Origin of the sequence: Cucumibacter marinus DSM 18995 (genome assembly GCF_000429865.1) — a bacterium.
In the GTDB taxonomy this organism is placed as follows: domain Bacteria; phylum Pseudomonadota; class Alphaproteobacteria; order Rhizobiales; family Devosiaceae; genus Cucumibacter; species Cucumibacter marinus.
In genome coordinates this window covers 127572-242914 of record NZ_KE386979.1, presented here as the reverse complement: position 1 = coordinate 242914, position 115343 = coordinate 127572, and the positions used below count along the sequence as shown (strand labels likewise).

The window sequence follows — 115343 nt, the reverse complement described above, 5'->3', positions numbered from 1 at the left end:
AGATCGCTTTCCAGACCAATCTGCTGGCCCTCAACGCCTCTGTCGAGGCTGCCCGCGCAGGAGATGCCGGCAGGGGGTTCGCGGTTGTCGCCCAGGAAGTCCGGGCCCTGGCTCAACGGTCAGCCGACAGTGCCCGCGAAATCAAGCAGCTGATCTCCGACAGCCAGGGCCATGTCAATCAGGGCGTCTCGATCGTCGGTCAGACCGGCGAGGCTCTGTCCAAGATCATCAACCGGATCGAGGAAATCGCAGGCATTGTCACCCAGATCGCCAATCAGTCCCGGGAGCAGTCGATCGGCCTCGATGAAGTCTCGACCGCGATCAACGACATGGACCAGATCACCCAGCACAATTCATCCATGGCCGAAAACACGTCGGAAGCGATGAACACCCTCAATGAAGAGGCCCGGCACATGGCCGCCGAGATGGCCCGGTTCAAGGTGCGAGACCCCGAATCGAACCGCAATACCTCAGGCAATTACCGGCGCCAGGAAGACCGGGGCACATCCGCATCGTCCGGCCGGCGCGAAAACGCCGCCTGACCGGGCCAGCCCGGTTAAACCCGATTGAGATTGTTTGAGGGCACACAACCGGCCCGAATGTGTTAGGCAGGAAGGCAACAGCCTTCCTGCCTTATTTGGTCATGGCCAGCAATATCCGCCTCACGCCGCTGATCCTGGCGGTCGCCCTCTTCATGGAACTGATGGACGCGACGGTGATCGCCACCTCGCTGCCGGCGATTGCGCGCGATATCAATGCCGACCCGATCTCGCTTAAACTCGCATTGACCGCCTATCTGGTATCACTGGCGACCTTCGTGCCGATCTCGAGCTGGCTGGCCGACCGCTTCGGAGCGGTCAATATCTTCCGTGCCGCCATTGCCGTCTTCATGCTCGGCTCACTCGCCTGCGCCATGGCCGATTCTCTGGGCGCCTTTGTCGGCGCGCGCTTTGTGCAGGGCATGGGCGGGGCGATGATGTCCCCGCTCGCGCGGCTCATTCTGATCCGTTCGACACCCAAACCGGAGCTGGTTTCCGCCTGGGCCTGGCTCACCATCCCGGCCCTGGTCGGGCCCATGGCCGGCCCACCGCTTGGCGGCTTTCTCACCACCTACCTGTCCTGGCACTGGATCTTCCTGATCAACATCCCCATCGGGCTGATTGGAATCCTTGCTGCCACCCGATACCTGCCCCGTACGCATTACCGCGACCGGCGCAATGTCGACGTGCTGGGCTTCATCCTGTGCGGGGCGAGCTTTTCGGGCCTCATCTTCGGCATGTCGGTCATCTCCATGCCGGCACTTCCCCCGATCGTCGGCATTCTGACGGCACTGGCCGGACTCCTTCTCGGCATAACCTATGTCGTCTACGCCAACCGGCGCATCGACCCGATCATCGATCCGGCCGTATTCCGCGACACGGTCTTCAGGCTGTCCGTCATCGCCGGCACCATCTACCGTGTGGGCCTGGGCGCCTTCCCGTTCCTCATGCCCCTGATGCTGCAACTGGGCTTCGGCATGACACCGTTTGAATCCGGCATGATCACCTTTGTCGGCGCGATCGGTGCCATCGCCATGAAGTTCGGCGCCCAGCGGCTTTATGCCGGCATGGGGTTCCGCGTAACCCTCATCGCCGCAGTCCTGATCTCATCGGCGCTGATGGGCCTGGTCGGGCTTTGGAACCCGCAAACGCCAATGCTTGTCATGCTCGCCATGCTGCTGTTTCAGGGCTTTTTCCGCTCGGTCTTCTTCACCGGACTCAACGCGATGACCTTTTCGGAAATTCCGGAATCCGATCAGGGCCAGGCCACCGTGATCAGCGCCGTGGCCCAGCAACTCGCCATGGCCTTCGGCGTCGCCTTCGCGGCCACCGTACTGGACATCTCGATCTCGATGAGCGGCCGCACCAGCGTCGAGCTCGCAGACTTTCATGTCGGCTTCTATGTGGTGTCGGCCCTGTGCGCCGTCGCCTTCATTCCGCTGCTGCTGCTGCGGGCCGATGCCGGCGCGGAAGTCTCCGGCCACAGGTCCCACGGCGCGGCGATCGAGCGCTAGCCCTTGAAGCCGGTGGCCACCAGATAGGTTTCTGCCGAATCCTGTCGGCTCGATGGCGGCTTGGCATGGAAGGTGGAGCGGAAGTGCTTTTTAAGCATGGCGAGGAGCTCGTGCTCGGTACCGCCCTGGAAGACCTTGGCGACAAAGGCCCCTCCCGGCGCCAGCACTTCAATGGCAAAGTCAGCGGCCAGTTCCACGAGTGCGATGATCCGCAAATGGTCCGTCGCCCGGTGCCCCGTCGTCGGCGCCGCCATGTCTGACAGGACGAGGTCCGCCTTGTGTCCGCCCAGTGCATCGATGAGCGCCTGGGGCGCGTCCTCCTCGTTGAAATCCTTCTTGAGAAAGATCACACCCGGGATCGGGTCCATATCGAGATAATCGATGCCCACGATGCGCGGATCATCCGGATCCGCGCCCACGATCTCCGCCGCCATCTGGCACCAGCCGCCCGGCGCGCAGCCGAGATCGACAATCCGCATGCCGGGTTTGACGAGCTTGTGTTTCTCATTGAGCTCGATGAGCTTGTAGGCAGCGCGCGAGCGCCGCCCCTCGAGCTTGGCCTTGGCGACATAAGGGTCGTTGAGCTGGCGCTCGAGCCAGCGGGTCGATGAAACGGTGCGCCCCCGCGCGGTTTTCACGCGCTTCTTGAGATTGCGCGCCGCCGGTTTCGCCTTGCCTTTAGAGGCCATGATGTCCGCCTTCCGGTTTGGGCCGCCGCCGGCGCTGTGCCCCGGCCCGCGACCACACGCGATCTTCGGCCATCAGCGAGATCAGCATGCCTTCGCGCAGGCCACGATCGGCCACCCTGATGCGCTCGCACGGCCATTCGCGCCGGATCGCCTCGAAGATCGCGCAGCCGGGAATGACAAGGTCGGCCCGCTCGCGGCCGATACAGCCATGTCCCGCGCGGCGGTCATAGCTCATCGAGAGCAGGACGCGCATGGTATCGATGACGTGAGTACCCTGCATCCACAGCCCGTCGACCTTGGACCGGTCATAGCGCTCGAGCCCCAGGTGAAGGCCGGCGAGGGTAGTCACCGTGCCCGAGGTTCCCACCAGATGCATGCTCTGCTCGGCCATTGCCGCGCGCAGCTTTTCGCGTCCGCGGAAGTGCCGCAAATGCGCCCGCACATGCGCGATCATCTCTTCGAACAGTTCCGGGGTGACATCCTTGCCGCCAAATCTCTCGGCGATCGAAACCACCCCGACCGGCAACGATTGCCAGGACCGGATCGCTGCTGCCATCTTGCCCCGGCTCTTGGGCCGCCCGCCCCTGAAATCGAGCCAGGCGAGTTCCGAGGACCCACCCCCGATATCGAACAGGATCGCCCCGGTCGCCTTGGGCTCGACGAGATCGGCGCAGCCGGTCACTGCCAGTTCGGCTTCGGTCTTGCGGTCGATAACCTCGAGATCGAGCCCGAGCTGGCTTTCGATCTTGCCCAGAAACGCAGCCGCGTTCCCCGCAGCCCGGCAGGCCTCGGTGGCGATCAGCCGCTTGCGTTTGATATCGTGCGCATCCAGCCGCGCCTTGCACGCTGCCAGCGCGTCGAAGGTGCGGTCCATCGCCGCCTGCGAGAGCTTGCCGCTCGAGGAGACGCCCTCTCCGAGCCGCACGATGCGCGAGAAACCGTCGACCACGCGAATGCCGTTATCGGTGGGCCGGGCGATCAGCAAACGGCAATTATTGGTGCCGAGATCGAGCGCGGCGTAGAGCGCCCCCGACCGCTTGCCGTTGCGTGTTTTTCTGTTCTGGGTCCGCCGTCTGTTGCCGGACCGTTTCGTTGACCCCGATAGCGTCCCGGTGGACGCAGCGGGGCCCCCGACCCCGGCTTGGCTGTCCACTCTTTTCCCGGTGGACAAGGAGGCGGACCGATCTTGTTCGGTCACAAGCAAGCTCCACATTGCCGCCGTCGCCCGGCATTTCCAATTGGCCGGCGCCAGCGCACAAGTTTGTTCATGCGTTGGTGAAAGGCTATTCGAATCCCGCCCCCGACGCAATCGCGCAGCGCGCACTCATCCGCTGGTGCGGGTCGGGGTAACGATATGGCAATTGGCGAGTTGATTATGCCGCGCGATGTGCTAAAAGGCGCGCCGCAAGCAGAGGTCAACGCTTCCGCCTGCACAGGCGCTCTGTCCGCCTGCCCCGGCTGGTGGGGAATAGTTTAACGGTAGAACAACGGACTCTGACTCCGTCGGTCCTGGTTCGAATCCAGGTTCCCCAGCCATTTGTTTCGAAAACTCTCTCTCGGTGCAAAATCGCTCACCGCCGCAACTGCGGCGACTACATCCCTGCGGGCTTTCCTGGGGTTTCTTGCGTTAACGCTCACGGCTGTTACAGTCTAAGTTAACAAAAAAGAAACTTGCAGCGCGACGAGCGCACACGCCAGGCGCTCAACCTAAGCAGAAAATGCAGGACACGCGCACGGAGGGGACCATGGCATTGAAGCTGGACAAGAAAGTCAATCGGGTAACCAGTTCGCTCGGATGGATATCCGCGGCCACGGCCCTGTCGTTCACGCTCGCAACAGCGTCTCCGGCGCAGGCCTTCGATCCCTCAACCGTTGATTGGACCGGCTTTTATGCGGGGGTTGGCCTGACGCACAATTCAGCGCGGGGCATGCCTGACGGAACCTGGGAGGGGACGATCGATGACATCCAGATACCCCAGCCCACAAATTATACCGGTATCGGCGGCGTCGCCACGATCGGGGCCGCGATCGATACCGGCACGGTTGTATTGGGTCTTGATGCGCAATTCGATTTCGGCGAACCGGTCACCATCGGAAACGGTTCAGACGTCTCATACGACTTGGCAAAGTTCTGCGACCTGACAGAAGGCGACGATCCGAACTGCGCGGTGGCCGGGGTAAGCGGCACTATCGATCCGCTCTGGCGCGCACGCGCGGTGATCGGGACCGAGATCGAACCGGGCTTTTTGGTATTTGCAACCGGTGGTGTCGCTACGGCCGATGTCAATCTCTATACCCTTTTTGCCCATACAGGAGTGGAAGGCTTCGGATCGGCGTCGACCCTTTCGGCTTTCTCCGGTGGCAGCTATGACCCGGTTTACGAGCGCTTGATTGGCTACACAATCGGCGCAGGGTGGCAAAAACGGGTAAGTGAGAACTTCTCGCTTCGCGGTGAGGTGACGCACGACAATTACGGCCAGTTCACAACCGGTCCTTTGGGTGCCACCGTCGGCCTTTTCACCCCGGCCGGCAATGCCCAGGCCTCCATCGCAGTTCAGGAATACATCACCATCACCAACACCGCCGCCCAGATCTCCGCCATCTGGCATGTGAACTGATACCGCGTGATCGGGCTGGGTTGGGCTCAGGCCTTGGGCTCAGGCTTTGGGTCTGGGCTCAGGCCTTTTCCTGCAGCGCCACCAGACAGGCCAGCTTGGCCGGAACCGACAGTTCCGCTTCGGTCCGTCTCGCGTGCTCTTCGCTATAGATACCTTCGGCATCGAGCAGATTGATGGTGGCGATGAGCCTGTCACCCAATATCACCGGCAAGTTGATCACCGACCCGCAGCCGAGCGAGGCGATCAGTTCGTGGTCCGGAAACTGCTCCTTCACAGCCGGAATCGAAGTGGCGAGATAAGGCTGGCGCCCCTCCTCCATCTGACCGAACCATTCGTCGCGCCGAATCGGCTTGGTGCCGGAAGTCGGATAGGCCTCCGGGTCATTGGTATAGGCACGCCGCGCCAGTCCAGCCTCGATATCAATGGTCATGACCGTGAACAGCTTGACCCCGACCGTGTCGCGGGTGAGTTCGTAAAGCGCCCGATAGGCGTCCTCGGCAGTCCGGGCGCGCCCGATCGCATCGTCAAAGGCCGCCACTGGCCCGCTCGTCTTGGTCATTCGTAATCACTCTGGTGCCATACGCCCCATTCCCGGAGCGCATAAAGGAGGGTGCAACTGCCCTTTCGAACAGTTTTCCCTTGGAGCATACAAACATTTTTGCTTTCATCAAAAAAATTTTTGTGCGCCGGGGAACCGCATGAGCAATGATCATGGGAATGATGATCAACCGGAGGGCGAGGCAAGGGCTGCAGAGGCTCAAGCCACCGCCGATACCGAACGTCCGCTGGTCGGGGCCAATATCCGGGCCCGCCGGCGCCAGCTGGGCATGACGCTGCAACAGCTCTGTGATCGGGCCGAGCTTTCTGTCGGCTATCTCAGTCAGATCGAGCGCGACAATGCCACGCCGTCCCTCGCAACCCTGGCGCAGATCGCCACGTCGCTGGGTGTCGGGGTCGATTATTTCATTGCCCAGCCCAAGGTTGAAGACGCCCTGACCCGCGCCAGCGACCGGCCGCAATTCTCGGTCGGCGGCTCCTCTATCATCTATGAACGGCTGGGCGCCGAGTTCCCCGGCAACACTTTGTCGGGTTACATCATGCATGTCCCGCCGGGCTATGTTTCGGAGACGGTGCATCACGAAGGCGAAGAGATCATCTATGTGCTCGAGGGCACGATCACCCAGTTCCTCGACGGCGAAACCCTGACCCTGCGCGCGGGCGACTGCCTGCACTATCGCGGCAACCGCCCCCATGCCTGGTCCAACCCCACCGAAGAGCCGGCCAGGCTTTTATGGACCGGCACCCTCACTCTCTTCCACTCCGCCACCGGCAGTCCTGCCGGTCCGGCCGACGACTCATACTGATCCGGCCGCGATCAGCCCTCTACGGAGATCATCATGCCCTCTTCCGAAACCCGCCTTGCGGCCCTGCGTACCCGCATGAAAGACACCGGCACCGACCTCGTGGCCCTCGGCCCTTCGAGCCACATGTGGTGGCTGTCCGGTGTCAGCCCCCATGGCGACGAGCGCCCGGTAATGTTGCTCGTCTCGCAAACAGGGGCCGCCTTTTTGATGCCGGCGCTCAACGCCGATGCCGCGCGGCTCTCGACGGGCTGGCTTTTTCACACCTGGAATGACGCCGACGGCCCCGATGCGGCCATGGCCGAGCTTCTGGCCGGTCTCGCTCTGCCCGCACAGCCGTCAGTCGTGCTGGACGAGACCATGCGCGCCGATTTCGCGCTCTATCTTCTCGGCAAGCTTCCCGGTGCAACTCACAGCTTCACCGCCGGGACGGTCGGCTATCTGAGAGCCCGCAAAGACCCCGAGGAATATCGCCGCCTCAAACAGGTTCACCTGTTGAACGACAAGGCGTTCGAGATCGGATTTGCCGCCTGCAAGCCGGGCGTGACCGAAACCGATATCGTCAAGGTCATCGCCGAGGCCTATGCAGGCATGGGCGCGGATATAGCCTTCATCCATGTCGCCTTTGGCGGCAATGGCGCTTTCCCGCACCATTCACCCGGCAAGACCCGGCTTGAAACGGGCATGGCGATCCAGATCGATGCCGGATGCCGGTTCGAAAACTATCCCTCCGACATGACCCGCTGCGGCTGGCTTGGCGATCCGCCTGCCGACTATCTCGACGTCGCCGGCATTGTTGAAAAAGCAGTGCGGGCCGCGCTTGCTGCCGCGCGCGCCGGCGTACCGGCCTCCGACGTCGACAGGGCCGCGCGGGAGGTTATCGAAGCCGCAGGTTATGGCGACCGCTTCCCGCACCGCACCGGTCACGGTCTGGGCATCGATATTCACGAAGAGCCCTATATCACCGCCAGCAACGTCCTCGTGCTTGATGAGGGCATGGTGTTTTCCATCGAGCCCGGCATCTACCTGCCTGACCGTTTCGGGATCCGGCTCGAGGAGATCGTCATCCTGCGCGCCGATGGCCCGGAAATCCTGTCAGCCATGCCGCGCGATATTGTCAGTGTGCCGGCTTGAATTATCGGCCTTTCGACTGGCGTCGTGGGCCTGAAATGATAGGCTGAAAGGGAATCGAAAGGACAGGGCAAATGGTGGCCGTCGACGGGGCTCGGCTTTGGCGCGACCTCATGGATATCGCAAAGATTGGCGCCACCTCCCGCGGCGGCTCTCACCGGCTGGCCCTGACCGACACCGACAAGCGTGCCCGCGATCGTTTCGCCTTTTGGTGTGAAGAGGCCGGCCTGACCATCACCCGCGACGAGATGGGCTCGATGTTCGCCCGTCGCGAAGGCCGCAACCCCGAACTGCCGCCAATCATCGTCGGTAGCCATCTCGACACTCAGCCCCTGGGGGGCCGGTTCGACGGGGTCTATGGCGTGTTGGCCGCGCTCGAAGCCATACGCTCGCTCGACCGCGAAGGGATCGCGACCGATCATCCCATCGAGGTCGTCAACTGGACCAATGAGGAAGGTTCACGCTTTTCACCCGCGACCATGGCATCCGGCGTCGCTGCCGGGGCGTGGGGCCTTGAAGAGACATTGGCGCGCACTGACAAGGATGGTGTCAGTGTCGGTGACGCGCTGCAATCGATCGGCGAGGCGGGCACGCGCCCGGCCCGGCTTTCTCCACCTCACGCCTATCTCGAAATCCATATCGAACAGGGTCCGGTGCTGGAGGCCGAAGGCTTGCCGCTGGGCGTCGTCGAGGGTGCCCGCGGGCAGGTTTGGTACAATCTCTCGATCACCGGCACGGAGGCTCATGCCGGCGCTGCCGCGATGAACCTGCGGCGGGACGCATTGGCAGCGGCTGCAGAAATCATCTCAATGGTCGAGAAATTCGCGCTGATCGAGCATCCTGATGCCGTGGGCACGGTCGGCTCGATCAAGGCCTCTCCCAATTCGCCCAATGTGGTGCCCGGCAAGGTCGATCTGACCGTTGAATTCCGCGCCTTCGACCATGATGCGCTGCGTCGCCTCGACGGACATTTCCGCGCCGGGCTCGAAGACGTGGCGCGCCGTCGTTCGGTCGCCATCGAGCACGAAGTGTCGATGCGGACCGATCCGGTCAGCTTCGATCCGAGCCTGGTCGATGCGCTCGCCGACGCGGCCGAAAGCGCGCATATCCCCTATCGCCGCATGGCTTCTGGCGCGGGACATGACGCCTGCCGTATCGCGGCAATCGCCCCGGCAGCCATGTTGTTCATCCCCTGCGTGGGGGGATTGAGCCACAACGAGGCCGAAGAGATTACCCCGGCCTGGGCGGAGGCCGGCGCGCGCGCCCTGACCCTCGGCATTCTGGCTGCCGACCGGCTCGATTTTATCGCTTTTGCAGACTAGTCGCAGGGGCGGTCCCTACCGTTCGGTGCCGCCGCCGATCGATTGCGGCGGATAGGCATCGTCCTCATTGAGGAACCGCGTTTCGATCTGCGCTTCGAGGCTGAGCATGTGCATCTCTGCTTCGATCATGTGCTCGGTCATGATCGAGCGCACCCGGGGCGCATCCCCTGCCGCCATGGCCGCGATCAGTTCGCGCTGATGGGCAATGCCGGACTGGCGCAGAACCGGCTGATCGAGCTTGTAGATATCGTGACAGATCGCCAGGTCCTTCAGCAGCCGCTGCAGGAACCGGCAGAAAAAGCTCAAAAGCGCATTGTCGGAATATTCGGCCACCACCATGTGGAAATCGAGCTCCGCCATGCGCTGGCGCCAGCTCTCTTCCCCGTCCCTCGGATCATGGTCATAAACCGCGATAATGTCACCGAGGCGCTTGAACCCGGCGGCATCGATGTTGCGCATGGCGCTGACCGCCACCATCGGCTCGAGCTGCTTGCGCAGCGCGTAGATATCGGCGATCGAAATGGTCTGGGTGAACAGGTAGTTCGACAAGAGGCTCATCGCCCGGCGTTCGGACATCGCCTCGACGACCGCACCGCCGCCCGGCCCTGTGCGGATGCGGACAAGGCCCTGGACCTCGAGCGATTTGAGTGCCTCACGCACGGTGCTCTTGCCGGCCGAGAACTGCGTCATCAATTCGCGTTCCTGCGGCAGCCGTGAGCCCGGGGCCAACCCTTCGGCCACGATCATCCGTTTGATCGCCTCGGCAATCTCGTCAGGCCGCTTACGGCCCTTGGACAGGGAGCGCGGACGCCCCTGCGCGGATGGGCCTGTGGCCGGGTTTGCATCGCCTGTTTGCATAATCTGTCAAAGACGGCCTTCCCCGTCCCGCGTCAAGCATCGCGGCGGCTGCGCCCCCTTGCGATGGGGATAAGCCGGCCGCCGGCCTGCAAATCCCTCAATCATGGGGAAAATAGCAGGCCGCAAAATGCTGCGGCGCCGAGGGGGCGTCAGCCAGCGCCGGCGCCTCCCCCCGGCATTGCGGCTCGGCCCGCGGACAGCGTGGAGCAAAGGCACAGCCTGGTGGGGGATTGAGCGGATCGGGGAGCTCCGCCAGGCTTTCCTCGGCAACCACGCGTTTTTGTCCGGGAACCGGCGCGGAGTTGAACAACAAATGGGTGTAGGGATGGCGCGGCCCGGCAAACAGATCGCTCGAGGCGCCGAACTCGACAATGCGTCCGAAATAGAGAACCGCCACACGGTCCGAGACGCTTTCGACCACGGAAAGGTCGTGACTGATGAAGATATAGGTCAGCCCGAACTTTTCCTTGAGATCATCGAGCAGATTGAGCACCTGCGCCTGCACGGACACATCGAGCGCAGAGACCGGCTCATCGAGAATGATGATCTTGGGATTCCCCGCCAGCGCCCGCGCTATACCGATGCGCTGGGCCTGCCCGCCGGAGAACTCGTGCGGATAACGCTCGAGAAACTCACGCCTGAGATTGACCGCGTCCATCAGCTCGTCGAGCTTTTCCTCGCGCTTGGCCTTTTTGAGACCCAGGAGGTGGATCATGGGAGTCTCGAGGATCGTGCGGATGGTCTTGCGCGGATTGAGCGAGGAGACCGGATCCTGAAACACATACTGGATGATCTTGGCCAGCGAGCGGGAATCCTTGCCCGCCATCGCGGTCACATCCTGCCCGTCCATGGTGATGCTGCCTTCGGTCGGCCCGTCGAGCCCCACCAGCATGCGCGCCAGGGTGGATTTCCCGCAGCCCGATTCACCGACGATCCCGAGGGTCTCCCCCTGCTTGAGATCGAAATCGATGCCCCGCACCGCGTGCACCGCCGGGAGCTCGGGGCCGAGCCCGAACCAGGTCTTGCCGCCGCCGAATGTGCGCGTCAGACCGCGCGTTTCAAGAACATGGGTATCGCTCATAGCACCGTCTCCTTGAGCGGGTGGATGCAGCGCACTTCACGCCCTTCCCCCAATGGCCCGAGCCCGATATCGCCCTTGCGGCATTCAGACGTGGCATGCGGGCAGCGTTCGGCAAAGGCGCAACCATCCGGCAAATCGTTGACCGGGGGTGGCAGCCCCGCAATCGCATCAAGACGGCGGCCCGGCTGCCCCATCACCGGCACACAGTCGATCAGCATGCGGGTATAGGGGTGGGCCGGTGACTTCAGTACCGCGTCGGTCGGCCCGGTTTCAACGATCCGGCCCGCATACATCACCGCGATCCGGTCGCAGATCTCCGAGACCACACCGAAGTCATGGGTGATGAACAGAACCGCCGCATTCTTGTCGCGCCTGAGCTGATCCATCAGCTTGAGCACCTGGGCCTGCACGGTCACATCGAGCGCCGTCGTCGGCTCGTCGGCCACCAGCACCTTGGCATCGTTCGCGAGCGCCATGGCGATGGAAACGCGCTGACGCATGCCGCCCGACATTTCATGCGGAAACGCCTTGGCCCGCTCCGCGGCGTTGGGAATGCGCACGAGATCGAGCAATTCGACAGCGCGGTCCCAGGCAACCTGTTTGGACACGGGTTGGTGCGCCCGCACAGCTTCCGCGATCTGGTCTCCGACCGGAAAAAGCGGATGCAGGGTCGAAAGCGGGTCCTGGAACACATAGGCGATGTCCCGCCCGCGAATGCCCCTCAGATCGGCATCGGAGACTTCAAGCAGGTCCGCCCCCTCGAACATCACCCGGCCCCCCTTGATGACACCGGGCGGGGTCGGCACGAGACCGGCCAGCGACATCGCCGTGACAGATTTGCCGGACCCGGATTCACCCACCAGCCCAAGGCACTCGGTTTCCCCGAGATAGAAATCAACGCCGCCTACGGCCTTGTAGACCTGATCACCGACATCGAAATGGGTCGACAGCGCTTTCACGTCGAGCACCCGGTCGGGGTTCGCTTCGACTTCGGGCACCACGTCGCGGTCGATGGCGGTGCGGGCCGAAGGCGCGGCCAGCGCCCCCGACTTGAGCCGCGGGTCGAGCACGTCGCGGACCCCGTCGCCCAGCAGGTTGATGCTCATCACCAAAAGGAAGATCATCAGGCCGGGAACGAAGGAGACATGCGGCGCCGTGAACAGCAGCTTGCGTCCTTCCCCGAGCATCGACCCCAGATCCGCCTGCGGCGGCTGCGCACCGAGGCCCAGGAAGCTGAGGCCGGCGGTCTCGAGGATCATCCAGCCGACGGTCGTCGACATGGTGATGACGATCACCGGCAACACATTGGGCAGCACCTCGGTGAACAGCACACCGACATGGCTCTTGCCCGACAGCCGCGCCGCATCGACGAATTCGCGATGCTTGAGGCCCAGTGTAATGCCGCGGATGTTACGCGCGAAAAACGGGATGTTGACGATGGCGATGGCGTAAAGGGCATTCAAAAGCCCCGGCCCCAAGGCGGCAACGATGGCCAGCGCCAGAAGGATGTAGGGAAACGCCATCAGCATATCGATGCCGCGCATCATCAGATTGTCGGTGCGCCCGCCGACATAACCGGCGACAAGCCCGATCAGCGAACCGAAAACCGCTGCAATGACAGTGGCTGACAACCCGACCGCGATCGAGACCTGCGTCCCCCACAACAGCCGCGAAAAAATATCCCGACCGAGATGGTCGGTTCCGAGGAAGTGGCCCTCGGTCAGGGGCGGGAACAGCCGGTCCGCGGGTTCAGTGACATTGGGATCCGGCAGCGGCAGGACCGGCACCAGGATCGCCAGGGCGGCAATCGCCAGCAGCACCCAAAGCCCGGTCGCCGCCAGCTTGTTGTTCATCAACAGTTTCCAGGCCGAGGGACGGCCCGAGGACTTGCGGGCCTTGGCCTGCCCGTTGGCTGCCGTAGCCTCGCTCATGATTTCAGCCTCGGATCGAGAAGCGACTGGACGACATCCGCGATCAGGTTGAACAGCACATAGCTTGCCGCCACAACCAGCACCCCGCCCTGAACCAGCAGGATGTCGCGGGTCGAGATGGCCTTGACCAGCATGGCGCCGATGCCCGGCCACTGGAACACGGTCTCGATATAGACAGCGCCGCCAAGCACGAAGCCCGCCTGGATGCCGATCACCGGAATGACCGAAACCAGCGCCGCCTTGAAGGCGTGGCGGTAGATCACCTTGCGTTCGGAAAGTCCCTTCGCCCGGGCGGTACGCACATAGTCCTGACGCAGCACTTCGAGCATCGAGGCGCGAGTCAGCCGCGCGATCACGCCGGTGGCGACCACGGCGAGCGTCAGCGCGGGCAGGATCAAATGGCGCGCAAGATCGAGAAGGTCGCCGCCGCCATAAATGGCAAACATGCCCGAAGCGGGCAGCACCCGCCACTGCACGGCGAAAACCAGGATCAGCAAAAGGCCGAGCCAGAAGCTGGGCATCGAGATCCCGATAAGAACGAAAAAGGTAACGGTGCGGTCGATCCAGCCGAACTGGCGAACCGCGGATACGATACCGGCGAGAAGCCCGAAGATCGAGCACAGCACCAGCGAGGTACCGGCGAGAATGAGCGTTGCCGAGAAGCGCTCCAGCACTTCATCGAGCACCGGCCGGTTGAGAATGTAGGAGCGGCCGAAATCACCCTGCAGGAGGTTGGTGACCCAGATCAGGTATTGCTGGGGCAGCGGCTTGTCGAGCCCGAGCTCGCGATTGACGCGCGCAACGTTTTCGGGCGTCGCGAAATTTCCAAGGATCGCCTGGGCGGGATCGCCCGGGATCATCGCCATGATCAGAAAAACGATGATCGACAGTCCGATCAGGACCGGGATCATGGCCAGAAGGCGCTTGACGATATAGCCGGCCATCAACTCCTCCCCTCGTTGCTGGCTTGCCGATATGAAGGCGCCGGCGGATGTCCGCCGGCGCCCTGCGGGATCAGTCTACTGTTTGGAGACCTTTTGCAGCATCAGGAAGAATGATGGCTGCAGCTTGAAGTTCTCCACCCGTGCGCTTGTGACCGCGTTCTGTTTCCAGTTCGCGACAAACAGCCAGGGTGCGTCCTCATAGACGATCTCCTGCATCTGCTTGTAGAGGTCCGCGCGCTCCGCCTGATCGGTGGAGGTGCGTGCCTTCTGCAGAAGGTCATCGACTTCCGGGTTCGAGTAGTAACCCGAGTTGAAGCCGCCCTTGTCGGGCCATGCCTCGGTACGAAGCGCCAGATAAGGCAGGGTGTCCGGGCTGTTGGTCATCCAGGCCATTTCTGCCATGTCGGCCTTGCCTTCGAGACCCGGGTTCACAACACCAAGGAAGGTGTTCCACTCATAGGTCTCGATCGAGACGTTGAGCCCGACCTCATTGAGATCAGCCTGAATGGCCGTCCCCATCGCGATCGGATCGAGCATGCCCGAGCCGCCTTCGGTGACATAGAAGGTCAGTTCAGCGCCTTCCATGCCGGCTTCGGCGATCAGTTCACGCGCCTTGTCCGGATCATAGGGATAAGGCTCGAGATCCTCGTTATAGGCCCAGTTGAAGGCAGACGGGGTCGGTCCGGATGCAACGGCAGCCGTACCCTGCAGCACGTTTTCGACAAGGCTCTGCTTGTCGACGGCATAGTTGACCGCCTGTCGCATGGCCTTGTTGGCAAACGGGCCTTCCTTGGCATTCAGGATCAGGAACCACAGATGCGGTCCGGCCTGTTCATAGACCGTGAAGGACGCATCCTGCTTGAAGGTCGAGACATTGTCTGGCGGCACTTCGACCATCACGTCGATCCCACCCGACAGCATTTCCGCAACGCGGGTATTGGCGTCGGTAATCGGACGATAAACGATCGCTTCGAGCGGCGGAGCGCCATCCCAGTAATCGGGATTGCGTTCGACCACCACACGGGTGTTCGACTGCCATTCAGCAAATGTGAAGGCACCTGTACCCGAGGGATTGCGGTCGAAATCCTCGCCATGCTCTTCGACAGCCGCCTTGGACACGATCAACCCGGCCGCATAGGCCAGGTTCGAAAGGAACGGCGCGAAGGGCTCATTGAGTTTGAACTTGACGGTCATATCGTCAACGGCCTCGACGGTGTCGATGGCCGAGAAGTAGAACGCCAGTGGGAAGGTCCCGGTGTGATAGGGATGATCTTCCTGGATCATGCGTTCGAAATTGAACACAACGGCTTCCGCATTGAACGGCGAGCCGTCATGGAAGCTGACACCCTCACGCAGATTGAAGGTATACTCGGTCCCGTCTTCGGAAATCGTCCAGTCGGTCGCCAGCGACGGTTCGACTTCGAGCGTGCCGTCCTTGTAGCGCACCAGCCCGTCATAGACGTTCATCAGAATACGGAAGTCGTTGACCGCAGATACGTGTTGCGGATCGAGCGACTGTGGTTCGGCGATCTGGCCCACCACCAGCACATTGGGCGGGGTCTGCGCCATTGCCTGACCGGACACCAGCCCCAGCGCCGTGGCGGCGCCGAGAACAAGCCCGGTAAAGGCGCGTCTCGTAAATTTCATGACATCCTCCTCAGCGGCATGTTTGCCGGCCAGCCGCCGTCCGGAGAGCCGGCGGGCGACCGGCTGGCAGGCAATTTATCAGCATAAATTACTGGTATCAACTAATTTATGGGTATAAATAGGAGGCAAGGAGGGCACCCGGCATATGACCTTTTCTATCGTCGCCCGCGACCCCCGCACCGGTGCTTTCGGCGTGGCCACGGCCACGGGTGGGCCTTGCGTCGGATCGCTGGTCGCCCACGCCCGCGCCGGCGTTGGTGCAGTGGCGACTCAGGGTTTCACCACCAATCCCTTTTACGGCATCGACGGGCTTGAACTGCTGGCCGGCGGGGAAAGCGCCCGCGAGACGCTTCAGGTCCTGACCCGCGCCGACCGCAATCGCGAACGCCGCCAATGCATCATGATCGGACGCGATGGCGCCACGGCAGGATGGTCCGGTGCCGAACTCGGTGCCGACTTTGACACCTTCCTCGAAACCGACCTCGCTGTTGGCGGCAATCTGCTTGCCGGGCCCACCGTGCTGCCCGCGATGCTCGCCGCCTACAAGGCCGAAGCTTCGGTACCGATGCATGACCGCCTCGCGGCTGCGCTCAAGGCCGGTGAAGCTGAAGGCGGAGATCGGCGTGGCACCATGTCCGCCTCGGTCAAGGTGGTCACGACCGAGCCCTATTATGCCATCGACGTGCGTATCGACTGGTCTGACACACCGATCGACGATCTTTTGACCGCCTTGGCGGCGTCGACCTCGGGCGACTATGCGGAGTTCTTCGAGCGCCTTCCGACCCGCGCCGAACCGGATCGAGGCTGACGGCCGCCCGAGCGGAGACGCCACCCCTGTTGCGCCAGACCCGTCAAGCGCGTAAACCGTCGCCCTGGATTTGCTCAAGGGACCGCCGGCCCAGCCAAGATGACAGACAATGCCCCCTACCCGCCGAGTCTTTCAGCGCTCGCCGTCAGCGCTGCGGTTCGGGCCGCGCTTGAGGAAGATCTCGGCCTCGCCGGTGATCTGACATCACAGGCCACCCTCTCGCCCAACGCCAAGGCGGAAGCGGTGTTTCGCTTGCGCGAGCCCGGTGTCATCTGCGGCCTGCCCTTTGCAGCCTCCGCCTTCGAACAGATCGGACCCGGCCTCACCTTCTCCGCACATGCTGCAGACGGCGACCGGGTCGAGGCCGGCGAGATCGTGGCCACCGTTTCGGGCAATGCGCGCCTGGTCATGGCCGCTGAGCGCGTGGCGCTCAATTTCATGGGGCACCTGTCAGGTATTGCGACACTCACCCGGCGTTATGCCGATGAAATCGCCGGCACAGATGCGCGGGTCACATGCACCCGCAAGACCATTCCCGGCCTGCGCGCTTTCGCCAAATACGCCGTCAAATGCGGGGGCGGCGCCAATCATCGCTACGGGCTCGACGACGCCATCCTGATCAAGGACAACCACATCGCTGTGGCCGGTGGCGTGGCCAAGGCCATCAACAAAGCGCGCGCCTTTGCCGGTCACCTGGTGGCCATCGAGGTCGAGGTCGACACCATCGACCAGTTCGCCGAGGCCCTGGAAGCCGGTGCCAACGCCGTGCTTCTGGACAACATGTCTCCCAGCGAACTGCGCGAAGCCGTCAGGCACAACCGGGGCCAGGCCCGGCTCGAGGCCTCGGGCGGGATCACCCTCGAAACCATTCGCAAGGTCGCAGAGACCGGCGTCGAGTTCATTTCGACAAGCCGGATCACCATGGCCGCGCCCCCGCTCGATATCGGGCTCGACATCGACATCAGGAACTGATCGCCGCGTTATGACCCTGCCCCTCGACATCATGATCGAGGCTGCGCTCGAAGCCGGCCGCGATATCCTTTCCGTTTATGCCACCGATTTCGATGCGACCCTTAAAGGGGACAATTCGCCGGTCACCATCGCCGATGAGCGCGCAGAGGCCATCATCCTGCGCCACCTTGCCGTCACCGGCCTGCCGGTCCTGGCCGAGGAAAGCGCCGCCGCCGGTCACATCCCCGAGCTCGGCGACCGCTATTTCATCGTCGACCCGCTCGACGGCACCAAGGAATTCATCAAGAAGAACGGCGAATTCACCGTCAACATCGCCCTGGTGGAGAACGGCAAACCCGTGGCCGGTGTCGTCTCCGCCCCTGCCCTGGGCAAACTCTATGCGGGCTCGCCAGATGGCGCCTTCAAGGCAGCGATTACCGAGACCGGGCTCGGCAGCCGTGAGCCGATCGCGGTTCGCAAGGATGCTCCGCTCAATGTTGTCGCCTCGCGATCGCACGGTCACGCCGCGCTCGGCTTCATCTGCGATGAACTGAAGGTTGCAGGCGATGTTTCTGTTGGCTCTTCGCTCAAGTTCTGCCTGGTCGCCGAAGGGGCCGCACGCCTTTACCCGCGCCTTACCCCGACCTGCGAATGGGATACGGCAGCGGGCCAGGCCGTGCTCGAAGCAGCGGGCGGCACAGTTGTCACAAAGACCGGCGAGCCGTTGACCTATGGCAAATCAGAGAATGATTTTCTCAACCCCTTTTTTATTGCAGCTGACGACCCATATCTGGCCGCAGACTGTGCCAGGATCATGCGCGAAGCCTTGAACGACTGATCCTTTCGGCAGTCCGGACCGTAGGTACTCAAGCCTGCCGACCGGACGAGCGGTCCCGCCCAACCGGGCGCACGACCATGGATCGACCGGGGGGCCGGTCCGTAAAACGGGGTTGGCAACAGGCACGCCTGTTTAACGTGATCGCAACTATGTGTATCGCACATAGCAGCTTCGCGTGGCCTCGCCCTTGAACCTATTTCAAATCGATATATATAGACGCGATATATATCGAGATGGGTGACCGCGATGAACGTGCGCACGATTTGCCTGGCGATCCTCTTTGACGACGAGGCCACCGGCTACGAGATCCGCAAGCTCTCGACCGAAGGCGAATATTCCTACTTCATCGAGGCGAGCTACGGCTCGATCTATCCCGCGCTCGCCAAGCTCGAAGGCGAAAAGCTCGTCACTGCACGGATCGAACAGCAGGACGGCAAGCCCGCCAAGAAGATCTATTCCATCACGCCCGAAGGCCGTGCCGCCTTCCTCAGTGAACTCACCGAGCCGCCAGAGGAAGACATCTATCGTTCAGAGTTCCTGCTGTTTGCCCGTTTCGCGCCGCACATGCCGCGTGAACTGGTGGCCCAGCGGATCGAGGAACGCCAGCGCATGGTCGGCGAGAAAATCGAAAACCTCGAGAAAATGCAGAAGGACTGCGCGGCTCCGGCGGATTGCTGGATCCTCGACTACGGCCTTTCAGCCATGCGCTACAACCAGCGCTATCTCGATGACAACGCAGACAAACTGATTGCCCTTGCGCAGGACGCGCCTGCCAAGGCTGCTGAATAGGGACGTTCAACAGATGCGCGCGATACTTTCATACGCCATTGCCCTGATCATTATTGTGGTGGTCGGCGCCTGGCTTCTGTCCGGGACGCTTGTGGCCGGCGGCAAGGGCCCCGGCAACGGCGAACAACCCGCGATCAATCTCTTGAGTGGCGGTGAGGATTCAGACGGCCTGGCCGCTTCCGGCATCGCCCCTGAAGAGGGTGATGACTCTGCTGCACAAGACAATGCCGAAAAAGACCACGCCGCTGCAGACGGCGGGGAAAACGCTGGCGAAGAGCATGAAGGCGGCATCGATCCGACCCTCACCATCGCCGAGCGCAATGCGCAGAACGGCGGCGAAGAGGCCGAAGCCCGCTCGGTACGCACCGAGACCTTCACCATCCGGCCGCTCGCGCTCGATGTGAACCTGCGCGGCCGCACCAAGGCCTCGGCGGAAGTAACGGTGACCTCCGAGACGTCCGGTATCGTCGAGACCGTGCATGTCGAAAAGGGCCAGTCGGTCGCCGTGGGCGACCCGATCTGCACCCTCGACAAGGGCACCCGGCAGGCAGCCGTGGATCAGGCGGAAGCCGGGCTCGCTCAGGCTCAGCTCGAATACGAAACCACCAAGAGCCTGATCGACAAGGATCTGGCGCCGGTCAACTCCGCCAAGGCGGTCGAGGCCGCGCTGCGCTCTGCGGAAGCGGCACTCAAGAATGCCAAAGCCGAGCTGGATCGCACCGAGATACTGGCCGAGGTTTCGGGCATCGTGCAGGCGCCGCTTGCCGATAAGGGTTCAATGCTGTCGCCGGGCTCGCCCTGCGCGACCATCGTCGAACTCGATCCAATGCTGTTCGTGGGTTCGATCCCCGAGGCCCGCATCGGCCTCGCGCACTCCGGTCTCGACGCCACGGTCACAACGGTCACCGGCGATACGGTCGAGGGCAAGGTCTCCTATGTGGCCTCCACCGCCGACAACGCCACCCGGTCCTTTGCCTTCGAGATCGAACTGCCCAATCCCGACGGCAAGCTCAAGGACGGCCTGACCGCGGAAGCGGAAGTCAACCTGGGCACCATTCCGGCACATCTGCTGCCGCAGTCGGTACTCACGCTCGATGACGACGGCGTCCTGGGCGTCCGGGCCGTGAAGGACAACGTGGTCGAGTTCTACCCAATCACGATCGCACGGGATACCCGTGAGGGCGTGTGGGTGACCGGTCTGCCCGCCTCGGTCGACATCATCACCATCGGCCAGGAATTCGTAAAAGCTGGCCAGTCCGTCGACGCGACAAATGTTGCTGCCGCGCCGGCTGCCGATGAAACATCCTCGCAGGGGTAACCCCTCATGATTGATTTTCTTGAACGCATTTTGAGGATGCCCAGGGCCGTTCTGACGGTCATGGTGCTCCTGTTGGTGGCCGGTTTCATGGCCTACCAGAGCTTGCCGAAGGAAAGCTTCCCGGCAATCGATATTCCGTATTTCTATGTTTCGGTCAGCCAGTCCGGTGTCTCCCCGCGAGATGCCGAACGGCTTCTGGCCAAGCCTGTCGAAGACCGGCTTGAGAGCCTTGACGGTCTCAACAACATCACCTCGACCTCGACCACCGGCCATGTGTCGGTGTTTCTCGAGTTCGATGTGAGTGCCGACAAGGATCAGGCGCTTTCAGACATCCGTGCCAAGCTCGACGGGGTGACCGCCGAACTGCCTGCCGATGCCAACGAACCGACCGTGAACGAGATTTCCTTCTCCAACGTTCCGGTCCTTTCGGTGGCCGTCTATGGTGAAGTGCCCGAACGGGCGCTGGTGCAAAGCGCCAAGGACCTCAGGGATGCACTGGAAGGCATCGGCGACGTGCAGAGCGTGAGCCTGTCCGGTGCCCGTGACGAGATGCTGGCGGTTACCATCGACCTGAACCGGCTCGAGGCCTACAATCTCACCGCATCCCAGCTCTTCGACGCCCTCGCCCGCAACAACATGGTGGTTGCAGGCGGTACGCTCGATACCGGCCAGGGCTCGTTCAATGTCGAGGTGCCGGGTCTGATCACCACGGCCCGCGACGTTTATGACCTGCCGCTCAAGACCGATGGCGACACCGTCGTCACCTTCGGTGATGTGGCGACCATCACGCGGACCTTCGAGGATGCCACCGAATACGCCCATGTGAACGGCCAGCCGGCCATCACGCTTGGCGTCATCAAGAAGCTCGGCACCAACGTCATCGATGTCTCCGACCAGGTTCGCCAGGTCACCGATGAAGTCACCGCCGAATGGCCGACGGGTATCCAGTATTCATTCCTGATCGACCAGGCCGAAAGCACCCAGGATCTTTACCGTTCGCTCGAGGCGGCGGTGCTGACCGCAATCGCACTGGTCATGATCACCTGCGTGGCCACCCTCGGTGTGCGCCCGGCCATCATGATCGGTATCTCGATTCCGATCTCGTTCATGATTGCCTTCATGGTCGTCCAGATGATGGGCATGACCGTCAACATGATGATCATGTTCGGCCTTGTGATCGCCGTTGGTGTGCTGGTCGACGACCCGATCGTGGTCGTCGAATATGCCGAGCGAAAGCTGCAGGAAGGCGTCTCGCGGCGTGAGGCGTTCATCCTTGCTGCCCGCAAGATGTTCGTGCCCGTGGTCTCGGCCACCGCAACCACCCTTGGCGCATTCGTGCCGCTCCTGCTCTGGCCGGGCATTATCGGCAAGTTCATGAGCTACCTGCCGATCATCGTGATCGTGGTGATGTGTGCGTCGCTGCTGTCGGCGCTGGTCTTTATGCCGATCATCGGTTCGCTCATCGCCTCCAAGCGCGTTGACGAAAAGGCCAAGGAAGCCGCCGACGTGGTCATGTACCCGGACAAGTTCGACCCCAAAAAGGTCCCCGGGATCACTGGCTATTACGTGCGCACGCTCAAGGTCCTGCTGCGTCACCCGATTGCATCCCTGCTGGTTGGCTTCGGCATCGTCGGCTCGCTGTTCTACGCCTATGGCCAGAACCCCACCGCCTCGGTGCCGTTCCCGCCCTCCGAGCCGGAGTTCGGCAATGTGTCCGTGGTCGCCCGTGGCAACTATTCGCCCACCGAGATCCGGGACATGCTGGTCGAGGTCGAGCAGGAACTGCTCCAGACTCACGGCATTCAGGACGTCATCATGACCTTTGGTGGTGGTGGCGGTTTTGGCGAAGGTTCCGGTCCGCCCGACACGATCGGCATGTTCCAGCTCCAGCTTCTGCCCTGGGAAGAGCGCTATCCGGCCAACCAGATCTTTACCGAGATCCGCGAACGGGTTGCCGATATCTCCGGCCTCGAAGTGCAGATCACTGCGCGCGAGGAAGGTCCGCCGGCGGGCAAGGACATCAACATGCGCGTCGAGGGCACGGTCTATGACGACCTGGCTCCGGCCGTGGCCCGGGTTCGCGACTATATCGAGAACGACCTTGGTGACATGGTCGATATCGAGGATGACCGCCCGTCCCCCGGCATTGACTGGGAGGTGAAGGTCGACCGCGTCGAGGCCGCCAAATACGGCATCGGCGTGCGCGAACTGAGCCCGTACATCCAGCTCGTGACGTCCGGTGTGAAGCTTGGCAGCTACCGGCCGGACGATGCCACCGACGAACTCGACATCCGGGTCCGCCTGCCGCGTGAAGAGCGCACATTCGACGCGCTCGATTCGCTCAGGATCGTCACCCAGCAAGGCCTGATTCCGGTCTCGAACTTCATCGAGCGGACTGCCGTTCCCAAGGTCGCCAACATCGTGCGGCGCAACGATCTCTACTATATGGGCGTCGCCGCCAATATTTCGGAGACCGCGAAGGCGGATGGTGTTGTCGCGTCCGACAAGACCGAGCAATTGCAGGAATGGCTTGCGACCCAGGACTTCCCCGACACTGTCAGCTTCGCTTTTGGCGGGGCCGAAGAACAGATCGGGGACACCAATGCCTTCATCGGCCAGGCGCTGCTCGGCGCCGTGTTCCTGATCTTCCTGGTGCTGCTGCTTGAATATAACAGCTTCTACCAGGTGGCCGTCACCCTCTCCACCGTTGTCATGTCGATGGCCGGGGTGTTCGCGGGCATGCTGATCACGCGCATGGAATTCTCGGCCATCATGACCGGTCTCGGCATCGTGGCGCTGGCGGGGATTGTGGTGAAGAACGGTATCGTTCTGATCGATACCTATAACCACTATCACCGCGACGACGGTGTCGATCCGGTCAAGGCCATGCTGATCACGGCCGCGCAGCGTATCCGCCCGGTGCTGTTGACCGCGTCGGTGACCGCACTTGGCGTGATCCCGATGGCGCTGAATGTCGAGTTCGACTTCATCCGCCGCGAGATCGTGGTCGGCGGCCTGGCCGGCGCCTGGTTCGTCAACCTGTCGACCGCGCTTGTTTCGGGCCTGTTCGTCTCAACAATGCTGACCCTGGTTATGGTGCCGGTGATGATCACCGCCCCTTACGTGATCAAGCAAAACGCCATCGGCCTCGGCCAGTGGCTGCTCGGCTTCCGCGGAAACCGCGCCAAGGCGGTGACCCCGGACGGGCAAGAAGTCGACATTCCCGACAGCGCCAGTCGTTACATCACCGATGGTGATCAGACCGGTCTTGTCGAGGAAGAGAAGAACGGGGTGACCGTCGTCTCCCGCCAGGCGGCGGAATAGAAGACGCCGTACCGCAGGGCCAAATCGCTCCAATGGAGTGATTGGGGGCGCGGACATCCCCCGCGCTGTGCTCGAGGGGTTACCCGCTCAAGAAAGCAAAAAGGGCCCGCCATCTGGCGGGCCTTTTTCATTGGCGCGACTGTCTGAGCCATTATTTCGCCGGCTCAGGCTCCTTGCCCAGGAACCCTTCGGCATCGCGTTCGCGCGCCTTTTTGAGCGCCTCATGCGCCTCGGCGGCTTCGCGCTGGCGGTTCCACATCTGGGCATAAAGACCATCCTGCTCGAGCAGCGACTGATGCGTACCGCGCTCGGCGATCTCACCGGCACGCAGGACGATGATCTCATCCGCGTTGATCACGGTCGACAGCCGGTGGGCAATCACCAGCGTCGTACGGTTGCGCGAGACTGCATCGAGCGCCGACTGGATGCCCTGCTCGGTTTCGGTATCAAGGGCCGAGGTGGCCTCATCCAGAATGAGGATCGGCGGCGCCTTGAGAATGGTGCGGGCAATGGCAACCCTCTGCTTTTCGCCGCCCGAGAGCTTCAAGCCGCGCTCTCCGACCGGCGTATCAAAGCCGTTGGGCAGGCTCTCGATGAAATCGCCGATCTGTGCCATGCGCGCTGCCTCGCGGACCTCTTCGTCGGTCGCATCAGGACGCCCATAACGGATGTTGTAGGCAATAGTGTCGTTGAACAGCACCGTGTCCTGGGGGACCATGCCCACCGCCGCGCGCAGGGACTTCTGGGTGACATCGCGAATGTCCTGACCGTCAATCGTCACCGATCCTTCAATCACATCGTAGAAGCGGTATATCAGCCGCGAAATCGTCGACTTGCCCGCGCCGGAGGGACCGACCACGGCAATCGTCTTGCCGGCGGGCACCTCGAAATCGACGCCCTTGAGGATCGGCCGGTCCGCGTCATAGTGGAAGATCACATGGTTGAACTTCAGCACGGCGCCGGAAACCTCAAGCGGCCTGGCGTCGGGGCGGTCCTCGATTTCGGGATCCTGATCCAGAAGCTGGAACATGTTCTCGATATCCGCCAGCCCCTGCCGGATCTCGCGATAGATCGAGCCGATGAAATTGAGCGGCCGGTAGATCTGCATCATGAAGGCATTCACGAGCACGAAGTCGCCGACGGTCATCTCGCCGGCGCTCACCCGCATCACCGACATGACGATGATGACGATCATGCCGATCCAGAAGATTGCTGCCTGGCCGAAATTCAGAGCCCCGAGCGACGCCCACATGCGGATCGCCGCCTTTTCATACTTGGCCATGGACCGGTCGAAACGATCGGCCTCCATGTCTTCGTTGCCGAAATATTTGACCGTTTCGAAATTCAGCAAGCTGTCGATGGCTTTCGAATTGGCGTCGGTGTCGCTTTCATTCATCGCCCGGCGAATGCCAATGCGCCAATTGCTCGCCTTCACGGTGAAATAGACATAGGCGCAGATCATGATCGCCAGAACGGCCACGAAACTGAAGCCGAACATCACCGTGAACACCGTCCCGACAATGATGAACTCGACGATTGTCGGCGCCGTGCTGAGCATGGTGAAACGCACGATCGTCTCAATGCCCTTGGTGCCGCGTTCGATTACCCGGCTGAGACCGCCGGTGCGGCGTTGCAGGTGATAACGCAGCGAAAGGGCATGCAGATGTTTGAACGTGCGGTATGCGAGCTGACGAACCGCGCGCTGCCCGACCGAGGCGAACAGCACATCGCGCAACTGCATGAACAGGCTCTCGAAGATCGAGCTGATGCCATAGGCCAGCGCCAGCACAAAAGGCAGGCTCAGTCCCAGCATCACCCAGTCGCCACTGCCGGTCTCTCCGCCCAGCGCGTCGACGATCCCCTTATAGGCGAAGGGCACCATCGTCGAGGCGACCTTGGCCAGCAAGAGCGCGCCGATGGCAAGCAGTACTCGCAGTTTGAGGTCCGGGCGATCGGCCGGCCACATATAGGGCCACAAGTTCTTGACCGTGCCGAATACGGCTTCGTCGTCGGCCGAAACCGTTGGCCCCGCAGCTTTCGCTGCGGCACCCGAATTGTTCTGATCCTGGCTCATCAGCCGGCCTTTGCTGTTGTGGTCTCCGCCGTTATTCCGCCAAGGCCGTCAAGCGCTTCGCCGAGCCGCTCGCGCAGCATGGCGATCCGCTGGGAACACAGGCAATAACGGTTGCGCGTGCCATCGGGATGCCGTTCGATCAGCCCGGCATCAAGCAACACCTTGAGGTGCTGGGACACGGTGGACTGGGCAAGAGGGAGCTTGTGGGTGACTTCCCCGCAGCAGCACTGCCGGGATTGCTCCGCAAGAACACGCATGATGGCAAGACGTGCCGGATGGCCGAGCGCCTTGAGCGCGCCGGCCAGCATTTCATCCTCGGGCGTGGAGACGTGGTCTTCGTTCATCGTATTCTTACGATAAAACTTATCAGGCGGCAGGACAAGCCCTGCCGGCCAGCCTAGCCGCCATCTCTTTCCAGCACCTCATCGGGAAGATCGAACACCTGACCGGGGAAAATCAGGTCCGGGTCGCGGATCTGGCTCTGATTGGCCTGGTAGATCGTCGTGTAGCGAATACCGCGGCCATAAACGCGGCGCGCAATGGTCCACAGATTGTCGCCTCGCCGAATAATCGCCTTGCCGGAAACAAACCGCTGATCCTCGGGATCGCCGACGGCAATCGCGGTCAAGGTGGGCACGTCGTCCTGCGCGGACTCTTGTGCGCCCTCGCCGATCCTCTCGCCAGCACCTTCCGCCGGTGCGAGTTCGGTAACCGAGGGTGTCTCGGTGCCTTCCGTCTCGGGCAAGGTGGTGACGGACGGGGTGTCCGCAAGCTGCATCGGCTCTTGTTCAGCTCCAGGCTCGTCTTCAACGACAGACGCTTGTTCCACGGCCTCGTCCGCAGACGGTTCGGTGACTTCCGATCCCACCTCAGCTGTTACGACCGGTGCGGCTTCCTCGACAGCCTCCTCGGCTTGTGTTGCCGCATCTTCGGCCGGCAAGGCTTCCGGCTCGGATTCGCCCTGTGCCTCTTCCTCGATCACAGCTTCCGGTTCTTCAATCACCGGCTCTTCCATGACCGGCTCTTCCATGGCCGGCTCTTCCATGGCCGGCTCGGGCACATCGGCCTCAGCCACCACGAGCGGCGCTTCTTCTTCCGATGCGACCTCGGGTTCGACCACATCCTCGGCGCCGGCCGCCGGCTCGGGCGCCGCTTCGGCGATACGAGTCTCCTCGGGCACCACCGGTTCAGCGGGGGCAGCGTCTTCGACCGGCACCGCATCCTGTGCAGGTGCGGGCTCTTCCGCGGTTGCCGCATCATTCCCCAGGGCGGGCTGATCTGTCGGCTCCGCCGCGACGGTCTCGGAAGGTTCATCCGCAGGCGCAGAAATTGCTTCCGGTTCTGGCCCAGTCACGGGCTGAGGTTCTTCGCCTTGCACCGCGTTAGCGGCCGTATCGGCGGCCTCTTGGTCTTCGGCCAGCATTTCCTCGATGGCCTGGCGGGCCGGGGTTTGCGCCTCCGGCTCTGCCTCTTGCTCATTCGCGGTCTCGGGCGCGACAACCGGCTCATTAGCCGGCGTTGTCGCTTCCTCGATCGCCTCGTCAGGCTGCTCGACGGATTGCTGTTCAACCGGCTGCGCAACCGTTTCGGTCTCAACGGGCGCCTCTTGTGTCACGCTTTCTTCCGGCGCGACCGCCCCTTCATCAGGGGCATTCTGCGGCGCTTCGGTCTCAGTAGCCGGTTCCTCGGACACTTCCGCCTGATCGGCCTCCGGGACCATGTCGGCTTGCGCCGTTCCGGCGTCGTTCTCGGCCAGAACGATCCGTTCTTCCTCCTCAGAAGGCTCGGCCGGCGCTTCAGTCTCTGGCGCCTGAACGGCAGGCTCATCAGCTTCAGGCTGCTGGGCATCCGGCGCCTGGCTTGCAGGCGCATCGACAGGCTCTTCCACCTCATCGGGTTTGTCGGCAACCGTGTCGGCTGCACCCGCGGTATCCGCTTCCCCCGGTTCAGGCTTTTCGTCAATAACGGGCTCCGGCGCGGCCTCGGCCTCAGTTGCGTCAACCGCCGTGGCCCCGGGCTCAGCCAGCTCTGGCTCGGCCAGCTCAGGCGCCGCCGTTTCGGCGTCCGCGCTCACAATGTCTTCGGCAGGCGTGTCTTGGGCAGGCGTGTCTTCGACAGGCGTGTCTTGGGCAGACGTGTCTTCGTCAGCCGGGACAGGCTCTTGCGGTTGCTCGCCCGCACCCGTGTCTTCCGCGTCGGTCACCGCAGGCACGTCTTCCGCCTCCGCGATCACCAGCGGTTCGTCTTCCGCAACAGTGTCTTCCGCGCTCGCCGGTTCTTCCCCGGCGACACCCGGATCGGCTTCAGCAACCTCGATAGGTTCGTCCTCGATCGCTTTAGATTCATCCGCCGTCGGCGCGGCTTCAGCGACCTGCGGTTCGGCACCGGCATCAAGGCCAGGCAGCTGTTCGATGACGAAATTGACTTCTGCCCGCGCTTCGACAGAAGCCGTTTCCGGATCGATCAGATCAGCACGCACGCGCTGGCTCGGAGCGGTCAAAACGTTCTCGGCCTCGACCAGCCAGCGCCCGCCGGCGACCAGCGCATCGCCGACAAAGCGATTGTCGACATAAAGCCGCACAATCCCGCCAACCGGTCCCCCGCCGGCAAAGAAATTGCGGGTGCCATCGATCTCGATGGCGTCAATCGAGGGCGGCAGAACGATCTCCGGCAAAGCCGTTGCCTGTTCCGGTTCCTCGGGCAGCGTGACCGCCTCTTCCGGCACGTCGGCGAGTTCCATCACCTCGGTGTCGCCGGATTCGGGCGTCGCTGCCTCATCGGTTCCGGCGAGCTGCGTTTCGGATTCATCAGTGGCCGCAGGTTCTTGTACGGACTCTGTGGCCGGAGCAGGCTCGTCGGCGGTCGCCGGCTCTTCAACTATCGGCTCTTCATCTGCCGGTTCTTCATCTGCCGGCTCTTGGACCACTGGCTCGTCCGCAGTCGGCTCTTCTGACGCCACATCGTCCGTAGCCTCATCAGCCGCAGGCTCTTCGGCCTCGCCAACGGTTTCTTCAGGCGTCGGAACGATCTCAGGCGCCTCTTCCGCTGCAGCGGGCGCTTCGGCAGCAGGCTCTTCTTGTTCAACCGCTTCATCAGGGCCAGCCGCAGCTTCGGCGGGGGTCTCTTCGGCCTCTGCCAAATCAGGGGCAGCCGTTGTATCGGATTCATCGGCGCCTTCGAGCGGATCCTCGATATCGGCTTCCGCGGTCACGATCGGCTCGGGCGCGATCAGACCCTGCAGGATCTCGCTGGCCTTGCCCGGCTCGGATTCCATCACGATCGCCTGTTCGGTGCGCTCGGGCTCGATCAGAACGATATAGGGCTTGGCGCCGGCGATGGACTGACCTTCGCCAAGATCGGCTCTCGTGGTCAGTTCGAACCCGCCGACCGGCAATGGCTCATCGGGAGTGAAGGCAAATTCGCCGGCATTGTCGGCCTCGACGCTGCCCAGCTCTTCCCCATCGGCCATGAAGGTGACCGTGGCGCCGGGCGAGGTCCGCCCCGCCGCGACCATCGATCCGTCGGGCTGCACCAGCAGAATGTCATAGGCCGGCGCGATCAGACCCGGCTCTTCGGCCACTTCCTCGGTGGCGGGAGCGGGCTCTGGCGCATCATCGGCCGCGTCATCATTTTCCGTATCGGCAACATCCATTGCCGGCGCGGTCTCGACCTCGTCACCTGCCTGGCTCGAGGAGTCATCCGCTGACCCGAATATCTTCGAGCTGACGCACTGCCCGAAGGGGGCATCGAGATCCGAGCAATACTGGAAGACCGGGGTGACCAGGATGACCGCAACCAGGGCGGTGGTGGCTAAGCCCGCGCCGATGGCGATGGCGACGGTTTTCGATTTTGCCGGCGGGTTGGACAGAACGACCTCCTTGACCTCTCGAGGCACCCTTGGTCTCTCCGAGAGTGGGCCGGGGTCGATCCGCCTGCCTGAAGATCAAGCCGTGAGGCGTTCGGAGCCCGGTGCGCCCTCGGTCTTGAGAAGCTTGTAAGTGACCGAGTCATATAGCGCCTCGAAAGACGCATCAATGATATTGGGCGAGACTCCCACGGTAAACCAGCGCTCACCGTCTCCATCCCGGCTCTCAATCAGTACACGGGTGACCGCGCCCGTGCCACCGTCCAGGATACGCACCTTGAAGTCGACCAGTTCGAGATCGTCGATCCGCGAGGAGTATTTTCCCAAATCCTTGCGCATGGCGAGATCGAGCGCGTTGACCGGGCCATTGCCCTCGGCAACCGACATGAACATCTCGCCCTCGACATCGATTTTCACCACCGCCTCGGACATGGTGATCAATTCGCCACGCGCATTGAACCGGCGCTCGACCGTCGTGCGGTAGCTGACGACCTTGAAATAGTCCGGCACCTGCCCGAGCACACGCCGCGCCAGGATCGAGAACGACGCATCCGCATTGTCGTAGGAATAGCCGCGCGCCTCGCGCTCTTTCACCTCTCGCAACAACCGGTCGAGCTTCGGGTCCGCCTTGTCGACCTCGATCCCGGCCCGCGCCAGCACGGCGATCAGGTTCGATTTGCCCGCTTGCTGCGAAACCATGACATTGCGGGCATTGCCCACAAGAGCCGGATCGACATGCTCATAGCTTGCCGGGTCCTTGGCGATGGCCGAGGCGTGAATCCCCGCCTTGGTGACAAAGGCCGAAGCGCCGACATAAGGCGCCTGCCGCCGGGGTGCACGGTTGAGCAACTCGTCGAACGCCCGCGAAACATGGGTGATCTCGGTGAGCTTTTCCGCATCCAGCCCCAGTTCGAACCGCTCGCGATAGGGCGATTTGAGCATCAGGGTCGGAATGATCGAGATCAGATTGGCGTTCCCGCAACGCTCGCCGATGCCGTTGAGCGTACCCTGGATCTGCCGCACCCCCGCCCGCACGGCCGCCAGAGAATTGGCCACCGCATGTTCGGTATCGTTATGCGCATGGATGCCGAGCTTGTCACCCGGCGCCACCTTCATCACTGCTGTGACGATCTCCTCGATCTCCGAGGGCAACGTGCCGCCATTGGTGTCGCACAGCACAACCCAGCGGGCACCGGCCTCGAGCGCCGCCGTCACGCAGGAAAGCGCATAGCCCGCATTGGCCTTGTAGCCGTCGAAAAAGTGCTCGCAATCGAGCATCGGCTCTTTGCCCGCCTCGGCCGCCGCCCGGATCGTGTCGCGGATCGCCTCGAGGTTTTCCTCGGGCGTGATCCCGAGCGCCATTTCGACCTGGTGATCCCAGGCCTTGGCGACGAAACAGGTAGCATCCGCCGCCGAGGTCAGGATCGCCTGCAGACCCGGGTCGTTCGAGGCCGACCGCCCCGCCCGCTTGGTCATGCCAAAGGCGGTGAAAACGGCGTTCCTGGTCCGCTTCTTCTCGAAAAAGCCGGAATCGACCACATTCGCACCCGGATAACCGCCCTCGACATAGTCGATCCCGAGCGCGTCAAGCATGTTCGCAATCGCGATCTTGTCCTCGATGGAGAACTCGATGCCCGCGGTCTGCGCACCGTCGCGAAGGGTCGTGTCGAACAAATAGAGGCGGTCTTTTGCCATCGGTGAGGTCCTGGTCAGTGTTGCGGCGGCCATTCCGCCGTGTCGTGATCGGGGTGCTGACGATTGCTGGCCTTGATGGCGGCAGCGCCATCCGCATCCACATCTTCTGTCGTACCGAAATGCTTGAGATCGGCCAGTTGGTCGATCTGCGGCAAACGGGCTTCCATGCCGAGCTGATAGGCCAGCGGAATGGTCTCGGGGTGATCGAATGAGCCGATGGTCATCGAGATGTGCTGGCTTTCGTCGTGCCGGAAGGACAGTGGCGTTCCGCATTGCCCGCAAAAACCGCGCTCGACATGGGCCGAGCTTTTGAAGACCTGCGGAGCGCCGCGCGTCCATTCAAAGTCCGTCAGCGGAACACCCACCAGCGCCGCGAAAAAACTGCCACTGGCCTTCTGGCACATGCGGCAGTGACACACATGGGAATTATCCACCAGCGAGCTGGCCCGATACCGGACTGCCCCGCACTGACAACCGCCTGTCCTCACTTCGCTCATCTTACTGTCCCGCAAACCTGTCAGTCGCGCGGATCAACGCATCGAGAATGCCCGGCTCGCTGAAGGCGTGTCCCGCATCGTTGATGACGTGGAAATCGGCTTCCGGCCAAGCCTTGTGCAGGTCCCAGGCCGTGCGCATGGGCGTACACGCATCATAGCGCCCCTGCACGATCACCCCGGGAATGCCCTTGAGCTTGTGCGCATCGCGGATGAGCTGACCATCTTCCATGAACCCGCCATTGACGAAGAAGTGGTTCTCGATCCGGGCAAAAGCGATGGCGAAGTAATCGTCCCCGAACCCGTCGGTCAGCGTCGGGTTGGGCAACAGCGTGATCGCGCTGCCTTCCCAGGTGCTCCAGGCCTTTGCCGCCTCCAGCTTTTTGGCTTCGTCGTCCCCGGTCAGCAGCCGGTGATAGGCGCCCATGAGATCATGCCGCTGATCTTCGGGAATCGGTGCGAGATAGCCTTCCCACTTGTCGGGGAACAGAAGCGAGGCGCCGAATTGGTAGAACCAGTCGAGCTCGAGTTTGCGCAGGGTGAAGATGCCGCGCAGAACCAGTTCGCTCACATGCTCAGGATGGGTTTCGGCATAGGCGAGCGCCAGTGTCGACCCCCAGGAGCCGCCAAACACCTGCCATTTGTCGACGCCCATCATCTTGCGCAGCCGCTCGATATCGTCGACCAGATGCCAGGTGGTATTGGCTTCGAGATGGGCATGGGGCTTCGACCGGCCGCAGCCGCGCTGGTCGAACAGCATGATGTCGTATTTGGCCGGATCCCATTGCCGGCGCTGGTCCGGCATGACGCCGCCACCCGGCCCGCCATGTAGAAAAACCACAGGCTTGGCGCCTTTGGTGCCACAGCGTTCCCAATAGACCTCGTGCCCGTCCCCGACATCGAGGTGCCCGCTGTCATAAGGTTCGATCGCCGGGTACAACCCGCGCAGTTCACTCATGTGTATTGCCCTGTTCTTGCCCTGTGTGAGGGACCCAGCCCTCGGTATCGTGATCCGGATGCTGATAGGAGACGAGCGACGCAAAAAACTCCGGCGATTCCGCTGCGGGCCGCGTCGGCAGGTTGTGAAGCTCGTCGACAAAGCTCAGCTTGTCATTCGAATTGACCTGTATCGTTGGCGCCACCTGTTCGGGATCGTCAAAGACTGCAACCGCAATCTCGAGCGCCTCGCCGGCATCGTAGGCGATCGGCGTGCCGCAATCGGGACAGAACCCGCGCCGCACCAGGTTCGAACTCTGGAACCATTTGGGTTCGCCCCGTGTCCATTTGAGACCCGGCGCCGTCACCATGGCCGCATAGAAGCTGCCAAAGGCCTTCTGACACATCCGGCAATGACACATGCCGCTGCCACCCGGCTTTTCGACCGCGAAGCGTATGGCCCCGCATTGGCATCCCCCAGTGAGGGTCATCGCTTCATCTCCCATTTTGTGCGCCGCGCACCGGTTTCCGGATCCTTGTAGTCCATCAACACGATCCCCTCGCCCGCAAGGTCGTCGCGGATCTTGTCGGCGGTCTCGAAATCCTTGTTCATCAGGCAGGCCAGCCGCGCCTCGATACGCGCTTCAACATTGGCATCCACGGCCGCCTCGCGGACCGGATCGATACCGATCAGTTCAAGGCTCGCCAGCGCCGCCGGTACAGTATCGGGGTTGTTCATCAACTCATGCACGCGGGCAATCGCCAGGGGCGTCGACAGGTCATCGGCCAGCGCGTCGAGAAAGGTCTGATCGACGGCGCCGGTGGAAGCACCCGCAGACTTGGCCGCCCGCTCCCAGCGGTCGAGGATGGAAACGGCCTCTTCGAGCTTGGCGACAGCGAAGTCGATCGGTTCGCGATAATGGGACATCAGCATGGCGAGCCGCAGCACTTCGCCCGGCCATTTGCGGCCGCCGAAATGATCGGTGTCGAGCAGTTCGCGAACCGTGAAGAAGTTGCCGAGGCTCTTCGACATCTTCTCGCCTTCGATCTGCAGGAAGCCGTTATGCATCCATACTTGCGCCATCGGCGCGCCGCCATGGGCACAGCGCGACTGTGCGATCTCGTTTTCATGATGCGGGAAAATGAGGTCGATCCCCCCGCCATGAATGTCGAAGGTCTCCCCGAGATAGCGCTCGCTCATCGCCGAGCATTCGATATGCCAGCCCGGGCGTCCCTCGACCGTTATGCCGCCCGGCGACGGCCAGCCCGGCTCACCATCCCTGGAGGGTTTCCAGAGCACGAAATCGGTCGGCGCTTTCTTGTAACTTGCCACCTCCACACGTGCCCCCGCGATCATCTCGTCGAGCGCGCGGTTCGAGAGCTTTCCATAATCGGCCATCGAGGCGGTCTCGAACAGTACATGGTCGTCCGCGACATAGGCGTGACCATCGGCAATCAGCTTGTCGATCATCGCCACCATCTCGCCGATATGCTCTGTCGCCCGCGGTTCGACGGTCGGCTGAAGGCACCCCAGCGCCCCCATATCGGCGCGATACTGGGCCAGTGTTTCCTCGGTGATCGTACGGATATCGACACCGCGCTCGGCGGCGCGCGCATTGATCTTGTCGTCAACGTCGGTGACGTTGCGCACATAGGTCACGTGATCGCCGCCATAGACCTCGGTCAGCAGGCGAAACAACACGTCGAAGACGATCGCCGGACGCGCATTGCCGATATGGGCGAAGTCGTAGACCGTCGGCCCGCAGACATACATCCGGACATTCGCGGGATCGAGCGGGGTGAACCGCTCCTTGCTGCGGGTCAGGGTGTTATATAGCCGGATGTCGGTCATCACTTCTGCCTAATGCCAAGAAGAAACAATACTGCCGAGGGCAGCGGGCATTTGGTCAAAGAAGAACGAGAGTGAACAAAACCGCGCCGCCACCGATGGTTAGCGGGTAATAATGCAGCCGATAATGCAGATCGGGTTAACGGTTCTCATCACGGGCGGCACTGTGCCCAAGCGCTTTCGATAAATCAAGGCAATTCGAACCCTGCGGCGAGGCGGAAATCAGGCGGTAACAAACGCGAAGATCGCTGTCGCGACGATCGCGATACCAAAGCCGATATTGATCATCCTTTCGTGGCGCGGCGACAGATCGACCGACCCGATCAATATGCCGATGGCAATCCACACGATATCGACCGCGATCACGACCGCCATGACGCCGATCCATTTGACCACGCCATCCCACAACGCCATGTCCGGTACGATGGTAAACCCGGCCATGATGGCGGCGAAGGCTGCGAACCCCTTGGGATTGGCAATGCCCACGATCACGCCCGAAAGGGGGTTGAGCGCAAAATCCCCTGCCGCCAGCCGCCCGATCGGGGCAAAGGCCGTGCGCCAGGCGAGATAGAGAAGATAGGCCACCGCCACGATCATCAGGCCAAGCTTGATCGAGGGCACCGCAATCAGGGCGGTCATGATGCCCGCCGCCGTCAGCGCTGCGCCGATCCCCAGCCCGATTTCCACGCCGAGGAAGAAAGGCAGTGTACCGCGCCAGCCGACCCGGCGCCCCGCCGCCGCCAGTGCGAGCGGAACCGAGCCCGGTGCGCCAAGCAGCGCGAGGGCAGCCAGCAGATAGAGAAGAAGCGCTGTCCAGTCGAAAACCATCCGGCGCTTATGACGAATGCCGCCTTTGGCGGCAAGCACTGATCGTCAACAAAAAGAGCGGCGCCGAGGCACCGCTCTTAGAACCGCATTCCGGTATCTGCTATTTGGCGCGATAGGTGCCATGGCACATGCCGCATTGTCCGCCAACGGCCTTGACCGCGGCGGCATAGGCATCCGCGTCTCCGGCCTCCGCAGCGGCAATCATTTCGCCGGCATGGGTTTCGAAGTCGGTGAGGATCGCCATGAAGGCCTCATTGTCAGTCCAGATATTGTCCAAGGCCTTGGAGTCCCCGGTGTTTGATCCTTCGGGGAACAACTCCATCAGGAGTTGCGAATTGTATTGCAGCTGCTTGCCGGCGGCGATGGCTTCATCGCCGCTGAGCGCACCGGCACCGCGCATGGTCCCGCCATTCGACTTCATCGTGTCCTGGCGCAGTTCGATGATCTCATCGACCGACATGGCCGATACATCCGGCATGGTCATCATATCGTCCTGCGCCACGGCGATCGTGGCAGCAAGGGCAACCGACGCGAATCCGGCGGCGGCGAGCAGTTTATTGAACTTGAGCGGCATGAGCTTCCTCGTCTCCCTGTAAGGCAAAACTGAAACCAGCCACCGCATCCGGCAACTGGCAGTCGCACGTGGCGCCGCTTTCGGCGCAATCTCCATGCAACCGGCTCGGCGCGGTTCTGGCAAGTCACCAAGGGGTGACTTGATTGTGCATTATTTGGAAACGCCGGAAACCTGATGATCAAACAATCATCACGTCCCCGTGATCACTCTGCCCCATGCGCGACGACCATCTGGTTGATGTCGCCGACCGGACTGTTGCCGCTCTCGTCTTCCAGCAGGATATGCACGCGGTCACCGGCCTTGAGGAACGGTGTCGATGCTTTGCCCTTGACCAGCTTTTCCGCCGTACGGGCCTCAACGATACAGGAAAATCCCGGTTCTTCGCCGCGCACCGGCAACAAATTGTCATGCGCATTGGCGACGGTCCCCGACCCGATGATCGTGCCGCATCCCAGCTCTCTGGTCCGGGCTGCCGCCACGATCAGATCGGCGAAGTCGAAGGCCACATCGGCGCCCGCATTCGGCTGGCCGTAGAGCGTGCCATTGACGAAAGATTTGATCTTGAGGTGCAGGCGCGAGGAACTCCACGCATCGCCGAACTCGTCCGGCGTCGCCACGATCGGGGCAAAACTGGTCGCCGGCTTGGCATGAAAGAACCCGAAACCGCCCTGCAGATCGTCGGCCACCAGCCGTCGGAAGGACACATCATTGCAGATGGTGATCAGCCGGATCGATGCCGCGGCCGTCTCGTGGTCGACACCCATCGGCACCGGGCCGGTGATGACCGCGATCTCCGCCTCGAAATCGGGCGCCAGATTGTCCTCGGGCAAAATGATATTGTCCCGCGGACCGGCCAGGCTGTCGGATGCCCCCTGATACATCAGCGGCCGCTGATCCTGCAGCTCCGCATCCTTGGACCCCTTGGCGGTGCGTACCCGCTCGAGATGGCTGAGATAGCCCGCCCCGTCGATCCATTGATAGGCGCGCGGCAAGGGCGCCCGCGCCGCTTCGGGTTCGAAAGGCTTCCCTGCGATGTCCCCTTCATTGAGTCGCCGATAAAGCTCGGCCAGCTTCGGCGCCGCCACGTCCCACTGGTCGAGCGCGGCCTGCAGATGCGGCGCGACACCTCCTGCCGAGGCATATCGGGTCAAATCGGCGGAAACGACGACGAGTTGCCCGTCCGGACTGGCATTGGCGAGGGTCGCAAGTTTCATCGGCTGAAGCCTCCTCGTGCTCGACGCAAACAAATCTTAAAGCTGCGTCGTCAAACATGTATTCAATGGCAGGGAACGGGCCAAGCCCTGATGGATTAACACACCATCCGGGATGTCGAATGCCCTGCCAAGCGCCGGTTATGCCACGACCCGGCCATGTTGCGGAGCCACAAAGCCTTCTATGAATCGCCTGATCGTCGTCATTGCTGCGCTGATTGCCATTTTCACAGGCGAGGCCGCTCTTGCCCAGTCCAACTCCTGCGGGCAATTGCAGCGCCAGCTTCAGTCGCTCGACCGCGACGGCGATTTCCGCAACATCCAGCAGTATTCCGGGCAGTTGCGCGATGCCACCAACGCCCAGCGCCGGCTCGAAAGCACCTTCGTGCGATCCGGCTGCAACCGCATGATGCAACAGGGCCAGCGCCTACCCCGCGAGTGTAACCAGCTCATCCGCCAGATCCAGCGCGTGCGCCAGGACGTCGAGACCCTCGGCCAGCGGCTGTCGCGCGGCCAGGCCGTCGCCCAGGCACGCGAGGATGTGCTGCAGCAGATCGCCCGCTTCGGCTGCCAGACCGGGTCCAACGTGACCATCCGCGAGCGCGATCGTGGCGGCTTTCTGGAGCGCCTGTTCGGCGGTTTCTCCAATCGCGGCAACGACATTATCGGCGAGGAGTTCGACCCCTTCGGTGGGATGTCGACCCTGCGCACGGTATGTGTCCGCAAGCAGGACGGCTATTACTGGCCGATCTCCTATTCGACGGTCGACGACTATCTTTTTCAGGACGCCGACGCCTGTCAGGCCTCATGCCCGACCGCCGATGTCGAACTCTATTATTACCACATCCCTGGTGAAGACGTTGACAGCATGGTCAACCTCGCCGGTGAGCGTTATGTCGACCTGCCGACGGCCTTCCAGTACCGGCGCGAATACTCCGCCGGCTTTTCGTGCAAGCAGCAGATCAACTACGGCTCGATCAAGATCGCCGAGGACGGGGACGAAACCCGCGCGATCGTGACATTCGAGGATCGCGTCGTGCCCATGCCGCGCCGCGACCCGCGCAGGACGACCGAGATCGTGGTGGCGGAAGCAACCTTCGTGCCCCTGCCCCGCCCGCGCCCATCGCGCAATGGCGAGCCACAGCGGGCAACCCCGGTGGTGGTTTCTCAGGCCGATTTGCGGGTGATCGAGGTCGACGGCAAACAGATCAGGATAATCGGTCCAGACACGCCTTACGTCCCAACACCGGCAGAAGGCTCCTGAGTTCGGGGCCATCGGGCCGTCCCGTCAGCGCCAGCCGCAAGGGCAGAAACAATCCGCGCCCCTTGCGCCCGGTCTGATCCTTGAGCGTGCCGGTCCAGGCTTTCCAGGTGTCCCCGTCCCAGGGCTCTGGCGGCAGCAAGTCCCGTGCTTCATTGAGAAACCCGCGGTCTTCATCTGCGATCACCGGTTCCACCGGACCGGTGACGATACGATGCCAATCCTCGATGTCGGACAGCTTCGAGATGTTCTCGCGCGCGGCAAGCCAAAGCGCCTCGGCGTCCGAAATCCCCATCACCTCAAGCCTGTTCTGAACCGCCGCATAGGGCGTGGTGTGCAGCAGCCGCGCGTTGAGGGCGTCCAGCTCGCTGGGGTCGAACCGGGCCGGTGCCCGTGAGACCTTGGAGAGATCGAACACCTCGGCCAGCGCGTCGAGATCGGCATGCGGGGCCACGGCCTCGCTCGTGCCGGTCAGAACCGCCATGATCGCCACCGCCATTGCCTCATAGCCGGCTCCGCGCAGATCGCCCAGGGACAGGGCACCATGACGCTTGGAAAGCCCGTGCCCCTCGGCATCCGAGAGAAGGTTGTGATGCGCAAAGACCGGCACCGTCCCACCCAGCGCTTCGATCAGTTCGATCTGGGCCCCGGTATTGGTGACGTGATCCTCGCCGCGGATGACATGGGTGATCCCCATATCGATATCATCGACCACCGATGGCAGGGTGTAGAGATAGCTCCCGTCCTCGCGGATCAGCACCGGATCGGACTGGGTGGCCGTATTCACATGGCTTTCGCCGCGCACCAGATCGGTGAAGGTGATCGCCCGTCCATCGAGCTTGAACCGCCAATGCGGTTTGCGCCCTTCAGCCTCGAAGGCGGCCCTTTCGGCATCGGAGAGGTTGAGCGCTGCACGGTCATAGATCGGCGGTTTGCCCAGCGCCCGCGCCCGCTTGCGGCGCCGGTCGAGCTCTTCGGCGGTCTCATAGCAGGGATAGAGCCTGCCCATATCGATCAGCCTGCCGCGCGCGGCATCGTAGAGCGCGGTTCGCTCGGACTGGTAGCGCACAAGATGCGGCTCGATGCCGATCCAGCTCAGATCCTGTTTCGCCGCCTCGGCATATTCCGTGCGCGACCGCTCGGGATCGGTATCGTCGAACCTCAGGACGAACTCGCCGCCCTGTTTGAGCGCGAACAGCCAGTTGATCAGGGCCGGGCGCAGATTGCCGATATGCAGAAAACCCGTCGGGGACGGGGCAAAACGGACCCGGGTCATGCTTTGCCCTCCGCGCGGCCCTCATCGCGATACCCCGAGGTGATCGGGTATTTGCGTCCGAGACCGAATGCCTTCTGGGTGAGCTTCACCCCCGGCGGGGCCTGCCGGCGCTTGTATTCCGCGAGGTAGAGCAGCCGCTCGACCTTCTTGACCGTCTCGCGGTCATACCCGCGCAACACGATGTCCTCGACCGAGGCTTCGTCCTCGACAAGCCCGTGCAGGATCGCATCGAGCACTTCATAGGGCGGCAGGGAATCCTGGTCGGTCTGGTCTTCGCGCAATTCCGCGCTCGGGGCCTTCTCGATGATCGAGACCGGAATGACCTCGCCTTCGGGGCCGAGACAATCACCGGGCATATGCGCGTTCCGCCAACGGGCGAGTTGATAGAGCTGGGTCTTGTACATGTCCTTGACCGGGTTGAACCCGCCATTCATGTCGCCGTAGATGGTGGCGTAGCCGACCGCCATCTCTGACTTGTTGCCGGTGGTGATCAGCATCGACCCCAACTTGTTCGACACCGCCATCAGAATGAGCCCGCGCATGCGCGACTGGATATTCTCTTCGGTGAGGCCTGGTTTGAGTCCGGCGAACAAGGGCGCCAGCGCCTCATTCGCGCCTTCGACCGGCTCCCCGATCGGCACAACATCGTAGCGCACCCCCAACCGCTCGGCGCAATCCTTGGCGTCCCGGATGCTTTCCTCGGAGGTGTAGCGATAGGGCAGCATGATGCAGTGCACGTTTTCAGGGCCGAGCGCGTCGGCGGCGATCGCTGCGGTCACCGCGCTGTCGATGCCGCCCGAAAGCCCCAGCACCACCGACGTGAACCCGTTCTTGCGGATATAGTCGCGAAGCCCGATCACGCAGGCGCGCCAGGGCGCCTCATCGACGGACACCAGCGGGCGCACCTGGCCGGCCTCGCAATGCCAGCCCTTTTTCGTGCGGTGCCAGTCCGAGATCACCAACTCCTCTTCGAAAGACCGTCCCTCGAAGGCCATGGTATGATCGGCATTGAGACCAAATGAAGCGCCATCGAACACCAGCTCGTCCTGTCCCCCGAACTGGTTGAGATAAAGCAGCGGCAACCCGGTCTCGACCACCCTTGCCATGGCCACGTTCAGCCGCACATCCTGCTTGGCCCGGTGATAAGGCGAACCGTTCGGGCACAGCAGTATTTCAGCGCCTGTCTCGGCCAGGCACTCGCAGACATCCGGCGCCCATATGTCTTCGCAGATCGGGACACCGATCCGCACACCCCGGATATTCAAGGGACCGGGCAGCGGCCCGGATGCGAAATAGCGCTTTTCATAAAACACATCGTCGTTTGGCAGCTTGTGTTTGTAGCGCTTGTCCTTGATCGCACCATCCTCGACCAGGAGCACCGCATTGTAGAGCGTGTCACCATCGAGCCAGGGCGTGGGGAGCAGCAGGGAAAGATCCTTGCCGGCCGTCTTCGCTGCCAGTTGATGCGCAGCATCGATCGCATCGGTCACGAATTTGCGCTTGAACAGCAAGTCTTCGGGGAAATAGCCGGTGAGGAACAATTCCGAGAGCATCAGGATATCGGCACCTGCTGCTTCGGCGTCAGACAGTGCCTTTTCGGCAAGCTCGAGATTGGCCTTGAGCGCGCCAACGGTCGGGTTGAGCTGCGCCAGCGCGATACGCAAATGATCTGTCACGGAGGGGCCTGCTGCATGCAATCAAGGGCGCGGCGAACCGCGGGTGAAATCGCGTTGAGCTTTATCGTTTGCGCACTTGAAGGGCAAGCAAGGGCACAAACGAAAGGCGCCGCGGCATGGCCGCGGCGCTCTCGTGACAACGGCGTGGAGAACCGTTTTTCCTAGAAGCTGTAACTCAACTCGACCATGCCCCCGAACCGGAAGAGTTCGAAGCCGGTGAGATCGCCGACATAGGTTTGCTGTGCGGCCGTACCCGGGGTTTCATAGTCGGGATCCGCATCGAGATCCTGGGAATCGGTCACCTCGACCGTCCCGTATGAGCCTTCACCGACCCCCAGCATGTACCAGGCGCGCCCGCCGGCCTTGATGTTCCAGCCATGGGCGATCTCGGCACCGAGCATAACCTCGGCAGTCGCGCCATAACCCCGCCCGTCGAATTCGACCGGCGTCGTCAGATACATGGAGCAATCCCCAGCCGGCGGCGTACAGGCGAACGGGCCGCCATCGCTGCCGCCGCCAAGTGTTCCGGAGATCGACGCATAGGGAATGGCCGCGACTTCACCCTCGATCGAGAACCGGCCGAGTTCGGCCTTGCCCGACACACCAAGGCGCAGGGCATGGATGTCGAGATTCTGCTCTGAACTGTCGAAGGGCACGATCGGTTCGGGCTGTGAGGTCGGCCAAGTGATTCCATCGACGACCGCATATCCGGCCCGGCCATTGTCCGGAGAATCGTTCCAGTACTGATAGCCGATCAGCGGCCCGAAACGCGTCCCGCCGCTGTTGTCGCCCAGGACCCCGTAGCCGAAATCGGCGACGACGTAACCGATATTGCCGCCGGTGAAGGTGTCGGTGTCGTAGGGGCTGTCATATTCGCCATTGATGGCCGCCGCATAACCGGCTGTGAACTTGAGATAGCTGTCGGTCGAGGCATCATCGATGCGCACGAACAGTTCGGGAATATGTGCGGTGTCTTCGGAGGTGAAATCCCCGGCCCCGGTACCGATAGCCTGACGGCCCATCGCGTACCAGTAGCGCATGCCTGCCTCGAATTCGAGAGGATCGATGCCGCCTGTCGGGGTGTCCCATTCATCGGTGAACCCGCCGCGCATCATATTGTCCCAGTCGGCAGCGAACGCGCCATGAACGCCGGTGCCGGCCAGAAGGGCGGAGACCGCCAGGGAAACCAACAGGGGACGACGCATGACCAATCTCCAACAACGCGGAATGCAATACTGTGCTGGGATTGTTTATGATTGATTAGGGTTAAGACGAGCCTAACCGGGCGCTAACGATGTCTTAACGCAAAAACGCCGCGGCAAGGCCGCGGCGCTTGTGAATTCAGCTGGTCGCCTCGCCTAGATGGCGGCGAAGCTGCGCGGCCGCTGGGGACGCTGATCCTGCATTTCCTCGGCCACCAGAAACGCCAGTTCCAGGGCCTGGGACGCATTGAGCCGCGGATCGCAATGGGTGTGATAGCGGTCCTTGAGGCTTGCCTCGGTCACCGCCGACAGCCCGCCGACACATTCGGTCACATCGCGGCCGGTCATCTCCACATGCACACCGCCGGCATAGGTTCCCATCTGGCGATGCACATCGAAGAAGTTGCGCACTTCGTCGAGCACGAGTTCGAACGGCCGGGTCTTGTATCCGGTCGAAGCCTTGATGGTATTCCCGTGCATCGGATCGCAGCACCACACCACCGAACGGCCTTCCTTCTTTACCACTTCGATGAGGCGCGGCAGATGGTCGGCCACCTTTTCGGCGCCGAAGCGGGTGATCAGCGTCAGCCGGCCCGGTTCATTGGCCGGATTGAGCGCATCGAGCAGACGCTTGAGGTCGTCATTGGTCATGGTCGGTCCGCATTTCAGGGCGATCGGATTATTGATGCCGCGGAAATACTCGACATGGGCATGGTCGGGATTGCGGGTGCGATCGCCGATCCAGAGCATGTGCCCGGACGTCGCGTACCACTCATTGGTGATCGAATCCCGCCGGGTCAGCGCTTCCTCATAGCCCAGCAGCAGCGCTTCATGGCTGGTGAAGAACTTGGTCTCGCGCAGCGCCGGGGTGTTCTCTGGCGTGATGCCCATGGCCCGCATGAAATCGATCGATTCATCGATCTTGCGCGCCACTTCCTCGTATTTGGCGTAGGACTTTGTGTCTTTTACAAAACCCATGGTCCATTCGTGCACACGCTCGAGATTGGCATAACCGCCACTCGCAAAAGCGCGCAGCAGGTTAAGCGTCGCCGCCGCCTGCCGATAGGCCATGATCATCCGGTTGGGATCAGGCACGCGCGCATCGGCGGTGAAGTCGATATCGTTGACGATGTCGCCGCGATAGCTCGGCAGCGTCACCCCGTCGACGGTCTCGGTATCCGCCGAACGCGGCTTGGCGAACTGTCCGGCAATGCGGCCGACTTTGACCACCGGCTTCGACCCGCCATGGGTCAGCACGACCGCCATTTGCAGGAACACGCGGAAGAAGTCGCGAATATGGTCCGCATGGTGCTCCGCAAAGCTCTCGGCACAGTCACCGCCTTGAATGAGAAAGGCTTTCCCGTTTGCGACCTGGGCCAGATGGGATTTCAGATCGCGCGCCTCGCCTGCAAAGACCAGCGGCGGAAAAGTCGATAGCCGAGCCTCGGTTGCCGTCAAATCGTCAGCATCCGGATAGTTCGGCATCTGCTGCGCTTCGAAGTCTCTCCAGCTTGCGGGTGTCCAGTCGGTCATGGGTCTACTCGTGGCTACACGTCAATAATACCGGGCGGTCTAGCAGAATTGCCCCGCCCGCGCCAGCTTGTCGGGAGGGAAAACGGCCAAAGCCGTCGCCGCTTGGTCATTCGGGCAATTTCGCATATGCCAGCATCTTGTCTGTGCGGAGGAACCAATGAGCGAGATCGACCATTCAGACGCGCCGAATGACGTCGCCGCGCGGCTCCACAAGGCGCCATCGGTCAACTATCTGCGCGACTGGATCTATGGCGGCATTGATGGTGCGGTGACCACATTCGCGGTCGTGGCGGGCGTGATCGGCGCCAACCTGTCGACCAGCGTCATCCTGGTCCTGGGTCTCGCCAACCTGATCGCGGACGGCTTCTCGATGGCCGCGTCGAACTATTCGGGCACCAAGGCCGAACGCGATGACTATGAACGCATCCGGCAGATCGAATTGCGCCGCCTCAGGGACAACCGGGAGCATGAGCGAGAAAAGTTGCGCCGGATCTATCGGGAAAAGGGTTATGAAGGCGAACAGCTCGATACCATGGTCGACATCATATCCTCGCGCGACGAGGTGATGCTCGACACCATGCTGCATGAAGAATACGGCCTGACATCCGTCCAGCGCTCACCGGGCCTGGCGGCTCTGGCGACCTTCCTGGCCTTCATCATTTGCGGTGCCGTGCCGCTTTTGCCCTTTGCGTTCGACCTCGCCCAATCCCCTCTCATTGCCAGCACCATGACGGGTGTTGTGTTTTTCGCCATCGGCACCGTCAAATCGCGCTGGTCGACCCAGCACTGGTCCACCTCCGGTTTCGAAACCCTGGTGATCGGACTGGGTGCCGCCGGCCTGGCCTTTCTGATTGGCGCAGGCCTGCAGGGGCTTGTCGGCGCCAGCGGTATCTGAGGATTACTGCCTGAGGCCGTTGACCACCTTGTGCGTGGGTTGCTTGAGGGTCACCAGCTCCTCCGCCGCCGTCGGATGCACGGCGATGGTGCGATCGAAATCGGCCTTGGTTGCACCCATGGTGACCGGGATGCCGGCAAGCTGAATCATTTCGCCGGCGCCGGGGCCGACGATGTGCACACCCAGCACCTTTTCGTCCCCGGCCCGGGTGATCAGCTTGAGCAGCATTTTTTCCGGTCGGTCCGTGAGCGTGTTGATCATCGGGCGGAAGCGGGACATGTAGACGTTGACCTCGTCATAGGCCTTGCTGGCCTCTTCTTCCGTCATGCCCACTGTGCCGACTTCAGGCTCCGAGAAGACCGCAGTGGGTATGATCGAATGGTCAACGGTTGTGGGGTTGGAATTGAATTCGGTCTCGGCAAAGGCAGCCCCTTCGCGGATCGCCACCGGCGTGAGCTGTGCACGCCCGGTCACATCACCCACCGCATAGATTGAGGGCACGTTCGATTGCGACCGGTCGTTGACCCGGATCGAGCCGTCGAGCGCAAGGTCCACACCCACTGCTTGAAGCCCCAGGCCTTCGACATTCGGCCGCCGGCCGGTGGCAAACATCACTGCCCCGTATTCGGAACGGCTGCCGTCTTCGCAGGTCACCTCTATGGCACCGCTCGGCGTCTTCCTGAGCGCCGCCGGATGGAGGTTGAGTTTGATCTCGATGCCGCGCTGGGCCATGCCCTCGGTCACCATCTCCCGAATGTCCTGGTCGAAACCGCGAAGGATCTGCTCGCCTCGATAGGCGAGCGTCGTCTTCACCCCCAGCCCAGCGAAAATCGAGGCAAACTCAACCGCAATATAACCGCCCCCGACGACGCAGATCGCCTCCGGCAACTCTTCGAGATGAAAGGCCTCGTTCGAAGAAATGCCCAATTCGATTCCTTCTATCTCGGGCAGGCTCGGGCGCCCGCCGGTCGCGATCAGGATGCGCTCTGCGCTGACTTCTTCGCCCGAAGACACCAGCCGAACCGCGTTCGGACCAGTCACCAATGCCCGCTCCGCCTTGACCGTGACCCCGGCATTGTCGAGCAGCGACCCGTAGATCCCTTCGAGCCGCGCGATCTCACGGTCCTTGTTTTCAAGCAAGGTGCGCCAGTCGAATCGAGCGTCGGTTTGCCAGCCATAGGCCGGCGCGACCTCGAACATGTCCTTGAACCGGCTGGCATAGACGAAGAGCTTCTTTGGCACGCATCCGCGGATGACGCAGGTTCCGCCAAGCCGGTACTCTTCCGCGAGCAACACCCGGGCGCCATAGGTCGCCGCCATGCGGGCTGCGCGCACGCCCCCGGAACCGCCACCGATAACCACGAGATCGTAGTCGAATGCCATTTTTGACCGGTCTCCCCTATCCAAGGACCCGGGAGCTTGCACAAAAAAGACCCCTGCACAAGGCAGGGGTCTCTCAACTCGGTCTGAAGCTTCCGACGCGGCTAGAGGTTGTAGCCCTGTTCAGCCAGGCTGGCGCGCATCTTTGCGATGAATTCGCGCGAAACGTTGTTTTCATAGACCGTCAGCGCCAGTTGCAGCGCGCGGTTCACCTCGGGGGTGTTCTTGAGCCACTTCTGCCCGATATCCGATGAGTAGAACGCGATGAGCTCATTGAGTTCCTCAACGGAGTAATTGACCGCATAGATCCGGGCATACTGATCGAACAGCGCCGATTTCTGGTCGCGATAGCTGGCCATCACCTGTTCGGCGGTGTCCGAGATCGGCTTGGCCAGGTCGGGATTGTCATTGATGAAGGCACGGGTTGCCTCCACCGCGGTGTTGACCACCGCCCGTTCCCAGGTTGCACCGTGATCCTGCAGATCGACGAGCTTGCGTGCGACGGCGAGGTGGTCCGGCGAAATTTCCTGCGCGGCAGCGCCGGCGATTCCCGCAAAGGCAATGAGGCCGGCAAGCAGAAGACGCCGGCAGGTCTTGGCAAACACCATGTTCATCAGGCTCCCTGGCCGTGATCGTTACTTCATTTCAGGGGTTGGCGCAGCCAGCACCTCGACCCCGTTCTCACCCGCTATATACGCTGCCTTGCACAAGCGCACAAACAGACCGTGTTCGACGAGCCCCGGAACGGCGCTCAAGGCCTCGGCCAAGCCTTCTGGATCGGAAATACGGCCAAATGATGCGTCATAGATGAGGTGGCCGCCGTCCGTCACGAACGGTGTCTGGATGCCGCCGCGAACGACCAGATCACCCTGGGCTCCGAAATCCGCCAGCACCGTTTCAAGGTGCCGCGCCGTGGCCCGATGGCCGAACCGATCGACTTCGAGCGGCAGCGGGAACCGCCCGAGCACATCGACCTTCTTGCTTTCGTCCGCAATCACCACCATGCGTTTCGAAGCGGCGGCCACGATCTTCTCCCGCAGATGCGCTCCGCCACCGCCCTTGATCAAGCGCAGTCGGAGATCGATCTCGTCCGCGCCGTCGATCGTGAGATCGAGTTCTGGCGTCTCGTTGAGCGTGGTCAGCGGAATATCCAGCGCGCGGGCTTGTTGTCCGGTCGCCTCGGAGGTCGGTACGCACAGACATTCAAAGCCCTTGGCCACCTTCGCTCCAAGGAGATCGACAAGGTGCCAGGCCGTCGAACCGGTACCAAGCCCGACCCGCATCCCGTTCTCGATTTCTTCAAGCGCCGCTGCCGCCGCCTGCCGTTTTCGGGAATCGGCCAACTGGTTCTCCACTGCCTCCGGTCCGCTGGCGCCCGGCAATCGCCCGGCCAGAGGGTCCTGTCAAGCGCCCGCTCACAAAATGGTGAAGCCCAAAACGGCCATTTTTGGCGGATTCTGGGCAACAAAACGTCAAAAAAGCGATGCGACGCGCGCTTGCGCCTTTGCAGTTTGGTAAACAGCGTTTAGTAGCTTGAAACTGGTTGCGTGGCTCCGGCGAGCCACATGTCAATTCGAGGGACGTAAGAGGCGATGACCAAAATCAGACTTTTTGCCGCTGCGCTGGTCGCGGTTTTGATGGCCACTCTGGTGGTCGGTGAGAGCGTTGCGCAGGAGCGAATTTTCGATCCGGCAACCAATGAATGGGTTTACCTGGATGACGCGCCTGCCGCGACACCGAACCGGCGGGTTGCGCGCCGGGCGCTGCAGGCCCGCGGGTCTTCGGTCAAACGCGAAACGGTGAAGTACGCGTCGAACTACGCGCCGGGCACGATCGTGGTCGAGTCCTCCAAGTTCCGGCTCTACTACATTGTCGATAGCGACACCGCTATTTCCTACGGCATCGGCGTCGGCCGCGATGGCTTCCGCTGGTCGGGTTCGCACCGCATCTCCCGCAAGGCGGAATGGCCGGGCTGGACCCCGCCGCCGGCCATGCGCAAGCGCCAGCCTGAACTGCCGGCCTACATGCCGGGCGGTCCGGGCAACCCGCTGGGAGCCCGCGCGCTGTATATCGGTTCGACCCTTTATCGTCTGCATGGCACCTCCGAGCCCTGGACCATCGGTCATCAGGTTTCCTCGGGCTGCATCCGGCTCACCAATGAAGACATCATCGACCTCTATGGTCGCGTGAAGGTCGGGGCGCGTGTAATCGTTCGCCTCTAGTCGAACGCCAATAACGAGTTTGCAGCGGCCCCCTGTTCGGGGGCCGTTTGCGTTTGAGCGAGCAAGGCGTGAACGCGATTGAATTGCATCGCCGCCGCCCTCCTCCTACAGTCCGGCCGAAACAAGGGACCCGGATATGACTTCCCCCGCCAAAAATCCGCTGACCGACCGCTTTGGCCGCACGATCACATATTTGCGGATCTCGGTAACAGACCGCTGCGACTTCCGCTGCGTCTACTGCATGGCGGAAAACATGAGCTTTCTGCCCAAGAGAGAAGTTCTCTCGCTAGAGGAAATCGACACCATCGCCCGCGCTTTTGTGGCCCGCGGCGTGACCAAGCTGCGCCTCACAGGGGGCGAACCGCTGGTGCGCCGGGACATCATGACCCTGATCCGCAGGCTGGGCGCCTTGCGCAATGACGGCGGTCTCGACGAACTGACCCTGACCACCAACGGCTCCCAGTTGACCCGTTTCGCCTCCGACCTGTTCGAGGCTGGCGTTCGCCGGGTCAATGTCTCGCTCGATACGACCGACGAAGCCCGCTTTGCCGAGATCACCCGTTGGGGCCGCCTGCCGCAGGTGCTTGACGGCATTGCCGCCGCGCGCGAAGCGGGTCTCAAGGTCAAGATCAACATGGTCGCCCTCAAGGGCGGCGCGTCCGAAGGCGGCAATGAGGATGAAATTGTCCCCATGCTCGAATGGGCGCACAAACATGGGATGGACCTGACGCTGATCGAGACCATGCCCATGGGCGAAGTCGATATCGACCGCCCGGACCAGTACCTGCCGCTCAGCGAGGTCCGCAACCGTCTTTCAACCCGGTTCACATTGACCGATGACCCTCATTCGACAGGCGGTCCCGCCCGGTATGTCCATGTCGCGGAAACCGGCGGCCGGCTGGGATTCATTACCCCGCTCACACACAATTTCTGCGAGAGCTGCAACCGCGTCCGCCTGACATGCACCGGCGATCTCTATTTGTGTCTTGGACAGGAAGACCGACTTAATCTGCGCGACGTGCTGCGCAATGACGGGCCCGAAGCGCTCGACGACGCGCTCGATCGCGCCATGCTGATCAAGCCCAGGGGCCACGATTTCCTGATCGACCGCGACCATGCCGGTCCCGCGGTCCCGCGCCACATGTCGGTGACGGGCGGTTAGCCCCGATCAGTCTTCACCGGGCGCGATATAATCGAGCGGCAACACCGTGGTGTATTTGATCTGCTCCATCGCAAAGGATGAGCTGACATCGGAGAGCGAGATCCTCGAGATGAGGTTCTGGTAGAACGCATCGAAGGCAGCAATGTCAGGCACCACAACCCGCATCAGGTAATCGACCTCCCCGCTCATGCGGTAGAATTCCATGACCTCCGGGAACTCTTCGACGGCCTTGGCGAAATCCTTGAGCCATGTCTCGTTGTGCTGATTGGTGCGCACGGCGACAAACACCGTCACGCCCGCATTGACCTTGAACGGATCGAGAATGGCCACCCGGCGCCGGATGATCCCGTCCTCCTCCATCTTCTGGATGCGGCGCCAGCATGGCGTTGTCGACAACCCGACTTTGCGCCCGATCTCCGCCACCGGCGTGGTGGCATCCTTCTGCAACAGCGCCAAAATCTTGCGGTCGATCTTGTCGAGCGCCATATCCGCCCCCTTGGAATGGGTTTCCAATTCTGCCGGATTCTGACCCGGCAATTAGAAAATTATCCGAATGGGCGGCCAAATCAACCTCGAACTCTCCCCCAAACGCCCAATCTGGCCGGCGGCCCGCACCTGTTGCAAATCATCACACCTAACGACCCGTTAACTACCAGCTTGTTAGGGTTCCGGTGACCATTAACCCAATGCGTTCAACGCGTCCGAAGTCAGAGTTCCGAGTATCGGCATGCCGACCGCATCCGCTTCAGCCTCGAAAACGGATCCCGCGCGCCCGTCGCGCGAGCGCGTGCGTTCGACCCAACGCACGATTTCCGACGCGCGACAGCGGCTGACTTCCTCGAGCGGCACCCGTGCCTCCTATGACTATGAGTTGCTCGGCGAATATGTGAATTCGCGGCTTTCGGGCACGCTGGCCGTTCCTCTGCTGGTCGTTATCCTCGCCTCGCTGGCAAGCTTGTGGGTGCATCTGGCCGCCACCTTTGTGTGGGCGGCGGTGGTAAGCATCGCCCATTTCGGCCTCATCATCATGTGCCGCCAGTTCCGCAACACCGATATGAACCGGTTCGATGCGCGGCGCTGGACAACGACATTCGTTGCCGGCGAAACCGTTTATGGCATCGCCTGGTCTCTGATGGCGCTGTTCACCATCACCGCAGACGCCGACGGCGTGTTGGTGATCCTGTTCGCCATGCTCCTCGTCGGTATGGCCGTCAACGGAATTTCGACCCGCACCCTGCCGATCGCGACAACTGTCAGCACCCTGCCTGCGACCATCACGGTGGGAGCCAACCTGCTGGCCACCGGCGGCGAACTCAACTACGCGCTCGCCGCGACTGCTGCTGGCGCTGCCCTGTTCTTCAACTATCTGGCGCGCACACTTCATCGCACAGAGATCAAGAGCCTCGAGCACCGCGCCGAAAAGGACGCGCTGATTCTCGAGCTGGGTGAGGCCAAGGCGACGTCGGACGAGGCGCGGCGCCAGGCCGAACAGGCCAATGTCGCCAAGTCGCGCTTTCTCGCCACCATGAGCCACGAGCTGCGCACCCCGCTGAACGCGATCATCGGCTTCTCGGAAGTCATGCGTTCGGAAATGCTCGGACCCCATTCGGTGCCGCAATACAAGGACTATTCGAACGACATTCATGCCTCCGGCGAGCATCTGTTGAACCTGATCAACGAACTACTCGACCTGTCGCGCATCGAGGCCGGCAAATACGAACTCAATGAAGAGGCCCTGTCGCTTGTCGATATCGCAGAGGATTGCCGGCGCATGCTCGAAATCCGCGCCCGCTCCAAGGGCATCGAGCTGGTCACCGAATTCGACGACGGCCTGCCCAAGATCTGGGGCGACGAGCGCGCCATCCGCCAGGTCGCACTGAACCTCCTCTCAAATGCCATCAAGTTTACGCCCCAGCAGGGCAAGGTCATCTTCTCTGTCTCGCGCAGCGCCGATGGCGGCCAGATGGTCTCGGTGCGCGACAATGGTCCGGGCATTCCCGAGGAGGAAATCGAGACCGTCCTGTCCTCTTTCGGCCAGGGCTCGCTGGCCCAGAAAACCGCCGAACAGGGGGCGGGTCTCGGCCTTCCGATCGTCCAGTCGATCATGGAGCTGCATCAGGGCCGGTTCGACCTGTTCTCCAAGCTGCGCTTCGGCACCGAGGCGATCGCCACCTTCCCGCGTAACCGGGTCATGGATGCCCTCGCCCCGGTTGTGCACCGCCGTCCCAAGCTCGAGATTTACGCCGCGGACACCGCTTGAGCGGCGATATCCCGATTGCCGCATCTCGGCCAAGCTGCTTTGATCCGTGCCGTGAATACGCCATCAGCCGACCGGACCATCGAGACTGTCTGGCGCCGCGAGTCTCCTAAACTGATCGCGGCGCTCACCCGCATGATGCGCGATGTCGATCTGGCCGAGGACATGGCGCAGGAGGCTCTGATCCAGGCCATGCGCCAATGGCCTCGAGACGGCATTCCGGAAAATCCGGGCGCCTGGCTGATGACCGCCGCCAAACGCCGCGCGCTCGACTATTTTCGCCGCAACGCCATGATGGCGCGCAAGCTCGACGAGCTCATCCTTGACCCCGATATGCCCGACCACGACGACCCGCGCGGCGATATCGAAACCGGGCTCGATGACGATATCGGCGACGATGTGCTCAGGCTTGTCTTCACAGCCTGCCATCCGGTGCTGCCCGCACCGGCCCGTGCCGCGCTGGCGCTCAAGATGCTCGCCGGCCTGACCACCTCCGAGATCGCGCGCGCCTTCCTCACGAACGAGAAGGCCATGGCGCAGCGCATTGTCAGGGCCAAGCGCAGCATCACCCAGGCCCGGATTCCGTTCGAGGTCCCCCATGGCGATGAACGCGCCGCGCGTCTCGATTCGGTCCTTGAAGTCGTCTACCTGATCTTTAACGAGGGTTTCTCGGCCACCGCAGGAGAAGACCTGATCCGCCCCGCACTGTGCGACGAAGCGATACGTCTTGGCCGGATCCTGGCCGGCCTTTTGCCCCAGGAAGGCGAAGTGCTTGGGCTTCTCGCCCTGATGCAACTCCAGGCCTCGCGTTTTGCCGCGCGCACAACACCAGATGGCCAGCCCGTCCTGCTACAGGATCAGGACCGGTCCTTGTGGGACAAGGACCTGATCGATGCCGGTCTGACCGATCTCAAGCGCACCGATCATCTGGAAGGCCCTAAAGGCGTCTACACGCTGCAGGCTGCCATCGCTGCCTGTCACGCGAGTGCCGAAAGCGTGGCGGCCACCAATTGGCCGCGGATCGCCGCGCTCTATCACAAGTTGATGGACCTCAGCCCGTCGCCCGTGGTCGCCCTCAACCATGCCGTGGCTGCCAGCTATGCCTTCGGGCCCGAGACAGGGCTGCGCCTGCTGGACGACTTGGCCGCCGAACGGGCGCTCAGCGAGTACCCGTATCTCCCGGCCGCACGCGGTGACATGCTCGAAAGGCTAGGGCGCTTCGACGAGGCGCGCGCCGAATTCACCCGCGCCGCCGGTTTCACCACCAATCAGCGTGAGAAACACGTGCTTGAACGCCGCGCAGGCGGGGTCTGAGCCCGGCCTGCCTATCCGGAGCGTTCGGCGACGGCGGCCTCTGCGAAGGTCGCCATGTTCTGATGCACATGCAAGGCCGTCTTGGCGACCACGGCAGCCATCGCCGCGCCGCTGCCCTCCCCCAACCGCATGCCGAGATCGAGCAGCGCCGTCTTGTCCATGGCCTCGAGAGCCCGGGCGTGACCGGCTTCAGCCGACACGTGCCCGAACAGGCAGTGATCGAGCGCGGCCGGATTGATCGCATAAAGAACCGCGGCTGCCGAGGTTGCGACGAACCCGTCGATGATGACAGGACATTTGTGGTGCCGCGCCGCGATGATCGCCCCGGCCATGGCCGCAATCTCGCGCCCGCCGAGCCGCGCCAGAGCGGCAAACGGATCGCCCACAATCGCTTCGCCATGCAGCCTGAGCGCCCGGTCGACCGCTTCGGCCTTGCGCTGAAGGCCGGCATCGTCGACCCCGGTACCTCGGCCGACCCAGTCCGAGCCGGTGCCGCCGAACAGGCCCGCCAGCACCGCCGCAGCGACCGTTGTGTTGCCGATCCCCATCTCGCCGACCACCAGCAAATCGGCCCCACCGGCAATCGCCTCCATGCCATAGGCGAGCGTGGCCGCACAGGTGCGCTCGTCCATCGCCGCTTCCTGCGTGATGTCGCCGGTTGGCACTTCGAGCGCCAGCTCGAACACCCTGAGATTGATTTCGTGCAGCGCGCAGATCTGCGAAATCGCCGCCCCGCCATTGGTGAAATTGGCGACCATCTGCGCGGTCACCTCGGGCGGAAAAGCAGAGACCCCCTGCTGCACCACCCCGTGATTGCCGGCAAAGATCGTCACCATCGGATTGTTGAGCGCGGGCTTTTCCTTCTCCTGCCAGCGCGCCAGGAACTCGACCAGCCCTTCCATCGCGCCCAGTGACCCGGCGGGCTTGGTCAGCTGCGCGTCCCGCGCCTTGACGGCCTCGACCGCCGACTGGCTGCCCGATGGCATCAGCGTGGTCAACTCGGCGAAATCGGCAAAAGGGCTGCCGGCGGGATGATCTGTCATGACGCCTCAAGAATCGCGTGGAAAAGAAGGGAACATTCTTCTACCCAAGGCAGGGCGAATTGCAATTCCGGGAGCGGCACGTGACGGGCATCAGGCAGGACAACGAGACGGACGAAGCCGAAAACGGCCCCGGGAGTCGGGCTCCATTGCCCCCTTTCGCCGGCAAGATCCTTATGGCGATGTCCTTCTATTCACGCCTGCCGGTGCCCCACGGCCTTGCCGCCCGATTCGAGATCGGTGCCCTCGCCGTGGCCGCTCCGGTCGCAGGCATCGCCATCGGCCTGATCCCGGCCGCCATGCTGGCCGTTCTGGTCTGGCTGGTGCCCTCATCCCCCTTGTTTGCCGCGGCCCTGGCCCTTGCTGCCTGGGTCATCGTGACCGGTGCCATGGCGGAGGATGGGCTTGCCGATGCAGCCGACGGCCTGTTCGGCGCCGACAATCGCGAAAGCCGGCTCGAAATCCTCAAAGATTCGCGCCACGGAACCTATGGCGTACTTTCGTTGGTGCTGAGCCTCCTCGCCCGTGGTGCGGCGCTGGCCTGGATGGCCCACTTCTCGCCCATAGCCGCTGCACTCGCCTGGCTGGGCCTCGGTGTCGTTGCCCGCAGCTTTGCGCTTTGGCTGCCCACCTCTCTGCCGAGCGCACGGGGAACCGGCCTTGCCGCCGAAGCCGGCCTCCTCCCGCGCCGGCAGTTCGGCATCGGCGCGGCATCCGCCGCTCTCATTTTCTTCGTTCTCGCCCTGCCGATCGGCGGGCCTTTCCCCGCACTCGCTGCCCTTGTCGTGCTCGCGGGCACCATCGTGTTGTGGCAGAAACTGTGCGCGCGGCTTGTCGGCGGACAGACGGGCGATCTCATCGGTGGGGGTCAGGCACTCCTTGAAATCGCCGGATTGAGTGCCTTTATGCTTCTGTTATGACCCATCTCGGACCACGCCGATGATTTTTGTCGGCATCGCCCTCGCCGTAGCCGCCCTTCTGGCCCTTATCGTCGCTTCCGACGCCGGCACGCTGATCGGGCTCCAGCAGCATGAGTTCGCACAGCTCGTCGCCCTGCTTTCGATTCTCGTGCTGGTAGGGGGCGGCGCCATGAGCCGCCGCATCCGCATCGGCCAGTTCGCCACCGGCCTGGCGCTGTGGGGGGCGATCTTCGTGGTTATCGCCGCGGGCTACACCTATCGAACCGAGCTTGCCGATTTCGGGACCCGCCTTTTGGGCGAACTGTCACCCGGCGCCGGCATTGTTTCCGAAGACGGGCATTCGGTGCAGTTTCGCCGCGGCATCGGCGGCTCGTTCCGGGTCAATGCAGACGTCAATGGCGCGGACACCCATTTCATTTTCGACACTGGCGCTTCAACGGTGGTCCTGACCGAAAACGATGCTGCCAAAGCCGGCATCGATACCGACCGTTTGCGTTATATCGTGCCGGTGCAGACCGCCAATGGCGAAGGCCGGGCAGCCTTTATCCGCCTCGACGAAATCGAGATCGGCGGCATCCGGCGCGAACGCATCCAGGCGCTTGTCGCCCAGCCCGGTTCGCTTGAAACCAGCCTTTTGGGCATGACATTTCTTGAGACGCTGTCAGGTTATTCCGTCGCGCGCGATGCGCTGACCCTGACGGACTGATCAGGCCGCTTCCCCCACCCGATCCTGCCAGTGCGGCGCGATGATCGAGAGCGCATCTTCGATCAATTGCGGGGTGGCGTCCGGTTTCACCGCTTCCATGGTCATGATCTGGCGATAGCGCCGGGCGCCCGGCAGGCCGTGCCCGATGCCGATCATGTGCCGGGCGATCTGGTTGAGCTTGACGCCCTTCTCCATTTCGCGGCCGGCATAGGCCACCATCTGCCGCGCGATCTCTTCAAGGCTCGGCTGTTCAACCCTATCGCCGAAAAAGCGGCGATCGACATCGAGCAGCAAGGACGGATTGTGATAGGCGGCGCGCCCCAACATGACGCCGTCGACATGGCCGAGATGCGCTTCGGCCGCATCGAGATCCTCGATCCCGCCATTGATCATCACAGGTAGCGGCGAAAGACGTTCGCGCAGGCGATAGACGCGCTCATAGTCGAGCGGCGGCACATCCCGGTTCTGGGCCGGCGACAACCCCTGCAACCACGCCTTGCGGGCATGGACATAAAGAACGTCGGTGCCGGCGCCAACCATTGCGTCGGCGAACCGGTTGAGATCGGCTTCGCTGTCCTGATCGTCGATCCCGATCCGGCATTTGACCGTGACCGGAATATCGACGGCCTGCTTCATCGCGGCGACGCATTCGGCCACCAGCGCCGGTTCCGCCATCAGGCAGGCGCCGAACCGGCCCGATTGCACGCGGTCGGAGGGACAGCCGATGTTGAGATTGATCTCGTCATAGCCGAAATCGGCACTGAGCTTCGCCGCTGCCGCCAGCTCTTCGGGGTCTGAACCCCCGAGCTGGATCGCCACCGGGTGTTCCTCGGGATTGTAGCGCAGCAACCAGTCAGCCCCACCGCGGATCAGCGCCGCCGAAGTGATCATCTCGGTGAACAACAGGCTCCGCCGCGTCAAGATGCGATGGAAAAACCGGCAATGCCGGTCGGTCCAATCCATCATGGGCGCGATGGAAAATCTGCGGGCGTCGGATAACGGCATCGGCAAGCGTGCACCTTCGATGAAGCGCCCCGCAAGGCGGGCTAAGTTTCGGTGCGGGCCGCTATAGCACAGGGATGAGCGATGCGCACATCTCTCATACCGAAGCCGGTGCAGGCAATGGGGGACGGCGCAGCAACGCCGGGCGGCAATTTTGGCTCAGTCCTCTTCACGCAGGATCCGCACGACACGATCATAGTTCACCTCCATGATCCACCAGAGGCGTTCGCCGCTTTTATTGGCAAACTGGACAACCACGCCGTCCAGTTCAGGAATATATCGGGCGATGCTCGAATAGCCGGGCAAAAGTCCGGTGTGACCATATTCATAAAGCGATGAGTAAATGGCCTGCGCTGATGGACTGAACAGCGTGCCGTCGTGCAGGGAAAGCAGAAACAGGCCGACATCTTCGGCTGTTGCGATCATGGAACCCATCGGACCTGTATAATTGATGCCCTTCAGGTCGTCGTCATATCCCGCCGTGTAACCGCTCATGAGCCGGTCCATGTCGAACCCGGCCATGGACGTATAGGTGTTCTTCAAGCCCAGTGGGTCGATGATTTCCCGCCTGATGAGCTGTTCATAGTCCTGGCCCAAAGCGGCTTCAAGGATCATGCCGATCAGGAAATAATTTGCGTTCGAGTAGCGGTATTCGGCCCCCGGCGCAAAATCGGCCGGTTGATCCAGTACGAATTCCAGAACATCCTCTTCTTTTGTTGGAGGATCGAACCAGGGATAGCCCTCAACGTCGCTGTAGTTCGGTATGCCGCTTCTATGCTGAACCAGCATGGCGAGCGTTATCCGGTCAGCGTTTTCAATGCGAACGGCGACCCCAGGCAAATATTCGGCAAGGGTGCGATCCAGATCGAGCTCGGAACGATCCGCCAACTTGGCCACAAGCGCTGCAACATAGAGCTTGGTGATGCTCGCAATCTTGAAAAGGTTTTGCGGGTTTACCGGCGTCTTCGCTGAACGATTGCTCCAGCCGCTGACAAACGTTTGAGCAGGCTTGCCGTCCAGACTTGCATAGACAATGACGCCGTCGATCCCGGCGCCCGTAAACTGATCGAGCTCGGCCTGCACCGTTTCAGGCAATGGCGAAAGGTGGAGCACAAGCGTCCGCCATGGCACAAACCAAAGGCTGATCACCGTTGCCAGGATCGAAACGGCGATGAAGATGGTTCGCGCAATCTTCACTGGGCTTCCCTTCGTTCGATGGTCGAGCGGAACCTGATTGGCGCGACCGGTCCTTGGCGATGATGGCTGGTTTCAACCTACTTGCTATAGGTTTCACTTTGTCCTGCACTGGTGCGCGCGGGCAATGTCTTCATGGCAATCCAATAGTGGAAGGCGCTCCAGACACCGATCACCTGCACGCTCACGATGGACCAGCCCAGCGCCCGGTCTCCGGATGCGGCGAATACCGTGTCGCTCAAGACCCCGATAAGCGTTGGCCCGACACCAACGCCCACAACGGAAAACGCGAACATGAAAATCGCCGTTGCCATCGGGCGCATCGCCGGTTCCACTCGTCCATGGAGGAAGGCAAAGGTCGGCCCCCAGAAGACGCTGGCCAACCCGATGGGCACCAGCAGGCTCAAGAGCGCGGGTACGGTTGGCTCAATGATGGCGAAAGCGGCAGAAAACGGCTTTCCGATCAGAATGGCCGCGACGACCATCCCCAGCCGGAAGCGCGGGTTTGTCCTGCCGTATCTGTCCGCAAGTTGGCCGCTTGCCCAGGTCACAATGCTACCCAGTATTCCCGCGCTCAATGCCAGAAAAACGCCGGTTTGAATGAGCGAAAGGCCGTGGGTCCGGATCATGAACGGGGCGTTCCAGGTCAGGCCGGCATGGGTCAGCACGGACGCCAGGGAAACCCCGATCAGGGCGTGACGAAGACCGCGATCCCGCCAGATCGCATGCCAGGTTTGCAGGAACAGGCCCCGCTTTGAAACCCGTTCACTATGGTCGCGCTGCGGCTCCCGAACAAAGACAAACAAAATGACAGCAAGGATCAGGCCGGGCACACCGGCAATCAGAAAAGCGCCTCTCCATCCCAGAAGTTCACCGGCGATGCCGCCGACCAGAAACGCCAGCAGAACGCCGAGATTGGCGCCCACAACGAAGCTCGCCATGGCCGAGGTGCGCCGCTCGGCCGGATAGAGATCCGAGATTATGGAGTGAGCCGGGACAACGGCGCCGGATTCGCCGATCCCGACACCAAAGCGTGCCAGCATGAGTTGCCAGAAGTTCTGTGCCGCGGCAACGGAAAGCGTGAGAAGGCTCCACACAGCGGTCGATATGCCAATGATGTTGCGGCGGTTCCCCCGCGCAGAAAGCTTGGCGATGGGAAAACCGAACATGGCATAAACGACAATGAACACACCCCCGGACAGCAGGCCGAGTTGCGTGTTGTTGAGGCTAAATTCTTTGGAAATGTCGTCCAGCAAAATGGACAGAATGGTCCGGTCCATCTGGTTGACGGCCAGAATGGCGATCAGAATGATGAGGACAGTGCGCGGGTTCTGCATGTGGTTCGCCCATTTGAAAATACGAGCAGAACCCGCCAATCATTTTTTCTGCCAAACGCAATCAGATCAAGCCTCGAAAAAAAAGCGCCCCACACTGTGGGGCGCTTTGCACTCGGCTTGCGTTCAGGGAAGTCGCTTGCTGCAACCTCAGGCTTTGCGGGTTAGCAACGCAATGCCGACCCACGCGAACCAGACAATGTAACCAAGTCCGAACACAGAGCCGGCAGTGTCATTCAGCGCCGGGACAAGGGTCAACAGGCCCGATGCGCCAATCACGAGGCTGAAGTAGCCAAGGGATTTTGGCATCAACGCTGTCCGCAGCATGGCCGCACCGGCGACCAGCGCCCAAACAGCACCGGCGATCTCGTTACCGCCGCCAAGACCGTTTTCAACGCCAGAGAATATCTGCCACATCAGCACCGCGCCTTCGGGGTCGGAAACATATTGGGCAGCGACGACTTCGTTGCCGACATTCGCAACCATGCCTGCGCCGACCACAAGGGTCGCCCAAAGCGCACCAAAAACCTGCGTGACCGTGGCGAGGGTCGGTGCCAGCGGCTTGAAGATGTCGGCGAGCACAATGGCCAGGATTGCAACCAGAAAGCCATTGACCAGATAAATGATCGTGTACCACCAGGTCATGAGTGTGCGCTCATTGACCACGAAGGAAACGACGGTGGCGGGATCGGCATCCGCCATGCCGTACCCGGATCCGGCAAGGACTGTGAGGAGGAGGACGAAGCCGAAAATATAAGTGGCGGCAGCACCAAATCCGGCAGCGGCGCCCCATTTCTGAAGTGAAAACATGTCTGTCACCTTTCTGTTTGGGGCGGCGAAACCGCTGTCCCCGTGTTGGAATGGTGAGGGTATAGGCGACGCCTCCCCAGGTGGGCATGACCGCTGGTTTCAAGTTGTTGGCCTTGGGCGTCATGTTGGATAAGGTCCTGCCCAAACGAGTATGATCAGATGAAACGCGCAACAGTCGCCGCAGGACTGGTTCGTTCGCTTGCCGCATACGCGGCACGCTGGGGATTGAACCAATCCGACGTCCTTCAAGAGGTCGGACTGACCGAGAGCGACCTAGGCGATCAAGACAGCCGCATCGGCTTTGACATCTATTTGAAACTGATCGATGTGCTGATTTCTCAGACCGGCGAACCAGCTTTGCTGGCAAAGCACGCCGTTGAGACGCAACTCGAGAAAATCAGTGTCGTCGGGTTGATCGTTGGCTCCGCCGCCTCACTGCCCGACGCGATGGCGCAGCTGAACCGCTATGCCACGCTCATGGTGGAAATCGACATTATGGAGGGCGGCCCGCGTTTCAGCGTTTCGCAGGAAGGCGGCGAAGTCTGGATCACCGACAACAGGCCCGACCCGAACACCAGCCCGGCTTTGACCGAGGCCGCATTCGGACGGTTCATCGGCGAATTCAGGCGCAACCTTCCCGAACACCCGTTTGCGGTGCGGATTGAAATGACTCATGCCCAACCGGCACATGCGGACCAACTGGAGCAAATATTGCAATGCCCCATCGCCTTTGGATGTACGCGCAATGCAATGCAAATCGCTCCCGAATGGCTCTTACGTCCTTTCGAAAACACGTCGCGCTACGTATTCGGCATTTTCGCGGATAAGGCGGATGCCCTCCTCGCGGAGCTGGAAAAGGAAGATAGCATCCGTTCACGCGTGGAAGCCGAGCTGATGCCTGGTCTTCACAAGGGCGAGGCTTCGATCGACGCGATCGCTTCCGAACTCGGCATGAGCCGGGCCACGCTCTATCGCCGCCTCAAGCAGGAAGGCACGACCTTCGCAGAAATCGCCGATGAATTGCGGTGCCGCATGGCATCCGATTATCTCGCGGCCCGCAAGGTCTCCGTCAATGAAGCGGCCTATCTCGTGGGGTTTTCGGAGGCTTCCTCATTTGTGCGCGCCTTCCGTCGCTGGACCGGGCAGACCCCGGCCGAATATCGCAATCAATTGCTCGCGGCGTCGGCCTGATTGACCTCCCACGACAATGAGCTGCGATGCCCGGCCATGTCCCACCGAGACTCTCCCCGCAGATTGGCTCCTAGGAATAATGCTGAACTAAATATCAATCAGCGGGATTTCCGTTGGATGCCGTTCGTGTTGCCCCGCCTCATAAGCTGGTGATCTACAATAATTTATGTCCGGTCCATCTCGGCGCGATGGAAAATCTGCGGGCGGTCTCGATTGACTTCAAGGGCACCTATCTAAAGACGTGAAAATTCAATCTTATCCATCGTGTTCGTCCGTCGACGAGAACCGGCCTGCATAGGCAACCAAAGACGGCAAACGCGATTGTATGCTTGGCGAGCCTTGCTTGATCGGCACCCCGTTATACTCACGCGAAAATGCATTAGAGATGTATCTAGCTTGCCAATCGCGCGAACTCCCTGATGATTTCTCGATTGCATAATCCAAACTCTCTGACATCTTGATAATCTCTCCTAACGCGGACTTGACGGAAAAACTATCCGTCCCGCGAATCACATTGCCAAATTCACTGCGCCTGGCTCGCGAGAATGAAAAATTCTTAGGTATTTCAGCGACTAGATTTTCAACATTTACTCTGCCAGTGCGAATCAATTGAATTGCAAGTGGCACAAGGAAAACTATTTCTGGATCGATTTGGTGAACCCATCCGTCAAGGACGTATTCAATAGTCTCAGAAAGTTTCTGCGTTTCTCTCAGATTTAGATTATAAGAACCAACAGCAACACGCAGAAATTCCATTATATCTTCGACAGGACAATTTAGCGAACGTGAATTTATTTCTTTGAAGACAAACTCTATGAAATTCGATCTATCTGGCGCTTGAAGATCATAAGTTATATCAAAGAAACGTTGGAGATATCGGAATCCTTCAAAATTCGGACCATAGGCGCCCACTATACTATGCTGAAGTTGACTTGAATTTGTTGCGAATACAAACACGACACCATTAGCATCAAATAGATGTTTAATTCTCTCAAGCAAAGCAATAGCATAACTTGGACGACATCTGTCCAACTCGTCAATCAATACAAATAGTAGCTTCTCTTGGCTAATGCAATCTACAACATGCCCCATTCGTTCACGAAATTGGTCTATCGACGATCGTTGTTGATTGAACTTTGAGATCATCGCGTCAGTGGCCTTCGACAACGCAAAAGCCTGCCGTATCCCCTCTTTTGCTCCAGCAGCAAGTCCTTCATCCACACTTGAACTTTCACCATCCGCGAACAGGTCATCGATCTCGGAATCGAGATATCGCTTAACAGTGGCCCGTGTTGCCCCTGCAAAAACTCGCCCCATGGTGGGAAGCGCCGATTCCTTGACTTTCTTCCAGCGGTCTCTAACGGTGACATTTTCAGGGATTAAAGGTTTGATGGCCTCATCAATCGCCGAAAGAACCGCCACAAAAGGGTCGTCCGTATGATCGTCGCGCCACGCATTTACGTTGGCGACAACGTGCCCCCTTGCCTTCAACTGACGGGAAAATCGCTCTAGAAAGAATGACTTACCCTCACCCCAGTCTGCGTCTATGTTGATTACATAGCTGGCCGTTTGGCCATCCTTTCTGCGTTTTGAAACCTGCTTGGAAAGGAAAGACTCCAAATAATCTGCTTCCTCCCGGCGAGAAAGCAAGTCTTCTTCCCATATGTCAGCGTTCGCGCTCATTTGGATGCTTTCGGAACTTATTGGCTAGAAATGAATGAATAGGGGATACTAGAATCCTTTTTTCCTTTCTTAAATAAGTAGAGATATGGAATGATATCTCATTTTACTGTTGCGCGTCGGCCTCACGCTGCAAATTGAAAGATGCATGGCGCTCTGAATCGATCGAAAGCATGCTCACTGTCCCACTATTTGCTACGCGCGTTGACGAACCATTAGCCATTAGACGTAAGTGTTTATCTCAGAGACTTGTGAATTAACTCGTCACCAAAACTCCCCGGCCTAGCGTCCCCTGTAGCCGCCGCGATAGTCGCGCGAATTTCGGCCGTGGGGACGCCGGTGCGGCAATGAGGGGAATGAGGAACGCGATATGCCGGTCTTGGCACGTATGCTCCTTATATGGGCAGCGGCTCTGTTCGGTTGCGCCAATGCCACCAGCGCGCAGCCGGTTCAGGAGACAATCGAAGGGGCAAAGCCGGTCGAGCTTGTCTTTGCCTATTTCGTTTCCGACGGGGGATACTCCTATGAACGTGTCATTGCGCCGTTCGTCGAGCGCATCAACACGGAAGGGGCCGGGCTTGTAGAGGTCAGGCTGGTCGTCAATGGCGCGCTGGGGCCCGATCCGACAGCCCAGCTCGACCTTGTGCGCTCGGGTGTCGCCGACATCGCCTTCATCGTACCCGGCTACACGCCCGCAGCATTGCCCGATCACCGCGTGATCGAACTGCCCGGACTGTTCAACACTCTGCGCGAAGCCACACTCGTTCACCATAAGCTCGCCAGCGCCAACATGTTGCGCGGGCTCGAAGAGGTGAAAGTGCTCGGCGGCTTTGCCACAGCTCCCGAATCCATTCACACCACCCAGCCCGTGAGCACCCTTGCCGATCTCGCGGGCCGCCGCATCCGGGTCAACAACAACATGGAATCGGCCATGCTGACCGAATTCGGTGCAAGGCCCGTCGTCCATGACATCACCGAAATCGCCACCGGTCTGTCCAAGGGCGAGATCGATGGTGCAATGTTGCCACTCTGGCCGCTGGTTGAATTCGGTGCCGCGCGCATCGCCACCCATCACTTCATGCTCAAAACCTGCGCGGCGCCGCTCGCCATCGTCATGAACAGGAAAGTCTTCGAAGGCCTTTCCAGCGAGGTGCAAACGATCATCGAAGAGGCCAGCGGCGACTGGCTCACCGGCAGGTTCATCGACACCATCACCGATTTCGAAGACAAAGTGCTCGCCGATCTGGCTGGCAATGAACGCCGCACCGTGGTGGAGCCCTCTCCAGCAGACATCGACGCCGCCGACACCATATTCGAGGCGGTGCGCAACCGCTGGGCGGCCGAGAGCACCCATAACGCCGCCTTGCTCGCTGCCGCGCAAGCCGAGCTTGGCAGGATCAGAAGCGGGGACGTAAAATGAACAGCCCCCTGATCCGCAAGGCCCGCCGGCTTCTCACGCACCGCGCCATCGCCATCATCGCCATCGTGCTTGGCCTGGTCGTTGGCAGCACCATCGGCGCCGTCAAGCTCGCCACCGACCGGTTGTTGAACGCTAGCGCGACATCAACCGCCCAGCATTGGGCCAATCTGCTCGCCGACACCGTCGGCGATCTCGAACAGATCGGGGCCGGCATGCCGCCTTCACAGGCCAGCACTGCCTTTTTCGACTGGGCGCGCCAGGCGGGCCACGTGTTCCGCTACGAGATCTACAACCGTCAGGGGTATTCCCAGCTGATCTCGGACAAGATCATCGAACAGGTCGATATCTCCGAATACAGTGTCGACGCAGTGAAATCGCTTCAAAGCGAAAGCCCGGTAGTCTCCGTTTTCGAGGGTGACGGCACCACAAAGCCCGAATTCTTTTCCCGCGCGGTTCTGCCGGTGATCGAGGATGGCGAGCCTGTGGCCATTGTCGCCGCCTATGTCGATCAGACCGCGGAACGGCAATTGTTCCGCAACACCTTTGCCGTTGTCTCGGTGTTTCTTTGCCTTGTCACCGGGCTCGCCTTTTCCCTGCCGGCCATGGCCTGGTACCGGCGCACGAGAGAAAAGCGCGTCGCCGACCGACGCATCCGGTTTCTTGCCCATCATGATGCGCTGACCGGGCTGACCAACCGGGTTCGTCTGGTCGAGCGTCTCAACCAGATGCTGCAGCGCCTGCCCGACACCGGCACCGGGCTGGCCATCCATTTCGTCGATCTCGACCGTTTCAAGGAGATCAACGATACCTACGGTCATAGTGCCGGCGATCTGGTGTTGCGGGCGGTCGCGGAGCGGCTGAACCGCGCAAGCGCAGAAGGCGATCTGGTTTCCCGGCTGGGCGGGGACGAATTCATCGTCATCCAGCACAATGTGTCCGACATGCAAGGCGCAGGCTTTTATGCCGAACATCTGGCCGAACAGGTCGGCCACCCTATCGTTCTGCCTTGCGGGCAGGAAGTGGCCTCGACCGCCAGCGTCGGCATCGCCATGGCCCCCGCAGACGGCACCAATTCAGAGCGCCTGCTCAAATGCGCCGACCTGGCGCTTTACGCGGCCAAGGCGGCCGGCAAGAACTGCGCGCGGTTTTTCGAGCCGGAAATGGATGCACGGCTGGAGGAGCGCATCGCGCTTGAGAGACGCCTGCGCGAGGCCATCAGAACCGGCGACTTCGTCCTTCACTATCAGCCGATTGTCGCCCTGCCCGAACGCCGGCTGGTCGGCTTCGAGGCGCTGGTGCGCCTGCCGCATGAGGATGGCTCGCTGATTCCGCCGGGCGTCTTTATCCCGGTGGCCGAGGACCTTCAGTTGATCGACCGGCTCGGCGAGTGGGTGCTGCGCAATGCCTGCGCTGCCGCCGCGGATTGGCCGTCCCACCTCAAGGTGGCGGTCAATCTCTCCCCCACCCAGTTCGATTCGGGGCCGATCTCCGAAATGGTGAGCGATATTCTCGATGAGACCGGTCTCGGTGCTGCCCGCCTCGAGATCGAGATCACCGAGCAATTGTTGATCTCGGACACCGAAGCGGTGATGCAGGAGCTGGCGCGGCTCAAATCGCTCGGCATCTCAATTGCCATGGACGATTTCGGCATCGGCTACTCGTCCCTGAGCTATCTTTGGCGCTTCCCCTTTGACCGGCTCAAGATCGACCGCAGCTTCATGCAGTCCCTCGACAGCAAGGGCCGCAACACCGCCCGTGTCATCCACACCATTGTCGCTCTGGGCCGCGAAATGGATATGGATGTCACCGTCGAGGGCGTGGAGACAGCCCGCCAGCTTGCCTTTCTTCAAACCGTCCAGCCCGATCAGCTTCAGGGCTTTTATTTCGGCCGCCCCATGCCGCTTGATGAGGCCACCTCGATGATCCTCAAGGATCTGGCCGCGCCCCCGTCCTTCAATCAGGCCATCGCGGCGACCCGTGCCGTCTGATGAGGTAATCGCCTTCACTTTTGATCCGGCTGTCCTCCATTGAGTGGATTGCGTGCAAACGAGGCAATAGCCAGTGTTCCCCTGCAACCGGGAGGGACCGACATGTCTTCTGATTCAGCTATTCGCTTCATCAATCCTGAGGGGCTCTATAACCCGACGGGCAATGGCTACGCCCATATCGGCATCGCCCCGGCTGGCGCCGAGCTCGTGTTCATCTCCGGCCAGGGCGGGGAAGACGCCGGTGAGGAGCGAGAGCCCGATTTCCGCGCGCAACTGCGCCAGGCCATCGCCAATGTCAGAACCGCCCTGTCAGCCACGGACCTTTCCGCTTCCGATATCGTCAAGGCAACGGTGATGATCGTCGATCATTCCATGGACCGGCTGCAGATCTTCGGCGAGGAATGGGCCGGCCTGTTTCCCGATCGGCGCTATCCGGCCATGACGCTTCTGCCCGTCCCCTGCCTGGCGGTGCCCGACATGATGGTCGAGATCGAAATCATCGCCGCCCGCCGGGCCTGACCTCCCCTCACAGAATCCCCAATCCCCCGGCCAGACTCGGGTTCCGGCGATTCCGAGATTGATTTGTTCTCTTTTTGTTCCTATGCTGCCGGACTGCGAGAGGCGTCCGGCCGATAGCTTTGACCATCCGCCCCGCGCTCGCCCTGTCAGTCGTAACCAGTCAACGCCCTTTTTGGGCGGCAGGTGAACTATGGCCGCGCGTATCGAACGGCAGCAAGGCAATATGCAGGAGGGAACGCCGCCCGAAACAGGGCGCGAAAGCCGGATCGAGGCGCTGCGCCGGCATATCGCCGACCGCGAAACGGTTCTGACCGCCCCTGCCGCCGCCCTGCCCCTCGGTCCCGGCGACATCGACCGGAGCCTGCCCGGTGGCGGGCTGGCGCTCGGTACCCTGCATGAAATCCTGCCGGCCGCCTGGCGCGATATTCCGGCCACGCTCGGCTTCGGCTTCGCGCTCGCCGCCCGCCTGCTCGCTGCCCGGCCGGGACCGGTTCTCTGGGTCCTGCCAACACATCTGAGTCACCGGCACGGCCTGCTTTATCCCCCCGGCTTCGCCGCCATGGGGCTCGATCCCGACCGGATCATCGCCGTGACGGTCAAATCCGGTCAGAACCTGCTCTGGGCACTCGAGGAAGGCCTCGACCATCCTGCCCTCGCCGGGGTGATCGGGCTGATGCCCGGTGACGACCACAGCTATGACTTCACCGCCAGCCGCCGGTTGGTACTGCGGGCCCATCAGTCCGGGGTCACTGCGCTGATGCTGCGCGATCAGCCGCCGGAAGGGGCGGGCGAAGCCACCGCCGCCCTTACCCGCTGGCAGGTTGGCGCCCTGCCCAGCATCGCCCGGCCCTACCGCAATGCTGCACTGCCCGGACTCGGCCTGCCGCGCTGGCGCATCGAACTGATCAAATGCAAGCAGGGAGCCCCCGGCGGCTGGGAGGTCACTTGGGATCATGAAACGCTATCTCTGTCTCTATCTGCCCCACTGGCCAATCGAGAGGCGCCGCAAACACCTGCCGCCGCTTTCGGGCGATGGCGCGGCGCCACTGGCCCTGACCGCCACCACCCAGCACGGCCCGCGGCTTACGGCGATCAGCCCCAAAGGGCTCAGCGCGGGGCTCAGCGTCGGCATGCCACTGGCTGACGCCCGGGCGCTCACCCCCGGCCTTCAGGTCGCCGATGCTGATCTTGACGGCGATATCGAAGCGCTTTCCCGGCTGACATTGTGGTGCACCCGCTACAGCCCGGTCGCAGAGGTGCAGGGGCTTGACGGCATCGCCATCGATTTGACCGGTGTCGCCCATCTGTTTGGCGGCGAAGGCCGGCTTGTCGAGGATTTGGCCGGAAAGCTTGAAGGCTTCGGACTGACCGCAAGCCTTGTCGTCGCTCCCACCATCGGTGCCGCCTGGGCGCTGGCCCGTTATGGCGACCGTCCGCTCAACCGCATTGGCGTCAACCGGCTGGGCGCATGGCTGGCGCCCCTGCCCGTCGCGGCCCTGCGCCTGCCCCTTGCCACCGTCGAGGGGCTGGGCCGCCTCGGGCTCAAGCGCATTGGCGATCTTGTGGGCAAGCCCCGCGCCCCGCTCACCGCCCGGTTCGGCCCCGAACTGATGATCCGGCTCGATCAGGCGCTCGGCCGCCATGCCGAGGCGCTTGTACCCCTGAGGCCTGTCCCGCATTTCCGCCGCGTGGCCCGCTTTGCCGAGCCGATCATGGCCCAGGGCGATATCGAGGCGGTGCTGACCCGGCTTGCCCATGCCCTCGCCAATCGGCTCGAAACCGCCGGCACGGCGGGCCGCAGCTTTGTCTTCACCCTGTTCCGGGTCGATGGCAAATCCACCAGCCTCGATATCCGCACTGCCCGCCCGACCCGTGATGCGGCTCATATCCTGCGGCTCTTCCGCGACCGGCTCGCCAGCATGGCCGAGGAGGTCGATGCTGGTTTCGGTTTCGACATCATGGCATTGGGCGCTTTCGACACCGAGGGTCAGGACGCCACCCAACCCGGCCTGTCTCCCGAACCGGGCATCGCCGATCCGCAGGATCTTGCCATTCTCATCGACCGGCTCGTGACCCGTTTCGGGGGCGACCGCGTGACCCGCTTCGTCCCCCGCGAAAGCTACCTGCCCGAGCGCGCCGCCGCCGGGATCAGCGCCATCGAGGCCGGCCACATCGGCAAGGCGGGAAAAGGCGCGGCGCTCGCTCCCGGCTCCCCCTGGGCCGAGCACCTCGCCATGAGCCAGGGCGGACATCATCAGGGCCGCCCGCTCCTCATCCTCACCACACCATCCCCGATCGAGACCCTCGCCGAACTGCCCGACGGACCGCCCGCCCGCTTTACCTGGCAGCGCGTCGCCCACAAGGTGACCCGCGCCGAGGGTCCCGAACGCATCGAGCCCGAATGGTGGAGCGTACCTGATGGCCAGGCGCCGCCGCCCCGCGATTATTACCGGGTCGAGGACGATCAGGGCCGCCGCTACTGGCTGTTCCGCGAAGGGCTTTATGACGGCGGCACACCCCCGCGCTGGTATATGCACGGGGTGCTCCCATGATGTCCGACGGCATGAATCCTGCCCCCGCCCCCCGCTTTGCCGAACTCGGCGTGGCCAGCAATTTTTCGTTCCTGCGCGGCGCTTCCCATGCGGCCGAACTGGTGGTCGCCGCAAGGGCGCTGGGGCTTGAAGCCATCGGCATTGCCGACCGCAATACCCTGGCGGGTATCGTGCGGGCTCATACCGCGGCGAAACAGCATGGCATTCGCCTTGTGGTGGGCGCACGTCTTGTCCTGCAGGACGGTTTCGAGACCCTGTGCTTCCCTCAGGACATCACCGCCTATGCCCGGCTGACCCAGATGCTGACCGCCGGCAATCGCCGCGCGCCCAAGGGCGAATGTCACCTGACCCTCGCCGATCTGATGGAATTCGGTGAAGGCCAGAACCTGATCGCCATGCCGCCGCCCCCCGCACGGTTGGCCGAAGAGGCCGAGGCCCTCATCCCCAGTGGCATGGATTTCGAGATGGTCGTGACCCGGCTCGCCGCCCGCTTCCCCGGCCAGGTCTTTCTCGCCGCCCGGCACCTTTACCGGGGCGATGATCGCGCCCGGCTGGCCGGCCTTGCCGATATGGCCGATCGCTGCGGCGCCCCGCTGGTGGTCACCAATGACGTGCTTTATCACAGCCCCGACCGGCGCCCCCTGCAGGACATTCTCACCTGCATCCGCACCCACACCACGATCGATGCCGCCGGGTTCCGGCTCGAGGCCAATGCCGAGCGCCACCTTAAATCCCCCGCAGAAATGGCCCGCCTGTTCAAGGGCTTCGAGGATGCGTTGGCCCGCAGTATCGAGATCACGCAGCGATGCCGTTTCTCGCTTGAAGAGCTGCGCTATCAATATCCCGATGAACCGGCCGGTGACAGCGCCTCACCCCAGCAAGAGCTGGAACGGTTGACCTGGCAGGGCGCCAGGAACCGGTTTCCCGGTCATGTGCCCGAAAAGGTCGTCAGCAGCATCCGCCACGAGCTCGAGCTGATCGCGGAAAAGAACTACGCGCCTTACTTCCTGACCGTTTACGACATTGTCCGCTTCGCCCGCTCCCTGCCCGACCCGATCCTGTGTCAGGGGCGCGGTTCGGCGGCCAATTCGGTCGTGTGCTATTGCCTTGGCGTCACCTCGGTGAACCCGACCGAGATCGATCTTCTGTTCGAGCGCTTCATCTCCAATGATCGCGACGAACCCCCCGATATCGATGTCGATTTCGAACATGCCCGGCGCGAGGAGGTCATCCAGTACATCTATGAAAAATATGGCCGCCACCGCGCCGGCATCGCCGCCACCGTCATCACCTACCGCACCCGCAGCGCAGTGCGCGAGGTCGGCAAGGCCATGGGCCTGTCTCCCGATGTCGTCGGCGCGCTGGCCGAAGGGGTCTGGGGCTGGTCCTCGAAAGGGGTTTCCCAGGAGCGCGTGCGCGAGGCCGGCCTCGATCCCGCCGATCCGCGCCTGGCCCTGGCGCTACGCCTCACCACGGAACTGATCGGCTTTCCGCGTCACCTGTCCCAGCATGTTGGCGGCTTTGTCATTACCCGCGACCGGCTCGACCATCTTGTGCCGATTGCCAATGCGGCCATGCAGGACCGCACCTATGTCGAATGGGACAAGGACGATCTCGACGCCCTCGACATGATGAAGGTCGATGTGCTCGCGCTCGGCATGCTTACCTGCCTCAAAAAGGCGTTCGACCTGATGCAGGATCATTACGACCTGCCCCTCACCCTGGCCAATGTACCGCGCGAGGATCCGGCGGTTTATGACATGATGTGCGCTGCCGACACGGTCGGGGTATTCCAGATCGAAAGCCGGGCCCAGATGTCGATGCTGCCGCGCCTGCGCCCGCGCGAATTCTACGATCTCGTCATCCAGATCGCCATTGTCCGCCCCGGTCCGATCCAGGGCGACATGGTGCATCCCTATCTGCGCCGCCGCGACGGAGACGAGCCGGTCGAATATCCCTCGAAAGAACTCGAGGCCGTGCTCAAAAAGACCTTCGGCGTCCCCCTGTTCCAGGAGCAGGCCATGAAGATCGCCATTGTCGGGGCCGGCTTTTCACCGGCTAGGGCTGACGGGCTGCGGCGGGCCATGGCCAGCTTCCGGCATACCGGCACGATCGGCAATTTCCGCGAGGATTTCATCAAGGGCATGATCGGCAATGGCTATACCCCCGACTTCGCCGAGCGCTGTTTCAAGCAGATCGAGGGGTTTTCCGATTACGGGTTCCCCGAAAGCCATTCAGCCAGCTTTGCCGTGCTCGCCTATGCCTCGTCATGGATCAAATGCCATTATCCGGATGTCTTCGCCTGCGCGATCCTCAATGCCCAGCCGCTCGGCTTCTATTCCTCATCCTCGCTGGTGCGCGACTTCCGCGAGCATGGCGGCACCACCCGCCCGGTCGATATCAACCTGTCCAACTGGGATCACCGGCTCGAGGAAACCGCCAATCCGCGCGCCCTCACATCAATGGGCGGCGGCGCCTTTGCCCTCAGGCTCGGCCTGAGGCAGATCAAGGGCCTGCGCTCCGAGGCCGGCGAACGGATCGAGGCCACGCGCAGAAAGGGGTTCGACAGCATGCGCGACTTCTATTTCCGGACCGGTCTGCCCATCGCCACCATCGAAAGACTGGCGGAAGCCGATGCCTTCAACTCGATCGGCCTTAATCGACGCGATGCGCTCTGGGCCATCAAGGGATTGCGCGGGCAGGACGGCTCCCGCGCCGCGGTGGAGGACCTGCCACTCTTCGCCTCGGGCCGGGACGAACGCTTCATTTCCTTCCAGCGCGAGCAGGAAGTCGGCCTGCCCCCCATGCCGCTCGGCGAACATGTGGTCGAGGATTACCAGAGCCTCAAACTGTCGCTGAAAGCGCATCCGGTCTCCTTCATCCGGCCCCGCCTTGCCGGGCTCGGCTATGTGCCCACATCGGGCCTCAAGGACGTCCCCGATGGCCGCATGACCGCCACATCGGGCCTCATCCTGGTTCGCCAGCGCCCCGGTACCGCCAAGGGCGTCATCTTCCTCACTCTCGAGGACGAGACCGGCACTGCCAATGTGATTGTGTGGCCCAAGGTCTTTGAGCGGTTCCGCCGGGTTCTGCTCGGCTCGCGCCTGATCGGCATCAAGGGTAAGCTGCAAAAGGAAAAGGGCGTCATTCACCTGGTCGCCAACCGCCTTGTCGATCTGACCGGAGAACTGATGGACACCATGACCGCCGAACCGGTTGAAGGCGAAGAGGGAGCGGCGCGGCAAAACCGCACCGATACCGCCCGCCTCTGGCAACACCCCCGCAACGTCTCGGTGCTGCCCAAAGGCCGCAATTTCCACTAACCTCGGCGTCCACCAAAGGCCCATGCAGATCGATCCCGACGCCACCATCAGCTTTGAAACTCCGCAGGAATTCGCCGCCTGGCTGGCCGATCACCACGCCCGTCAAAACGAAGTCTGGATCAAGCTCTACAAGAAGGCTTCGGGGATCCCTTCGATCACCTGGGAAGAAGCGGTGATCGAGGCCCTTGCCTGGGGCTGGATCGATGCGATCAAGAAATCGGGAGGTGAGGATCACTGGTTCCAGCGTTTCACGCCGCGCAAACCCAGATCGGCCTGGTCGGCCAAAAACCGCGCTCATGCCGAAAAGCTGATCGCCGAGGGGCGCATGCAGCCCCCGGGCCTCGCCCAGATCGAGGCGGCACAAAAGGACGGCCGCTGGCACAAGACCTATGCCGGCCAATCAAGCTTTCAAATGCCCAGGGATGTGCTCGAGGCGATTGCCGCCGAACCTCGGGCGCAGGCGCATTACGATGCTCTCGACCGCAGAAACCGCTTTGCAATCTACCTTCGTGTGATCAGCGCCAAAAAGCCCGAGACCCGGACCAGGCGGATCGCCGGTTTCGTCGACATGCTGACCCGCGGCGAGAAGCTCTACTGAACGATGCTAACTGAATTCTGCGGGATCGAGCCGATCGACCAGCCGCGCCAGCGACGCCCGGTCGATCTTGCCGAAATCACTGCGCGGAATGGCTTCGACCTTGACGTAGTGTCTCGGGTGTTTGGTCCGCATCAGCCGCTGTGAAGCCTGTCGGCGCAAGCCCGGCACAACATCGGACAGCGCACCTTCGCAGACCACCAGCGCAATCGGCACATGCCCATGAACCGCATCCTCGATGCCGGCAACGCCGACATCGAGCACGCCTGCAACCCCACCCAGCGCCACCTCGACTTCTTCCGGCGACACCCGCTCATTGTTGCAGATGATGACGAAATCTGCCCGGTTGCGGAAATGCAGTTCTCCTGCCTTGTCGATGAACCCGGTATCGCCCGACTTGAACCAGCCGTTCTCGACATCGCGCCGGTCCAGCACCCCGTCGCGGACATAGCCCGACATCAGGCTGGTGCCGCTGACGATGATCTCGCCCAACTCGTCGGGCGCGGCGTCGGCCCCGTCCGGGCGCACAACGCGAACGGTCGTGCCCTCGATGGCCCGGCCCACCGGCAAAATGCCGTCAGGGGCATGAACCTGACCATCCATCCAGCGATAGCTGACCCGCGGCGAATTCTCGGTGAAGCCGTAGATCCCCACAACCCGGGCATTCGGGCAATTACGGCGCAACCGCTCGACGAGATCCATGGTCAGCGCCTGCCCCGTCGACTGCACCACCTCGAGCGGATCCAATGTGACGCCAAGCTCCTCGGCGACCTCCGCGATGCGGGTGAAGAGCATCGGGTTTCCCGATATCCGGCCGATCCGGTATTGGCGGATCGCTTCGATCAGCCCGGGCACATCGAACATGCCCGCGCCCCAGGGCAGAATCGCCCCGCCGCTCCACAAGGCACTCAGGATCTGGTTGAACCCCGAGGAGTAATGCGGCGGCATAAACACCACCGTCCGGCTGTCCCGATTAAGCCCGAGATAGGCACTCACCGCCCTGACATTGGCGCTGACCGCTTCATGGGTCAGCAGCACCCCCTTGGGTTTGCCCGTCGTGCCGGAGGTATGAAGGATCGCCGCTGTCCCTTGCGGCGGGTCAAAGCGGTCGCCCGGGCGCGCTGATTCAATGACCCAGTCCCCATAGTCGGCGATGAGGTTGTGCCCGCGGCCGGCCGGACCGGCATAGAAGCGGCAATCGGCATTAGACAGAACATGGTCCCGATCCGCCGGCCGTGCCCGGGGATGAATAGGCACCAGCACAAACCCGGCCCCACCACAGGCGAGCGCCAGGGCGAAATTATCGAGCCCGATCGCCAGCATCGCGCCGACCCGATCACCCTTTTTCGCGCCTGCCTTGCGCAGCGTGGCAGCCAGTTCGGCGGCGCGGTCGAGCAAGGTCCGATAGCTGGCGGGATCGGACCCGCAAACCGCTTCCGCATCCAGGCCGTCCGTGCGGCCGAGAATATCGTCGAAGATGGTGTTCACGGCTCTACCCCCAAAGCCCCAACGTCCACAAATGCCAATAAGCGGCAAGGCTCTCACCCAGATCGTTGCGGCGTTCAAGCACCACGAACAGGAACGTCGAGCCGATGAAAAGCTGGGTCAGAAGCCAGCCCAAGGGCGCCGTGATGAGACGAGGGATCAGCCGGCGCCCGCCCCGCCGGCGGATGCGGCGTTCCAGCGAGCCTGAGACGATCACCCCGCCCGCATGAAGCGCACCCCAGATGATGCGGTTGAGCGTCAGCATGTGCCAGAGCCCCATCACCTGGAAGCTGACTGCAATGGCAAGAAACGGGTGCCGCGTCAGGCCAAGCACGGGCGCATAGACATAATTCTGGCACCAGCTCGACAGCGACAGATGCCAGCGACGCCAGAAATCGGCTGGCGAGGTCGCGATCAGGGGCGCGCGGAAGTTCTCCATCACCTTGAGCCCCATCAGCCGCGATGCGCCGATGGCAACATCCGTATAGGCGCCGAGGCTGAAATAGGTAATCCAGTAGGTCAGAAGACAGATCGCCCAGACATCGCCGATCGCCAGATCGAGGAGCCCTTCATAGGTGATCGGGTCGACGCGGTTGTTGAAGACATTGTCGCGCACCGCCACGAGCCATGCGGCAACCAGCCCTTGCTTCACCACGCCCACCGCGATCCGCGTCAGGCCCTGTTTGAGGAAGTCGAGGTCGAACCGGGCATCAAATCCGGCCGCAAAGGCTTCGTCATAGCGCTGGATCGGTCCCGAAACGAAGACCGTGAACAGCGAGATGAACGCCGCGAATTTGAGCGGAGTCTCCGGATAGCGCCCGAAACGATAGGCATCGATGATCAGATGAATGAGCCGGAAGGAATAATAGCTGAGCCCCAGGATCGAGACGAAAGAGAGCGCTGAATCCGCATAATGCGGCGCCACGTAACCGGACCAGATCTTCGACGCGATCAGCGTGCCCGACACCGATGCGATACTCACCGCCAGCGCGATGCCACCACGCCGCCCGCCCCGGGCAACAAGGCCGAGCACGGGATAGACCCCCGCGCTCAATACGACTAGCAGGGCGAGACTGAAGAGATCGTAGTAGCCGATGACAACGAGCGACAGCGCTGTCAGGAACCACAGGCGCAGGGCCGCCGGCACCAGCCAGTAGCCCGTGGCGGTGACGAAGATCGCCGCGAAGAAAAGCGGATCGCTCAGCATCTCAGTGATCGCCCCCCACGCCCCGACATCGCTCAATACCCCGCGTAGCGGATAATGATCTCGCCGCCGAAAAACATCTCGGACAGAGCCAGCACGATCAGGAATCCGAAGATCGCACCGCGAAGAATGTCGGCGATAGTCAGAATGGCCCGCTTCATTCCGCGTCCTCCCGCAATGCCTGCCCGATCATGCGGCCGATCATGTCAGTGGCCTTTTTCATCGAGGCTTCGGTGCTCAGATGCAGCGCATCGTAATAGGCCTCTCGCTCGAACAGGTCTTCATCGACCAGCCACAGGTAAGGCCGGTCCCCCACGATCGGCATCATGCGCCGGCGATGCGCTTCCAGCTTTTCGGCAAAGTTCGAGACTTCGAACAGCCGAGGGTGAATGGGCGTTTCGACAAACACCACCTTCGCGCCGCACTGCTCCGCCGCCGTCACCGATTCCGCGAGAATGCGATAACCCCTGTCATAGGTGTCGATCGACACTCGCTCATTGAGTTCCTGCAGGAGGCGGTCGTGAGCTCCGCCGCCAAGCGGCTTGAGCCCGAGATAGGCGTGATGGCTGGGGATGAAGGGGTCCTCGACCGGCGGCCCGGCAAAAGCCTTGGCGATCAACATCATCGCATCGACGCGGAACTTGGCCCGCGACCCGGCGGTCCAGACGGGCCGATGCGCCTCTTCGAGCGCCGGATGGTAGTTGAGCGCCGCCGGTGAGGTGATCCCCATATAGGACATCACATCCCAGTTCTCGTCGAACCGGAACCGGGAGGGCGAGACCGTCAACACTACAACATCGGCACCCGCGCAGGCGGCGTTCTCGGCAATGGCGAGCGTAACCACCATGCGCTGGGCGGGCGATGTGAGATTGAACGAATCCACCGACCGGTCGATGACCTCGGAAACGGTGTCACTGAGATATTCCGGGCTGAATACCGTCTCGCGCATTGAAGACGTACCGGTATAGACAATCACCAGCGGATCAGCATCGTTGCCGCGGGTCTTGAGGGCTTCCTCGATGTCCTGGTGGTTCAAGAACAGAAGCAGCTCGGAATCATCGATCTTGCGAAAATTCATCGTCGCGCGGATCGCGCCCGACACTGTGCTGTCCGGCAGTGCGAACATGGCCAACCCCAGGGCCAGGACCGTCATCGTCATGGCCAGAATCACGGTCCAATTCGGCGAGACAACCCAGCGGGCAAAGTCCATCAGCCATGACGTCGGGCCACCCTGCGGCGGCGGTGTTCCGGTGTTGGAAGGCACCCCGCCTATTTCCGGATGGTTCGGAGAATGCTGTCGACCGTGTCGAAGTTCTCCATATTGACGTCGAGCGCACCGATGCGCTTGCCGATACGCTTCTCGACAAACACCACGATCTCAACGAGATCGAAGGAATCGAGCACGCCTGAGGTGAACAGTGGAGCGCCAGCGTCGAGCTCTTCAGTGCTGAGGCCGGTCCGCTCGCTCAGCCATGCAGCAAGTTCAGCTTTTTCCAGCAAGGCGTCCCCCAACAGCTCATTCTCCGGCAAAAGCCGGCGAGACCGATTGGATATCGGAACTGGCCGGGGCGAACAAGTCGGCCGGCTTTGGTTCAATCGCCCGTGAAATGGCGAGATGGGGTCATTCGGGGGCGTGATCGCCGACAAAACACAGCCAGCGCTGCTGCCCGATCCAGCGGAAACAATCTCCTGCCCCGAGCGCGGAAAAGGCCTTGGGCCAATCCTGCTCGGCGGGGCTGTCATCCACAAGGATCGACACTCCCGGTGCGGCGGTTTCGGCAATCGCAGGTCCCAAGCGCACAACCCGCTGGCCACCTGCATCGTCGGTCAGTGTGATGCGCGAGCCCGGCAAACCGCCGTCGGACTGTGTGGAAACAGCGATCCCGTGACACCGCCATTCAGAATCAAGCCGAGCGCCTTCGATCACGCTGCACATGCCATCGTCTTCCCAGAAGATCTGCGCGGCGTCGTGAGCAGCACCGGGCAGCGGGAACGCGATCAGTACCATCGCCACAATCAGGCACACAGAGAATTTTCCAGCCATGCCCCTGCCTAGCCGGTGAATGCGGCGCATTTTCGGACCCAGGCAATAGCGGCCCGAAACCTTTCGGGCCGGGCCGCGTGTCGCTTCATCCACACGGTCAGACCAGGCCAGCGCCTTCCGCCATTTCGGCGATCAGCCTGGATTGCAGGTCATCGAATGCTGCATTCGGCTGTTGCGCGGTGATCGCCGGCACCAGAGGGTCTTCCACCTCGGTCCGGTGCCCGGACAGTTCCTCGATAACCGCCAGGCCGCAGAACGGCACATAAGCATCCGAATAGCCGCCCTCATGCATCAGCACCAGCCGGCCGTAGCAAAGGTCGTCGGCGGCAGCTTTGATGAGCCGCGTCATCTCCCGGAAGGAATCCGAATGCAGCAGCATGCGCGCCAGCGGATCGACCCCGTTAGCATCAAGCCCGTTGGCGACGATGATCAGTTCCGGTCTGAACCGCCGCAGTGCCGGTAACACCAGCTTCTCGAACGCTTCCATATAGGCTGCGTGCCCGCCGCCTGGCAGCAGCGGAATGTTGAGATTGGTGCCCTCACCGGCGCCTTCGCCGCGCTCATTGGCATCGCCCTGATCGATCGGGAAGCAGCGCTCCTGATGCAGCGAGATCGTCATCACGTCCGGACGGTCATAGAAGATGTTCTGCGTGCCATTGCCGTGATGCACGTCCCAGTCGAGAACCGCGACCTTGCCGAGCCCGTGCTTTTGCTTGGCCCATTCGATCACGATCGAGCTGTTGGCGAGGAAGCAGAACCCCATGCCCTCATCGCGCTGGCAATGGTGACCCGGCGGGCGTGTCAGCGCATAGGCGTTGTCATGCCTGCCCGAAAGCACGGCGTCGACCGCGCCGATCCCCAGACCAGCGGATTGCAACGCAACCTCGAACGTACCGGGGCCGCAGGGCGCATCGATGCCGATATACCCGCCACCGGCCTTGGAGGTCGCCATGAACTTGTCGACATAGCCCTTGGTGTGCACGCGCAACAGATCATCGACCGTCGCTGCCGGCGCACTTTGCAGATCAAGCTTGGCGGTGAGGCCCGATACATCCATCAGCGATTTCATCCGCCGCTTGGTGCTCGGCGCCTCCGCATGGCTGCCGCCATCGCCGCCCTGCACCCAGCCGCCCACCGGAAGCATCAGAACGTGCTCGCCCGTTGTGTGCCAGAAACAGTATTCGTCAAAAAAGAACCCGGTGCTCACCGATTCGCCCCTCCGTTTTTTCTACGATTGGCGAATGAACCTATCGCCGCGATCGCTGCCCGTCCATATCGCGATTTGGCGGGGTCCGGCATCGGCCAAAGGGTGGGGTGGACCTATCCGATCTCCACGACGATCCGGCCGCGCACTTCTCCGCCAAGGATCGCGGCAGCATAGCGCTCGACCTCGTCGAAACCGATCGTGTTGGTCAAGTCCTTGAGCGCCTTGCGGTCCAGTTCCTCGGCCAGGCGCCGCCAGGCCAGGGCCCGCCGCGCCATCGGCGCCATCACCGAATCGACCCCCAACAGGCTAACACCCCTGAGGATGAAGGGAGCGACGCTGGCCGGCAGATCCATGCCGCCGGCAAGCCCGCAGGCCGCGATCGCCCCGCCATACCGGGTCATCGACAACACATTGGCAAGCGTCGAAGATCCAACGGAATCAACGCCAGCAGCCCAGCGTTCCTTGTTGAGCGGGCGCACATCGCCACTAAGTTCAGAGCGGTCGATCACCTCGGTGGCGCCAAGCGATTTGAGATAGTCCGCTTCTTGCGTCCGTCCCGTCGAGGCAATCACCTCCCAGCCCGCATGGGCCAGGAGATTGACCGCCACCGACCCGACCCCGCCCGAGGCACCGGTCACGACCGCCGGGCCGGCAGCGGGCGAAAGCCCGTGGCCTTCAAGCGCCATCAGGCACAACATGGCGGTGTATCCCGCCGTTCCGATTGCCATGGCCTCGGCCGCGGAAAGTCCCGCGGGCAGCGGCAAAAGCCAGTCCCCGGAAACCCGAGCCAGCTCTGCCAGCCCGCCCCAATGCTTCTCGCCGACACCCCAGCCATTGAGCAGAACCTTGTCACCCGGCTTGAACCCGTCATGGCCGGAAGCAACGACCTCCCCGGCGAAGTCAATCCCCGGCACCATCGGGAACTGCCGCACCACCGGCGCCTTGCCGGTCAGCGCCAGACCGTCCTTGTAGTTGATCGTCGAATGGGTGACTCGCACCGTGACGTCGCCATCCATCAGCGCGCTGTCTTCAAGCGTCTGGATCCCGGCCTTCTGGCCATCTTCGGTCTTCTCGATCACCCAGGCTCTGAATTCGGACATGTGGCCCTCCCGTCTTGCTGCGCCGTGTGCAGTCTAGGGGCAGGAAAGGCGTGGAGCCAGCCATGGTGTGAAATCGGCGGGAGTTTCGTTTGGGGTCTCACGTCGCCGAGCAGTCAGCGCCGGCTTGGGTCAACATACGTGTCCACTACTCCGCGTTCAGGTTCGGCGTTGGAAATGCGAGAGGAGGAACAGCGCACCGGCGACCATGAACGGTCCGGCGAGGATGATATTGACCCAGAGCGGATTGGACAGGGTCACAAACGGCACAATACCGACCGCCAGAAAAAGCACCCCGCCCACGGCTTCGAACCGCCAGGCGATGACAAGTATGACCGTCAACACGGCGCTCGGAATGAGGTGAATGGCGAAGCCAAGCAGCTGCTCCGGCAAAGAACGCTCCGGCGCGAATGCGTCGAGTGCGAAGACTGAAATGAAAATAATCCCGAGGATCGCTATCGATCTTGGGACCCAGAACACGAACCGGTCGAACACATCGCCCTCCCCGTCTGCGAACCCTCAGGATTGCGCCCTCGCCCAGGTCATTTCTGGCTGATCAGTGTGAGATACATCAGCCAGAGATAGATCGCCGGCAGAGCCAGCATCACGATCACCACCGCGAAGACAGGCATGTCGCATAGACAGCCGAAAAACTGGAAACCAAGCAAGACTTCCGCCCCCAGCACGGCCGCAATGCCGAGATACCAAGGAAGCAGGCGATTGCGTGTGGGTTGGTCATCGCTCATGGTCGTTGATCCTCTTCTTGTCCGCACCGCCCGGGTGCCCGGCGCGAGGCTGTGAGCGGCTTTGTCAGTTCGGCCTCTCGCCGATCTGGTACCGGGCACCGGTCACCGTCGAGAGATCGGTGATGCTGTCATGAAGGAGCTGGATCGCGTAGTGAGGGTTATGCGCATAGGCGCCGGCATCGCTGATCACGAATTTGTAGTTATAGGCGGCGCGCAGCAGCCGTGGCGTCCAGCTCGCATAGGGCCGACCGGCATTCTCCTGTCCCTCGGCGATCATAAAATAGGGGTAGTTCGTGCTGTATGCGATGGTCGTTTGCGTGACCTCGGCCGAATAGACCTCGATCGCTTCGAGCAGAGTTGCACTCAGCTTATCGATTTCGGCTTGAATGCCGGTCTCCCGGTCTCCATCACCATCATAATCGCCCGCTGATGTGCGGATGGCGCGAGGGTCATTTGTCCCGTGACAACGCCCGCAACTGGCAACCTCTACCTCGAGCGCATGGGGATCGTGGCAATCGGTACAGGTTGAGAACGGCGGAACATGGGTGAACCGGCCCATATAGCTTCGTCCCGGATACTGATACCCGCCACCGACCAGGCTGCCCTGAAGCATCGCGCCCGCTACCGCGTAGTGCGGATTAATGAATCTCAGCTCGGGATTGACGCTGTCGTCCCCTCCGTCCGCTGTGGCCACGGGCAAAGCGCTACCGGACTGGCGTCCTTGATGGCAGGTCAGGCAGGTCGCGGTTGAACCGGGTTTGGAAACCCGCATGCCGGATGGAAAAATCACGGCTTCGATGTCGCCCGCACCATCGGCATGACAGGTGTCGCAATCGACGACGCCACCCGGAACCACGGGATGATCGACCGTGCCGGCAGCACTGTCGTCGAAGCCCCAGAAATCCCGGAACCCCTCACCTGAGTGGCATGTGGCACAACTCCCCGGGATTTCTTCCTCGCCATCCCAATGGGTGAAGGATGATGACGACGAATCCGCATGGCCCGAGCTGAGCCATTTCTGCACAATGGAGATATGGGGCTGCGACTCCTGCGCCTGTTGTGCCATGGCACCGGACAGGAGCCAGGCAGAAACGATGACACCGAGGATAAGAGCTTTCGTCTTGGTCTGCATTTCAACGCTCGAAATTACACAAGCATAGCTTACCATGACGATGCATAGGCGAATTGACCAAGGTCAAGGCAGGGCCGGCCACGGCTGCTATTGGTCGAAGGCCAAGATTGACGTGGGGTCATATGCGGATTTCTTTGCGGCGCGGGCTGACGGTACCCTTCAAGGGAGAACCGTCCCAGATAGTTGACCGGAACTTGGCGGTCGACCGGATCGGGCTGCTGGGCCATGACCACGGGCCCATCCGGGCCGAGGTTCTGGTGGCGGCCGGCGAACAGGTTGCGGTCGGGACCCCTGTCTATCGGAGCCGGGCGAGGCAAGAGCTCCTGTTCTGCGCGCCTGTTTCCGGAACAGTCGAAAGGATCGAGATCGGCGCACGCCGCAGGTTCGTGGAAATGTCCATCATCGCGGATGGCGAGGATCGCCGGCTGGATTTTGACACGTCAGCCGCCGATACCCCTGAAGGTCTCCGCTCCCTTCTTCTGGCCTCCGGGCAATGGCCCGCGCTGCGCGCCCGGCCTTTCGAGCGGATCGCCGATCCGGACGGCACCCCTAAAGCTCTGTTTGTCACTGCCATGGACACAGCGCCCCATGCGCCTGACCCGGCGCCGATTATCGCTGAACGCAGTCAGGATTTCGCACGCGGGCTTGCAGCAATGCTGCTTCTGACCGAGACACCCGTCTATCTTTGCCAACCAGACATCGAACCTCTTGCCCGGTCGTCTGAGCACTTGAAGGTCGTCCGCTTTACAGGACTGCATCCGGCAGGACTGGTAGGGACCCATATCGCGCGGCTGCAGCCTCCCGGTGATGGCGAAACAGTCTGGCATATCGGCTATCAGGACGTGATCGCTATCGGGCACCTTCTCAATACGAGCCGGATCGATCCTTACCGTATCGTTTCCCTTTCGGGGCCAGGAGTGGACAATCCGCGACTTGTGCAGGTGCCGCTGGGCGCCGATCTGCACGCGCTGGCGCGGCCCAATTTGACACCGGGGGCCAAGACCATCCTTTCGGGGGCCGTCACCGGCGGCCGGGAAAGCACCTTTCTTGGGCGCCATGATCGCCAGGTGACGGTGGTGCCGCGTGCGCCCGCCCGGCAACATCACTGGCTGATCGAGGCCTTGCGCCGGGTGCAGACGGCAGCAGCGTTCATTCCAACCCAGGCGCTAGAGCAAACGCTCGGCTCCGGCGCGCCTGTCACGCCGCTGTTGCGGGCGCTTTCGATCGGCGATGCGGAGGCGGCACAAAAGCTGGGCTGCCTGCACATGGCCGAGGAGGACCTGGCATTGGCCAGCTATGTCACCGGCGGCACGACCGATTTCGGCCAGAAACTGCGTCGCGTCCTCGATGAACTGGAGGCGGGAGCATGATGGGAGGCGTTTGGCATCGTGACACGATATCCTGGCTGATCGTCGCAGCCGCGCTGCCCGCGGCTGTGGCGGCCGTCGGGACATTCGGGCCGCTGGCGCTCGGGCACATGCTGCTGGCACTGGCCGTGATCGTCTTCTGGCAGTTGGTGTTTCTCTGGTCGCGTGCCCAGCCGGTCTCGCCCATCGCCATCGTGACCGCCATAGCGGTCGGCGTGCTGGCGCCGGGCGAGTTCGCGCCATGGCAGATCGTTCTCGCGGCGAGTTTCGGCACGGTGATCGGTGAGCAGGTCTTCGGGGGCTGGGGCCGCAATATCGTCAATGCCGCTGTCGCCATGCTGGCCTTTCTCTATTTCGCGTTCCCTCAGACCACGATCCCCGGCGGTGGTCAGCTTCTGGCGCTGGCGGTCATACCCGGCGCGTTGATGCTGTTGGTGACGGGTGTCCTGTCCTGGCAGGTCGTCCTGTCTGCAGTTGTCGGTACGATCACCGTTTCACTCGGGTTGGGCGAGAACCCCATGACCGTATTCGCAAGCGGTTCCATGGTTTTCGGCCTGGTTTTTCTGGTGGGCGACCCGGTCGCGTCGTCGGCAACCCGCGCCGGACGATGGATTTACGGCTTTCTGGCCGGTGCGCTCCTGGCGCTGCTCGGCTGGACCGACACAGGCTTTGACGGACCCCAGGCCATCATCTTTGCATGCCTGGTCGCTTCGCTGCTCGCACCGCTGATCGACGCCGGGGTGATCGCGGCGACACGAAGGTTTTGGAGGCCCTACAATGGCTGATTTAAATCCACTGTCCCTTTGGCGCCACCTTCTGGCCCTGCCGAACGAAAGCCGGACCAAGACCATCGCTGTCGCCTTCATGGTCTCGGCGGTATGTGCGGTCTCGGTCTCGGTCGCGGCGGTGATCCTTGGACCCATTCAGGATGCCAACCGCGCCGCCGAACAAGCCGCACGCATGGAAGCGATGCTGGCCTCCATGCCCGAAATGGCCGCTCTGATTGAAGAGGCAGGCGGCGACAGCCTCGAGACCATTATCGTCAACCTCAGGACCGGGCTGCCGGCCGAAGGGATCGACCCGGACAGCTTTGATGCAGAGGCGGCACGCAAGGATCCCGCCCGGACCACGATCCTCTCCGCCGACCAGGACATTGCCGGTCTGGGACGACGCCCGGATTTCCTCCCCATTCACATCTTGAGGGAGGACGGCGATCTGCGGCTGGTCATTCTGCCCATCTCGGGTGCCGGCTATCAATCGACCATTCGCGCCAATCTCGCGCTCGAAGGCGACCTCAACACCGTGGCCGCCCTCTCGGTGACCGAGCAGGGGGAAACCCCGGGGCTGGGGGCCCGGATCGAGGAAGCCCGCTGGCAGGCGCTATGGCCGGGCAAGCTGATTGCCGACAATGAGGGCAACATCCGGCTCGAGGTCGTGCGCGGGCAAGCAACCAATGATTTTGAGGTCGATGGCATCACAGGAGCGACGCGCACCGGCAATGGCGTGACCCGCGCAGTCCGCTTCTGGCTCGGTCCAAACGGTTTCGGGCCGGTGCTCGACAATCTGGCTAACGGAGCGCTCTGATCCATGAAGGCCTTGCGCACGCTTTACGGTCCGATCATCGACAATAACCCGGTGACGCTGCAGATCCTCGGGATCTGTTCGGCGCTGGCGGTGACGACCTCGCTGTCGACCGCGCTCATCATGTCGGTCGCGCTGACAGTGGTGCTGATGGCAGGAAGCCTGACGATTTCTCTCATTCGCCACCACATCCCCACTTCGATCCGGCTGATCGTGCAGATCACCATTATCGCCTCGCTGGTCATCGTCACCGACCAGTTGATCCAGGCCTTCGCCTTCGAGCTGAGCCAGCGGCTTTCGATCTTTGTGGGGCTGATCGTCACCAATTGCCTGGTTCTGAGCCGCGCCGAAGCCTTTGCCATGCACAATCCGCCCGGCATTTCGGCGCTCGACGCGCTGGGCAACGGTCTTGGCTATTCGCTGATCCTGATGATCGTTGGCTTTGTCCGCGAGTTGCTGGGAGCGGGAACGCTGTTCGGACAAACCGTCTTCCTCTCGGTTCATGACGGGGGTTGGTTTGTCCCGCTCAACCTGATGCTCCTCGCGCCGAGCGCCTTCTTCATCCTGGGGCTGCTGATCTGGGTCATTCGCACCATCCGCCCGGCCCAGGTCGAACAAACCGATTTCGTTCTTGAACCCGAGATCGGAGAGAAGACGAAATGACGGACCTTTTCCTTCGCTCTGTCTTTGCGGAAAACCTGGCCCTCAGCTTTTTCCTCGGCATCTGCACCTTTCTTGCGGTTTCAAAGCGCCTCGAGACAGCCGTGGGCCTGGGTATTGCGCTGACCGTCGTCCAGGCGATCACCGTGCCGATCAACTATCTGATCTTCACCCATCTGCTGCGCCCCGAAACCTGGGCGGCACTCGGGCTTGGCGACATCGATCTCACATTCCTCAACCTGATCGCCTTTATCGGGGTGATCGCGGCCATGGTGCAGATCCTCGAAATGGTGCTCGACCGGTTCGTGCCGGCGCTTTATCGCGCCCTCGGCATCTACCTGCCGCTGATCACCGTCAATTGCGCCATTCTCGGCGGCTCACTGTTCATGGTCGAACGCGGCTATGACTTCACAGAAAGCGTCGTGTTCGGCGTCGGCAGCGGCGTCGGCTGGGCACTGGCGATCATGGCGCTGGCGGCGATCCGCGAACGGCTCAACTATGCCGACATTCCCGGCGGCCTGCGCGGTCTGGGCATGGCCTTTATCGTCACGGGTCTGCTTTCGATGGGATTCACGGCCTTCGCCGGGGTCGGATCATGACCGAGATCCTGCTGGCCGTCGGGGTGATTGTCGGGCTGGTCCTTATGCTCTCCTTCGTCGTGATGGGGGCCCGGGCGCTGCTCGCACCCGAAAGGCCGGTCACCATTACGGTCAACGGCAATCGCGACATTGTCGGGACTACAGGCCGAAAGCTGCTCGGTTTTCTCAACGATGCCGGCGTTGCGGTACCTTCGGCCTGTGCCGGGGCAGGCACCTGCGGCCAGTGCAAGGTCAAGCTCCTCGCCGGCGGCGGCGAACCGCTGCCGACCGAGACGGCGTTGCTGGGGCGGAGCGAGATTCGCGAGGGACGACGCCTTTCCTGTCAGGTGGTGGTGCGCGGTCCCCTCTCCATAGAGGTGCCCGACGACATTCTGGCGGCGGAAAGCTGGACATCGGAGGTGCTCTCGACCACCCATGTCGCCCCGCTCATCCGTGAACTCGTGCTCGGCGTGCCCGATACGGTCGAATTCGACTTCAAGGCCGGCTCCTATGTCCAGATCGAAGCCCCAGCCTATGATCTCGACCTGGCCAATCTGACCGTCGCGCCGAAATACGAGGCGGCCTGGAAAGAGCTGGGCGTTAGGGAACTGCGTTTGCACAATCCGGAACCGACCCACAGGGCCTATTCGATTGCCAGCCGCCCCCGGGACAAGAGGCGAATTGTCCTCGATATCCGCCTGGCATTGCCGCCATCAGGTCAGGGCGATATCCCCCCTGGCATCGTCTCTTCCTACCTTTTCAGCCTCAAACCCGGCGACAAGGTTGGTGTATCCGGCCCCTTTGGGGATTTCCATGTTCAGGACACCGATAAAGAGATGATCTTCATTGGCGGTGGCGTCGGCATGGCCCCGCTAAGGGCGATGATCCACGAACAACTCGCCAAGGGCAGCAAACGCAAGATCAGCTTCTGGTACGGCGCGCGCAGCGGCGCCGATGTGTACTATCGCGACGAGTTCGACGCACTATCGGCGGAATTCGAGAACTTCTCCTGGACGCTGGCCCTTTCCGAACCCATGCCGGAAGACCATTGGGCGGGGTCGACGGGCTTCATCCACGAGGTGGTTCGCACCGCCTATCTCAAAGACCACCCGGCACCCCATGATTGCGAATACTATCTGTGCGGCCCCCCGCTGATGATTGCTGCCGTGATCGCCATGCTCGACGAGAACGGGGTCGACCCCACTTCCATCTTCAACGACGATTTCGGGATCTAGCCATGTTTACCCGACGCACCTTCCTCGCCCTCTCCGGAGCCGCTGCACTTTCGCCGAGCCCGGGCCATGCCTCGAACGCAATCTCGGTCCTCGGCGGTAATGCGTTCGGCACCTATTGGCGGCTCGCGCTGCCCATGGGCACGGAGATCGATGTATCGGGATTGAGAGCGATCATTTCGCAGGTCGATGCCGGGTTTTCGCCCTTCCGCTCTGACAGCGAGCTCTCGAGCTTCAATCGCGCCGACACCTCTGACTGGGTGCCGGTGTCGGCCGATCTGACAACGGTCCTGGGCAAAGGGCTTGAGATCGCCGCGGCGAGCGGCGGCGCGTTCGATCCCACCATCGGTCCCCTGGTCCACCGTTTCGGCTTCGGGCCCATCCGTGCGGGGGCCTGGGGGGCCTTCGAGCAAATCGACATCGCTGCCGGGACGGTCCGAAAGGCCGATGCGCGCCTGAGCCTCGATCTGTGTGGCATCGCCAAAGGTCATGCCGTGGACAGAATGGTGGCCGATCTCGAAAAGCAGGGCATCAGCGATTTCCTGCTGGATCTGGGTGGCGAGCTCCGGGCGAGCGGGCGCCACCCCGATGGCCGCGATTGGCAGGTGGCCGTGGAAAGCCTTGCCGGCCAGTTCCCCCTCGTGGTCAGATTGGACCGCAAGGCCATCGCAACGTCCGGGATTTCAGCACAGAGCTATGGCCGCAACGGCAACATGGTGAGCCATATTGTCGATCCGCACACCGGCAGTCCGGCAGGCGGCAAAATGGTCACCGTGTCGGTCCTGGCGGACGATGCGACAATCGCCGACGGCTGGGCCACGGCGCTGATGGCCATGCCCCCCGAAGCGGCATTCGAGACGGCCGAAGCCATTGGCCTCGATGCACTCTTGTTCATGCGCGACGGTACGGTCCTGCGCCCGGTGATGACGGGCCGGTTTGCTGAATCGGTGTTGGGTTAGGAGGCGACTATGCAGTTCGTTTTGGCATTTGCCGTTTTTCTTCTGGCCTTTGGCGGGCTGGCCATCGGCGTGATGGCCGGACGGGCACCGATCAAAGGCTCGTGTGGCGGCGCAGACTGCATCAAGGGCATCGACTGCGCAGCATGCACCCGCAGGTCAGAGGGCGAGACGCCATGACAACCAACCTTATTATCGAGAACTTCATGGTCAGGGAGTTCGCCACCCTGCCCCCCGATATGGAAATCGGCCAGGCGGCACGGTTTCTTGTTGATCGTGGCTATGCGGGGGCGCCTGTCGTCGATGAATCCGATGCGCTTGTCGGGATCCTGACCAAGAAGGATTGCTTCAAGGCGGCGCTCAACGCCGCCTACTACGCACAATGGGGCGGTGCTGTTGAGCGCTACATGACCGCTGATCCCGAAACCCTCGATCCTTCGCTCGATATCGTGTCGGCTGCCGAGCGGTTTATTGCATCACCCTATCGGATGTTCCCGGTGATGAGCGAAACCAGCCTGGTGGGCGTGATCAGCCGATCAGACCTCCTGCGGGCCTTCCTGTCACCGTCTTGATCGACGCGGGCGACCTGCCGCCATCGAGGCGGAGACCGACGCGAACTTCCAATCCGGCAAGGGCCGATACCGCCGCAATGAGTCCATCCCATGAGCCGGACCAGGTCGATGACCCTGAAAAGCATGGCTTTGGGGCCTATCTGACGACCGCCACATCACAGTCCGCATGCTGGAGGACCTTGTTCGACACGCTGCCCAGAACAACAGAGCTGATGCGTCCCAGGCCCCGGCGGCCCATGACGATCAGGTCCACGCCAAGATCGGACGCGACATCGAGAATCGCGTCGGCGTAGTCCCCGTCTTCGAGCATTGTCTGGACATTCCTGGCTCCGGCTTCCTCGGCAGCCCGCCGAGCGTTGTGAATCACGTAGTCGCCGATTTCCGCCACGGCGCGCGCCTGGTCCACCTCGGGATGGGAAAGAATTTTCCTGAGGTCCACTGGCATGTTGAGCTCATTCGGGATGATCGGGCGGACCTTCGTGTCGATGACATGTTCCACTTGCGCGAGACGCGTCAGATCCTCAGCCGGCTTCCCATGCATGAGCACGTGCACAATGGTGAGGTCCCCACCGATCTTGCTTGAAATCTCCGACGCAAACGCGAGCGCGCGTCCTCCAGTTTCCGAACCATCCGTGGCTACCAAAATCTTTTTGGGCATGCTGCTCCTCCTTTCGTCTAGTTCCAGGATAGCTGCGCCCAGGACATCGGGGCCTTGATGTGGGTCAACGGTTGGAGGCCGGCGCCTCCCGATGATCGCGATAAAGAAAGTACATTGCTTGCCGGCTGGCTGAGCCGGACACGGAAACGCTCGCACAGCCCATCACCGGACACATGCTTGCAGACGCGTTGCCAACGCTGCACTGCGATCAGGAGGTCTCCAATTCTGCTGCCGCGCGACACACGTCCGCCTGACATTGATTGAATGTCAGACCCGGTGGCTATTAGTGGCAATTGACTACCAGAAACAAGAAAGCCCAGCGCTAGCTGGGCATCTTAAGATCTTGTAATTGCGAATATTTTTGGTTGCGGGGGCAGGATTTGAACCTGCGACCTTCAGGTTATGAGCCTGACGAGCTACCGGACTGCTCCACCCCGCGCCAAGAAGATGACTGTGGCCGCTTGTCGGGCCGTCATCTGTGTTCGTTGCCGCAATAAGGCCGGTCGCAGCGTTTCCGTGGACCGGCCGGCAGGACGTGGCGTGACCACGCGGAGCGGTATATAGGCCGGATCGTTCCGGTTGTGAAGGGTTTGTGACGGAAATTCGGGAAAAAACTTGGCCCATTCCTCCAAGCCCCCTTTTTCCAAGGGCTTGGGCCGGTCTAGGATGATGTGGAAACAATCCCATCCCGGCGGGAAACGCCCGTCCCTTTTCACCAATGCCAGATTCTACAGGCTGCCGTTCGGCGGCAAATCATGACTTACGGAGCTCATCATGCGACACAACCTTCTGGGCCGCACCGGCATAACCGTTAGCGAAATCTGCCTCGGCACCATGACCTGGGGCCGCCAGAACTCCGAGGCGGAAGGCCATGAACAGATGGACTACGCGCTCGACCGGGACATTAACTTCTTCGATACCGCCGAGATGTATGCGGTGCCGACCTCCCCGGAGACCTATGGTCGGACCGAAGAGATCATCGGCACCTGGTTCAACGCGCGCCAGAACCGCGACAGGGTGGTGCTCGCCACCAAGGTTGTCGGCGGCGGCATGCGCTGGGTTCGTCAGGGCGCCAAGATCGACAAGGCCAATGTCCATGCGGCGGTCGATGCTTCGCTCAAGCGCCTCAAGACAGACTATATCGATCTCTATCAGATCCACTGGCCGCGCCGCGGGCACTATCATTTCGAGGGCGGCTGGGACTACCACCCCGAGCGTATCGACCGCGATGTCGAAATCCCGATGATGCTCGAGACCCTCGAGGCCATGGGCGAACTGGTCGATGCCGGCAAGATCCGCGCCTTTGGCGTCTCCAACGAATCCGCCTGGGGCGTGATGCACTTCCTCAAGCTGGCCGAACAACACGGCCTGCCGCGCTGCGCCTCGATCCAGAACGAATACAACCTGCTGCGCCGCGAATATGACCATGACCTCGCCGAACTGGGGCACATGGAAGATGTCGGCCTGCTGGCCTATTCGCCCCTCGGCGCCGGCGCCATCACCGGAAAATACCTCGACGGCGCCCTGCCCGAAGGCACACGCGGTGCCATTATCGGCGCCAGCTACCGCACTTCGGAGTATTCGAGCCCGCCCATTCGCGCCTATATCGACCTGGCGAAAAGGCACGGCCTCGATATTTCGCAGCTCGCCATCGCCTTCTGCCTGACCCGGCCCTTCATGGCGTCCGTCATCATTGGCGCCACTTCGATGGAACAGCTCAAGACTGATATCGGCGCGGCTGATCTCACCTTGTCCGACGAGGTGCTCGGCGAGATCGAGGCGCTCCATCGTCAATATCCTCGCACCATCTGATCTGCCTGTGTGCTGCCGGGTGCGGGGTATCTCACCCGCCCCGTGCATACCCGTTCTGCTCACGCGTCGGCCCTGTCCGTCTCGCCAGCCGGCGCGCGCCTGTCTATGCTGGCGGCACAGACAAGGGGGGTCACGACGAGTATGAACTGGTTCGCGCTGTTCTCTTCGGCCTTGCCGCTGATTGCGCTTTATCTCTATGGCCTTGCCGCCAGCGTGCTTGACGCCTGGCGGCCGTCGCTCTCCGAACTGATGAACGCAAGGCGCATCGAATGGGTCTATCAGGCGAGCCGCCGCGACACCCCGCTCGATGGCATCCTGTCGGGCAATATCATGAGTTCGGTTTCGTTCTTCGCCTCGACCACGGCGCTTCTGATCCTTGCCCTGTTCACGGTGATCGGCCAGTTGCCCCAATTCGCCCCTGCCATCTCGACCATCACTTTCGGCACGCATTATTCGGAGACCGACCTGCAATTGCACAACATCCTGATGCTTGTGCTCTTCGTCTCCGCCTTCCTGGCCTTCACTCTCGCGCTCAGGCAGTTCAATCATTTCTGCATCCTGCTCGGCGCGCTCGACCACCGCGATCCGGCCACGCCCGAACATGTCGAAGCCATTGCGCGGATCAATGCCATTGCCGCCGGCCGGTTCAATGCCGGCATCCGCGCCTACTATTTCGCCATTCCCATGGTCGCTTGGTTCGTTTCGAGCTGGGCAGCGATCGCGGTCACCGCCGCCACGATCTTCATGCTCCTGCATCGCGAATATTTCTCACGGGCGCGCAAGGTCGTCGCCGATATGCCCGCCCAGGCACCCCATAAACAGGGCCGATCCGAATGAAACACCTGGCACTCGCCACCTTCATCACACTGACTACCTTCGGTCTCCCGGGCATCGCCCCGGCGCAGGAACTCACCTACACACCGGACGATGCCGCGCTCATGGACGCCTGCCTCGAGCCCATCCGCGCCGCCATGGGCGATCTCGAGACCACACCGGCAAAGACACTGCCCGACTGCATCGGCGCCGCGTCCGATACCTGCATGGGCACCCCCGAAGGCGGCACGACCATCGGCATGTCCCAATGCATGGCGCGTGAACGCATCTGGTGGGATGAGCAGCTGAACGCCCATTATGCAGCGCTGCGCGACAGTATTGATGAGGAAAGCTTCACCGCCCTGCGCGAGGCCCAGCGCAAATGGATTGACTACCGCGACGAGACTTGCGCCTTCGAATACACCTTCTGGCGCGAAGGCACGATCCGCTCGATCTTTTACGGCTCCTGCATGCTCGATACCACCGCCCGCCGCGCCATCGACCTCGAAGGCTATCTCGGCTGGATGAACTAGCGGGCAGTCTCGATTTGAAGACCCGGTCCATCTTCCACCCTCGCCCTTCGACAAGCTCAGGGTGAGGGTGGAGATTTGGGCGCTACTTCCCTCGTCGTCACCCTCGGGCTTGACCCGAGGGTCCATGAGGCATCGCATGTGGTTTGGCGGTACTGACTAGTCGCACGCGGCTCCCGCGTGGCATCTCATCATGGATGCTCGGGTCAAGCCCGAGCATGACGAAGATATGTGGAGCATCGCTTTCCTCCATTCGCTGCTTCCTGGCTTCGTCTGCCCACCTCAACAGGCCCGGCAGACTGATGTCTCCGAGTTTCAAAGAGCAGAGCGGGAGAGAGGCGCTGGGCGTCTCGTCGCAAAACTAAAACAATGAGACGGCCAGCGCCTCTCTCATCCGGGGTTTTGGGCTTGGACTGCGTCAACGGGCTGGGGTCAATCCCCGCTCTCTTTCGAGAGTACACCGCCGCCTTGACGGCAGCCGGCTCCGGCGCAGTTTTGGCCTTCCCTGAGGCGACCCTCATGGAACCCGGACCCAGGCCTGCCTGACCGTTCGTCGCGACCACGCTCAATTGCAGGTTGGTTCGGGGATGATAAGGGAAGTGCAGAGGGCGGGGATAACTTCGATCCGGCACGAAAGGCAAAATCAGTCCGGTGGACTGACTTTAGGTAGGAAGGCCATGAGAGCTACGCTCGAATGGCTTGAATCTGTCGCCCTCGCCCTTCGAGGCTCAGCTTCGCTTCGCACCTCAGGGTGAGGCTTGGGGTTGCTTCAACTCCCTCGTCACCCTCGGGCAGCCCGCCGGCGCGAGGCGAGTAAGACCCGACGGTCCATGAGGCATCCCGTGTGGTTCGGCGGTACTGACGAGTCACGAGCGGTTCCCGCGCGTCATCTCATCATGGATGCTCGGGAATCTGACTGCCTCACGCCGGCAAGCTGCCCGAGCATGACGAAGGAGAGTGTGGCAGCGAACGGGTGGGCTCGGATGCGGGGGCGGCGAGTTGGTGCACCGTGCGCTCCCTCTCCCCGCCGAAGAGAGGGTTGGGGTGAGGGGCTCTGTTCTGCCTCAGCCAAGGCCCCCTCACCCGATCCTTCGGATCGACCTCTCCCCCGAGGGGCGGGTTGAACCCGTGCCAGCCCGATCGAGGTCCCGGCTCTCTGACTGCCTGAAGCCGGCGGGCTGATTGCCTCGCGCCGCCCCGGCCTCCGAGCCGGGGCCTGATTGCATTTGGGCATTCTGCCATTCGAGCGTAGCTCTCATGGCCTGCTCACCTCCAATCGATCCACCGGATCGATTGGCAGGACGGCTCGCAGTCTCGGATCAAGTCCGGGACAGCGCGAAGATTGCAGCTGTTCAACCCTTCGAGCGGCCTTTCGAGCATAGCTCTCAAGGCGTTCCTTCGCTTCCAAAGGTCCACCGGACCTTTGGATCAGGCGTTGCCCGACCGCTCCTCACTCTCAGGGTGTTCGGGCGCTGCCAAGGCTCCACCGGAGCCTCGGCTTGGCTGCGCCAACCGCTTCTCACTCCCTCGCGCCGGCGGGCTGGTCCGGAATGGCCAGGAAGGCGGTTGGGACCCGGTCCAGGCTCCCAAGCTCATCAAATCCCGCAAACCCCCGCCAAACCGTCAAAATGGCCCCGATCAGCATCCCCATATCGGGACCCGAGATATAATCAATGACCCAATGAAAAAATCAGTCATTGACTATTACCTCGTCGCGACCTAGCGTTGCGCCCAAGCGGTGGATCGGCACAGCGAGCCCGTGAGCCGCCTTGAAACCGGGTCCGTCAGGAGCATGCGATGCCCAAGGCCTTTTCCGAGATCGAACGCAACCGCATCGAGAAGCGCCTGCTTGAGGTCGCGATCGAGGCGTTCGGAACACAGGGATTGCGCGCCACCCGCATCGCCGACCTTTGTCAGCGCGCCGGCATCGCCAAGGGCTCCTTCTATGCCTTCTATCCCTCCAAGGAGGCCCTGTTTCTCGCGCTGGTGGAACGCCAGGACAAGAAACACAAGCGCGACATGCTCGCCTATTTCGTTGAAGGCGACCGCGACCCTGAAGCGCGATTGGCCTCGTTCTTCGATCTCCTGGTCGACAAGGTCGAGACTGATCCCTTGCTGAAGCTTCTGGGTACCCATGGCGAGATGGAATATCTCATGCGCGCCCTGCCCGAAGATGCGGTGGCCGCCCATCAGGAGGCCGATGCCGCCTTCCTCAGGCGCTTTTGCGACATCCTTGTCGAGAAGGGCTTTGTCGCCAGCGCCGACCCCGAAGCCCTCGACGCCATCCTCATGATGCTGGTGTGCCTGCGGCTCCAGCGGCCCATGTTGACCGACCTGCAATATGGCGCGGCGGTCGACCTTTTGCGCGACAATTTCGTGTCCCGCCTGATCGGAGCGAACCGATGATCTCGGTCGAGAACCTCAATTTCACCTTTCCCGGCAGCGCGACGCCCGTGCTGCACGGCCTGTCTCTGCAAGTCAGCAGGGCTGAGGTCTACGGCTTGCTGGGGCCATCGGGTGCCGGCAAATCGACCACCCAGCGCATTCTGCTCGGACTCGAACCCGGCTACACCGGCCAAGCCACCATTCTCGGCCAGCCGGCCAATGCGCTCAAAAGATCCTATTACGGCCGTATCGGGGTCAGCTTCGAACTGCCCGCGCTTTATCTGCGGCTGACCGCGCGTGAGAACCTTGCACTGTTTGGCGCCCTCTATGAAGGAACCACCCGCTCGCCGGATGATCTGCTGGCGCTGGTCGACCTGTCGGACGCGGCCGACATGCGGGTGTCCGATTTTTCCAAGGGCATGAAGATGCGGCTCAATCTCTGCCGCGCCCTGGTCAATGATCCCGAGCTTGTGTTTCTCGACGAGCCGACCAGTGGCCAGGATCCCGCCCGCGCGCGCGTCACCCGCGACCTCATCAAGACCCTCAAATCAGAAGGCCGCACGGTCTTTCTCACCACGCACAACATGGCCGAGGCCGCCGAAATCTGCGATCGGGTGGGCTTTCTGGTCGACGGGCGCATTCCCGTGACCGGATCTCCCGACGATCTGATGCGCCGCTTCGGCGAGCCCCTGGTCGAAGTCAAATGGCGCAAGCAAGGTACCCTCGACCACGCACGGTTCCCGCTGGCTGGCATGGCGGACGATCCCGACTTCATCACGGCGCTCAAATCGCCCGATCTGGTGTCGATCCATACCCTCGAGGCCGGACTGGACGACGTTTTCATCGCCGTGGCCGGCCAGCGGGAGGGCTGACATCATGCAAGACGCCACCATGGCTACACCCGGACCGCTGGGCCGCCACCGCCGCCTGGCCGCCCTCGTCATCCACGATCTGCGCAGCCAGTGGCGTTACGGCATTCACGCCGCCTACGCCGTGGTGCTGGCCTTCTACCTCGCGATCATCCTCTTTGCCGGCCATGTGCTGCCGCCGGTCTTGCTGGCCTTCATCATCCTGTCGGACCCCAGCGTCGTCGGCTTCTTCTTTCTCGGCGGGCTGATGCTGCTCGAACGCTCCGAGCGTACCCGCACGGCGCTCGCCATCACGCCGGTATCCGCAGGCGACTATCTTGCGGCCAAGCTGATCTCGCTCACCCTGGTCGCGCTCGGTGCCGTGATCCTGATGGCGCATGCGGCGCCCTTGCCGGTCAACTGGCCGCTACTGACCGTCGCGGTCGCCCTGGCATCGCTTCATTTCACCGGCATCGGTGCGGGCCTCGCGAACAGCTTCAAGACCGTCACTGGTTATTTCATGGGCTCGGCCGGCATCATCCTGCCCATGGTCCTGCCCGGCTTTCTTGCCCTTCTCGATCCGATGCCCGCGATCTGCGGCATCATCCCCTTCGCGGCCATGCTGCGGCTCTTGATGCTGGCCTTCAGCGCGGTCGAGGCAACCACCGGCGAGATGGCCTGGTATCTGGCCTCGGCATCCGCCTGGGCGGCCATCGCCGTCCTCTGGGGGCTTCGCAGGCTGCAAAAGGAGTTCGGCCGCAAATGACATTGCCCGCCACAGCAACACCCACCCGGAACGCACCCACCAGCCGGCCAGCCCTTTTCCGCCTGCGCCGCCTGCTCGCCGCCGACGCCGTCAACGTGCTGCGCGATCCTGTTCTGGCCGCCGTTCTGGTTCTCTCGATTGCGCCTGCCGTGGTCTTCGCCCTTGGCCACGCCGCCGCCGAGACCGCATTGGCCAGCTATTTCGGCGTAACCGGTCTCACGGCCTATGCGCTGCCGATCATGTTTGTGCTGCCGGCCTATCTGACCGGCTGGGTCGCGGGCTTCCTCCTGATCGAAGACCGGGACGACGGCCCCCTGATGGCGCTCGAAGTCACCCCGTTGGGCAAGAGCGGCTTTCTGGGATACCGGCTCGGCCTGACGGGCCTCGTCACGTTCCTGATCGGTCTGCTGGCCGCATGGTTGCTGGTGCCGCAATCGGGGACCGTGACGGCCATTGCCCTCTCCGTCCTCCTGGCAGTCGAGGCCGCCACCGTCGCCTTGGTGCTCGTGGCCTTCGCCGGCAACAAGGTCGAGGGGCTGGCGCTGGCCAAGATCATCAATCTGGGTGCAATCGCCCCTGTGGCGGCCTTCGCCGCCCTACCCTGGCGTTATGCGGCCGCGCCCTTGCCGAGCTTCTGGATCGGGGAGATCATCGCCGGGCGCATGCTGACCGGCTTGGCTGTCGGCATCCCGGTTCACCTCGCCATCGTGTGGCTGGCTTATCGCCTCGCGGTGCGCCGGATCGGCTAACCCCCGGCATGGGGTCTCAGATAGCGCGCCACATCCTTGTAGACCGGCATGAAATAGCGCAGCGGTGAAGCCAGCCCCAGCAGTGTCGAGGGGTGCGTCGCCTTCTCATAACCATGCGTTTCGACCGGCACCCCTGCTTCCGCAAGCCTTCCCGCCAGCGCCGTCATGTTACGGGGCAGAACCGTTGTGTCAGCCATCCCGTGCGCCAGCATCATCGGCGGGGCATCGGGGGTCACCAGATTGACCGGCTGGCTGCGCTCGGGCTCGGTGAGGTGACCGAAGGCCGCCACCGTCACATCGACATCGAAGGGATAGAAATCATAGGGTCCAGAAAGCCCGACAACGGCCATCGGCTTCACACCGCGCTGGCGCAGATAGGCGGGGTCGAGCGCCAGCATGACCGCATTGTACGCGCCGGCCGAATGCCCCATCAGCACCAGCCGGTCCGGATCGCCCCCATAGGCACCGATCTCTGCCCGCGTCCAGTCGAGCGCCAGAATGCCGTCCTCGAGAAACCCCGGATAAAGCACCTCGGGCACCAGCCGGTAATCCGCAATCACCGTGACAAAGCCAAGCGCGGCCATGGCCCGCCCGACAAAGGAATATTCCGACCGGTCGCCGGTATCCCACGCCCCGCCATAGACAAAGAACAGGCAGGGAAGCGGCCCCGATGCCTTGCGGGGGCGATAGATATCGAGCCTGTGGCGCTCGTGAGGACCATAGGAAAGGCCCTCCGCCACACGCCGGCTACTGCCGTCCTTGAGGAAAACCGCGTTGAGCGGACCCAGAATACTCATGCACAATTGCCTCATTCACTGCCGATGCGCCTCGCGCCGGGGTGCAACATGCCATTGAGAACTTTAAGTCCTCCTTTACCTGGCTCCACCACACTCGCTTTCGGGGACACATGCTGAATGACCAACTTGTCATGAAAGCAGGGGGCTATGAGACAGATAACTGGCCAGATTGCGCCTGAAGGAGGAGCTCTGGCTTTTCCGATTGAAACGACGAAACGGCGAAAGCGACGAACCGCGCAGCTCAGCGAGGAGACGCTGGCGGCAATCGGGCTGTACGATCACGTCACCCGGCTGCCCAACCGCAAGAGCTTCATAGAGGCTCATGCGCCGATACCGGGCAATGCCAGCGAAATGCTGGTGCTGATCACGCTGGCCGATGCGCCGCATTTCAACGAGATCCTGCGCGCCCTCGGCCACGGCTTTTCCGAGGATTTCATCCGCGCCGGCGCCCGTCGCCTCGGCGCGCTGCTGGGCCCCGATGTCGTCATCTATCACGTCAGTGTGCTGAGTTTCGCGTTTGTGGTGCCTTATGACGGGCGTGAAGAAGCGCCCACCATCGTGCGCGAGATCGCCCGGCTTTTCGATGAGCCCCTGATCTGCGACGACATTCCGATCAAGACCCAGGCCGCCATCGGCCTTGTCGAGCCAGGGGCACTCGATTCCTCCGCCGAAATCCTGAGGGCCGCGCTGGTCGCCGCCCAGGACGGGCGCAGCCGCAACGAATCCTACGCCTGGTACGACCGCCGATCGGACGCCGCCCATCGCCGGGCCTTCACGATACTGACCGATCTGCCGCGCGCCCTCGAGGCCAATGACCAGCTCGCCCTGCACTACCAGCCGCGCATCGATTTCCGCACCGGCCGTTGTGTTGCGGTCGAGGCACTCCTGCGCTGGGCCCATCCCGAATTAGGACAGATCCCGCCCGGCGAATTCATCGGCCTTGCCGAAAAGACCGCCCTGATCGGCCCGATAACCGATTGGGTCCTCAACCAGTCCGTCGCTCAGGCCGGCAGCTGGCAGCGCCAGGGCCTCGATATCGCGGTCTCGATCAACGCCTCGCCGATCAATCTCGCCGAGCCCGATTTCGATGCCCGTCTCATCGGTCTTTGCCATGACTTTCATGTCGACGCCGAACGCATCGAGCTCGAATTCACCGAGGGCACGCTGATCACCAATCCCGAACACACCTTCGGCCAGCTCGCTCGCCTGCGCGATATCGGCATGAAGGTCGCAATCGACGATTTCGGCTCCGGCTATTCCAATATGAGCCATCTGGCCCGCATCCCGGCCGATGTTCTCAAGATCGACCGGTCCTTTGCCTTCCCGCTCGGCACCGGCTCGGGCAATGCGCTGCTGGTCGGCCACATCGTGGCGCTGGCCAAGGGGCTCAATCTGCGTGTCGTCGCCGAAGGCATCGAGAACCGCAATGTCTGGGATCGCCTGAAATCCCTCGAATGCGACGAAGGTCAGGGCTATTTCATGGCCCGCCCCATGCCGCCCGAGGATTTCGTGACCTGGTATCGCGACGCCGCACCGATCGTCTGAGGGCTCAGAAGCAGCGGGCATCCTCCCACGGGATCAGCTCGATTTCCGGCCAGACGCTTTTTGCCCGTAAACCCTTGGCCCGGTGGGTCTCTTCATTGTCCATCACGGTGTTCGGCACGATCCGGAACGAGAACAGGTGATCGAGCCCGAACGGCGCAACGATCTCCATCTCTTGCCCGGCAAGCCGCACCGCCACCGCATGGGTCTCGCTCGCATAGCGCTCGAGCGAGGCGCAAGCATGGGTCAGCGGTGCACCGAAAGCCCGGCCGAACCGGCCTTCATACCAAAGGTGCACCCGTGCCTGGTTACGGATCTCGACCGGCAGCGGCACGCCGGCGAAGTGCCTTTCGCCGGCCTTGATCACCTTGTCCTCGGCCTCATAGCTGAGATCGCGATCATCGAAATAGATGATATCCGCATCTTTGATTCCGGTCAGCGCCGGTCTGCCGGTCAGCCTGTTCCACACCGTGTTATAGACCGCACCGGACACCAGCCAGCCATCCCGGAGCGAGAAGGCCTCAAGCCGGTCGAGCAGGTCCATGATTGCGGGCTCGCCGCGCAACAGATCTTCAAGGGCCTGGCGCTGTTCGGCATCGGGCAGCCCGCTAAATCGCAAATGGTTCATGGGCGGAGCCTACGCGATTCCCGTCAGGGATTACTCCGGCAAAGCACGGGGCTTGAACCCTGTCCCGAGATAGATCGTGACCCTATTCAGCGGCCGCCCGCGCTGCACGATCTCGATCTCTTCAAGCGGCTCGAGACTGTCGAAAAGCGCCCTGATGGGCTTCGAAACGCCGTACCAGCGGTCGGTGACGAAGATCACGCTGTCGCCACGATGCGCAGCCGGATTGAACCAGTAGTCGAACTGATCGCGCTCGGGATCGAGGCTCGTCACCTCCCGGTCTTTGGTTAGAAACCCGATCTTGGCCGCAAGATCGTAATGCGGCGCGGCCACCAGGTCTGCGTCGCGCTCTTTGCGCCAATGCGTGACCCGAGGCGCCACCGTCTCCCAGCCGAATTGCTGTCCCGACCCCATATCGACATCGCGCCCCGTCCCGATCAGCGGTACGACAGCGAAATTGACGACCACCAGCGCAAAGATCGCCCCGCCGGTCAGCACTTGCGCCAGCACCGCCCACCAGTATCGCAGCAGCGGGGCCGCGAACGGAATGAGCGCCACATAGGCGAGCAGGTTCCAGTGGAAGAGGGTATATTCCCGCGCCGCTGCGAACCCCACCAACACGCTCGAAACCACGAACAGCAGTACCGCCGGCACCTGCCCCGTGCCGAACCGGACCGGTTTGATCAGCATCAGGATCGCCACCACCGCCATCACCGGCGCCACTGCGATCAGCGCAATCAGCACGAACTCGCCAAGCCGCCAGAGCTCGGCCTGCGTCAGTTGATGCCGGTCGATGAGGATGAACTGATAGGAGGCGAAGGACTGGCTGAGGTTCCACACGATCACCGGCAGCTGCACCGCAAGGCTCAACAGGGCCGCCAGATAGAGATGGACCGATCTGAGAAGCGGCCAGAGGCGGGGCACAACGAGCACCGTCAACGCCAGCGCGATCCCGATCAGCGCGCCGTTATACTTGGACAGCGTCGCAAGCCCCAGGAACAGCGCCCCGAGATAAAGGTCGCGGGGTCCCGTTTCCGGGTCCCGTGCAAAGCGGTTGAGAAACCGGAAGATGAAGAACAGCGAGAACAGCGAGAACGGCACCAGCCAATGGTCCGGCACGGCCACCGAGCCGATCACCGCGAAGACCGGCGTTGCCAGAAACACCGCCGCCATCCGCCAGAACATCGCCACCCGGCCCAGCCGCCCGGGCAGTTCACCTGCCCACAGCCACAGCGCCCACAGCGACAGGCCGCCCGTCACCAGGACAGCGGCCCGCAACCCGAATGTCGTCCAGCCGAACAGCGCGGCCGAAATCGCCTGCACCCAGGCATTGACCGGCGGGTGATCGAAATAGCTCAGATCGAGATGCTGTCCCCAGAGCCAATAATAGGCTTCATCGATATAGGGCGGTGCCGTCAGCACAAACCACAGCCGCTTGGCGATGAGGACCAGCGACAGCACCGCGAACATCGCGGTCACGCGGTCCATGCGCTTCACGGCAGGGCTGTTTGTCTCGGTCATCGGCGGCTCCGGCCCGCCGGCCCAGGCTGATCGGCGGCGGGTCGTCTGGCTGTAGCCGCTTGCGCGTCAAAACGAAAGCCCCGGCAGGCGCCGCGGCGTCACGGAGAAAGCGGGGGCGGCTTGCCTGTAGCCGGATCGAAGGCCCCCTGATTGGCGAAGAACGCGGTGATCTGGTCGAGCACCGGCGCCCGGTCGCGTGCCAGGGTCGACAGGGCGATCACCGGCTCCATATGCCCCAGGCCTTCATAGAACCGGGTCTCGACCGGGATACGGAATTCATTGAGTTTTTCGGCCAGCAATGTCGTGTTCGAGGGCCGGACGATCAGATCCGCCGTGCCCGTCGCCAGGAACATGGGCGGTGCTTCAGCCGTCACCAGGTTGACCGGCTGGGTGCCTTCTGGATTGGGCGCATTGCCAAAAGCTGCCTTCGCCTGTTCGACAATGAACGGATAGAAGGAATAGGGTCCGGAAATTCCGGCCACCCCCTTGATGGTGAGTTCCGCCCCGATATCGCGCAAAAAGCTCGGCTCGAGCGCCAGCATCACGGCATTATACGCGCCCGCCGAATGCCCCGAGAGATAGACCCGGCCCGGATCGCCGCCATATTGGGAGATATTCGCTTCGATCCATTTGAGCGCCGCCGCGCCGTCTTCGATGAAACCGGGAAAGCGCACTTCGGGCACCACGCGGTAGTCCGCAATCACCGTGACAAAGCCCCGCGCCGCGAAGGCGTGCCCGACAAACTCATACTCGACGCGGTCGCCGCGGTTCCAACCGCCACCATAGATGAACATCATCACAGGCGCCGGCTCGGTCAGCCCCGACGGTGCGTAGATATCGAGCCCGTGCCGCTCGCCGGGCGCATAGGCGATGTCCGAGGCGACCTTGACCGTGCCCTCATCCTTGGGCACCGCCCCGTCGAACGCATCAAGAATGGTGAAGCTGAATCCCGGCGTCACCATCAGCGCCGTCAGCACGAGCAAAAGCCGCGCGATCAAACCGATCCGCATTTCGAATACCACCTGCTTCGGAAGTTGCCGCTCAGAACGCGGCTCCCCGGATTCTGACTCTTTTTTATGGCTGAATGTGGACCGGATCCGCCCGCTCAAGCGGAGTAGGGCAGGATCTCGATGACCCGGTCCACTTCGGTGTAGTCCCGGTAGCCAGCGCGCGCCAACGTGCCGGCCCCTACGATATCGAACCGGCCCTCGGTGAGGAATTCGGTCTTGATGTGCACCCGCACGACCTCCCCGAACACCATGTAGTTGTTGGACTTATTGCCTGCGGCATCGCGGACCTGGCGGATTTCGGTCAGCTTGCATTCAAAGGTTGCCGGGCTTTCGCCCACCAGCGGCGCGGCGATCACCTCGCCTTTGACCGGGGTCAGCCCGGCCTTGGCCAACTCGTCGATCCCTGCCTCGAAGGGTGCACCGGAGATCCGGATCTGTTCCGCTAGACCCACCGTCGCCAGATTGAACCCGAACTCGCCCGTCGCCTCGATATTGTTGAGGCTGTCCTTGCGCCCGCTGCTTGAGAACATGATCACCGGCGGTGTCTCGCAAACCGCATTGAAAAAGCTGTAGGGCGCGAGATTGACATTGCCTTCGGCGTCCACCGAGGAAATCCAGCCGATCGGACGCGGCGCTACGATCGCCTTGAACGGATTGAAGCGCAGGCCATGCCCGTTGGCGGGTGCATAGGAGTGATAGCTGTTCATGCGGACAGCTAAACCACGCCTTGATGCCGCTGGCAAACGGCCTGCGCGCGATTTTTCGTGATCGTGTCAGGCGGTTAGAGAATCGCCTGGACGATAAACATGACCACGCCGGCGGCAATCCAGTAGCCGGATTCGGTCATCACCACATAGCTCGACTTCTTGGCGAACAGGCAATTCGACGCGTGCAGCACCGCGAACGCCACGAAGGCGAGAATGAATGTGCCCAGCGAAGAGCTGACCGCTGTCACCCCTACAAACCACGAAGCCAGCAGCAGCCCCAATGCCTGTGCGCCCATGGCCGCCATGGGCATGGACGATGCCGAACCCATTTCGACCCCATGGCCCTCGGCCCATTTCTTGCCGAACAGCATGGGCGAATACCAAAGCCATCCCAGCAGGAACGCCAGCACCGCGCCGACAATCACCGCCAGCCAGTTCACATCCGTTGTTAGTTCAGCCATAGCCCCCTCTCCTTTTTGTTGCCTGAGGCCGAACGATGATATTCAACCGATTGGGTGAATGGCAATCCATCTTTTGTTGGTATCCCGCCCGACCTTCCGCCCCATCCATCCAACGCCTCTGGCGCTTGGTGGCTGCATTGGTCAGAATGTGTCTATGATTATGCGGCTGACGACATATGGACTGGTTCTGGCGCTGGGGGCATTCGCCCTCCAGTGGATCGAGTACCAGCATCTCAGCCGCACCTACTCGACACAGATCGTGATCCTGGTGGTTGCTGCCGGCTTTCTGGCGCTTGGCATCTGGGCCGGCAGCCGGCTGACCCGCCCCACGCCGGCATCCACTTTCGAGCGCAATGATGCGGCTCTGCAGGCGCTTAATATTTCCCCACGGGAGCTTGCCGTGCTCGAACTGATCGCCGACGGGCAATCCAACAAGCAGATCGCCCGCAGCCTTGGGGTCTCTCCTAATACGGTCAAATCCCATTCCGGTCGGCTTTTTGCCAAGCTCGAGGTCGAGCGCCGCACCCAGGCCGTCGCCCGCGCCAAGGAACTGCGCCTCATCGCCTAGCTGAGTCAGGACCGACCGGCCCGCCAAACGGCCCAAAACCGCCGATTCACCCCTTTGGGTAATAGGCCGCATGGCGCTTCGCGGTTAGGCTGGTCCCAGTTTCACCTTTGAGGAAAAGGGATCGGGGCCATGCTCAGATACGGTCTTGTCTATGGTGGCATCGCCGGCTTCATCACCATTGTCGTCATGCTTGGTGTGATGACCGCCGCGGGCGGCGAAGGCGTGGGCATGTCCCAATGGTTCGGCTACCTCGTCATGCTGCTGGCGCTGTCGCTCATCTATTTCGGAACCCGCCGGTATCGCGATATCGACCAGGGGGGTGTTATCAGCTTCAAAAAGGCCCTGGGTCTTGGCGTCACTATCGCTGTGGTGGCGAGCCTCATCTATGTGCTGGTTTGGGAGATCTATCTGGCTTTCACCGGCAGCGCCTTCATCGAAACCTATACGGCAGCGATGATCGCCGAGGCCGAGAATGCGGGCGCCAGCGCCGAGGAACTCGCCGCCAAGCGAGACGAGATGGCGGCGATGGTCGAGCAATATGCCAATCCCTTCTTCCGGTTGCCGATCACCTTTTCCGAGATTTTTCCTGTCGGATTTCTGGTCGCACTGGTCTCGGCCGGCCTGTTGCGCACCCGCGGCCCCGCCGCCCGCGCCTGATTTCATTGTTCAACCACAAGGAGACCGAGAATGAGCCTCGGAGTGTTTTCCCTCAGCCTTGCCGTCAAGGACATCAAGGCATCGCGCGCCTTCTATGAGAAGCTCGGCTTCTCGGATATGGGCGGCGTGCTCGACGAGAACTGGCTGATCATGACCAATGGCGATGTCACCATCGGCCTGTTCCAGGGCATGTTCGACAAGAACATCCTGACCTTCAATCCTGGCTGGGGGCCGAAAGCCGAACCGCTCGACAGCTTTGAAGACGTCCGCGACATCCAGAAACGCTTCCGCGAAAAGGGTATCGCCTTCGACAGCGAAGCCGATGAATCAACGACCGGTCCGGCGAGCTTTGTCATCACCGATCCGGACGGCAACCCGATCCTGTTCGACCAGCACCGCTGACAGGGACCAAGCCCGATCACATCGCAATCAGGCGGGCCGGCACATCGCCGGCCCTTTTTCTTTGGGCTCAGGCGAGGCAGGATGCGACCAACCGGAGGTCCAGCATGACCGACACACCCTTGCCCAGGATCTCGAAGCCGGCCATGCGCGCCCTCACTTCGATTGGGGTCACAACCCTTGAAGGGGTGGCTGGCAAAAGCCGCGCCGAACTACTGGCGCTCCATGGTTTCGGTCCACAGGCCATCCGCATCCTCGAACCCGTTCTTGCCGAACACGGCCTCGCCTTTGCCGATGACGATCAGGCCAACCGGTAGAGGATCGGGCTGGCGGCCGTATCATTCGCTTCGAAATTGTCGAGCACGAACGAGCGGAAGCTTGGCTTGAAAATCAGCGACGGCATGATGTCCAGCAGCCCGTTCCAGCGGCAGTGATTGATGATGGTGAAATCGGTCTCCGAGCCCGGTTCGGGCAACATCAGCGTCGAATTGTCGAGCCCGGTCTGGTCTTCGAACCAGCCGGCGGTGTATTCCCAGATCCCCAGATTCTGCTGAAGGCTGTCGGCATAGAAATAGTTGAACAAAAACACCCCGTCGCGGCTGTGGTCGACCGGCCCGATCCGCCGCGCATTGCGCGCTGCCAGCACCAGCGTCTTCTCGCTCAGCGCTTCGATTTGCTTGAGCAATTCCCCGAACCGTTCACCAGCCTTGAGCGCCTGCGCCGCCTCCGGCGTCTCGCATTCGATCAGCAGCACGAGATCGTATTTCGCCACATCGACATTCGGCCGGCGCTTGAGCAGTTCCCCGCGCCCCGGCGGCGCGATCAGGGTCTTGAAGGCCACCGCCTCGCGCACGTCGGGCAGGCTTACGATCTCGCTGGCGAAGGCCTTCGCGATTTCGATGGCCCGCTTCTTCCTCGCGCTTTCGATGAAGTATCCCACGGGCGGGCGGTGATCGATTTCCGCCGCGAGGAGCACATAGCCGGACGCCACCGGTTCCATCAGCGTGACCTTGGGAAAGCGGTCCTTCGGTCCCACAAGGGTCAGATCGGCGTCGTTTGTCTGTTGCACGTCCATGATCGGTACTCCATAATGTGCTAACAGCAATATGTGCTATATACACATAACTGTCAATACCATGTCGCGGGAGTCGTCATTGTTCGCATTCGAGGAACGCATCGAGCACTGGGTGAATCGCTTGTCCTTCCTTCTGCGCAACGAAGTGCAGGAACGGTTCAAGGCGTCAGGACAGGATTTGTCGGCGGAGGAATGGGCGCTGTTGATGGTCATCTGGCGAGAGGGCGCCCTGCCCATGGGGCCGCTGGCAAAGAAGACCCTCAAGGACCGCACCACCGTCACACGGCTCGTCGATCGGCTCGTGAAGAAGGGTTACCTCGCCCGCGCCGACAATCCCGAGGATCGCCGGCAGGTGCTGATCGCGCTCACCCCGGAAGGCGAGGCGCTGAAGGCGCCGGTGCTCGGCGCCGTCCACCCGCTGCTCGAAAAGGCCAGTGCCGGCATCGATCCTGAGGATATCGATACCGCCCTGTCGGTTCTGCGCCGCATGACCGAGAATCTCGAGGGCGGCAAGGCTTAGCGCGTCTCAAGTGCCCGGGCGATCCGGCGGTAAATGCCGGGTCCGTGCATCTGGCTGACATTGAAGCGCATGAATTCGCTCAACCCCTGGGACACCGAGAAGACATTGCCGGGCCCAAGCACCAGCCCGTCCTCCAATGCCCGTCGGGCCACCAGGGCCGAATCCGTACCCTCAGGCAATCGGCACCAGAGATAAAACCCGCCTTTCGGCATCAACCAGGCTTCGATCCCGATATCGGAAAGCCGGGCGGCGACCTCCCGCCGGCGTTTTGCCAGCCGCAGGCGCAGCGCCTCCATATGCTTGCGGTAGCTGCCGTCGCTGAGGCTGCCGAACACCAGCTCCGCCGCCACCGGACTTGGTCCGCCGAAATGGGTGGCGACCTGCAGATCGATCAACCCCTCGATCCAGTCGGGCCGCGCCGCAATGAACCCGCATCGCACCGAAGCCGAGAGCGTTTTGGAAAAACTGCCGATCCGCACCACCCGGTCGAGCCCGTCCAGCACGGCGAGGCCCGGCGCCGCATCGGGTTCGAACCCGGCAAAGATCGCGTCTTCAACGATGATCAGGTCATGCGCCGCCGCCAGCGACAGCAGCCGGTGCACCGTGGGCGGGGTCGGGCTCGCCCCGGTCGGGTTCTGTGGCGCCGAAGTGGTGATATAAAGCTTCGGCTTGTGCCGGGTGAGCACCGCCTCGAAGGCCTCGCAGTCCGGCCCGGTTTGCAGCGCCGGCACGCCCACGATCTTCACCTGATGGGCGCGCAACAGCGCATGGAAATTGAAGTAACACGGATCATCGACAACCACCGTGTCCCCGGGCTTGAGAAAGTACCGGCAGATCAGATCGATCGACTGCGTGCCTGCCGCGGTCAAAAGGATCTGTTCCGGGTTCGCCGACAGTCCTTCCTCGGCGAATTGCCGCGCCAGCAATTTGCGCAAATTCTCCGGGCCGCGCGTGCTGCCATAATCGACCAGCACCTCCGCCTCGGTCCGCGCCAGCCGCCGCACGGCGCGCCGAAGGGCATCGATCGGCATCCAGTCCGCGGGCATCCACCCGCAGCCCGGCTTCGGCGCCTGCGGATCGGCATCGAGCGATTGCCGGGCCACCCAGAACGGATCGATCTCGCGTTCGACGGCCGGCCCCGTCTCAGCAAGCGCAAAGGGTTTCACGGCATCGGCCACAAAGAACCCCGCCCCGCGCCGGGCGGTGATCACCCCGTCAGCCACAAGCTGGTCATAGGCCGCAACCACCGTTGAGGGCGACACATTCATCGTCTCGGCAAAGCGCCGGATCGAGGGCAGCTTGTCCCCGGCAGAGACGGCCCGGCTCGCAATCCGCCGCTCGATGGCTTCCATCACGGCCCGCATCCGCGCCCCGCCTGCTTCGCCATCCAGCATCGCCATGGCCCCGCCTCCCGATTGTACCTGCATGCGCACCAATACAGTTTGTCTCTATTGTATCGATCTGTATCTGGTTAGACCACTATCCCCCGCGCTAGCAAGGGCCCGTTATCGCGGAGGTGATCGTGGACAAATCGGCAATTGGTTGGGGCAGCGGACTTCTGGGCATCCTCATATTCTCCGGCACCCTGCCGGCGACCCGCGTGGCCATTGGCGGTTTTGACCCGGTCTTTCTCACCGCGGCCCGCACCGTGATCGCCGCCCTGATCGGCGGTCTGGCGCTCGGCCTCTTGCGGCAGGCCATGCCTTCGCGTGGCGATTTTCTGTCGCTGGTCGTCGTCGCGCTCGGAGCCGTTGTCGGCTTTCCGCTACTGACCGCACTCGCCCTCGAACACAACACCGCAGCCCGGGCAACCGTCTTTGTCGGCCTGCTTCCCCTGACAACAGCCATATTCGGCTCTCTGCGCGGCGGAGAAACTCCCCATCCCGTCTTTTGGCTGTTTTCCCTGGCCGGTGCAGCGGGCGTCGCTGTCTTTGCCCTTACCCGGGGTGGCGATGGCTCGCTCACCGGCGATCTTTTCATGCTGGCAGCGGTCGCAGTATGCGGACCGGGTTATGCCGAAGGGGCGATCCTGTCGCGAAAGATGGGCGGCTGGCAGGTGATCTGCTGGGCGCTGGTGCTGTCGCTGCCCTTCGTCCTGCTGCTGGCTGCGGTGACGCGGCCCGAAGACTGGCAGGTCATCGCCACCCCGGCCTGGATGGGCCTGGGCTATGTGTCGGTCTTCTCGATGCTTCTGGGTTTCGTCTTCTGGTATCGCGGCCTGGCGCTGGGCGGCATCACCGGGGTCAGCCAGCTCCAGCTCCTGCAACCCTTCATGAGCCTCGTACTCGCGGCGCTTGTGCTTCATGAAGCCGTGGAACTGCCGATGATACTGGCCGCAGGCTTTATCGTCTTGTGTGTCGCCGGCGCCAAGCGCTTCGCCTGACCGGGGCTAGCCGTTTGGCACTGCCGTCGCCATCAACCCGATCGGCCGGCCTTCATTATCGTTGATGAACGCCATCCATTCCTCGGTGCCATCCTCATGCACATGGATCTGGTGCGGCGCCGAGATCACCTCGGCGCCCCGCTTCTCGAGGCCGGCAAGCGCGGACTTGATATCCGCGACCCGAAAATAGATCAGCGAGACATTCCCCTCACCTTCACTCAGCATCAGCCGCACGCCGCCGCAATCGAAAAAAGCCATCCCGCTCATGGTGAACAGATGCGGCAATCCCAGCACGTCGCGATACCAGGCTTCCGCCGCACCGAGATTGGTCACGCTCCGCGCAATCTGACCAATGCCCGCAATCAAATCGCCCGCCGCTTCACTGCCGCTCATCGCACTGTCCTTCCTCACGCCGTCCCAGCGCCGCAGCGCTGCGCGGCTCTCGAGATCGAGCTTGCCGAGCACATTGCCGATGTGAAACTTCACCGCGTCGCGGCTTACCCCCAACCGGCGCGCAATGTCCGCATCCCCGAGCCCATGCCGCACACCCTCGACCACCCGCCACTCGGCAGGCGTCAGCGCATCATCATGCGGCGGACGGCCTCTCGTTTTGCTCATCGATCAAAGATAACGCGATACCGGGAGAATTACCCTCCCCACATCGGCACGACCAGCAGTCCGCGACCGTCAGTCCTCGATGGCGGTGATCATGTCGACCCGCGTGCCGTGCCGGCCGCCTTCGAACTCGGCGCCAAGGAAGGCATCGACGATATCGAGCGCCAGCCCCTCGCCGACAACCCGCGCGCCGATGGACAGCATATTTGCATTGTTGTGCTGCCGGATCATGCGGGCGGAGAAGGTGTCGGAACACACCCCGCAGCGCACGCCCTTCACCTTGTTGGCCGCCATCATGATGCCCTGTCCGGTGCCGCAAAGAATGATCCCGAGCGCGCAATCGCCCGACGCCACTTTCCGCGCCGCCGCTTCACCATGCTTCGGGTAATGCGTGCTTTCGGGCGTCGTCGGTCCGATATCGACAACCTCCCAGCCGGCGGCAGCGATATGCTTGGCAATCGCCTGCCGCAGCTCGATGGCGGCATGATCGCTGGAAAGAACGATGCGTTTGGTGTCGGTCATGAGAGGCATCCGTGTTTAGAAAGCTGCCGCTTTCCTACAGGTCCTGACTGCGGCGTCAACTCGCTGTATCACCTGCCCCCTGGCTGACACTGGGGACGAGCAGTCAGCCTGACAATCATCTCCTGTGCTTCATGGTCCACGCGCAGAGCCATCATGTGCCTCCGCGCGGTCGCCGACTCAACACGAGGCGCTGGTGGCGGATCACCTCTTACCGCAGCCTCTTTTGCTCTGTCGCGTGCCTTGGTTGACATACCTTGTTCCCAGTAGGTGCCCCAAAAACTTCCAGGCGCCAACGCGTCGAGAAACGCTGGGATTGACGAGGGGCCCTTCCACCAACTGTCTGTGTCCGCGACAGAATAGCGAAACGCGATGGTGTGGACGCGTCCAGAGTTGCCCAGAGCGACGCCGATAAACTCGGTGCGCTCCTCGTCCTCCGTCATGAATACAAATCCCTCTGCCTCTTCGGTATCCTCTGTGAAACAGGAGAGGTCCTCACCATCGGTCAATGTGAGGCGAGCAGCTCGTTCTGCTTGGTTCAGATGCTCGAACAGCACATTGTCCGAGGCAAATGCATCCATCTGCTGTTTGAGGTATTCGTGAGGCCATTCATAAATCTCGGCAATTCGCGTGGATCGGTCCGGTACCCTTTCACCCTTCACGCTGGCCAGCATCTCCAACTGAAGCAGCTTGTGCGCTTCTGACCACCTATGGCGGAGGAGCTCGTGATCCCGATTATAGAGGTCGGAATTGACACATGGTTGCCAGGGAGCCATTTCAACCGGCACAAAGGCATCGAGATCTTCGCTGGCCTGCTTCATAGTGGCCAAAAATACCCTCCGGAAATCATCCTCGCTGTGCGCCTTGATAAGGGCCGTGCGAGAGAAAGGTAACCATAAACCGGGCATATCGCCCAGGCTGGGATCGGGACAACGAAGCGCTTCATATTGAAGCCTGAGTAGTCCCGTCAGCTCCCATCTCACCGCCTCCTCGAGGTTCGAGACCGCCAGACGGCGCGCCGCTTCAAACGCATACTGAGGTTCCAGATCGGCGCCCTGCCACTCCATCCAACTTACAATTGCATCATCATACTGCCCCCCGAGAGTAAGAAGTGCAGTGAACCGGCCGTCATTTCCGACACTTGGTGGTGCGACGAGGTACACATCCGCCCACGCGTCTCTGGCCCGCTGAAGAATTTTGATGAGCTCGGGGGAAGGCGTCGATACCTCTCCCCGATTGATGGCAGCAAACTCCTCGAGGAATTCTGCTTCTTCAAGGCCGGTAGAGACGAGCTCGACTGCCACTTCCTGCTCTCGAGCCGGACCAAGTCTACCTGAAACACCCTTCATGAAGAGATCGATCAGTCTGACTTCATCATTGGGATAGTCTTCGGCCATTGCGGTCGGCACACCTAAACAAAGCGACCAGATCACAACCAAAACATTGAACCAGCTGCTTCGCATCTTGTCCCCCTGAAGCGTCCGCATTCAGAGAACCGCTAGCATCAAAAACAGTGAGCAACATCAGCAGTTTCCGCGAAAGCACAGCTGGAGTTCGGCCCAAAACGCAAAAAACCCCGCTGCCGGGAGGCAACGGGGTTTAAAGCAAAGATCATAAAGAGAAATACTGTTTTCGGCAGACCTGGCGGCGACCTACTCTCCCACGCCTTAAGACGCAGTACCATCGGCGCTGAGGTGTTTAACGGTCGAGTTCGGAATGGGATCGGGTTCTGGGCACCTCGCCATAACCACCAGGTCAGCGGAAAACAGTGTTCATGAAAGACATAGTCGTAAGGGTATTCCGACCATCTCGACGCATTATTTGCGGACACAAATAATGAGAACGATCAAGCCAATCGAGCTATTAGTACTGGTAAGCTTCACACATTGCTGTGCTTCCACACCCAGCCTATCAACGTGGTGGTCTCCCACGGCTCTCAAGGGAATACTGGTTTTGAGGGAGGCTTCCCGCTTAGATGCTTTCAGCGGTTATCCCGTCCGAATATAGCTACCCTGCTATGCCGCTGGCGCGACAACAGGTCCACCAGAGATCCGTCCACCCCGGTCCTCTCGTACTAGGGGCAGCTCCTCTCAATATTCCTACACCCACGGCAGATAGGGACCGAACTGTCTCACGACGTTCTAAACCCAGCTCGCGTACCGCTTTAATTGGCGAACAGCCAAACCCTTGGGACCTGCTCCAGCCCCAGGATGCGATGAGCCGACATCGAGGTGCCAAACAATGCCGTCGCTATGGACGCTTGGGCATCATCAGCCTGTTATCCCCGGCGTACCTTTTATCCGTTGAGCGATGGCCCTTCCACGCGGGACCACCGGATCACTATGACCGTCTTTCGACTCTGCTCGACTTGTCAGTCTCGCAGTCAGGCAGGCTTATGCCATTGCACTCAACGACCGATTTCCGACCGGTCTGAGCCCACCATCGCGCGCCTCCGTTACTCTTTGGGAGGCGACCGCCCCAGTCAAACTACCCACCACACACTGTCCCGGGCGCTGTTACGCCGCGGTTAGACATCCATGACGATAAGGGTGGTATCTCATATTGCGGCTCCACAGAAACTGGCGTTCCTGCTTCAAAGCCTACCACCTATTCTGCACATGCCGACACGAATGCCAGTGTGAAGCTATAGTAAAGGTGCACGGGGTCTTTCCGTCTGACCGCAGGAACCCCGCATCTTCACGGGGAGTTCAATTTCGCTGAGTCTATGCTGGAGACAGTGGGGAAGTCGTTACGCCATTCGTGCAGGTCGGAACTTACCCGACAAGGAATTTCGCTACCTTAGGACCGTTATAGTTACGGCCGCCGTTTACCGGGGCTTCAATTCAAGGCTCTCACCTCTCCTTTTAACCTTCCGGCACCGGGCAGGCGTCAGACCCTATACGTCGTTTTGCAACTTCGCAGAGCCCTATGTTTTTAGTAAACAGTCGCCACCCCCTCTTTTGTGCCACCCCCGCATGGTTGCCCACACAAGGGTCACGCTTATCCCGAAGTTACGCGTGCAATTTGCCGAGTTCCTTCAGCATAGTTCTCTCAAGCGCCTTAGTATGCTCTACCTGTCCACCTGTGTCGGTTTGGGGTACGGTCTTAATGGTGGAGCTATTTCCTGAAACCCGCTCACTGCCAGAACCAATCCAATAAGGACTGACAGATCTGCGAGTTTGTCACTACCACCAGGCTCACGAATATTAACGTGATTCCCATCGTCTACGCGTTTCCGCCTCGACTTAGGGGCCGGCTAACCCTGCGCTGATTAGCATTGCGCAGGAACCCTTGGACTTTCGGCGAGAGTGTCTCTCACACTCTTTGTCGCTACTCATGTCAGCATTCGCACTTCTGATATCTCCAGGAGCCCTCACGGGTCTCCCTTCGCAGACGTACAGAACGCTCCGCTACCGCGTACACTTGCGTGTACACCCGAAGCTTCGGTGCATGGCTTTAGCCCCGTTACATTTTCGCCGCAGGAGCGCTTGACCAGTGAGCTGTTACGCTATCTTTAAAGGATGGCTGCTTCTAAGCCAACCTCCTGGTTGTTTGAGCATTCCCACATGCTTTCCCACTTAGCCATGACTTGGGGACCTTAGCTGTCGGTCAGGGCTGTTTCCCTTTCCACCACGGACCTTAGCACCCGTGGTGTGTCTGCCAGCTAGTACTTCTGGGTATTCGGAGTTTGGTTAGGTTTGGTAATCCGTTGGGGACCCCTAGCCCATCCAGTGCTCTACCCCCCAGAGTATTCGGCTGACGCTCTACCTAAATAGATTTCGCGGAGAACCAGCTATTTCCGAGTTTGATTGGCCTTTCACCCCTAGCCACAGGTCATCCCCGTCTATTTCAACAGACGTGGGTTCGGTCCTCCAGTAAGT

107 protein-coding genes, 2 tRNA genes and 2 rRNA genes (2 of these 111 cut by a window edge) are annotated in these 115343 nt (G+C 62.0%); 52 read left to right on the top strand and 59 right to left on the bottom strand.

Features of this window, described 5'->3' with window-relative positions; all coding sequences use genetic code 11:
* Positions 1–542 carry the final stretch of a globin-coupled sensor protein gene (locus tag G489_RS21205; protein ID WP_081691644.1) on the top strand. Its footprint begins 1024 nt before the window's first position, so 542 of the gene's 1566 nt are visible here — the last part of the coding sequence; the start codon falls outside the window, past its left edge; its stop codon occupies positions 540–542.
* Positions 543–643: 101 nt separating this feature from the next.
* Positions 644–2053, top strand: a complete 1410-nt coding sequence (locus G489_RS0116770; RefSeq protein WP_035873241.1) for an MFS transporter — start codon at positions 644–646, stop codon at positions 2051–2053.
* Here G489_RS0116770 and G489_RS0116765 read toward each other — a convergent pair.
* Together G489_RS0116765 and G489_RS21200 are read right to left on the bottom strand one after the other, a co-directional pair.
* Positions 2050–2742 (bottom strand): RlmE family RNA methyltransferase, encoded by a 693-nt coding sequence (locus G489_RS0116765; RefSeq protein WP_029042482.1) that lies wholly within the window; start codon positions 2740–2742, stop codon positions 2050–2052. The genes G489_RS0116770 and G489_RS0116765 overlap by 4 nt on opposite strands.
* Positions 2732–3895 carry a Ppx/GppA phosphatase family protein gene (locus tag G489_RS21200; RefSeq protein WP_245578951.1) on the bottom strand — a complete coding sequence of 388 codons (1164 nt, stop codon included), beginning with the start codon at positions 3893–3895 and terminating at the stop codon, positions 2732–2734. Before G489_RS21200 ends, G489_RS0116765 begins: the two co-directional genes overlap by 11 nt.
* A gap of 309 nt (positions 3896–4204) precedes the next feature.
* Between G489_RS21200 and G489_RS0116755 the strand changes: the two genes are divergently transcribed.
* Together G489_RS0116755 and G489_RS0116750 are read left to right on the top strand one after the other, a co-directional pair.
* Positions 4205–4278: transfer RNA gene (locus G489_RS0116755), tRNA-Gln, on the top strand.
* 209 nt (positions 4279–4487) lie between these two features.
* A complete protein-coding gene (locus G489_RS0116750; RefSeq protein ID WP_035873238.1) occupies positions 4488–5360 on the top strand; it encodes an outer membrane protein in 873 nt (290 codons plus the stop codon).
* Positions 5361–5418: 58 nt separating this feature from the next.
* Here G489_RS0116750 and G489_RS0116745 read toward each other — a convergent pair whose 3' ends face one another.
* Complete coding sequence (locus G489_RS0116745; RefSeq protein WP_029042480.1) at positions 5419–5919, bottom strand: GAF domain-containing protein; 501 nt, start codon at positions 5917–5919, stop codon at positions 5419–5421.
* A gap of 139 nt (positions 5920–6058) precedes the next feature.
* On the opposite strand from G489_RS0116745, the gene G489_RS21195 reads away from it, so the two are divergent.
* From G489_RS21195 to G489_RS0116730, 3 genes are all read left to right on the top strand, one after another.
* Complete coding sequence (locus G489_RS21195; protein WP_051332762.1) at positions 6059–6724, top strand: helix-turn-helix domain-containing protein; 666 nt, start codon at positions 6059–6061, stop codon at positions 6722–6724.
* A 33-nt stretch (positions 6725–6757) separates the two neighbouring features.
* The gene (locus tag G489_RS0116735; RefSeq protein WP_035873235.1) at positions 6758–7855 is read left to right on the top strand and encodes a M24 family metallopeptidase; all 1098 of its coding nucleotides are present in this window, start codon (positions 6758–6760) and stop codon (positions 7853–7855) included.
* A gap of 71 nt (positions 7856–7926) precedes the next feature.
* The gene (locus G489_RS0116730) at positions 7927–9174 is read left to right on the top strand and encodes a Zn-dependent hydrolase (protein WP_051332761.1); all 1248 of its coding nucleotides are present in this window, start codon (positions 7927–7929) and stop codon (positions 9172–9174) included.
* A gap of 15 nt (positions 9175–9189) precedes the next feature.
* Here G489_RS0116730 and G489_RS21190 read toward each other — a convergent pair whose 3' ends face one another.
* From G489_RS21190 to G489_RS0116705, 5 genes are all read right to left on the bottom strand, one after another.
* Positions 9190–10032, bottom strand: coding sequence for a FadR/GntR family transcriptional regulator (locus G489_RS21190; RefSeq protein ID WP_051332760.1), 843 nt, complete (start codon positions 10030–10032; stop codon positions 9190–9192).
* Between the two features lie 97 nt (positions 10033–10129).
* Complete coding sequence (locus G489_RS0116720) at positions 10130–11113, bottom strand: ABC transporter ATP-binding protein (protein ID WP_029042477.1); 984 nt, start codon at positions 11111–11113, stop codon at positions 10130–10132.
* Positions 11110–13044, bottom strand: coding sequence for a dipeptide/oligopeptide/nickel ABC transporter permease/ATP-binding protein (locus G489_RS0116715; RefSeq protein WP_029042476.1), 1935 nt, complete (start codon positions 13042–13044; stop codon positions 11110–11112). The genes G489_RS0116720 and G489_RS0116715 overlap by 4 nt, the downstream gene beginning before the upstream one ends.
* A complete protein-coding gene (locus tag G489_RS0116710) occupies positions 13041–13988 on the bottom strand; it encodes an ABC transporter permease (RefSeq protein ID WP_029042475.1) in 948 nt (315 codons plus the stop codon). Before G489_RS0116710 ends, G489_RS0116715 begins: the two co-directional genes overlap by 4 nt.
* Before the next feature lie 75 nt (positions 13989–14063).
* Positions 14064–15557: an ABC transporter substrate-binding protein gene (locus G489_RS0116705; RefSeq protein WP_245578964.1), complete on the bottom strand. Its 1494-nt coding sequence runs from the start codon at positions 15555–15557 to the stop codon at positions 14064–14066.
* 223 nt (positions 15558–15780) lie between these two features.
* Between G489_RS0116705 and G489_RS0116700 the strand changes: the two genes are divergently transcribed.
* From G489_RS0116700 to G489_RS21180, 6 genes are all read left to right on the top strand, one after another.
* Positions 15781–16443, top strand: coding sequence for a DUF1028 domain-containing protein (locus tag G489_RS0116700; protein WP_029042473.1), 663 nt, complete (start codon positions 15781–15783; stop codon positions 16441–16443).
* A gap of 99 nt (positions 16444–16542) precedes the next feature.
* Entirely contained in the window at positions 16543–17415 is an 873-nt protein-coding gene (nadC, locus tag G489_RS0116695; RefSeq protein WP_029042472.1) for a carboxylating nicotinate-nucleotide diphosphorylase, read from the top strand.
* A 10-nt stretch (positions 17416–17425) separates the two neighbouring features.
* A complete protein-coding gene (gene cysQ / locus G489_RS0116690; protein WP_155889428.1) occupies positions 17426–18232 on the top strand; it encodes a 3'(2'),5'-bisphosphate nucleotidase CysQ in 807 nt (268 codons plus the stop codon).
* A 246-nt stretch (positions 18233–18478) separates the two neighbouring features.
* Positions 18479–19021: a PadR family transcriptional regulator gene (locus G489_RS0116685; protein WP_029042470.1), complete on the top strand. Its 543-nt coding sequence runs from the start codon at positions 18479–18481 to the stop codon at positions 19019–19021.
* A 13-nt stretch (positions 19022–19034) separates the two neighbouring features.
* The gene (locus G489_RS21185; protein WP_051332759.1) at positions 19035–20339 is read left to right on the top strand and encodes an efflux RND transporter periplasmic adaptor subunit; all 1305 of its coding nucleotides are present in this window, start codon (positions 19035–19037) and stop codon (positions 20337–20339) included.
* A gap of 6 nt (positions 20340–20345) precedes the next feature.
* Positions 20346–23663 (top strand): efflux RND transporter permease subunit, encoded by a 3318-nt coding sequence (locus G489_RS21180; protein WP_051332758.1) that lies wholly within the window; start codon positions 20346–20348, stop codon positions 23661–23663.
* Between the two features lie 151 nt (positions 23664–23814).
* Here the strand turns inward: G489_RS21180 and G489_RS0116670 are convergent, their stop codons facing one another.
* The 11 genes from G489_RS0116670 to G489_RS21165 all read right to left on the bottom strand — a co-directional run bounded on the left by G489_RS0116670 (position 23815) and on the right by G489_RS21165 (position 37192).
* On the bottom strand, positions 23815–25737 hold the full coding sequence (locus tag G489_RS0116670; protein WP_029042469.1) for an ABCB family ABC transporter ATP-binding protein/permease: 1923 nt from the start codon (positions 25735–25737) through the stop codon (positions 23815–23817).
* Positions 25737–26081, bottom strand: coding sequence for an ArsR/SmtB family transcription factor (locus G489_RS0116665; RefSeq protein ID WP_029042468.1), 345 nt, complete (start codon positions 26079–26081; stop codon positions 25737–25739). Before G489_RS0116665 ends, G489_RS0116670 begins: the two co-directional genes overlap by 1 nt.
* A 53-nt stretch (positions 26082–26134) precedes the next feature.
* A complete protein-coding gene (locus G489_RS22830) occupies positions 26135–29632 on the bottom strand; it encodes a LysM peptidoglycan-binding domain-containing protein (protein WP_029042467.1) in 3498 nt (1165 codons plus the stop codon).
* Between the two features lie 48 nt (positions 29633–29680).
* The gene (cimA, locus tag G489_RS21175; RefSeq protein WP_035873231.1) at positions 29681–31297 is read right to left on the bottom strand and encodes a citramalate synthase; all 1617 of its coding nucleotides are present in this window, start codon (positions 31295–31297) and stop codon (positions 29681–29683) included.
* Between the two features lie 14 nt (positions 31298–31311).
* Positions 31312–31794, bottom strand: coding sequence for a GFA family protein (locus G489_RS0116650; RefSeq protein WP_029042466.1), 483 nt, complete (start codon positions 31792–31794; stop codon positions 31312–31314).
* Between the two features lies 1 nt (position 31795).
* Entirely contained in the window at positions 31796–32749 is a 954-nt protein-coding gene (pip, locus tag G489_RS0116645; RefSeq protein ID WP_029042465.1) for a prolyl aminopeptidase, read from the bottom strand.
* Positions 32742–33233: a GFA family protein gene (locus tag G489_RS0116640; protein WP_029042464.1), complete on the bottom strand. Its 492-nt coding sequence runs from the start codon at positions 33231–33233 to the stop codon at positions 32742–32744. The genes pip and G489_RS0116640 overlap by 8 nt, the downstream gene beginning before the upstream one ends.
* The gene (gene cysS / locus G489_RS0116635; protein WP_035873227.1) at positions 33215–34579 is read right to left on the bottom strand and encodes a cysteine--tRNA ligase; all 1365 of its coding nucleotides are present in this window, start codon (positions 34577–34579) and stop codon (positions 33215–33217) included. Before cysS ends, G489_RS0116640 begins: the two co-directional genes overlap by 19 nt.
* Positions 34580–34798: 219 nt before the next feature.
* Positions 34799–35443: a LysE family translocator gene (locus G489_RS0116630; RefSeq protein WP_155889427.1), complete on the bottom strand. Its 645-nt coding sequence runs from the start codon at positions 35441–35443 to the stop codon at positions 34799–34801.
* A 61-nt stretch (positions 35444–35504) separates the two neighbouring features.
* Positions 35505–35978, bottom strand: a complete 474-nt coding sequence (locus tag G489_RS22070) for a c-type cytochrome (protein WP_051332757.1) — start codon at positions 35976–35978, stop codon at positions 35505–35507.
* A gap of 203 nt (positions 35979–36181) precedes the next feature.
* A complete protein-coding gene (locus G489_RS21165; protein WP_035873224.1) occupies positions 36182–37192 on the bottom strand; it encodes a fumarylacetoacetate hydrolase family protein in 1011 nt (336 codons plus the stop codon).
* Between the two features lie 181 nt (positions 37193–37373).
* Between G489_RS21165 and G489_RS22065 the strand changes: the two genes are divergently transcribed.
* Positions 37374–38453: a DUF2865 domain-containing protein gene (locus G489_RS22065; protein ID WP_029042460.1), complete on the top strand. Its 1080-nt coding sequence runs from the start codon at positions 37374–37376 to the stop codon at positions 38451–38453.
* On the opposite strand, the gene gltX is transcribed toward G489_RS22065, so the two are convergent.
* From gltX to G489_RS0116585, 4 genes are all read right to left on the bottom strand, one after another.
* A complete protein-coding gene (gene gltX, locus G489_RS0116600) occupies positions 38398–39726 on the bottom strand; it encodes a glutamate--tRNA ligase (protein WP_029042459.1) in 1329 nt (442 codons plus the stop codon). The two genes, G489_RS22065 and gltX, sit on opposite strands and share 56 nt — an antisense overlap.
* On the bottom strand, positions 39723–41402 hold the full coding sequence (locus tag G489_RS0116595; protein ID WP_029042458.1) for an NAD+ synthase: 1680 nt from the start codon (positions 41400–41402) through the stop codon (positions 39723–39725). Before G489_RS0116595 ends, gltX begins: the two co-directional genes overlap by 4 nt.
* Positions 41403–41563: 161 nt before the next feature.
* Positions 41564–42607: a hypothetical protein gene (locus tag G489_RS0116590; protein ID WP_029042457.1), complete on the bottom strand. Its 1044-nt coding sequence runs from the start codon at positions 42605–42607 to the stop codon at positions 41564–41566.
* Between the two features lie 153 nt (positions 42608–42760).
* Positions 42761–44137 carry a class II 3-deoxy-7-phosphoheptulonate synthase gene (locus G489_RS0116585; RefSeq protein ID WP_029042456.1) on the bottom strand — a complete coding sequence of 459 codons (1377 nt, stop codon included), beginning with the start codon at positions 44135–44137 and terminating at the stop codon, positions 42761–42763.
* Between the two features lie 157 nt (positions 44138–44294).
* Between G489_RS0116585 and G489_RS0116580 the strand changes: the two genes are divergently transcribed.
* A complete protein-coding gene (locus G489_RS0116580; RefSeq protein WP_029042455.1) occupies positions 44295–45032 on the top strand; it encodes a VIT1/CCC1 transporter family protein in 738 nt (245 codons plus the stop codon).
* Between the two features lie 3 nt (positions 45033–45035).
* Here the strand turns inward: G489_RS0116580 and gor are convergent, their stop codons facing one another.
* The 3 genes from gor to rpiA all read right to left on the bottom strand — a co-directional run bounded on the left by gor (position 45036) and on the right by rpiA (position 47755).
* Entirely contained in the window at positions 45036–46415 is a 1380-nt protein-coding gene (gene gor / locus G489_RS0116575; RefSeq protein WP_029042454.1) for a glutathione-disulfide reductase, read from the bottom strand.
* 101 nt (positions 46416–46516) lie between these two features.
* A complete protein-coding gene (locus G489_RS0116570; RefSeq protein WP_029042453.1) occupies positions 46517–47026 on the bottom strand; it encodes a DUF2059 domain-containing protein in 510 nt (169 codons plus the stop codon).
* Between the two features lie 21 nt (positions 47027–47047).
* On the bottom strand, positions 47048–47755 hold the full coding sequence (gene rpiA, locus G489_RS0116565; protein ID WP_029042452.1) for a ribose-5-phosphate isomerase RpiA: 708 nt from the start codon (positions 47753–47755) through the stop codon (positions 47048–47050).
* 249 nt (positions 47756–48004) lie between these two features.
* Here rpiA and G489_RS0116560 point away from each other — a divergent pair, with 249 nt between their 5' ends.
* A complete protein-coding gene (locus G489_RS0116560) occupies positions 48005–48634 on the top strand; it encodes a L,D-transpeptidase (protein WP_029042451.1) in 630 nt (209 codons plus the stop codon).
* A 136-nt stretch (positions 48635–48770) separates the two neighbouring features.
* The gene (gene moaA / locus G489_RS0116550) at positions 48771–49796 is read left to right on the top strand and encodes a GTP 3',8-cyclase MoaA (RefSeq protein WP_029042450.1); all 1026 of its coding nucleotides are present in this window, start codon (positions 48771–48773) and stop codon (positions 49794–49796) included.
* Between the two features lie 6 nt (positions 49797–49802).
* Here the strand turns inward: moaA and G489_RS0116545 are convergent, their stop codons facing one another.
* On the bottom strand, positions 49803–50282 hold the full coding sequence (locus G489_RS0116545) for an Lrp/AsnC family transcriptional regulator (protein ID WP_029042449.1): 480 nt from the start codon (positions 50280–50282) through the stop codon (positions 49803–49805).
* A 241-nt stretch (positions 50283–50523) separates the two neighbouring features.
* Between G489_RS0116545 and G489_RS21155 the strand changes: the two genes are divergently transcribed.
* Complete coding sequence (locus tag G489_RS21155; protein ID WP_051332756.1) at positions 50524–52056, top strand: sensor histidine kinase; 1533 nt, start codon at positions 50524–50526, stop codon at positions 52054–52056.
* Between the two features lie 51 nt (positions 52057–52107).
* Positions 52108–53367, top strand: a complete 1260-nt coding sequence (locus G489_RS0116535) for an RNA polymerase sigma factor (RefSeq protein WP_029042448.1) — start codon at positions 52108–52110, stop codon at positions 53365–53367.
* Positions 53368–53378: 11 nt separating this feature from the next.
* Here G489_RS0116535 and cobT read toward each other — a convergent pair whose 3' ends face one another.
* The gene (cobT, locus tag G489_RS0116530; RefSeq protein ID WP_029042447.1) at positions 53379–54410 is read right to left on the bottom strand and encodes a nicotinate-nucleotide--dimethylbenzimidazole phosphoribosyltransferase; all 1032 of its coding nucleotides are present in this window, start codon (positions 54408–54410) and stop codon (positions 53379–53381) included.
* 146 nt (positions 54411–54556) lie between these two features.
* Between cobT and G489_RS0116525 the strand changes: the two genes are divergently transcribed.
* The gene (locus G489_RS0116525; protein WP_029042446.1) at positions 54557–55327 is read left to right on the top strand and encodes an adenosylcobinamide-GDP ribazoletransferase; all 771 of its coding nucleotides are present in this window, start codon (positions 54557–54559) and stop codon (positions 55325–55327) included.
* A 19-nt stretch (positions 55328–55346) separates the two neighbouring features.
* Positions 55347–56033 carry a retropepsin-like aspartic protease family protein gene (locus G489_RS0116520; protein ID WP_029042445.1) on the top strand — a complete coding sequence of 229 codons (687 nt, stop codon included), beginning with the start codon at positions 55347–55349 and terminating at the stop codon, positions 56031–56033.
* Here G489_RS0116520 and dusA read toward each other — a convergent pair whose 3' ends face one another.
* The 4 genes from dusA to G489_RS0116500 form a co-directional block, all read right to left on the bottom strand.
* Positions 56034–57038: a tRNA dihydrouridine(20/20a) synthase DusA gene (gene dusA, locus G489_RS0116515; protein ID WP_029042444.1), complete on the bottom strand. Its 1005-nt coding sequence runs from the start codon at positions 57036–57038 to the stop codon at positions 56034–56036. It lies immediately after the preceding gene.
* A 156-nt stretch (positions 57039–57194) separates the two neighbouring features.
* Complete coding sequence (locus G489_RS0116510; protein ID WP_029042443.1) at positions 57195–58232, bottom strand: serine hydrolase domain-containing protein; 1038 nt, start codon at positions 58230–58232, stop codon at positions 57195–57197.
* A 77-nt stretch (positions 58233–58309) separates the two neighbouring features.
* Positions 58310–59566 carry a spinster family MFS transporter gene (locus G489_RS21150; protein ID WP_051332754.1) on the bottom strand — a complete coding sequence of 419 codons (1257 nt, stop codon included), beginning with the start codon at positions 59564–59566 and terminating at the stop codon, positions 58310–58312.
* 147 nt (positions 59567–59713) lie between these two features.
* Positions 59714–60373: a DUF4386 family protein gene (locus tag G489_RS0116500; protein ID WP_029042442.1), complete on the bottom strand. Its 660-nt coding sequence runs from the start codon at positions 60371–60373 to the stop codon at positions 59714–59716.
* A 159-nt stretch (positions 60374–60532) separates the two neighbouring features.
* Between G489_RS0116500 and G489_RS0116495 the strand changes: the two genes are divergently transcribed.
* Positions 60533–61564 (top strand): AraC family transcriptional regulator, encoded by a 1032-nt coding sequence (locus G489_RS0116495; protein ID WP_029042441.1) that lies wholly within the window; start codon positions 60533–60535, stop codon positions 61562–61564.
* A 255-nt stretch (positions 61565–61819) separates the two neighbouring features.
* Here G489_RS0116495 and G489_RS0116490 read toward each other — a convergent pair whose 3' ends face one another.
* Entirely contained in the window at positions 61820–63247 is a 1428-nt protein-coding gene (locus G489_RS0116490; protein WP_029042440.1) for a KAP family P-loop NTPase fold protein, read from the bottom strand.
* 367 nt (positions 63248–63614) lie between these two features.
* On the opposite strand from G489_RS0116490, the gene dctP reads away from it, so the two are divergent.
* The 7 genes from dctP (at position 63615) to G489_RS0116455 (ending at position 73644) form a co-directional block, all read left to right on the top strand.
* Positions 63615–64664 (top strand): TRAP transporter substrate-binding protein DctP, encoded by a 1050-nt coding sequence (gene dctP, locus G489_RS21145; RefSeq protein ID WP_051332753.1) that lies wholly within the window; start codon positions 63615–63617, stop codon positions 64662–64664.
* Positions 64661–66652: a putative bifunctional diguanylate cyclase/phosphodiesterase gene (locus G489_RS22060; protein ID WP_051332752.1), complete on the top strand. Its 1992-nt coding sequence runs from the start codon at positions 64661–64663 to the stop codon at positions 66650–66652. Before dctP ends, G489_RS22060 begins: the two co-directional genes overlap by 4 nt.
* Before the next feature lie 102 nt (positions 66653–66754).
* A complete protein-coding gene (locus tag G489_RS0116475; RefSeq protein ID WP_029042439.1) occupies positions 66755–67171 on the top strand; it encodes a RidA family protein in 417 nt (138 codons plus the stop codon).
* 190 nt (positions 67172–67361) lie between these two features.
* Positions 67362–68315, top strand: coding sequence for an ImuA family protein (locus G489_RS22825; protein WP_245578949.1), 954 nt, complete (start codon positions 67362–67364; stop codon positions 68313–68315).
* Positions 68218–69723 carry a Y-family DNA polymerase gene (locus G489_RS0116465; RefSeq protein ID WP_245578960.1) on the top strand — a complete coding sequence of 502 codons (1506 nt, stop codon included), beginning with the start codon at positions 68218–68220 and terminating at the stop codon, positions 69721–69723. The genes G489_RS22825 and G489_RS0116465 overlap by 98 nt, the downstream gene beginning before the upstream one ends.
* Complete coding sequence (locus G489_RS0116460; protein ID WP_455423268.1) at positions 69723–73046, top strand: error-prone DNA polymerase; 3324 nt, start codon at positions 69723–69725, stop codon at positions 73044–73046. Before G489_RS0116465 ends, G489_RS0116460 begins: the two co-directional genes overlap by 1 nt.
* 22 nt (positions 73047–73068) lie before the next feature.
* Complete coding sequence (locus tag G489_RS0116455; RefSeq protein WP_035873221.1) at positions 73069–73644, top strand: YdeI/OmpD-associated family protein; 576 nt, start codon at positions 73069–73071, stop codon at positions 73642–73644.
* A 6-nt stretch (positions 73645–73650) separates the two neighbouring features.
* Here G489_RS0116455 and G489_RS22055 read toward each other — a convergent pair whose 3' ends face one another.
* The 11 genes from G489_RS22055 to G489_RS21125 all read right to left on the bottom strand — a co-directional run bounded on the left by G489_RS22055 (position 73651) and on the right by G489_RS21125 (position 82556).
* A complete protein-coding gene (locus tag G489_RS22055) occupies positions 73651–75129 on the bottom strand; it encodes a class I adenylate-forming enzyme family protein (protein ID WP_051332750.1) in 1479 nt (492 codons plus the stop codon).
* Positions 75130–75133: 4 nt separating this feature from the next.
* Positions 75134–76333, bottom strand: coding sequence for an MBOAT family O-acyltransferase (locus G489_RS0116435; protein ID WP_029042433.1), 1200 nt, complete (start codon positions 76331–76333; stop codon positions 75134–75136).
* A 32-nt stretch (positions 76334–76365) separates the two neighbouring features.
* Positions 76366–76491, bottom strand: a complete 126-nt coding sequence (locus tag G489_RS22860; RefSeq protein ID WP_281173320.1) for a hypothetical protein — start codon at positions 76489–76491, stop codon at positions 76366–76368.
* Positions 76488–77489: a hypothetical protein gene (locus G489_RS0116425; protein ID WP_155889426.1), complete on the bottom strand. Its 1002-nt coding sequence runs from the start codon at positions 77487–77489 to the stop codon at positions 76488–76490. Before G489_RS0116425 ends, G489_RS22860 begins: the two co-directional genes overlap by 4 nt.
* A gap of 110 nt (positions 77490–77599) precedes the next feature.
* A complete protein-coding gene (locus G489_RS22635; protein WP_162142449.1) occupies positions 77600–77830 on the bottom strand; it encodes an acyl carrier protein in 231 nt (76 codons plus the stop codon).
* 121 nt (positions 77831–77951) lie between these two features.
* The gene (locus tag G489_RS22630; RefSeq protein ID WP_162142448.1) at positions 77952–78374 is read right to left on the bottom strand and encodes a hypothetical protein; all 423 of its coding nucleotides are present in this window, start codon (positions 78372–78374) and stop codon (positions 77952–77954) included.
* A 97-nt stretch (positions 78375–78471) separates the two neighbouring features.
* On the bottom strand, positions 78472–79581 hold the full coding sequence (locus G489_RS0116410) for a class II histone deacetylase (RefSeq protein ID WP_029042429.1): 1110 nt from the start codon (positions 79579–79581) through the stop codon (positions 78472–78474).
* 113 nt (positions 79582–79694) lie between these two features.
* Positions 79695–80681 carry an acrylyl-CoA reductase (NADPH) gene (gene acuI / locus G489_RS0116405; RefSeq protein WP_029042428.1) on the bottom strand — a complete coding sequence of 329 codons (987 nt, stop codon included), beginning with the start codon at positions 80679–80681 and terminating at the stop codon, positions 79695–79697.
* A 156-nt stretch (positions 80682–80837) separates the two neighbouring features.
* A complete protein-coding gene (locus G489_RS22050) occupies positions 80838–81158 on the bottom strand; it encodes a DUF7670 domain-containing protein (protein WP_455423267.1) in 321 nt (106 codons plus the stop codon).
* 62 nt (positions 81159–81220) lie between these two features.
* A complete protein-coding gene (locus tag G489_RS0116395) occupies positions 81221–81424 on the bottom strand; it encodes a hypothetical protein (RefSeq protein ID WP_029042426.1) in 204 nt (67 codons plus the stop codon).
* A gap of 64 nt (positions 81425–81488) precedes the next feature.
* Positions 81489–82556: a cytochrome c3 family protein gene (locus G489_RS21125; RefSeq protein WP_245578947.1), complete on the bottom strand. Its 1068-nt coding sequence runs from the start codon at positions 82554–82556 to the stop codon at positions 81489–81491.
* Positions 82557–82678: 122 nt separating this feature from the next.
* Here G489_RS21125 and G489_RS0116385 point away from each other — a divergent pair, with 122 nt between their 5' ends.
* From G489_RS0116385 to G489_RS0116345, 9 genes are read left to right on the top strand one after another with little or no spacing between them, the layout of a single operon-like run.
* Positions 82679–83926: a hypothetical protein gene (locus G489_RS0116385; protein ID WP_081691638.1), complete on the top strand. Its 1248-nt coding sequence runs from the start codon at positions 82679–82681 to the stop codon at positions 83924–83926.
* Entirely contained in the window at positions 83923–84708 is a 786-nt protein-coding gene (locus tag G489_RS21120) for an RnfABCDGE type electron transport complex subunit D (protein ID WP_081691637.1), read from the top strand. The genes G489_RS0116385 and G489_RS21120 overlap by 4 nt, the downstream gene beginning before the upstream one ends.
* The gene (nqrC, locus tag G489_RS0116375) at positions 84701–85507 is read left to right on the top strand and encodes an NADH:ubiquinone reductase (Na(+)-transporting) subunit C (RefSeq protein ID WP_029042424.1); all 807 of its coding nucleotides are present in this window, start codon (positions 84701–84703) and stop codon (positions 85505–85507) included. The genes G489_RS21120 and nqrC overlap by 8 nt, the downstream gene beginning before the upstream one ends.
* A 3-nt stretch (positions 85508–85510) precedes the next feature.
* The gene (locus G489_RS0116370; protein ID WP_029042423.1) at positions 85511–86167 is read left to right on the top strand and encodes an NADH:ubiquinone reductase (Na(+)-transporting) subunit D; all 657 of its coding nucleotides are present in this window, start codon (positions 85511–85513) and stop codon (positions 86165–86167) included.
* On the top strand, positions 86164–86763 hold the full coding sequence (gene nqrE / locus G489_RS0116365; protein ID WP_029042422.1) for an NADH:ubiquinone reductase (Na(+)-transporting) subunit E: 600 nt from the start codon (positions 86164–86166) through the stop codon (positions 86761–86763). Before G489_RS0116370 ends, nqrE begins: the two co-directional genes overlap by 4 nt.
* The gene (gene nqrF / locus G489_RS0116360; protein ID WP_029042421.1) at positions 86760–87977 is read left to right on the top strand and encodes an NADH:ubiquinone reductase (Na(+)-transporting) subunit F; all 1218 of its coding nucleotides are present in this window, start codon (positions 86760–86762) and stop codon (positions 87975–87977) included. The genes nqrE and nqrF overlap by 4 nt, the downstream gene beginning before the upstream one ends.
* A gap of 2 nt (positions 87978–87979) precedes the next feature.
* Positions 87980–88933: an FAD:protein FMN transferase gene (locus tag G489_RS0116355; RefSeq protein WP_029042420.1), complete on the top strand. Its 954-nt coding sequence runs from the start codon at positions 87980–87982 to the stop codon at positions 88931–88933.
* Between the two features lie 9 nt (positions 88934–88942).
* Positions 88943–89110: a hypothetical protein gene (locus tag G489_RS22655; protein ID WP_169727627.1), complete on the top strand. Its 168-nt coding sequence runs from the start codon at positions 88943–88945 to the stop codon at positions 89108–89110.
* Complete coding sequence (locus G489_RS0116345; RefSeq protein ID WP_029042419.1) at positions 89107–89502, top strand: CBS domain-containing protein; 396 nt, start codon at positions 89107–89109, stop codon at positions 89500–89502. The genes G489_RS22655 and G489_RS0116345 overlap by 4 nt, the downstream gene beginning before the upstream one ends.
* Before the next feature lie 136 nt (positions 89503–89638).
* On the opposite strand, the gene G489_RS0116340 is transcribed toward G489_RS0116345, so the two are convergent.
* Both G489_RS0116340 and G489_RS0116335 read right to left on the bottom strand, forming a co-directional pair.
* Positions 89639–90160 (bottom strand): universal stress protein, encoded by a 522-nt coding sequence (locus tag G489_RS0116340; RefSeq protein ID WP_029042418.1) that lies wholly within the window; start codon positions 90158–90160, stop codon positions 89639–89641.
* 362 nt (positions 90161–90522) lie between these two features.
* Positions 90523–90599, bottom strand: a tRNA-Met gene (locus tag G489_RS0116335).
* Between the two features lie 335 nt (positions 90600–90934).
* Here G489_RS0116335 and G489_RS0116330 point away from each other — a divergent pair.
* From G489_RS0116330 to G489_RS0116295, 7 genes are all read left to right on the top strand, one after another.
* The gene (locus tag G489_RS0116330) at positions 90935–91972 is read left to right on the top strand and encodes an aldo/keto reductase (RefSeq protein WP_029042417.1); all 1038 of its coding nucleotides are present in this window, start codon (positions 90935–90937) and stop codon (positions 91970–91972) included.
* Between the two features lie 141 nt (positions 91973–92113).
* Positions 92114–92809, top strand: coding sequence for a DUF599 domain-containing protein (locus tag G489_RS21115; protein WP_051332747.1), 696 nt, complete (start codon positions 92114–92116; stop codon positions 92807–92809).
* A complete protein-coding gene (locus G489_RS22045) occupies positions 92806–93318 on the top strand; it encodes a lysozyme inhibitor LprI family protein (protein WP_051332746.1) in 513 nt (170 codons plus the stop codon). The genes G489_RS21115 and G489_RS22045 overlap by 4 nt, the downstream gene beginning before the upstream one ends.
* Before the next feature lie 1794 nt (positions 93319–95112).
* Positions 95113–95721: a TetR/AcrR family transcriptional regulator gene (locus G489_RS22040; RefSeq protein WP_051332745.1), complete on the top strand. Its 609-nt coding sequence runs from the start codon at positions 95113–95115 to the stop codon at positions 95719–95721.
* Positions 95718–96572, top strand: a complete 855-nt coding sequence (locus G489_RS0116305; protein ID WP_029042416.1) for an ABC transporter ATP-binding protein — start codon at positions 95718–95720, stop codon at positions 96570–96572. Before G489_RS22040 ends, G489_RS0116305 begins: the two co-directional genes overlap by 4 nt.
* A 4-nt stretch (positions 96573–96576) precedes the next feature.
* A complete protein-coding gene (locus G489_RS0116300) occupies positions 96577–97314 on the top strand; it encodes a fluoroquinolone export ABC transporter permease subunit (RefSeq protein WP_029042415.1) in 738 nt (245 codons plus the stop codon).
* Positions 97311–98063, top strand: a complete 753-nt coding sequence (locus G489_RS0116295) for a hypothetical protein (protein ID WP_029042414.1) — start codon at positions 97311–97313, stop codon at positions 98061–98063. The genes G489_RS0116300 and G489_RS0116295 overlap by 4 nt, the downstream gene beginning before the upstream one ends.
* Here G489_RS0116295 and G489_RS0116290 read toward each other — a convergent pair.
* Positions 98060–98860 carry an alpha/beta hydrolase gene (locus G489_RS0116290; protein WP_051332744.1) on the bottom strand — a complete coding sequence of 267 codons (801 nt, stop codon included), beginning with the start codon at positions 98858–98860 and terminating at the stop codon, positions 98060–98062. The two genes, G489_RS0116295 and G489_RS0116290, sit on opposite strands and share 4 nt — an antisense overlap.
* 147 nt (positions 98861–99007) lie before the next feature.
* Between G489_RS0116290 and G489_RS21100 the strand changes: the two genes are divergently transcribed.
* Positions 99008–100405 carry a putative bifunctional diguanylate cyclase/phosphodiesterase gene (locus G489_RS21100; protein WP_051332743.1) on the top strand — a complete coding sequence of 466 codons (1398 nt, stop codon included), beginning with the start codon at positions 99008–99010 and terminating at the stop codon, positions 100403–100405.
* A gap of 4 nt (positions 100406–100409) precedes the next feature.
* Here G489_RS21100 and G489_RS0116280 read toward each other — a convergent pair whose 3' ends face one another.
* From G489_RS0116280 to G489_RS0116255, 5 genes are all read right to left on the bottom strand, one after another.
* Entirely contained in the window at positions 100410–101030 is a 621-nt protein-coding gene (locus G489_RS0116280; protein WP_029042412.1) for a nucleotidyltransferase family protein, read from the bottom strand.
* A 30-nt stretch (positions 101031–101060) separates the two neighbouring features.
* The gene (locus G489_RS0116275) at positions 101061–102548 is read right to left on the bottom strand and encodes an ArnT family glycosyltransferase (RefSeq protein WP_035873211.1); all 1488 of its coding nucleotides are present in this window, start codon (positions 102546–102548) and stop codon (positions 101061–101063) included.
* Between the two features lie 98 nt (positions 102549–102646).
* A complete protein-coding gene (locus G489_RS21095; RefSeq protein ID WP_245578946.1) occupies positions 102647–103558 on the bottom strand; it encodes an alpha/beta hydrolase in 912 nt (303 codons plus the stop codon).
* 95 nt (positions 103559–103653) lie between these two features.
* Positions 103654–104265 carry a flavin reductase family protein gene (locus G489_RS0116260; RefSeq protein ID WP_029042410.1) on the bottom strand — a complete coding sequence of 204 codons (612 nt, stop codon included), beginning with the start codon at positions 104263–104265 and terminating at the stop codon, positions 103654–103656.
* A 74-nt stretch (positions 104266–104339) separates the two neighbouring features.
* Entirely contained in the window at positions 104340–104726 is a 387-nt protein-coding gene (locus G489_RS0116255; RefSeq protein WP_029042409.1) for a DUF1761 domain-containing protein, read from the bottom strand.
* A gap of 154 nt (positions 104727–104880) precedes the next feature.
* Between G489_RS0116255 and G489_RS0116250 the strand changes: the two genes are divergently transcribed.
* The 4 genes from G489_RS0116250 to G489_RS0116235 all read left to right on the top strand — a co-directional run bounded on the left by G489_RS0116250 (position 104881) and on the right by G489_RS0116235 (position 106667).
* The gene (locus G489_RS0116250) at positions 104881–105294 is read left to right on the top strand and encodes a response regulator transcription factor (RefSeq protein ID WP_029042408.1); all 414 of its coding nucleotides are present in this window, start codon (positions 104881–104883) and stop codon (positions 105292–105294) included.
* 129 nt (positions 105295–105423) lie between these two features.
* Entirely contained in the window at positions 105424–105951 is a 528-nt protein-coding gene (locus tag G489_RS0116245; protein ID WP_029042407.1) for a DUF4199 domain-containing protein, read from the top strand.
* Positions 105952–105981: 30 nt separating this feature from the next.
* Complete coding sequence (locus G489_RS0116240) at positions 105982–106353, top strand: VOC family protein (protein ID WP_029042406.1); 372 nt, start codon at positions 105982–105984, stop codon at positions 106351–106353.
* 104 nt (positions 106354–106457) lie between these two features.
* On the top strand, positions 106458–106667 hold the full coding sequence (locus G489_RS0116235) for a helix-hairpin-helix domain-containing protein (RefSeq protein ID WP_029042405.1): 210 nt from the start codon (positions 106458–106460) through the stop codon (positions 106665–106667).
* Here the strand turns inward: G489_RS0116235 and G489_RS0116230 are convergent.
* Positions 106652–107425 carry a hypothetical protein gene (locus G489_RS0116230; RefSeq protein ID WP_051332742.1) on the bottom strand — a complete coding sequence of 258 codons (774 nt, stop codon included), beginning with the start codon at positions 107423–107425 and terminating at the stop codon, positions 106652–106654. The two genes, G489_RS0116235 and G489_RS0116230, sit on opposite strands and share 16 nt — an antisense overlap.
* A 79-nt stretch (positions 107426–107504) precedes the next feature.
* On the opposite strand from G489_RS0116230, the gene G489_RS0116225 reads away from it, so the two are divergent.
* Entirely contained in the window at positions 107505–107945 is a 441-nt protein-coding gene (locus tag G489_RS0116225) for a MarR family winged helix-turn-helix transcriptional regulator (RefSeq protein ID WP_029042403.1), read from the top strand.
* On the opposite strand, the gene G489_RS0116220 is transcribed toward G489_RS0116225, so the two are convergent.
* Complete coding sequence (locus tag G489_RS0116220) at positions 107942–109345, bottom strand: aminotransferase-like domain-containing protein (RefSeq protein ID WP_245578945.1); 1404 nt, start codon at positions 109343–109345, stop codon at positions 107942–107944. The two genes, G489_RS0116225 and G489_RS0116220, sit on opposite strands and share 4 nt — an antisense overlap.
* Positions 109346–109467: 122 nt before the next feature.
* Here G489_RS0116220 and G489_RS0116215 point away from each other — a divergent pair, with 122 nt between their 5' ends.
* On the top strand, positions 109468–110328 hold the full coding sequence (locus G489_RS0116215) for a DMT family transporter (RefSeq protein ID WP_029042401.1): 861 nt from the start codon (positions 109468–109470) through the stop codon (positions 110326–110328).
* A gap of 6 nt (positions 110329–110334) precedes the next feature.
* Here the strand turns inward: G489_RS0116215 and G489_RS22035 are convergent, their stop codons facing one another.
* The 5 genes from G489_RS22035 to G489_RS0116190 form a co-directional block, all read right to left on the bottom strand.
* Positions 110335–110946, bottom strand: coding sequence for a LuxR C-terminal-related transcriptional regulator (locus G489_RS22035; protein WP_051332741.1), 612 nt, complete (start codon positions 110944–110946; stop codon positions 110335–110337).
* A gap of 69 nt (positions 110947–111015) precedes the next feature.
* Entirely contained in the window at positions 111016–111465 is a 450-nt protein-coding gene (gene rpiB / locus G489_RS0116205; protein WP_029042399.1) for a ribose 5-phosphate isomerase B, read from the bottom strand.
* 68 nt (positions 111466–111533) lie between these two features.
* A complete protein-coding gene (locus G489_RS0116200) occupies positions 111534–112949 on the bottom strand; it encodes a hypothetical protein (RefSeq protein WP_035873208.1) in 1416 nt (471 codons plus the stop codon).
* A 152-nt stretch (positions 112950–113101) separates the two neighbouring features.
* A 5S ribosomal RNA gene (gene rrf / locus G489_RS0116195) occupies positions 113102–113217 on the bottom strand.
* Between the two features lie 87 nt (positions 113218–113304).
* Positions 113305–115343, bottom strand: a 23S ribosomal RNA gene (locus G489_RS0116190) (it continues 680 nt past the right edge of the window).

Coding starts and splice junctions, on each gene's coding strand:
- G489_RS0116340 (WP_029042418.1), bottom strand. CDS start 90,160: ATGCCCAAAAAGATTTTGGTAGCCACGGATGGTTCGGAAACTGGAGGA.
- G489_RS0116570 (WP_029042453.1), bottom strand. CDS start 47,026: ATGAACATGGTGTTTGCCAAGACCTGCCGGCGTCTTCTGCTTGCCGGC.
- G489_RS0116495 (WP_029042441.1), top strand. CDS start 60,533: ATGAAACGCGCAACAGTCGCCGCAGGACTGGTTCGTTCGCTTGCCGCA.
- G489_RS0116455 (WP_035873221.1), top strand. CDS start 73,069: ATGCAGATCGATCCCGACGCCACCATCAGCTTTGAAACTCCGCAGGAA.
- gltX (WP_029042459.1), bottom strand. CDS start 39,726: ATGACCCGGGTCCGTTTTGCCCCGTCCCCGACGGGTTTTCTGCATATC.
- G489_RS0116220 (WP_245578945.1), bottom strand. CDS start 109,345: ATGGCGATGCTGGATGGCGAAGCAGGCGGGGCGCGGATGCGGGCCGTG.
- G489_RS0116250 (WP_029042408.1), top strand. CDS start 104,881: ATGATTATGCGGCTGACGACATATGGACTGGTTCTGGCGCTGGGGGCA.
- G489_RS0116560 (WP_029042451.1), top strand. CDS start 48,005: ATGACCAAAATCAGACTTTTTGCCGCTGCGCTGGTCGCGGTTTTGATG.
- G489_RS0116490 (WP_029042440.1), bottom strand. CDS start 63,247: ATGAGCGCGAACGCTGACATATGGGAAGAAGACTTGCTTTCTCGCCGG.
- G489_RS21180 (WP_051332758.1), top strand. CDS start 20,346: ATGATTGATTTTCTTGAACGCATTTTGAGGATGCCCAGGGCCGTTCTG.
- G489_RS0116435 (WP_029042433.1), bottom strand. CDS start 76,333: ATGCTGAGCGATCCGCTTTTCTTCGCGGCGATCTTCGTCACCGCCACG.
- G489_RS0116425 (WP_155889426.1), bottom strand. CDS start 77,489: ATGACGATGACGGTCCTGGCCCTGGGGTTGGCCATGTTCGCACTGCCG.
- G489_RS21150 (WP_051332754.1), bottom strand. CDS start 59,566: ATGCAGAACCCGCGCACTGTCCTCATCATTCTGATCGCCATTCTGGCC.
- G489_RS22045 (WP_051332746.1), top strand. CDS start 92,806: ATGAAACACCTGGCACTCGCCACCTTCATCACACTGACTACCTTCGGT.
- G489_RS21100 (WP_051332743.1), top strand. CDS start 99,008: ATGAGACAGATAACTGGCCAGATTGCGCCTGAAGGAGGAGCTCTGGCT.
- G489_RS0116330 (WP_029042417.1), top strand. CDS start 90,935: ATGCGACACAACCTTCTGGGCCGCACCGGCATAACCGTTAGCGAAATC.
- G489_RS0116685 (WP_029042470.1), top strand. CDS start 18,479: ATGAACGTGCGCACGATTTGCCTGGCGATCCTCTTTGACGACGAGGCC.
- G489_RS0116300 (WP_029042415.1), top strand. CDS start 96,577: ATGCAAGACGCCACCATGGCTACACCCGGACCGCTGGGCCGCCACCGC.
- nqrE (WP_029042422.1), top strand. CDS start 86,164: ATGACGGACCTTTTCCTTCGCTCTGTCTTTGCGGAAAACCTGGCCCTC.
- G489_RS0116670 (WP_029042469.1), bottom strand. CDS start 25,737: ATGAGCCAGGATCAGAACAATTCGGGTGCCGCAGCGAAAGCTGCGGGG.
- gor (WP_029042454.1), bottom strand. CDS start 46,415: ATGGCATTCGACTACGATCTCGTGGTTATCGGTGGCGGTTCCGGGGGC.
- G489_RS21115 (WP_051332747.1), top strand. CDS start 92,114: ATGAACTGGTTCGCGCTGTTCTCTTCGGCCTTGCCGCTGATTGCGCTT.
- moaA (WP_029042450.1), top strand. CDS start 48,771: ATGACTTCCCCCGCCAAAAATCCGCTGACCGACCGCTTTGGCCGCACG.
- G489_RS0116745 (WP_029042480.1), bottom strand. CDS start 5,919: ATGACCAAGACGAGCGGGCCAGTGGCGGCCTTTGACGATGCGATCGGG.
- G489_RS0116650 (WP_029042466.1), bottom strand. CDS start 31,794: ATGAGCGAAGTGAGGACAGGCGGTTGTCAGTGCGGGGCAGTCCGGTAT.
- G489_RS21095 (WP_245578946.1), bottom strand. CDS start 103,558: ATGCGGATCGGTTTGATCGCGCGGCTTTTGCTCGTGCTGACGGCGCTG.
- G489_RS0116475 (WP_029042439.1), top strand. CDS start 66,755: ATGTCTTCTGATTCAGCTATTCGCTTCATCAATCCTGAGGGGCTCTAT.
- G489_RS0116200 (WP_035873208.1), bottom strand. CDS start 112,949: ATGCGGACGCTTCAGGGGGACAAGATGCGAAGCAGCTGGTTCAATGTT.
- G489_RS0116255 (WP_029042409.1), bottom strand. CDS start 104,726: ATGGCTGAACTAACAACGGATGTGAACTGGCTGGCGGTGATTGTCGGC.
- cysS (WP_035873227.1), bottom strand. CDS start 34,579: ATGACCGACATCCGGCTATATAACACCCTGACCCGCAGCAAGGAGCGG.
- G489_RS0116385 (WP_081691638.1), top strand. CDS start 82,679: ATGCGGATTTCTTTGCGGCGCGGGCTGACGGTACCCTTCAAGGGAGAA.
- G489_RS0116705 (WP_245578964.1), bottom strand. CDS start 15,557: ATGGCGCAGACCCCGCCCAATGTGCTGGTGGTGGGCCAGATCGCCGAA.
- G489_RS0116590 (WP_029042457.1), bottom strand. CDS start 42,607: ATGCGTCGTCCCCTGTTGGTTTCCCTGGCGGTCTCCGCCCTTCTGGCC.
- G489_RS0116345 (WP_029042419.1), top strand. CDS start 89,107: ATGACAACCAACCTTATTATCGAGAACTTCATGGTCAGGGAGTTCGCC.
- G489_RS0116260 (WP_029042410.1), bottom strand. CDS start 104,265: ATGAACAGCTATCACTCCTATGCACCCGCCAACGGGCATGGCCTGCGC.
- nqrF (WP_029042421.1), top strand. CDS start 86,760: ATGACCGAGATCCTGCTGGCCGTCGGGGTGATTGTCGGGCTGGTCCTT.
- G489_RS21165 (WP_035873224.1), bottom strand. CDS start 37,192: ATGAAACTTGCGACCCTCGCCAATGCCAGTCCGGACGGGCAACTCGTC.
- G489_RS22040 (WP_051332745.1), top strand. CDS start 95,113: ATGCCCAAGGCCTTTTCCGAGATCGAACGCAACCGCATCGAGAAGCGC.
- G489_RS0116585 (WP_029042456.1), bottom strand. CDS start 44,137: ATGACCGACTGGACACCCGCAAGCTGGAGAGACTTCGAAGCGCAGCAG.
- G489_RS0116770 (WP_035873241.1), top strand. CDS start 644: ATGGCCAGCAATATCCGCCTCACGCCGCTGATCCTGGCGGTCGCCCTC.
- G489_RS0116500 (WP_029042442.1), bottom strand. CDS start 60,373: ATGTTTTCACTTCAGAAATGGGGCGCCGCTGCCGGATTTGGTGCTGCC.
- G489_RS0116245 (WP_029042407.1), top strand. CDS start 105,424: ATGCTCAGATACGGTCTTGTCTATGGTGGCATCGCCGGCTTCATCACC.
- G489_RS0116710 (WP_029042475.1), bottom strand. CDS start 13,988: ATGGCCGGCTATATCGTCAAGCGCCTTCTGGCCATGATCCCGGTCCTG.
- G489_RS0116355 (WP_029042420.1), top strand. CDS start 87,980: ATGTTTACCCGACGCACCTTCCTCGCCCTCTCCGGAGCCGCTGCACTT.
- nqrC (WP_029042424.1), top strand. CDS start 84,701: ATGGCTGATTTAAATCCACTGTCCCTTTGGCGCCACCTTCTGGCCCTG.
- G489_RS0116275 (WP_035873211.1), bottom strand. CDS start 102,548: ATGACCGAGACAAACAGCCCTGCCGTGAAGCGCATGGACCGCGTGACC.
- G489_RS0116295 (WP_029042414.1), top strand. CDS start 97,311: ATGACATTGCCCGCCACAGCAACACCCACCCGGAACGCACCCACCAGC.
- G489_RS0116715 (WP_029042476.1), bottom strand. CDS start 13,044: ATGAGCGAGGCTACGGCAGCCAACGGGCAGGCCAAGGCCCGCAAGTCC.
- G489_RS0116240 (WP_029042406.1), top strand. CDS start 105,982: ATGAGCCTCGGAGTGTTTTCCCTCAGCCTTGCCGTCAAGGACATCAAG.
- G489_RS22070 (WP_051332757.1), bottom strand. CDS start 35,978: ATGCCGCTCAAGTTCAATAAACTGCTCGCCGCCGCCGGATTCGCGTCG.
- dctP (WP_051332753.1), top strand. CDS start 63,615: ATGCCGGTCTTGGCACGTATGCTCCTTATATGGGCAGCGGCTCTGTTC.
- G489_RS0116460 (WP_455423268.1), top strand. CDS start 69,723: ATGTCCGACGGCATGAATCCTGCCCCCGCCCCCCGCTTTGCCGAACTC.
- G489_RS0116735 (WP_035873235.1), top strand. CDS start 6,758: ATGCCCTCTTCCGAAACCCGCCTTGCGGCCCTGCGTACCCGCATGAAA.
- G489_RS21185 (WP_051332759.1), top strand. CDS start 19,035: ATGCGCGCGATACTTTCATACGCCATTGCCCTGATCATTATTGTGGTG.
- G489_RS22860 (WP_281173320.1), bottom strand. CDS start 76,491: ATGAAGCGGGCCATTCTGACTATCGCCGACATTCTTCGCGGTGCGATC.
- nadC (WP_029042472.1), top strand. CDS start 16,543: ATGACAGACAATGCCCCCTACCCGCCGAGTCTTTCAGCGCTCGCCGTC.
- G489_RS0116305 (WP_029042416.1), top strand. CDS start 95,718: ATGATCTCGGTCGAGAACCTCAATTTCACCTTTCCCGGCAGCGCGACG.
- G489_RS0116720 (WP_029042477.1), bottom strand. CDS start 11,113: ATGAGCGATACCCATGTTCTTGAAACGCGCGGTCTGACGCGCACATTC.
- G489_RS0116235 (WP_029042405.1), top strand. CDS start 106,458: ATGACCGACACACCCTTGCCCAGGATCTCGAAGCCGGCCATGCGCGCC.
- dusA (WP_029042444.1), bottom strand. CDS start 57,038: ATGCCGTTATCCGACGCCCGCAGATTTTCCATCGCGCCCATGATGGAT.
- G489_RS0116640 (WP_029042464.1), bottom strand. CDS start 33,233: ATGGGAGATGAAGCGATGACCCTCACTGGGGGATGCCAATGCGGGGCC.
- cysQ (WP_155889428.1), top strand. CDS start 17,426: ATGACCCTGCCCCTCGACATCATGATCGAGGCTGCGCTCGAAGCCGGC.
- acuI (WP_029042428.1), bottom strand. CDS start 80,681: ATGTCCGAATTCAGAGCCTGGGTGATCGAGAAGACCGAAGATGGCCAG.
- G489_RS22825 (WP_245578949.1), top strand. CDS start 67,362: ATGGCCGCGCGTATCGAACGGCAGCAAGGCAATATGCAGGAGGGAACG.
- G489_RS0116765 (WP_029042482.1), bottom strand. CDS start 2,742: ATGGCCTCTAAAGGCAAGGCGAAACCGGCGGCGCGCAATCTCAAGAAG.
- G489_RS22630 (WP_162142448.1), bottom strand. CDS start 78,374: ATGGCTGGAAAATTCTCTGTGTGCCTGATTGTGGCGATGGTACTGATC.
- G489_RS0116230 (WP_051332742.1), bottom strand. CDS start 107,425: ATGGACGTGCAACAGACAAACGACGCCGATCTGACCCTTGTGGGACCG.
- G489_RS21120 (WP_081691637.1), top strand. CDS start 83,923: ATGATGGGAGGCGTTTGGCATCGTGACACGATATCCTGGCTGATCGTC.
- G489_RS0116290 (WP_051332744.1), bottom strand. CDS start 98,860: ATGAGTATTCTGGGTCCGCTCAACGCGGTTTTCCTCAAGGACGGCAGT.
- G489_RS22655 (WP_169727627.1), top strand. CDS start 88,943: ATGCAGTTCGTTTTGGCATTTGCCGTTTTTCTTCTGGCCTTTGGCGGG.
- G489_RS0116700 (WP_029042473.1), top strand. CDS start 15,781: ATGACCTTTTCTATCGTCGCCCGCGACCCCCGCACCGGTGCTTTCGGC.
- G489_RS0116545 (WP_029042449.1), bottom strand. CDS start 50,282: ATGGCGCTCGACAAGATCGACCGCAAGATTTTGGCGCTGTTGCAGAAG.
- G489_RS0116370 (WP_029042423.1), top strand. CDS start 85,511: ATGAAGGCCTTGCGCACGCTTTACGGTCCGATCATCGACAATAACCCG.
- G489_RS22060 (WP_051332752.1), top strand. CDS start 64,661: ATGAACAGCCCCCTGATCCGCAAGGCCCGCCGGCTTCTCACGCACCGC.
- G489_RS21190 (WP_051332760.1), bottom strand. CDS start 10,032: ATGCAAACAGGCGATGCAAACCCGGCCACAGGCCCATCCGCGCAGGGG.
- cimA (WP_035873231.1), bottom strand. CDS start 31,297: ATGGCAAAAGACCGCCTCTATTTGTTCGACACGACCCTTCGCGACGGT.
- G489_RS0116665 (WP_029042468.1), bottom strand. CDS start 26,081: ATGAACGAAGACCACGTCTCCACGCCCGAGGATGAAATGCTGGCCGGC.
- cobT (WP_029042447.1), bottom strand. CDS start 54,410: ATGACAGATCATCCCGCCGGCAGCCCTTTTGCCGATTTCGCCGAGTTG.
- G489_RS21125 (WP_245578947.1), bottom strand. CDS start 82,556: ATGCAGACCAAGACGAAAGCTCTTATCCTCGGTGTCATCGTTTCTGCC.
- G489_RS22065 (WP_029042460.1), top strand. CDS start 37,374: ATGAATCGCCTGATCGTCGTCATTGCTGCGCTGATTGCCATTTTCACA.
- G489_RS0116395 (WP_029042426.1), bottom strand. CDS start 81,424: ATGAGCGATGACCAACCCACACGCAATCGCCTGCTTCCTTGGTATCTC.
- G489_RS0116580 (WP_029042455.1), top strand. CDS start 44,295: ATGAGCGAGATCGACCATTCAGACGCGCCGAATGACGTCGCCGCGCGG.
- G489_RS0116750 (WP_035873238.1), top strand. CDS start 4,488: ATGGCATTGAAGCTGGACAAGAAAGTCAATCGGGTAACCAGTTCGCTC.
- G489_RS21155 (WP_051332756.1), top strand. CDS start 50,524: ATGCCGACCGCATCCGCTTCAGCCTCGAAAACGGATCCCGCGCGCCCG.
- pip (WP_029042465.1), bottom strand. CDS start 32,749: ATGAGTGAACTGCGCGGGTTGTACCCGGCGATCGAACCTTATGACAGC.
- G489_RS0116730 (WP_051332761.1), top strand. CDS start 7,927: ATGGTGGCCGTCGACGGGGCTCGGCTTTGGCGCGACCTCATGGATATC.
- G489_RS22035 (WP_051332741.1), bottom strand. CDS start 110,946: ATGAGCAAAACGAGAGGCCGTCCGCCGCATGATGATGCGCTGACGCCT.
- G489_RS0116520 (WP_029042445.1), top strand. CDS start 55,347: ATGATTTTTGTCGGCATCGCCCTCGCCGTAGCCGCCCTTCTGGCCCTT.
- G489_RS21195 (WP_051332762.1), top strand. CDS start 6,059: ATGAGCAATGATCATGGGAATGATGATCAACCGGAGGGCGAGGCAAGG.
- rpiB (WP_029042399.1), bottom strand. CDS start 111,465: ATGACCGACACCAAACGCATCGTTCTTTCCAGCGATCATGCCGCCATC.
- G489_RS0116280 (WP_029042412.1), bottom strand. CDS start 101,030: ATGAACCATTTGCGATTTAGCGGGCTGCCCGATGCCGAACAGCGCCAG.